This window comes from Pseudomonas vancouverensis (genome assembly GCF_004348895.1).
Classification (GTDB): domain Bacteria; phylum Pseudomonadota; class Gammaproteobacteria; order Pseudomonadales; family Pseudomonadaceae; genus Aquipseudomonas; species Aquipseudomonas vancouverensis.
In genome coordinates this window covers 1-82,603 of the sequence record NZ_RRZK01000018.1, presented here as the reverse complement: position 1 = coordinate 82,603, position 82,603 = coordinate 1, and the positions used below count along the sequence as shown (strand labels likewise).

Genomic DNA, 82,603 nt, shown 5'->3' with positions numbered 1-82,603 from the left:
TTGCGCGCGATGATTTTTACTAAATTGGTGTGCAGAAACTACATCCATACCTAGAGCTCCGAGTCGTATCACCTCAACTATAGCTTCGTGTCGTAACCAGCCACTGGCGAACGTCCGCTTCTGGCCGGTAGTTGCCTGTCGTGAAGCGCCGAAGCCGACGCAGGTTCAATCTGGGGTCACCCCAACACCTTCTGATAAAACATCCGCGCATGCCCCGGCGGATAATCTGCCAGGCGTGCAAATTCGCTATAACCCAGTTTTTGATAAAACCCCGGTGCCTGAAAACTGAAGGTCTCCAGCCAGATCCCGATGCAGTGTTTTTTCCGGGCGATGTCTTCGGCCATGTGCATCAGCCGTTGTCCGATACCCTGGCCGCGCATCGACTCGGGAACACTGACAAGATCGATGAGCAGCCATCGATAGGAAACCTTGCCGTACAGTCCGCCGATGACTTCGTTGCTGGCAGGATCTCGCAGCAACAGGGCAAAGGTCTCATGGCCGTCGTCGCCACCCTTGGCCAGATTGTGGGCCAGTAACGGGGTCAGAATGGCTGATCGCTCTTCTTCGGATGGATGTTCCGACAGCTGGATTTGCAAAGACATGGTGCTCTCCCTGAGCAATGTGGGATTAGGTCGACATGACAAGTGTGAGGTTGAACGGTAAGACGCTCGCACTCAATCAGGTTGAGCCTGTCCTTCCAGAATCTCGAATGCATTATCAAGGGGCGCGTAGCCAACGACCTTTCTGGTTGTATCAATGGAGAGGCGCTTGTACCGGTTATCCGAAACACCATGGACAACGTGGAATCCGCTCAATTCGGCCTCGACACAATTAGCCAGTAACGCGACCACATCCCTCACACTGATAAACGCAGCGACATCGCGGTGGCTATGGGTTTGCCCCGGGTGAAATTCGGCGACGTTGGCAATACGCACGGCAATGGTCGTCATGTCGCCGTCGTTTGCGTACAACGAAGCGAGCGCTTCACCAAACGCCTTGCTGACGCCGTAGTGGTTGCCGGGTCTGGGCGCCATGTTTTCATGGACCTGAACATCTTTGGGATAACCTTCAATGGCCTGGGCGCTGCTCGCCAATATGAAGCGTTTGCAGCCCTGGGCTTTGGCGGCGAACAACATGTTGTAGGTGCCGACGATGTTCACCGGTAGCAGCGAGCTCATGAAGTCTGCATCCGGGTTCGGATCACCCGCCAGGTGAATCACGGTGTGAATGCCGGCGCAGGCTTCAAGGCAACTGGCTTGATCCCGGATGTCGAGCGCGAAACGATGTGCGGCGCCTGGAAGTCTTGATTGGTCTATGTCAGCCAGACGTAGATCCATATTGTTGGCTTGTGCTTTCCAGAAAGCAGTGCCGATCAGGCCTGCAGCCCCTGTGAGCAGAATTTTTCGCGTATTCATGTCCGTATGTCCTCATGTTCGAGCGCATGCCTGTCACTCCGCCGTGGATTCGCTTGCGGGGCAGGGTGAAAGGCGTCCAATGGGTTCAGCCCTTTTCAGTTGCGAATGACTGCGTCAGAAATGCGTTGATCAGTGATGCAATCTGCAGCTGGATCGTCGCCCGTGGTCTAGCGTTGTCGCCATCCCGGCAAATCACACCATCGCCCGGTGCGTCTTCTTCGAGCAACGCGATCGCGCCAGGTTTGCACATCGACAAGAAGCTGAAGTGGCTGGCGTCCTTGATCTCGACATAACGGCTCGTCGACGGCGGCAAGCGCCTGGCCAGATCAGCGGACTCCAATTGCGCTGGAAGGTCTTCGGACGGCGCGCCCGCGGCGATCACCAGTGTCGGTACCGGCAAAGTCGCCAGACTTTTATCGGTCAGGCCGCGTGAGAGGCCCAGGTCCAGGGAAACAATGGCGGTGACACGACTGTCGCTGAGATCGCCGAGCAGCCGGGCTTTCGATGCTGGATCGCTGTCGGGGTTGAGCTGCGCGTAAGTGCTGCAACTGGACAGTTGGGGGTGGGAGCTGCAGTCCTGCGCAAAGCGCTCGGGAGCGAATCGGGCGCCGGCGATCTCCAGGGCAGTCCAGCCACCCAGTGAATGACCAATCACTGCAATTTGCCGTTTGGCCACTGACCCGAAGTGTTCTGGCTGAGCCATGACCGCATCGATGGCCCGCTGTAGATCGACGGGCCGCTGCCACAACCGGGCCGCCGCTGCAGGGTTGCGATCACGGGTGGTGGTGCCGGGGTGATTGACCGCCGCCACAATGTAGCCCTGCCGAACCAGGGCAGTGGCCAGCCACGACTGATTGCCCCAATTGCCGCGAAAGCCGTGGGAAAGCACCACCAATGGATGCGCGCCTGCGGCAGGGGGCGCATCGGGTATAGCAAGAGCACCGACGAACACCGGCGTATCTGCGATCAACTGCGGTGCAGCCGTGGAAACACTCGGGTACCAGACGACCAACTCCAGTGGCCGTTCGTTTTGTGTGTCTGTCAACGTCGAGGTTCGGAAACCGATAGGGGTATCGCTCGCGAATGCAGGATTGTTCAGGCAGAAAAGGAGCAGGGCGCCCAGCACTGTTTTCATTGTTTTCATCTTCCTTGATGGGATCAACGTCAATTGGACGTGATCGGGTGCGCGTGAAACATATCAGCGATCGCTGCGGTTTATACAGTCATTTCTGAGGCGCATCTGAGCAACTGAGTTCAAAACGGGCATCTGATATCTGACCCCTCACGCGAGGGACAGGGATTCAGATTGCCGCTTCAATTCCAATTGAAGTCGAAGCGACATTGGAACGGGGCCCGTTTTTTCGAGTGGGCTGTGGATTCTTCAAAGTTTTCAAGTAGCAAGTCGCGAAAGTCATTGGTGGTAACTTACCAAGGGTGGTTCCAGTCATGTAGAATGCCGCCATTTTTGCAAGGCGATAAGCCTGTAAGAAGCAGGCCGAACTCAACCGTTATTTAATTATAGAGTTTCATAAGGATTGTTCTCTGTGCCACAAGAACACCAGGGTTGTTTGGAAGTGTCAGTAAGCGTTAATAGAACTTTTTTAAAGGGAAGGGCGAGCTCAATAGCTTCCGCCCAAGTGCCTGAAGAGTTGTCAGAAATAATCAAGAAGCCAATCGATTACCGTCCGGATATTGACGGTCTCCGTGCAATTGCCGTAATTCTGGTGTTGGTTTTTCACGCGGGTTTTGCATTTTTACCCTCAGGTTTCATAGGTGTTGACATTTTTTTTGTGATTTCCGGATTTTTGACAACTTCAATAATACTGAAATCACTGAATAACAATACATTTTCATTTTTTGGGTTTTACATACGACGCATTTGGCGGCTGCAACCGGCAGTCATTGCACTGATGGTGGTAACGTTGTTCGTAGCGCTGGTCTTCTATTTGCCAGAAGATTTTGTGAGCTTTATCAAGAGCGAGCGAAGCGTAGCGCAATTCGTCTCAAACCAATTTTTCGCGAAAGAAACGACCGGTTATGCCACGCCGGATTCCGCGAACTTTCTGCTCCTGCATACCTGGTCCCTGGCTATCGAGTGGCAGTGGTATCTGGTGCTGCCATTAGGCATCTGGCTACTTTATCGGTATCTCTCGCCGACCTTGTTCAAATTCACCGTGTTTTGCCTGACACTGGCTTCAATGTTATTCGCGCTTTATCTCTCCGGCAAAGAACCTGAAAAGAGCTATTATTATTTTTCTGCACGAATTTTTGAGCTGTTAATTGGCTCCTGCGTTGTACTGCTCAGTTCGGCGAAGCACAGATTGAATGGAGCGGCTTCACATATAATTGGTCTTTTCTCGCTTGCCATGATTGGTTATTGTGCCACGCGAACTAATATGGTTCTTGGTTTTCCTGATTACCATGCAGTTTTGGTATGTTTGGCAACCGCTGCTTTGCTTTATCAAGGCGCTGGCGAGAAAAGTATTGCCTCGAAAATGCTAAGCTTTCCGCTGCTGGTTTTCATCGGGACCATCTCCTATTCGTTATACCTTTGGCATTGGCCTATCCTGGCAACACTCAGTTATCTGGGCATCAGTCTCACCACAGAATGGATATTTGTGTATTTTGCAGCGACCTTTGCAGTCGCCATTCTTTCCTACTTTTTAATTGAGAAAAAATTCCGCGGATCAAAAGCTGGCGTGATAAAGACTTTAGTGCTTCTTTTGATTGTTCCTGCGGTTTGCATGTCGATCCTCTATTCTGCAAGTAAAAAGCATGATGGCTGGCCGGAGCGATTTGGCTCAGGTTCTTCGAGCGTCTTGGGTAAACTCAAGGCAGCCGAGGCGCCAAACAGAGAGAACTGCCTGGATGGCGTCAGTGATGGTTCAGATCCTCGTTGTGTGATTGGCGCGCCCCACGCTGAAGCTCAGGCACTTCTGATCGGTGATTCGTTCTCAAATCAGCAGTGGGGTTTTATTGATACGCTGGCCAAGGACGCCAATTTTTCAGTCCTTGCACAGGCCTTTCCTGCGTGCTTGACGCTTCCAGATATCTACTTGTACAACTGGTGGAAGTACAAAGACAGACTTTATACCGAGTGCCATGATGCCAGCATGCAGTACTACGACCTGATCAGCAAAAATCATTACAAGTACGTAATGCTCGGGCTTATTTGGGAGAGTTATGCAGGGGATGCAGTAGTGACAGGGCTTGATGATCAGCGCACGGTTGAGCTTTCACGTCAGCGGTTTGAAAAGGCTATCAGGCACGCACTTGACCTGATCAAGCAGTCAGGAGCCACGCCCGTATTCCTGAAGGCGCCGCTTACAATGCCGGCGGGTGTTAATGAGTGCCTGTTTCGTGCTGTCAAGTCTCGCGGCTTGATTGGAAGTGCAGAAGAAATCAGGACCTGTTCTACTACCTCTTGGGTGCCTTATGAAGATCAGTGGTTGAGTAAAGTATTCACTGATCTCAAATCCGAATACTCGAATTTGATTATCATCGATCCCAAAGATGTGCAGTGCACGGATAGTTCATGCATGACCGCCATTGATGGCGTCCCGGTATATCGAGATATCGGGCATATCACCGACTATGCCTCTTATAAATTTGGTGAGATGTATATAAAGCGGTTTGGAAATCCGCTGAATAAAATCAAGTAGTCAATCCGCAGTATTGCGTCCCCGACACCAGCTGAAGGTGTTGGGGGTGTTCACTCCCGCCTTGTCAAAACAGTCTTGGGATGAGGCCCGCTCAATGGCGGGTCTTCTCATCGGCTTTCCTGGGGCGCGTTGCCAAACCTCGTGTGCAATTCCTCCTCCAGCTTTCGACATGCGTCCGCGATTATGCTCTTCCCGGCTGCCGGGCCGGAGTACCCGTCGACTGCTTCTCGGCAGCGTTCGGTAGCTTCTCGGGCCTGTATTATTTCCTTGCCTTGCTGTGTGTTGCTGGCATAAAAGCTGAACCCCGTGTACAGGGCCACGGCTATCAGGACGCCTGCAAAGATCTTGCTGTCCAGACCCCATCGCTTTTCTGACAGCCATGGCCAGATGGATGTTTTTTGCCTGAGATCAGATTGGCAGTGTTTGCATAAGATGGCTTCAGCCATGATGACTTCCGCGCAATAGGGGCAAGTGATTTTTCCAGCCTCCACAGATGAAACTCCTTTTTCAAAAACCAGATTCTATCACCGGGGCCGAGGGGCAAGGACCAAAAGCAGCCTGCGTGTCGAGCGATGGAAAATGAGAGAACAGAGAATGAAAAAAGTGAAACTGGATCGCATCAACCGGGCGATTCTCGAAAACCTGCAGCTCAATGCGCGCATCAGCAACCTGGAGCTGGCCGAGAAGATCAATCTTTCTCCCAGTGCCTGTCTGCAACGGACCAAGGCACTGGAAGATGCGGGTTATATTCGGGCTTACATGGCATCGATTGATCTGGATGCTATCTGCATCAACGTCATGGCGTATGTCATGTTCAGCCTGCGTGATCACGCCGGGCATTTGCGTGTTCAGTTCGAGCGTTTCATCGCCAAGCGTCGTGAACTGGTTGACTGTCTGAAAGTCGACGGTGAGTACGACTACATTGCCCTGGCCACCTGCTCGACGGTGACGGACTTCAATACGCTGTGCGAGCAGTTGCTGGATGAGAACCCCAACATCCTGAAAATCAACAGCAGCATCATCCTCGACAAGACCAAATGGTTTGCCGGCTATCCCCTTGAAAATCTGATGTGGCGGGACTGAAACAGCATGCGCCGCATAATCTGCGGTAATGCTGCTCAGATCCCGCAGCAAGTGCGCGACCGGGTCGGTATCTCGATCTTAAGCGCCGTCTTCTTTGCGGACAATGAGGGTTTTGTCCCGAGGGAGAAACTCTATGTCTGCGGTCGCATACGTCACGCTGGAAACGGCGCTGGGTTGCTTTACGGTTCAGTTGCAAGGGGACAGGGCGCCCCTGACCAGCGCTAATTTTCTCGCCTATGTCGATAGCGGTCGCTACGACAACAGCAGTTTCTTTCGCATCGTCAATCCATCCATTCAAGGGTCAAACGGGGCGGACGGCATCAGCGTGATCGTTGGTGGAACCCGACCGCTGGCCGCGAGCAACTTGCCGAAGATCGCCCTGGAAAGCACTTTGCACACCGGTCTGCAACATCGGCATGGCACCTTGTCGCTGGGCCGTGAGGATGAGGCCGACAGCGGCGAGGGTGAATTCTTCGTGTGCATCGGAGACCACCCGCAGCTGGATCATGGCGGCTCTCGCCATGAGGATGGCCTGGGTTTCGCAGCCTTTGGGCAGGTGTGTGCGGGCATGGAGGTGGTCGAGGCGATATGGGGCAGTGCCGGCTTGCAAGAGTATTTGTCAGCCGAATCCGAAGTCAGAATCCTTCGCGCCTACCGCGTCGCTGGAGGTGTGTGATGGAGCGTTACGCCCTTGTTCGCACGGTGATGGCAGCCCAGGGTTTCGACGCGTTTGTTCTGCCGCGAAGCGATGCCTGGCTGAATGAGGATCTCGCCCCCGCTGACGAGCGCCTGCTTTGGCTGACAGGGTTTACCGGCAGTGTCGGTTTGGCGGTGCTGACGCAAAAGCGCGCGGCACTGTTGGTCGATGGTCGCTACACCGAACAGGCCCGACTGGAGTGCGGCAAGGACGTGGATCGGTTGCCGTTGAATGACGCCAGTCTGTACGAATGGTTGCGTGGGCAACTGCCTCCCGGAGCCCGTATCGCCTGCGATGCAAGGCTGCACAACGCGGATGAGTATGCCCGCTGGCAGGATTGGGCGATGCAATCGGGCTTCGACTGGTGCGACAGCGCGGGCAATCCGGTGGATGAGTGCTGGCATGATCGTCCTGCCTCGGTGGCCAGTCCCATCGTCGAGTGGGGCGTGGAATATGCCGGTGCCTGTGCTGAAGATAAAATCGAGCGGCTCACCGCAACCTTGCAGGAGGTCCACTGCACTGCCATGTGGTTACCCGCGCCTGACATGCTGGCCTGGCTGCTCAATGTCCGAGGGCAAGACATCGCTATTTCGCCGTTGCCTTTCAGCTGTGGCCTGTTGCATGGGGAGGGTGCTGTCGATTGGTTCGTCGATGCGGACCGGTTGCAACTGTCCAGTGAATGGTTACCGGCGACAGTCACCGTCCGCTCACCGCAAGACATCTCCTCGCGCATCCGCAAGCTGGAAGGACAGCAGATCTGGTTCGATCGTCGGACAGGCACCGCGGCGGTGTACCGTCAGTTCGAGCAGGCCGGTTGCCGGATTCACGACGCGCACAACCCGTTGCTGTTGCACCGGGCCTGCAAGCAACCAGGAGAGCTGCGGGGCAATCGCCAAGCGCACGTGATCGACGGGTTGGCCTTGTGCCGCTTTCTGTACGAGTTTTACAACCGCTGCGACCGATTCAAGGGGCAGAGCGAGTTGGCCGTGTCCGAGTCTCTGGAACGATGGCGCCGCCAGCACCCGGACTATCGCGGTATCAGCTTCGATACGATTGCGGCCACCGGCGCCAATGCTGCGCAACCCCACTATTTACCCAAGCCCGGGCACGCCGCGCGGATCAAAACCGGGCAGCTCCTGCTCATCGATTCCGGTGGCCAATACCCGCAAGGCACGACCGATGTCACCCGCGTACTGCCGTGCGGTACTGCCAATGCGCGCCAACGGTTTCTGTACACGACCGTCCTGCGCGCGCACATCGCCCTGGCCGGCTGCATTTTTCCCAAGGGCACCAGCGGCCAGCAACTCGATAGCATTGCGCGCCAGGTGATGTGGCGCGAAGGGTTGGATTACGCGACGGGCACCGGCCATGGCGTCGGCAGCTATCTGAATGTCCATGAGGGCCCCCACAGGATTGCCCCGCATGCCAGCCCGGTGGCATTGCAGGTGGGCATGGTGACTTCGATCGAGCCCGGCGTTTACCTGCCTGGCGATCTCGGTATCCGCATCGAAAACCTTTATGAAGTGATTGAGGACCACCAGCACCCGGGGTTTTTCGGGTTTCGTTCGCTGACACTGGCGCCGCTGTCCAACGAGCTGATCGAGCACAGTTTGTTGAGTGAGACGGAGGCCTTGTGGGTGGACCATTATCACTCGATGGTCCGCACGGCTTTGGTGCCGCTGCTGGAGACGGAGGTGGCCACCTGGCTGCTGCAGCAAACCGCTCCAAACAATCTGCAGTTTTTCTGACGATAACCGTTGATTGTTTTTCCCGGACCTTGCAAAACCGCAGTGAGATTTTCCTGGGGCTGACACTATGTCACCAGCGTTCGCGAGCGCCTCACAACAATTCTAATAATCGGCTGGTCTCCCGTTCGAAGCGCGAGGGCAGCCCTTGCCAACAGAGGCAGGCATGAACAGCACAGAAAATGTGATCCCCGACAGTTACGATCGCAGCCCCGTACCGCAATCGGAAACGGTGGCCGGAACCGGGTTGGCGCTTATCACCTTCGGTATAGGCATGACCCTGCCAGTGTTCTGGCTGGGTGCGGACGTGACCGGCAAAGTCGGGTTTACCTCGGCGTCGCTGATCTTCATCGGCGTCTGCGCCGTACTCGGTTTGCTCTGTGCACTGACGGCCATGGTCGGTGTGCGGACGCGGCTGAGCACCTACATGGTGCTGCAATTTTCCTTCGGTCGTCATGGCGCGAGGCTGATCAACCTGATCATGGCGGTCACGCTGCTGGGGTTCTATGCCGCCACGGTCGATATCTTCGGCAGCACGGTGTCCAGCGCCTTGCAGAGCGCCTGGGGCATCGTCACACCGGCATGGTTGCATTGCGTGTGGGGCAGCGTACTGATGACCCTGATGGCCATTTATGGCTTGCACGGCCTTGATCGGTTGTCGCTGTATTCGGTGCCGCTGATGGCGCTGTTCATGGCTTTCGCGCTGTACATGGGTGTGCATCAGGCAACATCGGGGCAGTTTGCAGGTTTTGCGGGCAGCGGTGACAGTGTCGCGCTGGCCATCGCCAGTACCATCGGCATGGTGATTCTGACGCCGGTGCTGATGCCCGATTTCACCCGCTACGCCCGCACGGAGAAGGACGCCCTGATCGCGATCCTGGGCATGGTCCTGGGCTTTCCGTTCGTGTTGATTGTCGGCGGCGTGTTGTCGATTGCCACGGGCCAGAGCGAAATCATGCTGATCATGGCGAGCCTGGGTTTGCTGTTGCCGGCGCTGATCGTCCTGGTGTTTTCCACCTGGATCACCAACACGGCGAACCTGTATTCGGCGACGCTCACCCTGGCGACTGTCAGTCGCACCCCGAGCTGGAAGCTGACGCTGGGTGGCAGTCTGCTGGCAACACTGCTCGCAGTGGGTGGCTTCATGGCGCATTTCCTCGACTTCATCATGACGCTGAGCATTGTCATCCCGCCATTTGCGAGCATCTATGTGGTGGATTTCTTTGTCGTCCGTCGCCAGCGCTATGAGGTTGCCGCATTGGCCCATTCCCCCGCGTTCGGCTGGCCCGCGCTGGTGAGCTGGGCGCTGGCCAGTGGCGTGGCATGGCTGACGTCCTTCGAAGGCTGGACGCTGACTTCGCAACCTACGCTGGATTCCTTGCTGGTTGCTCTGGTCGCCTATCTGGCGCTCAACCGCCTGATGCGTGTTCCGGCGACTGCGCCATCCCGTCCGCATAACCGCTAATTCCACGACCGCTCGCTGAACCGGGAAAACCCTCCCGAATGGCGAAGCCATGCCCGATTTTCATCAAGTTCTGGAGCACATTGAGTTGAATATCATCCGACTACTACTGCTGAGCGCGCTCGGATTCAGTTTCGCAGCCCAGGCGCAGATATCCAGCACGGTGGCCTTGACCTCCGAGTACCAGACTCGCGGTATCGGTTACTCCGGCAACAAGCCGGCCGTGAGTGCGAGCCTGGACTGGGCGGGGGACAGTGGCGCATTTGTCGGCACCTGGGTTTCCACCACCGACAGTTTCAAGGACGGCGACCCCTATGACGATGGCGCCCACATCGAATGGGACTTTTACGCGGGCTACAACGGCGCGCTGGACAACGGCCTGCGCTATGGCGTGATCGGCTACTACTACACGTTCCCGTCGACCAACTACAACATCAATTACCCGGAGGTCGGTGTCAGTCTCGGCTACGGCAACTTCAATACTTATTACTACTACTCCAACGACATGATCAGCTCGTCCGAAGCTTCACGTTATGCGGCGGCCGACTACACCTTCAACCTGCCACTGGCGATTGACCTGACCCTGATGGCGGGGCACTCATGGGGTGAATACTTCCGTGACCGCGATGTGACCGGCGGGCACGAGTACACCAACTGGGAAATCGCCCTCAAGCGCAGCTTCGGCCCGATCAATACCAAGTTGAGCTGGGTCGACACCGACCTGTCCGGGCGTTTCTACAACGATGGCGAGTACCTGCGTAACGACGGTCGCCTGATCTTTGCCGTTTCCCACACCTTCTGAATCAACAGCCGGCGGCCCAGCGGCCGGCCGGCACTTGCCTGTTTGCCGGAGAGACTTATGACGATTCGAGTGGCTACCGATATTGGTGGCACCTTTACCGACCTGGTGTATTTGCAAAACGGCGTGATCAGCGCGGTGAAGGTCGACACCACGCCGCCGCACTTCGAGCAGGGGTTGCTCAATGCCGTGGCCAAGAGTGGTGTGGATTACGCCGACATCGAGTTTTTCGCCCATGGCTCGACCGTGGTGATCAACACGCTGACTGAACGCAAAGGGGTAAAAACCGCGTTGCTTACCACTCGTGGGTTTCGCGATGTGCTGGAGATTGCCCGGGGCAACACCCCCGATATCTTCAACACCTACTACCGCAAGCCACCGCCTTTTGTGCCGCGTCATCTTCGCCTGGAGGTGGACGAGCGCCTGAATTTCCGCGGGGAGGTGATCACGCCGCTGAACCTCGATGATCTGCCGGGCATCCTCGATACGCTGCGTAGGGAGGGCGTGGAAGCCATCGCGATCTGCCTGTTGCATGCCTACTGCAACCCCGTGCACGAGCAGCGACTGATGGCCGCCATCCATGAACTCTGGCCACAGGTGGCGGTGATTGCATCGCACCAGGTCAGCCGGGCCTTGCGCGAATACGAGCGCAGCAACACCACGGTGCTCTCGGCGTATGTGATGCCGCCGACGCGGGACTATCTCGACAACCTGTCGGCCCACCTCACGGAAAAAGGCCTGCGACCCTTTCCGTTCATCATGAAATCCAACGGCGGAATCCTGCCGGTCAATGCCGCCAAGCAGGATCCCATCAGCCTGGTGGAATCCGGGCCGGTGGGCGGCATGCTGGGTGCGCAGGCCTACGGTCAGTTGATCGGCGAACACAATCTGCTGGCGCTGGACATTGGCGGAACAACGGCCAAGTGCACGCTGATCCACCACGGTCAGGTGGACATCAGCAACGACTACGTGATCGAGAAAACCGCGGTCAGTGCCGGTTATCCGATAATGACGCCGGTGGTGGACATCGTTGAAATCGGCAATGGCGGCGGCAGCCTGGCGTGGATCGATGCCGCCGGAAGCCTGCGCGTGGGGCCGCAAAGCGCCGGGTCGACACCGGGGCCGGTAGCCTATGGACGAGGAGGGCAGGCGCCGACCACCACCGATGCCAATCTCTACACCGGGCGAATCAACCCGGACGACTTCGCCGGTGGCGAGATCATTCCGGATGTCGAGGGTGTAGCCCATGCATTCGCCCGCCTGGGCGAGCAGCTCGGTGTGTCGTCGAAACTGTTGGCCCACGGCGTATTGCAGATCGCCAATGCCAACATGGTCAATGCGCTCAAGCTGATCTCGGTCAACCGTGGCCATGATCCTCGCGACTTCGCGCTGATGGCCTTTGGTGGCGGAGGCGCGCTGCACGCTTGCGCGCTGGCGGCAGAGCTGGGCATTCCCAAGGTTATCATTCCACCCTTTGCCGGGGTCTTTTCCGCCTGGGGCATGCTCATGCTCGATGCGCGACGCGACTATATCCAGACACACCTGCAAGCGCTTGACGAAGCAGGACTGCCTCGGCTGATCGAGGTCTTTCGTCAGCTTGAAGCCCGTGCTGTCGCGGAATTCGCCAGCGATGGCATGGCACGCGAAACGTTGCGTTTCGAGTGGCACATCGACGCGCGCTACACGGGCCAGGAGCACACCGTCAAAGTGACCCTGGACGCGCTGCAACTGGCGTCGATCCAGGAACGCTTTCATGCCCGTCATGAGCAGGCCTATACCTTCCGCCTCGATCTGCCGATGGAGGTCGTCAATCTTCATCTGGTGGCCTTTGGTGTGGTGCCCAAGTCGCCCATGGCACCGATTGGCGTCAGTGACCAGGCCTGCGCCGACGCTGCGCGAAAGGGACAGCGTTGGGTGGAGTTCGAGCCCGGGCAGCCGATCGAAACCGCGCTCTATCAACGTTCGGCATTGCTCACCGGGATGCGGATCGACGGCCCGGCCATCATTGAAGAAGCGACCACCACCACGGTGGTTCAGCCTGGCGATCGGCTGGAAGTCGATGCCTATGGCGGTCTTCACATTCACATCAACGTCCAGGAGGTTCGGGCATGAACAAGGCCAATCCGTTTACTTACGAAATCATCAAGAGCGCTTTGGTGGCGATTGGCGAGGAGATGTTCATTGCGCTGAAACGCACGAGCATGAGCCCGATCATCTATGAGGCGCTGGACTACGGGATCGGTCTGACGGATGCCGACGGGCAGCTGATTTCCCAGGGCAACGGCATTCCCGGTTTTATCGGCACCCTCGATGGCGCGGTGCGCAGCGTGATGGATAAATTCCCGCTGGACGACATCCTGCCGGGCGACATGTTCATCACCAACGACCCCTACGGCGGTGGCGGCACGCACCTGTCGGATGTATCGATGATCATGCCGGTATTCCACGAGGGCCGGTTGATCGGCTGGACCGCCAACAAGGCGCACTGGACCGAAGTGGGGGGCAAGGATCCCGGCAGTTTCAGTTCCGATGCCCAGGAAATCTACCAGGAAGGTTTGCAGTTCCCGACCGTGCGCATTTATGACCGCGGGCGGATCAATCAAGCCGTGGTGGACATGATTGCCGCCAACGTGCGTTTGCCGGACATGACCCTGGGTGATCTGCATGCCTGTGCTGCAGCGCTGCGGGTAGGCGAGCGTCGCCTGCTGTCGATCGTGGCCAAGTACGGTGAAGCCACCACCCTCGATGCCATCGAGCGCCTGCTCGAGCACGGTGAAGCCATGACCCGTGCAGCCTTTGAGCACTTGCCCAAAGGCACTTTCTACGCCGAGGACGTCATCGACGAAGACGGCCTGGGCAACGGACCGTTCACGGTGAAAGTCAAAGTCGAGATCGCTGAAGGCCGCTTCGTCGCCGACTTCACCGGCTCCAGCCTGCAAGCCCCGGGGCCGATCAACAACACCTTGTGCGGTTTGCAGTCGGCCGTTCGTGAAGTGTTCATGGGCGTCGTTCGTCCAGGCATTGCCGCGAACGCCGGGTGCTTTCGCCCCATTGAAGTGATTTGCCCGCCCGGCACCATCTGCACGGCCCAACGTCCGGCCCCGGTGTCTGCTTATTTTGAATCCATGGTCACGGCGGCGGATGTGGTGCGGCGGGCGCTGGCCCAGGCGCTTCCGGATCGCCTGATTGCCGGGCAACTGGGCTCCGTCTGCTCCATGGTATTGAACGGCCGTCATTCGGAAACCAACGATGAATACCTGCTCGTCCAGCCATTGGTGGGCGGCTGGGGCGCCGGCCACGACAAGGACGGCGAGAGCGGCCAGTTTTGTGTCGGCAACGGTGAAACCAGCAACATCCCGGTCGAACTGACCGAGCGCTGCTACGAGGTGCTGGTGGAGCGCTACGGTTTTCACCAGCAGGATGGCGGTGCCGGGCGTCACCAGGGCGGCCGGGGCGTGGTGCTCGATTACCGGATCCTGTCGCCCAGGGCCTGGGTATCGACCTTCTTCGGCCGCGGGATCACCGCGCCATGGGGGGTTGATCAAGGCCATGAGGGCTCGTGCAATTTTGCCGAGGTGACGCGCGGCGACGGGCGCACCGAACGCTTCAGTCGGGCCAATCGCGTTGTCCTTGAAAGAGGTGACTTGCTGCGTCTGGTCACTGCCCACGGCGGTGGATGGGGGGCGGCCAAATCCCGCTGTCTTGAGGCGATCAAACAGGACATCCGGAACCAGTACATCAGCCTTGAGCAAGCCCGTCGTTTCTACCCTGAGCAAATGGCATTGGCGGCAGAGTAAAGCGGATCACTCGGTGTGGGGAGGCCGCGCCATGAAAGGCGCGGCTTCGAGCGTAGCGCTCGGGACCTTTTTTGAACTGATTGGGTACTGGTCGAAATGATGTCCATATGATATCAATCGCGCCCTCATGGATGTTGATCGAGGGCGTTATGCCATTACCAGGAAGATCGCGGCTCCCTATCGTTTTTCTCGTGCTGCAGGATGAACGCTGATGGGGGTTATTGTCGGTATCATCGTTGTCCTCATCGCACTGGCATTATTGGCCAAGCTGCTTCGTTTCATTGGCGTAGCCCTCCAGTTCACCCTTGGTTTGGCCGGGTTGGTGGCGCTGGGTCTGCCTGCCGGCTATGGCATGGCCATGGAAGCCGTTGGTAAACGGCTCAAGCTTCGTTCCTTTGCAGCGTGGCTGACCACGGCCGCAATGTTCGCGCTAACGTTCTGTTGGGCGGTCCTGGGATGGCACCCTGATTATTATCCCGGGACTTTTGCGAGCCTGAAGTTTGCACTGCCTGCCGTGCTGTTCGCAGTCATGCTGGTCGTCCATGGCAGGAGCAAACACAGTCTTGTGAACAACCTGGCGCAGGAGTGGTTGCTGAAGAAGGACCAGGAGTTCCATCGATGTGTACACGGGGCTTTCGCGCTGTTACTGGTCAGCGCAGCGGTGCCGGGATTTTTTGAGATGCTGCGCTGGCCTGCCGCCGCAGTGGCAGCCTACGCCTACTGGGGCGTTGCGTTACTCGTGCAGCTCTATTCCATTAGCCAGGACTATGCGCGCACCGAGCTGGAATCGCGCATTGCTGAAGCACTGAATGTGCGGGCCTCACTCAATATCAGCCAGACACTCAAAGACCTGGATGCTGACAGCCTGCTTGATGGCGAGGAGGTCGAGACCCTTTTCAACGGGCACCTTTCTCATTTGATCGCCGGGGGAACCTTGCGTGAACTGGAAGTGGCGGGGCAGCGCTGGGTATTTGCCGAAAACTGGTACCGCAATCGCTATAAAGCTCTGCATGGCGTGCTGCTCAAGCAAGTTCGTCATCGCTCCGAGACACTCGGTGCGATCGTGCGCAGCGCGTTCGGGTTTGAAGGTGCCGCCGCCCAAGACTTCATAGAGCGGCAAATGAGCTTCGGTCAGTTTCAGGATTTTCGTGACGGGCGCTTTTGGTGTGCCTTTGCCTTATCGCGACGTATCAGCTGTTGCACCGCGTGTGGGCTTGCTGAAGTTCGCAGCAGTGCGAATGATGCAGAGTGGTTCTGCTCCACCATCTGTGCTGAAACCGAACAGGTTTGCCTGACCGTACGTGACAAGCCGCAAGAGGAGTTCTTGTCCGACGCAGCCGCCAATGGCTTTGTCCTAATGGCCGCTGGAAGTGCCTGGGACACGAATCACAAGCTGTTCGCCGCCGGCGGGCAAGGTCATGGATTTGCCGCCGAGAAGGCCAACCATCGGGTTGACCGCGTGATGGGACGTAACGCAGAGATTCTTGGCGACAACAACGCCAAAAATGGCGCTGACCGGCTGGTTCAAGGGCAAATGATCCAGACGAAATATTGCGCGACTGGCGCCCGGAGTGTCGGAGCTGCGTTCAACGGACAGCAGGGCGATTATAAGTATTTCGACCCGCAGGGGCGTCCCATGCAGATCGAGGTGCCTAAAGATCAGTACGTCGATGCCGTACGCACGCTCCAGCGAAAGATCAGCGAGGGCAAAGTCCGCGGCGTCACTGATCCCCAAGACGCGGTCAAGTTGATCCGCAAAGGTCACCTGACGTATAGCCAGGCGCGCAGTATCACCAAGTTCGGTACTTTCGAGTCCATTGCCTATGACATCACCGAGGGTGTTGTGGTCGGGGCAGTGGCGGGTGGTATCAGCTTCGGGGTCAGCGCCACGTTGTTCTATTTGAAGACCCAGGACCGCCGTCAGGCGCTGCAGGTGGCGTCTATCCAGGCAGGAAAGAGTTTTGGCCGCAGCCTGACGGTGTATGTTGCGGCGCAGCAACTGCACCGCGTTCAGTTTATCCAGCGCTCGTTGACCCTGATTGATGTGACGAGTCTGGCGCCGAGCACGCGTGGGTTGTTGGCTCAAGGTATGGGTGTGAGCAAGAGTGGCTTGAATAAAGCCCTGCGGGGCACGCTGATCAGCTCCATCGCGGTGATTGCCGTCACGACCGGACCAGACCTCGTCAAGCTGGCCCGCGGGCGCATCTCCAAAGCGCAATTTGCAAAGAACCTTGCTGTTGCGTCATCAGGTGTAGCCGGTGGTGCCGTGGGTTCTATCGCTGGCGGGATTCTCGCTGCGCCGCTAGGGCCAATCGGCGCCATGGTGGGTCGTACAGCAGGCGGCATTATTGGTGGTATCGTTGCCACCGCGGTCTCCACCAGGTTGATGGGTAAACTGGTCCAGGAAGACCGAGTGCTGATCATTGGCATCATCCAGGCTCAGCTGGAGTATCTGGCCATTGCGTTCATGCTTGCCAAGGAAGAGATCGACAGCGTCAACGCCAACCTGGACAAGGCGCTGACGCAAAAAAGCCTCGAAGTGATATTTGCTGCGAAAGACCAACGCCGCGCGATGGCCAATTTTTATCTCAAGCCCGTGGTCGTGGCCGTGGTTCGTCAGCGGCCGGTGGTGGACTTTTCGCCGGCTGATGTAGTGGAGGCGTGGGAGGGGATGGTGTCCAGGGATGCGGCATAAATGGTTTGGCTGACTGACCCATTGTCAGCATGCAGCCTGCCGTCTCCCGGTGAATGGCGGCATGACCTGTAATGACGAACTTGAGCCAAGTCATCCACATGCGGCGGCGACTGGACGTTGTAGCGCGGGAGTTGAGCCCCCGGTGCATTACGGTCAATGTCATTCAGGCCGGTTCTATCAACACCGATATCAACCCGCAGGATGGAGCGTTTTCTGACTGGCAGAAGCATGCGAATCCGCAGGCATGGGCGTTTTCCCGCTCTGCTTGAGCCACAAACCAAAGTCCTTCATGACGCTGACAACGGGTCTCAGCCTGTTACCGTCTTCGGTCAGCTCGTACTCCACTTTGACGGGAACTGTCGGGTATACGGTGCGCTTCACCAGGCCGACTTCCTCAAGCGCCCGCAGATCAAGTGTAAGCATACGCTGCGAGATACCCGGGATATCGCGTCGCAACTCATTAAAGCGTTTGGGCCCATCGAGCAGATAGGACACCAGCAGGAGGCGCCAGCGGCCACCCAGCAGGCGCATGGCTTCCTCCACCGAGCATCCTGTCACGTTCTTTTTCATGGAGTCTCCGTAGGCCTACATAGGTATATTTTATGTACCTAGATGATAAAAAAGTGCCTTCTTCCATTTATATACCATGTCCCTAAGATGGTCATTCATCACTTTCTGGATGAAGGTGATGACCAGACCAAACAGGAGACCGCTTGTGAAGCTCTACTACATCCCCGGCAGCTGCTCGCTTTCACCGCATATTGTGATAAATGAACTGGGTCTTGATGTAACGCTGCTTAAAGTCGATCACCGTTCGCACACCCTGGAGGGTGGTGAGGACTACTACGGTATCAATCCTCTCGGTTATGTACCGGTTCTCGAATTGGCTGACGGAACCAGGCTTCGAGAGGGCTCGGCGATCGTGCAGTTTCTCGCTGACCTGAAACCCGAAATGAAATTGGCACCACCCAATGGGAGTTTGGAGCGATATCGCCTGCAAGAATGGCTGGGCTTTTTGACGTCGGAAATCCACAAGGGCTTCATCCCGTTGCTGTACGCCGGATTGGCCGGCAGGTATGTGGACACCGCCAAGCCCAAGCTGGAGGCCCGTTATGAGTGGATCGATAAACAGTTGGCCGGCCGGCAGTTTGTGCTCGGTGATACGTTCACTGTCGCTGATGCCTACCTGTTTGCGCTGACCGGCTGGGGGCAGGCGGATTGGTTGAAGTCTTACTACAAGGCCGGGATTCATTTCGACGGCCTTGAAAATCTCCAGGCCTGGTACGCTCGGGTGCGTCAACGGCCAGCCGTTCAAAACGCACTCAAGGTCGAAGGGCTGCAATGATGCTTGGTCACCGCGAAGTGCTTCGAACATTTAACTGACGGATAGCCTGGGATTTCAGCGAGCGCAATGTGTAGAAGTCGCAGCTCGATCAGTGCCCGGGGCATTCACAACAGTCCCGCTGTCGCGGGGTTTTGATGCACGCACCCTTTACCCATTATTTACCTGTCCTCATGCCGCATTTTCCCAGCGGGACGGTTACGCTGCCTGCCATCTTGATCTGAACGAGCGGGCGAACCTAATGCGTCATCAACTTCGCTACTGGCTGGCGGTGGCTGCCATGGTGGGCAGTCTGGGATTGATCTCGGGTTGTGCAGGCGATCCGCCAGACCCGCGGATCAAGTTTACCGAGCGGGTCAATGAACGTCTGGCCACCGCCTATCAACCGACTCACAACGAAACCGCCGGCTGGGACGCCACATGGCAACTCGATCAGCAAGCGGTGGGTGTGACGTGGCTGGCGCCCGCAACTCATGCGCGCTTGCCGCTGATTATTTACTTGCCGGGCCTTGGGGAGTCTTCCTCGGGAGGAATGGTGTGGCGCAAGGCCTGGGCACAAGCGGGTTATGCGGTGCTGTCAGTTCAAGGGCACGCCTACGATCAGTCGATCTTCTCATCGAGGCAGGCACTGGATGGCGACTTCCGTGGCTTGGCCAGTAGTGACTACAGCGCCGCTGCCTTGCGCGACAGGCTGTCGACATTGCAGGCAGTCCTGACCGAAGTTCGGACACGGGCCGCCAAAGGAGACGCGCAACTGGCGGCCATCGACTGGAACCAGGTCGTGGTGGCCGGCTTTGATGTCGGGGCGCAGACCGCTGAGGCACTGGCCGGGGCACTGGAGCCTGACGTTGTGTCGGGCGTCGTGATTGAGCCTGAAGCCCTGTTGCTGCTCAGTCCTTATGTGGAGGCCGGCGCCCGGAGAGAAACCTTCGCCCGGATCTCGGTGCCGGTGTTGTCAGTGACCGGTGAGGCTGATGAAGATCCGTTCAACTGGGTCAGTTCCTACCGTCAGCGACAAATGCTGGGCGAGTCGGTGAAGGAGGCTGGCAGCATTCAGCTGGAGTTGGACAACGCGACGCACAAGACCTTGTCCGGTACCGATTTGCTCCACCGGCCGATGAAAAAGGCAGACAAGGGCGACGATGCATCGGGCAGTGCCTCCAAAGGTAAAGGACACAAGCACGGCGCAAAATCCGCCGGCGGTTTCCATGGCCCGACGGGCGAACCTGCTCCGGACCCCAAACAGGTTGCCGCGATTCAGGCCATCGCTGTGGCGTTTCTGGATAGCCGCATCAAACATGACTCCGCAGCCACTCAATGGCTGCAGAAAGACGCGCCCGGCTGGCTGGGGGCAGCGGGGCGTTTCAAGTAGTTATCAGGTGGAACTAACAGACGTTGTCGGTGACCTGTACTGAGCCTGTGGACGGTGGTTTGGGAGGTTTTTCTCAAGCATTGCATGCTCTTCGCCCTTTGGTTGATCACCTGAACATTGCCGGGTTTGCCCTGACTGTTCCCGTCGGCATCGAACCAAGATCAAGCCACAGGGGATCGTAGCTCATGCACCAGATCGATCAATGCGCGCAATCGCGCCGGGACGAAGCGATGACCGGAGTAATACAGCCGCAACCCGTCAAACGACGGGCACCAGGGCACCAGGGCATCAGCACCGGCACCAGGGTGCCGCTGGCCAGTTCTTCCTGGATGAACCACTCGGAAATGAAGCCGATGCCTAGGCCCAATACCACGGCCTGTTTAATTGCCAGTAGCTCGTTGAACGCCAAGCGCACTGGCAACTCCATCTGCAATTTCTCGCCGTCGCGTTCCAGTTCCCAGTGATATAGACCGCCGTGGGCCATACGCATGCCGATGCTCTGGTGGTCGAGCAGGTCGCGCGGGTGCCCGGGCACGCCGTGGCTTTCGAGGTATTGGGGGGTTGCGACCACGAGCATGCGGATGTCTTCCGACAGGGCCACGGCAATCATGTCCTGCGGTACGGACTCTGCCAGACGGATGCCAGCGTCAAAGCCCCCGGCGACGATGTCGATCATGCCGGATTCGCTGACGATATCGATGCGCACCTCGGGATAGCGCTGGGTGTACTGTTTGAACAGCGGCTCCAGCAGCAGGTAAGCGGCGCCATGGGGTGCATTGATGCGCAGTCTGCCGCTCGGCGCATCGGGTTCGACGCCGGCTTCTTCGTCGGCGCTCTTGATCTGCGCCAATGCCGGGGCGATGCGCTCCACATAGCGTTGCCCGACATCGGTCAGGGCCACGCTGCGTGTGGAGCGATTGAACAGGCGCACTTTCAGTCGTGCTTCCAGGCCGGCCACCGCGCTGCTCACGGCGGTGGTGGACATGCCCAGTTCCCGGGCCGCGCCACGGAAACTGTTGCGGCGGGCAACGGCCAGCACCACTTCCAGTTCGGTCATTCCTGTTCTGTGCATGGATTGTCCTGAAAATGCGGATACTTCATCCGTCAAAGGGTAGCTTATCGGAATAATTTATCCTTCTTAGACTTCGCTGCAAGAGGCTCGATGAGTCATTTCAAGCAGTCTTTTCAAGCAAGGAGTCGACATGCAACGCATTGAACACATCTACATCAACGGCGAGTTCGTCATTCCACACGGCCAGGAATGGTTCGACCTGCACAACCCCGGCACCGAGCAAGTCATCGGTCAGGTTCGGCTGGGCGATGCCGTCGATGCACAGCGTGCCATCGCCGCCGCCAAGGCGGCGTTCCCGAGTTGGTCTCGTACCAGTCGGGAGGAACGCATCGCAGCATTGCAACGCATGCACCGGGCCGTGGCGGCAAGGGAAGAAGAACTGCTGCAAGCCATACTTGTGGAATACGGCGCACCGGCGGTTCGCGGGCGCTGGATGGCGACCTATCCGGCGGATGTAATTGCGCAGGCCATTGATGCACTGCAGGCGTTCGTGTTCGAGGAGCAGGCCGGCACGGCCCGGGTCGTTCTGACGCCGGTGGGCGTGACCGGTCTGATCACGCCCTGGAACAGCAATGCGGGCTTTATCTGCAACAAACTGGCGACCGCGTTGGCGGCAGGCTGTACCGCCGTCATCAAGCCCAGCGAGATGAGCGCCTTGCAGACCCAGGTGGTGCTCAGTGCGTTGCACGAAGCCGGGCTGCCACCGGGTGTGTTCAACATCGTCAATGGACGGGGCGATGTGGTGGGCGAGGAAATTGCCCGTCATCCCGATGTCGCCAAGATCTCCTTCACCGGCTCGTCCGCCGTCGGGCAGCATCTGGTCAGGACCAGCGCCGACACCATGAAGCGCGTAACGCTGGAACTGGGTGGCAAGTCGCCGACCGTGGTGCTGGACGATTCGGATTTCCAGGCAGTCATGCCGCTGGTGTTGCAGGCCGGGTTTCTCAACAGCGGTCAGGCGTGCATCGCCGGCACGCGCATTCTGGTGCCCCGCAGTCGTCTGGCGGAGTTTGAGCAGGTGGCGAAGGCGGGCGTCGCACAGATCCAGTCGGGCGATCCGCGCAATGCCGACACCGACATCGGACCAATGGTGAGCCGCAAGCAGTGGGAGCGGGTGCAGGGCTATATCCGTATCGGTCAGGAAGAAGGCGCGAGGCTGCTGGCCGGTGGCGAAGGGCGCCCGGAAGGTCTGCAGGCCGGGTGGTTTGTGAAACCGACGGTCTTCACCGATGCCAACAATCGAATGCGAATCGCCCGTGAGGAAATCTTCGGTCCGGTGCTGACCATCATTCCCTACGAGGATGACGCCGAGGCGATCCGCATTGCCAACGATACCGACTATGGCTTGAGCGCCCTGGTGCTCGGGAAAAACACCGAACGCTGCGAGACTGTCGCCCGTCAGATCGACGCCGGACGCGTGCTGATCAACACCCTGGCCCACGAACCACGAGCCCCTTTCGGCGGGTTCAAGCATTCAGGCCTTGGGCGGGAAATGGGCAAGTGGGGGATGAGCGCCTATCTGGAGCCGAAGACGTTGATGGTCGGTGCTCCGCTGAATTGATGCCAGGCAGTCGGCGATACCCCGAAGAGGGGCATCGCCGCATGTTCAACCGCGCTTGGGCAGCTTCCAGTTCGGGCGGATGAAGTGGCAGGTGTAGCCATTCGGAATGCGTTCCAGGTAATCCTGGTGCTCCGGTTCCGCTTCCCAGAACGGTCCTGCCGGTTCGATTTCGGTGACTACCCGGCCAGGCCACAGGCCGGAAGCATCGACATCGGCAGCGGTATCTTCGGCAATGTCGCGTTGCTCTTCGCTGAGGTAGTAGATCGCCGAACGATAGCTGGGGCCACGATCATTGCCCTGACGATTGGGCGTGCTCGGGTCGTGGATCTGGAAGAAGAACTCGAGGATCTGCCGGTAGCTGATCACGGCAGGTTCGAAAACGATCTCGATGGCTTCGGCGTGATTGCCATGGTTGCGATAGGTGGCATTGGGCACATCGCCGCCGCTGTAGCCGACCCGCGTGTGCAGTACACCGGGATAGCGTCGCAGCAGATCCTGCATGCCCCAGAAGCAGCCGCCGGCGAGAATGGCGGTTTCGGTTGGGTGGGTCATGGTCTGTCCTTCCCCTTGGGGGCGTTGGGTTTAGTCGTTGATATGAGGGCGTGTCGGGGGATTCCAAGGTGTCGCGGTTCTGTCCGGGGAATCAACGCAGCAGATGCACCACCAGACCCAGCGCCGCACACACCATCAACACCTCAATGACACCCCGTTTAAAGCGCAGCAAGGCAACCGCTGCGAGGATTGCGATCAGCATGGAAGGCCAATCGAGGGCGCCATTGAAACCCTTCGGCCACAACACGTGGTAGGCAAAGAAGCACGCCAGATTGAGAATCACCCCGACAACCGCGGCGGTTATCGCGGTGAGTGGCGCGGTGAACCTGAGTTCGCCGTGGGTCGACTCCACCCAGGGGCCGCCGGCGAGGATGAACAGGAACGAGGGCAGGAAGGTGAACCAGGTCACCAGGCACGCCGCCACCGCGCCGGCCAGGAACTGCTGGTCAGGGCCGAACACCTGCGCGACATAGGCCCCGACAAAACCGATAAAGGCCACGATCATGATCAAGGGCCCAGGTGTGGTTTCCCCCAGCGCCAGGCCATCGATCATCTGTGTCGGGGTCAGCCAGCCATAATGGCTGACGGCGCCTTGGTACACGTACGGCAACACCGCGTAAGCACCGCCAAACGTCAGCAAGGCCGCCTTGGTGAAGAACCAGGCCATCTGGGTCAAGGTGCCTTCCCAGCCGGACACGGCGGTCAAGAGACCCATTGGCAGCGCCCAGAGTGCAGCGCCGATCAGGGCGAGCTTTACCAATCGCCGCCAGCTGAAGCGGGCATGCGCAGGTGGCGGCGTATCGTCATCGATCAAGGCCTGGCCGAAGGTTTTTTGCCCGGCGCCATGGCCGCCGACTTTGAATTTTTCCGGCGCCAGGCGTCCGCCGACATAACCGATCAAGGCCGCGCCGAGGACGATCAGCGGGAAGGGCAGGTTGAAGGCGAAGATGGCCGTGAATGAAGCCGCCGCAATCGCCCATAACCATTGGTTCTTCAAGGCCCGCGAACCGATTCGATGGGCCGCCTGGATGACGATGGCCGTTACCGCAGGCTTGATCCCGTAGAAAATCCCCGCCACCACAGGCATTTCGCCGAAGGCGATGTACAACCACGACAAGACGATCAGGATGAACAGCGACGGCAGCACAAACAGCCCACCGGCAATCACGCCGCCCCAGGTTCGGTGCATCAGCCAGCCGATGTAGGTGGCCAACTGCTGAGCTTCCGGCCCGGGGAGCAACATGCAGTAGTTGAGGGCATGCAGGAACCTGCGCTCGGAGATCCAGCGTCGTCGCTCGACCAGTTCTTGATGCATGATCGAAATCTGCCCCGCAGGCCCACCGAAGCTGATCAGGCCGAGCTTCAACCAGAACAGTAATGCTTCACGAAAGCTGATGGCCGCAGGTCTGGGCGGCTGTGGTTCATCCATGGCTGGCAACGCCTTGTGCACTGGCCGGGTGATCGTGCTGAAACAGGTTCAGGACGGCTGACTCGGAACAATCGGCTGCGGGTCCCGGCGGGCTGCTTTTTTCCTGGAGGGCGCTGCATCGCTGCTGGCAGTGGTCACACCTTCATCGCGCAGGCGATTGAGGACCAACTGCGCGTTGTCGGCACAGGCCATGCCTTCGGGTTTACCTTCGACGCCCTTGATCACCAGCAGCAACTGCGCCTTGTTCCGGGCCAGCCGTTGCTGGAGGATTTCGATTTCCTCGACCTTGCGTTTAAGGCCGTTGAGCAGGGTTTCATGCTGCCAGCCATTGGCATTCATCGGCATCAACTGGCGAATCTCGTCCAGGGAAAATCCTGCCGCCTGGGCACCGGTGATGATCTGCAGCACCCACTGCGCGTCTGGTGCATAGTCGCGATAGCCATTGGATTTGCGCTCGACCGACTTGATCAGCCCGCTCGCCTCGTAGAAACGAATGCGCGAAGGCGCCAATCCGCTGATTTTCGCCAGTTCGCCTATGCGCATGTTTAACCCCGGAAAGCCGTTGACCTTGAAGTGAACTTTAAACCTGAAGTGAATGGGGGAAAAGGGGAGGGCTCGTCCCAGTGCAGGTTGCTAACGCTCCAGACTGTCCGCCTCGGGCGCCCGAAAGGCTTTGCTGTAATAGCCGGACTGGTCGAAACAGCAAACCTGCTTCTTGCCGGAAGCCAGCATCTCGCAGGCATCACCAATGCGTTTGGCGCGGGTCTTGAGTTGCTTGGCTGAAGTCATCCAGTGAATCCAGTCCACCCGTGCGAGGGTCGTCGTGCTCTGCCAGACTTTGCGAGCCTCGGGAGCAGCCGCCAGGGCCTCCTGAAAATCTGCCGGGACCTCGGGCTCGGGTTCCTTCTTCACAGGGGACAACTCCAGCGTAACGACATCCCCCACGACTGCACCGGCGGCTTCGAGTAACTCACGACTGACCTGCAGCCAATGGCTGAGCTGACCATCCGGCTCAAGGGTCGCCTGGAAAGGCTGCCCATTGAGTGTGCCTGCGACGGTCGTTCTTCCTCGTCTCGGAAGTGTTTCACTCGCATCTCTGGGCAGCACTACAAACGCCCACGACCTATCATCGCCTGGCTTTGCCGGGCGAAGCAGCTTTGCTTCGAAGCGGGATTTCACATCGACGGTTGTCATTGCAACGCCTCCGACGGATTCGGCTGAGGATTGTCGGCCGACCTGTTGTGTATTCAAACGGTCGATGGAGCTTACGTCAAACGTTCGGGTTTGCAGCCTGATAATAGGTCTGCCGATTTATTCGGTGGACAAGTGCTGCGCTGAATGGCCGTTCCCGACCCGAAGCAAACACTCGTGACCGGAGAACTTCGGTCATGGCAGATGTTAAGAGCAGGGCATATGGATCCGCCCCTTTCCTCCTTTGATCTCTTTTTTTATCTACCGATTCAAGGTTGCCCGCCAACCACACAGATAGGAATAGGCAATACTCAAATTCAATCCGGCATAGTCCATCATCACGCCCAGCTCTAGCATGGCCTCACCTTTTTTGTTCAGGAGTGCGCGCCATGAGTGCAGTAAAAACCCTCTTTATTACCGGCGTCAGCAGTGGTTTCGGCCGAGCTCTGGCTGAGGAAGCGCTCGCCCAGGGCCATCGAGTGATCGGCACTGTTCGCAGTGAATCCGCTCTGGCAACCTTCGAGGCGCTCTCGCCTGAGCGAGCCCACGGCGTGGTGCTGGACGTTACCCACTTCAACGCCATCGACGCGGTAGTTGCCGCTGTTGAACACCAGCACGGCCCGGTGGATGTGCTGGTCAACAACGCGGGTTATGGCCACGAGGGGATTTTCGAGGAGTCGTCGCTGGAGGAAATGCGCCGCCAGTTCGACGTCAATGTATTTGGTGCAGTGGCGATGACCAAGGCGTTTGTACCGTATTTTCGCCAGCGGCGGGCAGGGCATATTCTCAATATCACTTCCATGGGCGGCTATATCACCATGCCGGGCATTGCCTATTACTGCGGCAGCAAATTTGCGCTGGAGGGCATCTCAGACGCGTTGAGCAAAGAGCTTGCACCCTTCAATATTTTTGTCACAGCCGTTGCACCTGGGTCGTTTCGCACGGACTGGGCGGGCCGCTCAATGCAGCGTACGCCGCGCAGTATCAGTGACTACGACGCGAGCTTCGACCCGGTGCGCAAAGCCCGCGAGGAAAAAAGCGGTCATCAACTGGGCGACCCGCAGAAAGCTGCTCGTGCCATGCTGACGATTATCGCGAGCCCCAACCCGCCGGCTCACCTGCTGCTGGGTAGCGACGCCCTGGCCCTGGTGCGTGACAAGCTACAGCGCACGGCGGAGAGTATTGAGCAATGGGAGGCGCTAAGCTGTTCTACGGACGGCTGAGCAAAACAATGGAGGTCGTGCAGCCGATGGCAAAACTCAAGGACCCGAGTACGGCGCGTATGGTGCAGTTGATGGGCCAGCTTGCGCCGCTGGAGGGTTACAACCTGAGCCCTCTGGATGATGTGCGTTTTCTGCGCTCCAACCGACCTCTGACGCGCACGCCGGTTTTGTATGAGCCGGGCATCGTCATCCTCTGTCAGGGGCGCAAGCGCGGCTATCTGGGGGATGAAATTTACGTCTACGACGCCCAGCATTACCTGGTGGTGTCGGTGCCAGTGCCTTTCACGATGGAGACCGAGGCTAGCGAGACGGAGCCAATGCTGGCGGTGTACCTGCGACTGGATTTCACCCTGGCCGGCGAGCTGATTCAGCAAGTGGATGAGATCTGGAACTTCGGCGCGGCTCAGCCTATGGGCATGTACGCCTCGCCCATGGACGAACCGTTGCGCCAATCGACCCTGCGCTTTCTGGAAGTCATGGGTGAGCGCACCGACGCGCAAATCCTCGGCCCGGCGATGTTACGCGAGCTCTACTACCGCATCCTCACCGGTGAACAAGGCGGCACCTTACGCGCGGCCATCGCCCAGCAGGGCCAGTTCGGCAAGGTGACGCGCGCCATTCACAAAATCCACAGCTGTTATCACCAGCATCTGGATGTAGAAGCCCTGGCTCAGGAAGCGCGGATGAGCATACCCAACTTTCATCTGCATTTTCGCAAGGTGACCGATTCTTCGCCTATGCAGTACCTCAAGTCGACACGCTTGCATCAAGCGCGATTACTGATGCTGCGTAACGACCTGACCGCAGCGAAAGCGGCATTTCTGGTGGGCTATGAAAGTGCTTCGCAATTCAGTCGCGACTTCAAGCGCCTCTTCGGCCGCACACCGATAGCGGAGGTGGCGTGGATGAAACGAACCTATGCGTTGCCGGCACCGACAACACCGTCGCCTTTCGTGTCATCACACTGACCTGCAATGAGTCCTGTCTTGCCGGTCACGAAGGGCAGTAATCAACCACAGAGGCAGCCATTCAAAATCGCTCGTTTTTTGCGGAAGAAAGCGGGAGAACTTGCCCTTTCAAGTGGCGTCGGCACTCCAAACGGCCAGTTCATAGCCGTCTGGGTCAGTGAAGTGGAATCTGCGTCCACCAGGGAACGAGAAGGTTTCGCGCGTGATAATAGCGCCCAAAGCCTTGAGTCGCTGCTGCGTCTCACCGAGATCGTCCGAGTACAAAATGATCAAAGGGCCGCCAGGCCGAACGGGTTCTCCCGTCGTGAAACCACCGGTAAGGCGGCCATCACTGAATTCCGTATAGGTAGGACCGTAGTCGACAAATGTCCAACCGAACGCACCGCCGTAGAAAGCTTTGCTGCGGTCAATGTCGTCAACATTGAACTCAATATTGTCGATCTGTCGGTCTTTACGACTCACGTTCATGGAGGCTTCCTTGGCTGATTTTCAAAAAGGCAACAATACCGCATTGGCCGTTCATGGGGTTTTAGAGCAGAAGATCGAAAGGGTTAATTCCGATTTGTCGTGATAGGCGGCAATCGACCCAAAGCGGTCATTCATAACGGACTGGATTCGACCGAAGCCGCTGTTGGTGGCCAGGCCGAAAGCCTTTCGCAATTTCAATGTTGCACTGGTGGAAGCGGGCCAGTGAACATCACCTTCAGCCGATCACGCCCAATGACGCGCGTCAACTCTGCAATCACGCAATACATGAAGATCAACGTAATGAGCAGAATCTGTACGGCCCAAAAGCGAGGCCAGTTTATCGAGGACCACAGCAGAGAGTTTGCATTCATGAAACCGGGTGCCTCTTTCCAGTAGTCGTACAGTCGTTCCAGGTAGTGAACGATCAACGCGACCAAGGCATACATGCATGTTTTCCAGGTGACATTCCAGATCAGTGGTTTGTCGGGAAACCGGTTGATGAACGGCAGCATATCGGCGATCAATACACACTTGCCGAGCACCAGGGAAGCGATCAGCACCGATGCGGAAACCGGCAACTCCACTCCCGACCCTTTGATCATTAGCGCTCGAATCAGCACAACGATGTGCAAGATGATGAAAAAGAAAATGGTCGGTGGAAGGACCTTCATGAACTCATGTTTGATCTTGTGTATCACCGTACTCATAACGGCGTCCTTCAATTGAGAGTGCGCGTAAATTCACCGGGTTGGCTTGGGTGCCTCGGGGCGACTGCCTTCATGTGAATCAAAAAGAGTTAAGTCATCGGCATCTGCCAATGACTTGCCTTCAAGTGCCCTCCCAGGCGGGAGGGCAAGGCATTCAGCAGACCGCGAAGGTTGCAGCTAGATGTAAAGGCGTAAGCCAGGACTTTTTAAGCGGCAGACGTGCATGCAAGCTCTAAATTGAGCTTGGAGCAGTGTAATTGAGGTTTTCGGGAGGGGTTGTGAACGTACGCGTTTGGCCGGCTTTTGCCCTTACTAAAAGACAGCAACCGACCTATAGCAGCTCTTCAGACCCTGTTTGATTGAACGGCCTGCTGCGTCTGATGTGGCAAGCGATAGCGGGAGCAAAAGTAGTAAAGCGCGCCAGGGATCAGGAGTCCGACAATCCAGGAAACGTCGATGCCACCGAAGAAGTCGAACAATGGGCCAGTGTAGAACTCCGAAGACATGAACGGAATCTGGATCAATACCCCGAGGATATAGGTCGAGATACCGGGAATGTTCCACTTGCCATAACGTCCATTCACATCGTTGAGGGCCTGCACATCAATATTGTCTTTCTCGACGCAGTAGTAGTCGACAAGGTTGATAGCACTCCAGGGGGTGAAGAACGCCAGCAAGAACAGGATAAAGTGGCCGAATGTTTTGAGAAATCCATGGTCGGCGACCAACGCCAGACTGGTGTACAGCGTAACGACGGACATGATCAGCACAAAACGCATGCCATTGCCGATAGCACTCTTCCCGGTTAAAGCAGTTGAAATGGTAGCCACCGACATCACGCTTCCATAGATGCTAAGTGCCGACGACATCAACTTACCGAGGGTGATCGCCAAATACAGGACTGTGGCGACTAGGCCGACGGAGCCGAGCCCAACCATAAAGGTGACTTCGTGGCCGGCAAAGCGGTCGCCAGCGATAGCCGCTGCAAACACGCCGAACGTCATGGCCAATTGTGATCCCAGCACGGAACCTGCACCGACCATCACAAAGGTTAGGGTCGGTGATGTTGAGCGAGGCAAATATCGGGAGTAATCCGCCACATACGGGCCATAAGAAATTTGCCACGAAGCAGACAGCGACAAAGCAAACAGAAATGTCGGCCAGGTAAAATGTCGGTTGCCCAACAGCGCTGAAACTTCATGCCCGCTGAGCAAACTGACGAACAAATACAGGAAGGTCAACCCGCCCACAACACTGTAGACCCGGCCTAGCGCGTGGATCGTTCTGTAGCCGAAGAGCGCGAGTAACGCGACCAGCACGCCCAGGATCAGAATGGCGCTGGTAGTGCTGACGTCCAACAATTGCCCTACCGCCTGGCCGGTCAACACTGTACTGCTGGTCAGAAAGCCGACATACATGATGCATACCAGTACCAATGGGATGATGGCGCCGTACACACCGAACTGGACGCGGCTGGTGATCATTTGTGGCAGGCCGGTGCGTGGCCCTTGGGCCCCGTGAAGGGCCATGACCATGCCGCCAATCAACTGGCCAATGAACAGGCCGACCAGGGACCAGAACACATCGCCGCCCAGTACTACCGTGAGGGCGCCGGTCACCGCACAGGTGACCGTCAAGTTGGCACTGACCCAGAGAGTAAATTGGCTCCATAGGCTGCCGTGACGTTCATTGTCAGGAATAAAGTCGATTGAACGTCGCTCTATCAGTGGACCGTTCCTGGACGTGTTGGGGGAAGTTCCCATGTGAGTCTCCAATTTTATTGTTGTATGTTTATTGAATGGATTAACAGGGCTGACACCTGGCAGCTGCGGTGGTCGCAAGTGATATGTCTTTGTCTTCAAAGGTTGCATCTAGCCGAGACCGGACAATTTCCAGGAACATGGCTACACCGACAGGTGCCACGTCATCGTTGAAGTCGTACTCTGGGTGGTGGCACATGCGTCCACCTTGCCCTAGTAGAAAGTGGCAACCGGGTCGCACTTTGAGGAAGTTCGCCACATCGTCACAGGCCATCAGAGGTGTAATGCCCTCGATGACGTTTTCTTTGCCGACCACTTCACGAGCAGCAGACACCACGCACTGAACAGGTTGGTCACTGTTCATGATCGGTGGGACACCGTGAGTGAGTTCGAGCGTGATCTGCGTACCATTCGCTTGTTCGAAGCCCTTGCAGATTTCCCGCATGCGTTGAATCGCCAGCGCCTGTGAAGCGCTGGACAAGGCTCGGATCGTTCCTTCCAGTACGGCTTGATGAGGAATCACATTCGGCGCTTCGCCAGCATGAAAGCAGGCGACCGAGATCACAACGCTGTCCAGTGGGTTGACCGAGCGGCTGACAATCGTCTGCAAGGCGCCAACCAACAATGCACCAATCGCTATGGGGTCTACGCCCAAATGAGGCATCCCCGCATGGGTGCCTACGCCATCGATGCGGATGGTGAAGAAGTCTGAAGAAGCTTGTTGGGCTCCTGCACGCACGCCAATTTTCTGCGGGGCTAACATTGGGTCGTTATGCAGGCTATACAGCTCATCGAACGGGAACCGCTCCAGCAAGCCATCGTCCAGCATTGCCTGGCTTCCACAGACGATTTCTTCGGCCGGCTGGAATATCAATACAACCTTGCCGCGAAACATCGGGTTCGCCGCGAGATAGCTGGCAGCGCCCAGCAAAATGCAGACGTGTCCGTCATGGCCGCAACCATGAAAAACGCCCTCATGGACAGAGCGGTAAACCGGGTGACCCTGTTCGACCATCGGCAAGGCATCCATGTCGGCGCGCAGAGCGATCGATGGACCGTCCCCGAGCCGGCCGTTGATGATCCCTACCACGCCGGTCTGTCCAATGCCGGTGTGAACTTCGACGCCAAAACCATGCAGAAGCTCGGCTACAAATCCGGCAGTCCCGTGTTCCTGAAAGGCGACCTCCGGCTTGCTGTGGATCGTGTGCCGCCAGGCTCTCATTTCAGACGCCAGCGTTTTAACCTTGGAGCTGATAGGCATTGTTGTTTCCGGCTTGAATGAATGTTTAAAGTTTGGCGAGGGAAATCGAGTGTCCTTCGCTGTCGGATATCGAGATCGCCTGCTCGGTTTAGCCATGCTATTGGCCGCGCGCCGGGACGGCTAATGCAAAAAAACAGATGGTCTATGCGGCGAGCACATAATAAAAACTGGCCGCTTGTGCAGACCGGCACTGTGTCTTGATCGTTGTCGGATTAGGGCGTAGGTTCCCCGAATTAATGCATTCAGCAGGCAGAGGCTCGGCCAACTCACAGGGATACCTGGTCTTATTGCTCGTACTATGTCTTTGGAGACGTCTGTGGATATCCGGAAACTCGTCCATGTATTGGGACTTGCGAAAAATCTGACGTTCAGTCGAGCCAGCGTTGATGTAAATCTCAGCCAGCCTGCGTTGTCTCGAAGTATTCAGTCGATTGAGGCCGAACTTGGCGTCATGCTCTTCGAACGTACCAAACGGGGCGTGTCGCTTACGCCATACGGCAAGGTGTTTACCGAACGTGCTCGCAAGATTGTCCTGGAAACCAATGAACTTCGCCGCGATCTTGCGCTGATGCAAAGGGGTGAATACGGAGAGTTGTCAATTGGCCTGGGCTCGACCGCTGCGATTGTGCTGATTGAACCGTTACTCGACTACTTCGCCGAGCATGCACCTCAGCTGCGGGTGAATATCAAACGTGGGGAGCGGGATGCATTACTGCGGCTGCTGCTCGATGAGCAGGTCGACATTGTGTTCGGTGATATTGCGTTGCTGGAAGACAGAAACGATCTACTTCTGAGCCCATTACCCCGTTGGCCGAGTGGGTTTTTCTGTGCACCCAACCATCCACTTGCCAATCAATCGGTCGTAACGCGCAGTGAACTGCTGAACCACCGCATCAGCTCCATCGCACTCTCGCCCTGGGCCATGGCGGACCTTAGCGAGTACTTCGAGCAATCTGCCGCCTCTTTCATCTCGTTCCGCAGTGATGACTTCCGGGACGTAGAAGCCGCGGCGCTGGGCGGCCGAATGGTGGCGTTTGGTAATAAGCCTGTTTTTCGAGGCTCCATTGAATGTGGAGCACTAAGGGAAGTGATACTTGATCCTCCGCTCCAGCGCAGCGCTCGGTTTGGCACGGTAAGCCTTGCGGCGAGAACTCTTTTGCCAGCCGCAATAGAGGCGAAAGCGCTTGTGGAGTCAGTCTTTGAAGGGTTCTCCAGGGCCTCAATGAGCGACACAGTTTCATCGCTCGTTCATCCGCTCAGGTAGCCATGCTGTCGACAAATACCAAAATGGTCTCGGCAAAAGACGTTTAGTCGAAGCGGGAGGGGGAGCGGTATTGCAGGCGGATTCTTCGTTTCCTCGATTACCTGCATGAGGATAAAAAATGATCATTCCAATTCCCACCTTCGGTCACAAAGAACTACTTACAATCAATACAACGAGTTGCCCGTCTACAACGACGCCCTAGCAGCGTATTTTCCGGGGGGGGGGCGATGTGCAGCTGTTTACCTCGACCCGAACCTGGGCGCCTGGACCCCTTCGGGGGCGAGCGTCCGCTTTTGGCCGTTTTCTGCCTGTCACGAAGTGCAGTAATTTCCCCATCGCGAACGCTAAAAACTCAGCAGCCAACAAGCAACATAGAAGCGCCACCAACCTACCTTTTCTCACCTCGGCTTTCTCCCAGAATCCTGGCTGCATCGCGCGCTGGCGGTAAGCCAAACACCCGTGCGTAATCGCGACTGAATTGAGTAGCGCTTTCATAGCCGACTTCAAATGCCGCATGGGTAACACTTTTGGCACTGGCGACCATCAGTGTCCGTGCCTGGAGCAGTCGAACCCTTTTCTGATACTGCAACGGGCTCAGTGCGGTCACGGCTTTGAAGTGGCGGTGGAAGGCTGAAACACTCATCGAAACCCGTTGCGCCAGGGTCTCGACCCGTATGGATTCAGCGTAATCACGGCGTATGTGCTGAATGGCCAGGCTGACCCTGGCCATGGCGCTGTCAGGGGCCGCGATGTCACGCAACATCCATCCGTGGGGGCCTTGCAGGACACGATACAGAATCTCCCGTTCATAAACGGGGCCCAGGGCGGCAATCTCTTCTGGGCGATTCATCAAGCGCAACATTCGTACCCAGGCATCCATCAGCTCAGGTGTGACCGGGGCTACCGAGAAGCCTGCGTTCCTGTCGTACTGCCCGTCGGGTTTCGGAAGATCGGCTAACAGGTTTGCCAGTACCGTCGGCTCGAGTGTCAGGCTGACGGCGAGGTAAGGCTCGCCATTGGCGTCGGGGTGTACCTGGCCTACAGCCGGCAGCTCGATGGACATCACAAAATACGTCGCAGGATCGTAGCGCAACGTGCGGTCCGCGATGGTCATCGACTTACTGCCGCGCAGGATCAGGTTGATCATCGGCTCGTAAACAGCTGCCAGCATGTGCTCGGGAATCTCACCCTGCACCATGGCCACACGCGGGATACCCGTTTCTGTGCGACGGTTTTCGGCTTGTGCAGCCAAAGCCCGCAGTTCTTTCAATGGATTTGTCATACGAGGCATCTGAACCCAGGCAACTGCGCTCGTGCAAGCAAAAAGCAGAAACAGGCAGGATTCGAGTAGGAATGGCTGCGTTCACGGTGAAAGCAATGGTTACTGTAATGACTCATTTTCAGTGACATTGGAGCACCTTATGAGCGTTGTCGTTATTACAGGTGGCAGCCGGGGCATCGGTGCCAGTGCCGCCGAGCATTGCGCCCAGCGCGGCATGGGCGTCATTGTCACCTACAAGCGTGACGCGGATTCGGCGACGTCTGTTGTCGAGCGCATCCGGGCATCGGGCGGCAAGGCGGTGGCACTCGAACTCGACGTTGCCGACATAAGCCGTTTCGGCAGTTTTCGCGACGCGGTTCAGCGCTCCTTGCAGGCAACCTGGGGCGTGACCCGCCTTGGCGGTTTGGTGAACAACGGCGGCCATGGTTTGTTCAATCCCTTGGACACGGTCACTGAAGCGCAGTTTGACGGGTTGTTGAACGTTCACCTCAAAGGCCCGTTTTTTCTGACTCAGACGTTACTGCCGTTGATGGAAGAGGGGGCCAGTATCGTCAATCTGACCAGTGCCACAACGCGTGTGGCCACGGCGGGTGTCGCGCCTTATGCGGCCTTCAAAGGCGGGCTTGATGTGCTGACTCGCTATATGGCCAAAGAGTTTGGTCCTCGGCGCATCCGTGCCAATTCGGTCTCGCCGGGCGCGATCCGCACTGAGTTGGGTGGCGGGTTAAACGAGGAGTTCGAGACATTACTGGCCTCGCAAACAGCCCTGGGTCGAGTGGGTGAAGTACAGGACGTCGCTCGTGTTATCGCGATGCTGCTATCTGAAGAAGGTAGCTGGATCAATGCCCAGACCATTGAAGTCTCGGGCGGATACTTCATTTAAATCACCTTCTGAAAACGAGGCATCCACAATGCTTGATCATGTTTTTATCTCGGTCAGTGACGTTGAACGTTCGATCCGTTTCTATACCGCGGCGCTGGCTCCGCTTGGCATCACCGGACGGCTCGATTACGACGGCAAGGACGGTCCGCCAGGCCATCCGGATCTCAAGGGATTCGGCGCCAATGGCAGGGTATTTTTCTGGTTGCGTGAGGGCGTGGTCGAAGGGCGCGCGGCACATGTTGGCTTCGTGGCGAACAGCAAGGCAGACGTGAATGCCGCCTACGCAGCTGCGATGGAACAGGGTGCAGTCGACAACGGTGCTCCCGGTGCCCGACTGCATTACGACCCCAACTATTACGCAGCCAATGTGCTTGATCCGGATGGCTACAGTCTCGAATTCGTCTACAAGAACTGGCAGCACGCGCAATGAATAAACTGATGATTTACGGCGCGACAGGCTATACGGGTCGCATGGCTGCCGAACATGCCAAAGCACTGGGGCTGGACGTTGTGATTGCCGGGCGCACGGCTGAAAAGCTCGGGGTGCTCGCTGAGCAACTGGGTGTCTCGTATCGAGTGTTCAGCCTTGATGCCATAGGGGCAGATGCATTGGCAGGCGTCGGCGTACTGCTGAATTTTGCCGGGCCTTTCGCTCAAACGGCGCAACCCTTGATGCACGCTTGCATCAGGGCCGGGGTCGACTATCTGGATATCACCGCTGAGATCAACGTTTATCGGCTGGCAGAACAGTTGGGAACGCAAGCTGCACAGGCGGGGATCATGTTGCTGCCTGGGGTGGGCTGGGACGTGGTGCCGACAGATTGCCTGGCGATGCATGTCGCCCGGCGCGTGCACAATCCTCAGACCTTGTGCGTTGCACTTCAGGTCGCTGGCGCCATGTCACGGGGATCGGCCATGAGTGTCAGCGAGATCATCGGCGCCGGTCTCATGGCCCGCGTGGATGGAGAGCTTCTGGCAACACCGGATGCGCAACCGCGACACTTCGACTTTGGCCAGGGCCCGGCATTATGCGCACCGTTATCTTTTGGTGACCTGGTTACCGGTTGGCGTTCTACCGCCATCCCAAACATATCCCTGTATGTGCATATCACGGGCGACGCCTTCCCGGAGGGCGATCTGTCACAACTCCCGGATGGGCCGAGTATTGAAGAACGTGAGGGTCACCGTGCCCGTGCAGTGGCTGAAGTGGTCGGTGCAGATGGCACGATTGCACGCTCGGTGATCGAGACCGTGAACGGCTACAGCTATACACCGTTGTCCGCCGTGGAGGCGGCGCGTCGAGTGTTGGGCGGTGAGCGACGAGCCGGTTTTGAAACGCCGGCAAGGGTGTTCGGCGTGGGTTTCGCCGAGACCATAGACGGTACGACCATTACCGATTATTAGAACACTATAACGCCTCGACTTCGCGCGCGTCGAAGGCCGACTGCGCTTGTACGACAGCGTCCACGTGATTGATCGTCCAGGTATACAAAGCCAGGAACGGTCCTTCCAGCGTCCGGCCCAATGGTGTGATGCTGTACTCCACAGCTATCTGCGACGAAGGGATCACTCGACGGTCAAGGATGCCATTGCGCTCCAGACGACGCAGCGCCTGAGTCAACGCTTTTTGGGTAATGCCATCCAAACAACGTTTGAGTTCGTTGAACCGCAGCGGTTTCTTACATAGCGCCGCAAGAATCAGAACCGACCACTTGTCCGCGATTTGATCCAGCAAGAAACGACTCGAACAATCGACTTTGTTATCTGTGTCCGAGGCGATTTGAGCTGGGCTCTGTTCCTCCAATTCTTGCATGTGGTTTCCTCTGGGATACCTGATGACTTCAAAGTGCGTAATTGATATCTGGTATATAACTTATACCATGGTGATTCACTTCACATAAGGCGTTAACCATGTCGTCCAAATACCTTCAAGAAACCGAAGACAAACTCTCGGTGGTTGAAACACTCTATCGATTTGCCGCAGGTATCGATCTGCAAGACAGTGTTCTTCTCGCATCCGCGTTTGCAGAAAATGCAGTTTCCGACTTTCGTCCCGCTGCCGCAAAAGCTGGTTTTGAATACCCGGTGCTGGAAGGTCGGGACACAATCGTCGCAGCGCTGTCAGAAGCGCTCAGTCACGTCGACACCACTCATTCGGTGAGCAATCCTCGCGCCAGCGTCGATGGTGACAAGGCGCATCTGGATGCCTTGGTGGAAGCGCAGCACGTGCTCAAAAGCGATCCGTCGCGACACTACCTCATGAAAAACCGTTACGACGTGGAGATGGTCAGGCAAGGAGAAGTTTGGCTCATTGAACGCGTCACCGTCGACAACATCTGGCATACAGGAGACCTGTCTGCTCTTTTCGGTAGCTAGGAAAAAGCATGCGGGAAGCGTCTAACTCTCAACAATCGGGTCTACGCATTTCGTAAGTGCAGGATCGCTCGGAGTTAGTAAAAAGTTCACAAGTCCTCTCGAACGAGGAAAAAACCAGCCCGATGCAACGTCCGCTCTTTGCCGAAAGCCGCCTGATCAGGCGTTGACCAGTTCCATGGTGTGGGTGGCATGGGCATCTTTTATTCGGATGAAGCCGCAGCGCAGGTAAAACGTGTCGCCTCCTGAAGTATCGGTGGAAAGACGCACCTGCCTAAAGTGAAGAGCAGCCTGTGCAACCAACACTTTTACCAGCGCCTGACCCACGTATTGATTCCTTGCCGCAGGTGCCACGTACACCCGCCGTAGCCTTGCGATACCGGGCTTATTATAGGGATCAACTGATAGGCCTCCGATTCCTATCAGGTGCTGGTCCGAATACGCTGCCATGAGGCATTCACCGGGTGCATCGAAGCGATTCTTTCCAGAGTGCCACTCCGAAATCAGGTGCGTAAGAAACCTGAAACCTTCTGCAACCGCCTCTTTCTCCAAGTTAAGAACTTCCGTCGGCAGGTGCGTAATCTGTTGAATTTCGATCAGTCTCATTCATCGTCCCTGAATTGGGAGCGCAGAGTTGCAATGACGTGATCAATGGTTGGGCCTTCTATCATGGGAGGATCAGGACGCTCACAAAACTCTCGCCAAACAAAGAACATCAGTTCTGCGCCGTCGGTCTGGGGCATGCTACTCTCGAGAGAGCCAAAATTTTGCAGGACTCTGTACCTGTCGTCCCTCCAGAACAATGCCTCGACCCAGTGGTAAATCGGGATGAAATGGAAGTGGATGGAGTGCCCCGCGTCATGACCGAAACGACCGATGTAAAGCCGTTTTGGTTGCAGGAGCGCTTCGATGGATGCCTGGATTCTCGCCTGCAATGCTCCCAACTCCGCCAGCGCTTCGGTCGATAGCGCAGCCAATGAGTTTGTCATTTCTTTCGCGCTGAGCATCAGGTAGCCAGGCAGCGCACTGTCCATGCGGTGGTTAATCACCCAATAGGGGGATTCATGAATGATGAAGTGAGGCGAAATGTCCATATTTTGGCCTTGAGTGAAGTCCAGTGGAGGGTAGCACTTCAGGCAAAATGGAATGTCGGCTATTGCCCGGTTGCTGCCCTTCACGGCAGGCAGCAATCGGCCAGAAGCGGACGGTGACAACAGACAGAGATCAATCGGGAGTGGAGGGGCGCTCCAAAAAAAGAGGGTTCCCTTTGACGGTCTGCGGAGGGGGGGGGAGCCCGGTTTATTGGGGTAGTTTGGCGATCACCTTGATCTCGAAGTCGAAGCCGGACAGCCAGGTTACGCCTATAGCGGTCACTGTCGGGTAGGGAGCTTCGCCCCAGTACTTGGCGACTTCTTCCCAGATCATTTCGAATTTCGAGTCGGGGTCGACCATGAAAATGGTCGTGTCGACCACATCCTCGAAACTACTGCCGGCCTCGGCCAGGATCGCGTTGAGGTTGGCGAAGGCCAGGCGAACCTGTGCCGCGAGGTCCGGCTCGGCCGAGCCATCCTTGCGGCTGCCGACCTGACCGGATACGAACAGAAAACCGTTGGAGCGAATCGCCGGCGAGTAGCGGTGGAGTTCGTACAGGGCATGGCGGTCAGGCGGGAAAACGACATCACGTTTGCTGGTCATTGTGTAACTCCTTCAGGGCGATAGCCCGTTGTTTACGATGGAGTCACTGTAAAAAGCCTGCCGACCCGAATAAACGGGCAACTCTGGTCATGACTGTTTGTAGAATCCAAACTATCCAGACCCGAGTGAGGTGTGAAATGGACCGTTTCGATGCAATGCAGGCCTTTGCCCGAGTGGTGGAAACCGGCAGTTTCACCAAGGCTGCAGCTACCCTGCACATGAGCAAGACCACTGTGACTCAGCTCGTCCAGCAACTGGAAGCGAGGCTGCGCGTGCGCCTGCTCAACCGCACCACACGCCAGGTCAATATCACCGCCGATGGCGCGGCCTACTACGAGCGCGTCATCCGGCTGCTGGCCGATATGGACGACGCCGAGACCAGCTTATCCAGCGCCTCGATGACACCTCGCGGACGGCTGCGGGTGGATGTACCCAGCCCACTGGCGCGAATGCTGCTGATACCGGCCTTGCCCGGGTTCTTTGCTCGCTACCCGGAAATTCAGCTGACCGTGGGCGTGAGCGACCGCATCGTCGACATCATTGGCGAAAATGTCGACTGCGTGGTGCGTGGCGGCGAGATCACCGATCAGTCCCTGGTGGCAAGGCATGTAGGCGATTTGAAACTCGGCATTTATGCCGCACCCGGGTATCTGCAGCGTTTCGGTACGCCGGCGCATCCCCGTGAGCTGGAGGAAGCCAGGCACAGTACCGTCGGCTTTCTCTGGTTTCGTACAGGCAAAACCTTGCCCTACGTAATGCAGCGGGGTGAGGAACGCTTTGAAGCCCAGGGTCGCCCGCAACTTACGGTCGACGACGGCAATGCGTACCTCGCCGCCGGCCTCGCGGGTCTGGGCATGCTCTGGCTACCGGAGTACATGGCCAAGCCTCATCTGGTCAGCGGCGAGTTGCTGCCGCTGTTTGAGGACTGGCACATGGAGCCAATGCCGATGTATCTGGCATTCCCGCCGAATCGCCATGTCAGCGCCAAAGTTCGGGTATTTATCGATTGGATAGTGGAATTGATGGCCGAGCATGCGCCGGTGGTTAGGTGAATCAGGTGTAAATCCATTTCAGGGCTAGACACTCTAATCGTGCCGATTTCTGCCCGTCGAAAAGGGGCTGAAGTCGCCCCGCAGCCGTCAGTCTACCTGCGGAAAAAGATTAGAAGAATTGAACCAAGGGACGGCGGACTCGACATAAACGTGTTTGTGCTTTTGCGGCACGAAGGGCGTGTCGAGGGTCCCTAACGCTATAGAGACCCAGTCGGCAAACTGACCTTCAGATCGTGACCAGAACAGAGTCGAACCGCACTCCATGCAGAACTCACGTAATACCGTCTCTGACGACGCATAGGTTTTAATACTGGCAGCACCGCGCAGTATTCGAAGTGCGCTACGCGGAACGCTGCCGTACGAGGCGAATGCTGCGCCGTGACCTTTGCGGCACTGGCTGCAATGACAATGACTCACGGCTCGCGGTGAGGCGAGTAGCTCGTATTTGACCGCTGCGCACAAGCAGCTTCCTTGATGTTCCTGTGTCATACGCGGGTCCGCACAAGTGAGAAATGCCAGCGTAACCGTCCTGGTCCTGTCAGTCGACCGACCGCTTCTGGTCGCCAGCCAGCGCCCATCGTCGCCTTGCTCAGGAAAACGCAGCTTCCACAAATGCCTCTATCGCCTTGTCTTCCAGAATTTCGATCGAGAAGTGCCCGAAGCGCTTGGGCAACCAGATGATGCGCCCGCCGGACGGAGATTGCAGGTTTGCGCGGGCCAATGGCTTGCCGTTTTCGTCTTCCGGCTGAACACCGGCAACCATCAGTTCGTCGTAGGCTTTCTCGATATCCGGTGTCGAATAACAGTGGCGATAAATCATCCCTTCTCCCGAGGCGTCCAACAGCTCCTTCAGGTTGCCCGCCAATGGCTGCACCAGCATGAAACGCTCTTGTCCGATCAGCGCAATCGCGTAGCGCACGTGCAGACCGCCTCGTTCCCAGACGAGGGTTTTGGAGATCCTGGCCTTGAGTATCCGTGCGTAGTAAGCGCAGGCTTCCTCGAGATTATTGACCAGCACATCTACGTGACTGAACTTCAGATCCATTGCAGCCTTCCTCCCGTCGAGCCGGCACCGCTCAGGTAGTTACCACTGAGAAAATCGGTAAAGGGCAATATTTTCATACTCGGTAGAAGCCCGCCAACACTACGATTGCGCAACCTTTACCGACACCCCTTGATGCCGCTTCGCCGCCCAGACCACCCCACCCACCAGCAGCACGATAGACGTCACTTCCATCAAGCCCGGTACGCGCTGGCTGAACAGAAAGCCGTATACGCAGGCAAACAGGGTTTCGAAGACGATCATCTGGCCGCTCAAGGAGGTGGCCAGGCGGCGCGAGCAGGCATTCCACAGCCCATTGGCCAGCCACGAACCGCAGAGTGCGAGGAACAGGCAAACCCAGAGCAACGCCATCCAGCGGCGGTGTTCCACCTGCGCCGGCACCAGGTTCGGGAACAGCATCAAGGCTGCGATGCCGAACACGATGGCAACGATACCGGTGACGATGCCGAGCAGCGTCGACCATTCGCTGCTGTTGAAATGGCTTTGCTTGAGGTAACGGGCATTGTGGGTGGCGTACCACGACCAGCAGATCACGCCGCTGAAGCCGCAAGCCAGGCCCAGTAAGCGGGTAGACAACGAGGTGGTTGACGCTGCCGTCGTGGAGTGTTCCAGGCTCACCGATACGATACCCAGGAATACCAGCAACAGCGGCAGCTTGAGTTTGGTCAGGGGCAGCGACCCGGCATCGCGGCGTCCCAGGTAGGTAATGGCCACCGGCATCATGCCGTTGATCAGGGCAGCGGCGGTGACCCCGCTCAACTGTACCGAAGCGCCCAGCAATGCATAGTTGAGGATATTGCCGGTCAACGACAGGCGCAGCAGCATCAAGGCGTCGCGACGGGTCAAGCGCGACAGCAGGCGCGAGGCAATCGGCAAGGCCACGAGCAGTGAGATCAATCCGTACAGGGCAAAGCGCACGCTGCTGATCAATACCGCATTGAATTCCGGCAACAACGAAGGGGCGAGGATCACGCCACCCCAGATGGCGCCCGCCAATACCGCAAATACTATCCCGCTGTTCATTCTCTCGACTCTGACAGGCTGTTTGCCGGCATTCTAGCCATGCTATATAAGCGCTACCTGCGATAAATAGTCGGCCACCCATTCCTGTGGGGAATGTCGCGCGTTTTTCATCAGCTAGGGAGAATCCCCATCAACCGTTATTTACGGACCTTGCCGCCATTGGAGACGCTGATCACCTTTGAGGCGGTGGGGCGCCACGCCAGTTTCACCGGGGCAGCGGGCGAGCTGTTTCTGACCCAGAGCGCTGTCAGCAAGCAGATGCGCCAGCTCGAAGACTGCATGGGCGTGCCGCTGTTCGAGCGCAAGCCTCGGGGCGTCAAGCTGACCGGCGCCGGCGACGAGTTGCTGATGACGGTCAACGTGCTGCTCACGACGATGTACCAAAGCGTCACGCGCATTCGCAATGTGCATCAGTCCAACGCCGTGTCGGTGCTGGCGACCCATGCCCTGGCGCAGTTCTGGCTGTTCCCCAAGCTGATCGAGTTCAACAAGGCCTACCCGGATATCGCCGTGCACGTGCATGCGATCAACGAGTTCGATGAAAGCAGCCTCAATGATTTCGACGTGGGCATTCTGTATGGCTCGGGGGAGTGGCCGTCGCTGGACAGCGATTTCCTCCTGCCGGAAATCGTTTATGCCGTGGCTCATCCTGCACTGGACGTCTCGGGCATCCAGACGCTGGAACAATTGGCCCAGGCCAACCTGGTGCAGATCGACACCTGCGCCTGGCAATGCCTGGACTGGCACGAGTGGTTCGGCCACTTCGGCATCAACTACGTGGCGCGGGACAAAGCGCCGGTGTTCAACCAGCTGACCTTGGCCTACCGAGCCGTGCAGCAGGGCATGGGGATCGGCCTGGCGTGGACGTTCATGGCCGATGAGGCGTTGACCAAGGGCGAATTGCAGCGAGTGACCGCGTTTGAATGCGTGACGGGCAACGGCGAATTCCTGGTCTCGCTCAAACATCGCAAGCGATCTGCGGCTGCCGAGATTTTTCGGGAGTGGTTGTTGGGGTCGATGGGTGACTGAGGGGATTCGCGCAAACGCGGCGTGCCACTTTTTGCACTTCGCGGGTAGTGGGCACCAAGCCTAGTCCGGCGCGCTTTCGGGTGTCGTGCGACGGACCCGTTTCTCAGGTTGTGGAGTAAAAAATACATAGGAATGTAGTGTTGAATTAAATAATCCATTGATTTAGGATCAATCCCACGTTGTACGAGATCAACCGCTGTTGGCACCTAAAAAAACAAACAATCGGGAGCAAACATGAAAGCGAAAGTGATGTTGGGATTGTTCATGACCGCCGCCGTTGCACTGCCAGCCTGGTCCGCTGACTGGACGGTCGGTGCCAACGTTGGCAACGTGCCCTGGGAGTTTCAGGACGCCAAAGGGGAGTTTGTCGGCTTCGAGGTCGATGTTGTAAAAGAAGTGGCCAAGCGCGCGGGGAAAAGCGTCGAGTTCATCAATATCCCTTTCAACGGCCTGTTCAGTGCCGTGCAATCCAAGCGTGTCGAGATCGCCATTTCATCGATCACCATTACCCCTAAACGACTGGAGTCGGTTGCCTTTGCACAGCCTTACTTCGACAGCGACCAGTCCCTGACCGCACTGACCACGTCCAAGGTCAAGAGCCTGACCGACATGGGCGGCAAAGTCGTCGGCGTCGATACGGGTTCGACCGGCGACATGTGGATTGGCCAGCACAAGGACGAGTACAAGTTCGCCGATGTCTCGCGTTATGAAGGATTGTCGCCAGCCATGCTCGATCTGGCTTCCGGGCGCATCGATGGCTACCTCAGTGACATTCCCGCAGTGCTCTACTACATCAAGGACAAGCCGCAATACACCATCGTCGCTCGAATCCCCACCGGTGAGCGCTACTCGCTGATGCACGCCAAAGGCTGGGCGATGAGTGATCAGGTCAACGACATCATCAGCAAGATGAAAGAAGACGGCACGCTCGGAAAAATCCACAAACAGTGGTTCGGCGCCGAGGCGGCCAAAGACTCCAGCACCATGCAAGTGACCGCTGTCCTCAAGTAAGCCTTGCTGCTGTTGCCTGTCAGTGGCGATACCCGTTCGCCACTTGTCTTGACCGAGGTATCCCATGGATCTTTTGCAGACATTTTTTAACTGGAATGTGCTCGTCGAGTCGCTTCCGCTGATGATGCGGGGCCTGGGCGTCACCATCCTGCTTGGGGTGGTGAGCATTGCCCTGGGCCTGGTGGGCGGGCTGCTGCTGGCGTTGTTGAGGCTGTACGCCTACACGCCCGTTCGAGCGCTGGCACGTGTCTACATCGATATCATGCGTTCCATTCCGCTGCTGGTCCTGCTGGTGTTGATCTACTACGCACTGCCATTCGTGGGCATCCGCCTGTCGTCATTCGCGGCCGCTGCCAGCGCGCTCTCGCTGGTCTCCTGTGCCTACAGCGCGGAGATCTTTCGCTCGGGCATCGAGGCCATTCCCCGTGGCCAGTTCGAAGCATCGGCCTCCCAGGGCATGAGCTTCTTCAACACCATGCGCGACGTGGTTCTGCCCCAGGCCATTCGCATCGTCATGCCGCCCATGACGAGCAATTGCATCAACGTCATGAAAGACACGGCGCTGGCCTCGGTGGTCGCGATGCCTGACCTGCTCAAGCAGGCCACCCAGGCGCAGGCTCTGGCGGCCAATCCGACTCCGCTGGTAGGGGCTGCCTTGTTGTACCTGTTGCTGCTGTTGCCGCTGGTGCAGATGGTCAGCTGGGTTGAACGCCGTAACGCCTCGGGAGGAAAAACCGCATGAGCACCTTGATCGACATCGAAAAGCTCGACAAGTACTACGGCAATTTCAAAGCGCTGAGCGATATCAATCTGCAGGTTGCAGAAGGTGAGGTGGTGGTCATTCTTGGCCCCTCCGGCTCGGGCAAATCGACCTTGATCCGCTGCATCAACCTGCTCGAGGACTACCAGAAAGGCGATATCCGCGTGGCCGGCGAGCGGGTTGAGCACGGTCCGCGACTGAGCGCCATACGCAGTGAAGTCGGCATGGTGTTCCAGAGTTTCAACCTCTATCCGCACCTCAGTGTGCTCGACAATGTGTCGCTGGCGCCGATCCGGGTGCGCGGCCTGAGTCGTCGTGATGCCCATGCCCGGGCCAGGGAGTTACTGGTCAAGGTCGGCATGGGCGATCACGCGCACAAATACCCGAGCCAGTTGTCCGGCGGCCAGCAGCAGCGCGTGGCCATTGCCCGCACCATGGCGATGGAGCCCCGGGCGATTCTGTTCGATGAGCCGACCTCGGCACTGGACCCGGAAATGGTCGGCGAAGTGCTGGATGTCATGCAAAACCTCGCTCGCTCCGGCGTCACGATGGTTGTGGTCACCCATGAAATGGGCTTTGCCCGTCGGGTCGCCGATCGGGTGATCTTCATGGAAAGCGGACGCATTGTTGAGCAGAACATCCCTGAACCGTTTTTTACTGCACCTCAGGAGCAGCGCACGCAAGCGTTCCTGCAGGCCATCTTGCATCATTGAATCAGGCTGGAGAAAGTAGAGTGAATCCTCTCGATATCGATTACGTTCGCAAGCAGTTTCCTGGTCTGTCCGATGGTTATGCCTACATGGATAACGCCGGTGGTTCGATGGTATTGAGCACCGTGGCAGAGCGGGTCTGCGACTACCTGCTCAACAGCAGTGTGCAACTGGGTGCTTCCTACCGACCTTCTGTTGCGGCGGGTGAGCGAGTGATGCAGGCTCGCCATTCGGTGATGCAATTGATCAACGCCGAGCATCCGGAAGAAGTGATCATGGGCGGCTCGACCACCCACTTGTTGCAGATCCTGTGTCGCGCCATCGCCCCGTCCATCGTCCCCGGCGATGAAATCATCGTCACCAACTGCGACCACGAGGCCAACATCGGTCCTTGGGTCAACTTGTGCGAAAGCCGCGGCGCGACCCTGCGTGTGTGGCAGGTCAATCCCGACAGCTGCGAGCTCGAACTGGATGACCTGCAAGTGTTGCTCAACAACAACACCCGCTATGTGTCGATGACCCACACCTCGAACATTCTCGGCTCGGTCAATCCGGTTGCCGAAGTCGCCCGGCGTGTCCATGCAGTGGGCGCCAGGTTGTGTGTGGACGGCGTCGCTTATGCGCCACACCGTTTGGTCGATGTGCAGGCCAGCGGCGCCGATTTCTACGTCTACAGCTTCTACAAAACCTTCGGCCCGCACTTTGCCGTGCTCTGGGGGCGTCGACCGCTGTTGCTGGAAATGCCGAGTCTCAATCACTTCTTTATCGGCAAGGAGGTGGTGCCCTACAAATTGCAGCCTGGCAACGTCAATTACGAGCTGTCGTTCGGTTGCATCGGGATTACCGACTATCTGCTCGACATCAGCTCAAGGCTTGGCGCACAAGGCAGCGAGCGCCAGTGCATGCAGGCGGCGTTCGATGCCTTCGAGGTGCAGGAAGATTTGCTCGCCGAACGTCTGCTGGCATTTTTGCGCCAGCGCGAGGGCGTGCGGATCATTGGCAAGGCGCATACCCGCAATCGGGTGCCGACCATCAGTTTCGTGGTCGAGGGTGTGCAGTCGGAGGCAGTCGTGCGCAGGGTCGACGAACACCGGATCGGCATTCGCTTTGGTGACTTCTATGCGCGGCGGCTTATCGAAGCCCTGGGACTTGACCGGTTTGGCGGGGTAGTGCGGGTGTCGCTGGCGCATTACAACACGCTGGAAGAAGTCGACCGCCTCATCACGGCGCTGGATCAGGCAATCAACGCGTTGCGTTGACTGGCGTACATACCTCTTTTTTGACGAGCCTCAATCATGGCCTTACCTGAAACCCTTGCAGAGCTGCGCGACTGCATAGCGACCCAGCACGAACAACTGACGGGTCGTCTGCGCGATGCTGCCCGCTACCTGATCGACAACCCGCATGAGATCGCCCTCAATACGGTAGCCGAACTGGGCAAGCGCTCGAGCATCGCGCCTACCGCCTATATTCGGCTGGCTCAGGCGCTGGGCTTTGCGGGGTTCAAGGATTTGCAGCGGTTGTTCCGTGCCCCACTGCAACAGGCCGCCGACACCCACAGCGAACGCATCCGGCACTATGGCGGGGAGACCTTGCTGGAAGACCCGAGTGACGTCGGCGGGATTCTGCGTGAATTCAGCCAGGCCAATATCGTGTCCCTGGAACATCTGGCAGAAGGGGGGGAACAGGCCAATATCGAAGCGGCCATCGCCCATCTGCAGGGTGCGCGGACGACCTTCGTCATTGGCATGCGCCGTGCCTTTCCGGTGGCGGCCTACCTGAGCTACGCATTGAGTCGGGTGGGCCGGCGAACCGTGCACATCAGCGGTGCTGGCGGCACCTTGCCAGAGCAGGTCAGTGCCATTGCCGACGATGATCTGCTGATCGCTGTCAGCTTTCCACCGTACGCCAATGACACCGTTGAGGCTTGCCGTCAGGCACGCCAGGCAGGCGTGACGCTGGTGGCGATCACCGACAGCGTTCTGAGCCCTATCGGGCAGATGGCCGATACGGTGATTGAGGTCAATGACGCCGAACTGCTGGGCTTTCGTTCGCTCACTGCATCTTTCTGTATTGCCCAGACCCTGGCGATGGGGCTGGCTTTCAGCGAGTGGCAATCGGATAGCAACTTCAGTCACGACCGGCTGAAAGATATCGACTGCTAAGTCGCCACCTTCGCGACACAACCCTTTAACCCGTCACTTCAGGAGAACATCCCGATGGTTTCACCTGCACGCGATTTAGTCGGTTACGGTAGAAAACGCCCGCAAGGCACCTGGCCCAATGGCGCACGACTGGCCATCAGCCTGGTGATCAACTACGAAGAAGGCTCCGAACGCTCGCTCGCCATGGGCGATCCAGACCAGGAGTCGATGACCGAATGGGGCAGCTACTCGATCCCTGACGGCACGCGCAATCTGGCGATGGAATCGATGTATGAGTACGGCTCGCGCGTGGGGATCTGGCGAATTCTGGATATTCTCGACCAGCAGTCAGTGCGCGCGACCTTTCATGCCTGCGCGCTAGCCTTCGAGCAGAACCCCGATGTCGCACGCGCTGCAGTGGCCGCAGGTCATGAAATCTGCAGCCACGGTTATCGCTGGGAGGAAGTGTTTCGCCTGACCGAAGAGCAGGAGCGTGAACACATGCGCCTGGCCATCGAATCATTCGAACGCACCTGTGGCAAACGTCCTGTGGGCTGGTATTGCCGCTATGGCGCCAGCGTCAATACCCGTCGCCTGGTCGCCGAGGAGGGCGGTTTTCTCTACGATTCCGATGCCTACAACGACGATGTTCCCTACTTCGTCGAGGTGGAGGGCAAGCGTCATCTCGTGGTGCCCTACACCGCCGACGTGAACGACTTCCGCTACTGGAATTCGCCAGGACTGTCCCAGGCATCGGATTTTTTCGAGTACATGAAGGAAAGCTTTGAGGTCCTTTATGAAGAGTCCGCTGAAGGGCCACGGATGATGTCGATCGGGCTGCATCCGCGCATGGTGGGGCGCCCAGGGCGGGTGAGGGCGATCAAGCAATTCATCGAGTATGCCAGGCAGCACGGCGGTGTCTGGTTCGCTACGCGCGAAGACATCGCCCGGGCCTGGCTTGAACGCAGTTGATTGTCAGGCAATCACGCTCGCTCAACCACCTGTAGCAGTCCTTTCGAGGCGGCCTGATATGCAAGCTTTTGACACGGTGATTCGCAACGCCCGCGTGGTCACCGCCGCAGACACCTTTACCAGCGATATCGGCATTCGTGACGGGCGCATCGTTTCCCTTGGCCTGGACCTGCCGCCAGGTCACCGTGAAATCGACGCGGCAGGCCGGCATGTCACGCCCGGCGGCATCGACAGTCATGTGCACTTCGACCAGCCGACGGGCGACGGCTCGGTAATGGCCGATGACTTCTTCAGCGGCACCGTCTCGGCGGGCTGCGGTGGAACCACCACCGTTATTCCGTTCGCCTGCCAGCAGAAGGGCGAGAGCCTGCGCGCTGCCGTCGATGATTACCATCGTCGGGCGGGTAACAAGCCGGTGATCGACTATGCCTTCCACCTGATCGTCACCGACCCCACCCCGCAGGTGCTCCGTGAAGAGCTGCCGGCGCTGATTGCCGAAGGCTATACATCCTTCAAGATCTACATGACCTACGACGCGCTGAAGCTGGGCGACAGGGAAATTCTCGAGACGTTGTCGGTCGCACGCCGTGAAGGCGCCATGGTGATGCTCCACGCCGAGAACAGCGATTGCATCGCCTGGCTGACCGAACGACTGCTGGCGGCCGGGCTGACTGCGCCGCGCTACCACAGCGCGTCACGACCGATGCTGGTGGAGCGCGAAGCGACCCACCGTGCCATCGCCCTTGCCGAACTGGTGGACGTACCGATCCTGATCGTGCACGTGTCGGGTCGCGAGGCCGTGGAGCAGATTCGCTGGGCGCAGAGCCAGGGCTTGAAGGTGTACGCCGAAACCTGTCCGCAGTACCTGTTCCTGACCGCCGACTCGCTGGGCTGTGACGACAGCTTCGAAGGTGCCAAGTGCATCTGCAGCCCGCCGCCCCGCGATGCCGCAAACCAGCAGGTGATCTGGGATGGCCTGGAGAACGGCTCCTTCGAGGTTTTCTCCTCAGACCACGCACCCTTTCGCTTCGATGGCCCCGACGGCAAGAAGGCCCATGGTGAAGCGGTGTCGTTCGACCAGGTCGCCAATGGCATTCCCGGCGTCGAAACCCGCATGGCACTGCTCTGGTCCGAAGGCGTGCGCAAGGGGCGCATCACCCCGCAGAGCTTTGTTGCGCTGACTTCCACCAATGCCGCCAGGATGTATGGCTTGTATCCGCGCAAGGGCAGCATTGCGGTGGGTGCCGATGCCGACCTGGTGATCTGGGACGAAGGCGAGCCGGTGCACCTGTGCAACGCAATGCTGCACCACAATGTCGATTACACGCCTTACGCCGGCATGACGCTGAGCGCCTGGCCGGCCATGACCCTGTCGCGTGGTGAAGTGGTCTGGGACGGCGAGCCGCGCGGTGAGGCGGGGCGTGGCCGGTTTCTGCCGTGCGAGCGCCCGGCACCCGCGCAACTGCGTCGACGCAAGACTGAGCTGGCCTTGTGAGTGCGATCGCGCAGGTGGCCGCCAGCCTGATCCGTGGTTGGCGTGAAGGGCGCCAGCAACCCTTGCCAACCCTGGAACTGGTCAGCGAAGCCCAGGCTTATGCCGTGCAGCAACAGGTTGCCGAGGCCCTCGGCTGGTTCGCCTCCGGGCCGCCAGCGGCCTGGAAACTGGGGGGCGCTCCGGGCGGGCTGATCAGCACCGCCGGTGTACCGGCAATGGCGGTGCATCCGTCGGGCTGGCAGGTTCCGCCAGGTGATGACTTCGGTTTCGGCATCGAGGGTGAACTGATCGTGCGCCTGTCGCGCGACCTCGACCGGCACACGGATCTGGCCATGGCCCGAGCGGCGGTCGATGTGTGGATGCCGGGCATTGAACTGTGCGGCACGCGCTGGCTGCAGGGCGAGCAGGCTGCGCCACTGCTGCGGCTGGCCGACCAGCAACTCAACCGCGCGCTGGTACTGGGTGAACCGCAAACCCTTGGGCAAATGCCCGATTGGTCAAGACAGCAGGTGACATTGCGGGTGGCCGGTGAGCCTGAGTTCGTCGCGGTTGGCAGCCATCCATTCGGTGAGCCGTTGAGTTCGCTGCCGTGGCTGGCGCGTCACGCGGCGGCATTGGGCAGCCCCTTGCGGGCCGGTGACCTGGTGGCTTGTGGCAGCTGGACCGGAATCTATTGGGCGCGGGCCGGGGTGCAAGTAGAGGTCGAGTTCGCCGGGATAGGACGGGTTACCTTGTCGACCTGATGGGTTTCACAGGCTTGCCGATTCCACTCATCAGCCATTGATGTCGGCGCGCTCTTCATTACCGTTCTCCCGGCACAGTTGCACAAGCACTGACGTGCAGCCCAACGGCAACAGCCTTTCTCCCTCCTTATTTTCACTCCTTCGACTGACGCCTCCAATGCCGGGGGCGACCATCAGTCGCGCTGAAATCATTTTATCGATTGACATGTATCACTATTAATATTAAAAAATACATTAAGTGATATCAATAAATCGCACAGCGATACGGAGTGTAAATTGTACGATCCTCTGGTCAATGCTCATCCGGGCGTCGGAGCGGCACATACACCGTCTTATTGGGTGGGTACTGCGGGTAGCGCACCGCAAGACGATGGTCCGGTCAGTGGTGCCATGGACGTGGATGTGGCGATCATTGGCGCCGGTTACACCGGCTTGAGCTGTGCCTTGCACCTGGCGCGCGAACACGGGATTCGCGCAGTGGTGCTGGAGGCCAATCAGGTGGCGTGGGGATGCAGTGGACGCAATGGCAGTTTTGCCCGTATCTCTGGTGGACGTGTGGCCTTGGCGGAGCTGATTTCGCGTTATGGCGCGACCACGGCCAAAGCCTACTTCGAAGAAATGTCGGCGGGGCTGAACACGGTGCGCGGGCTGATTCGTGACGGGCAGATCGAGTGTGATGCGCAGCCCGATGGCGTGTACAAGGTTGCCAGCCAGGCAAAGCACGTCGAAGGGCTCAAGCGCGAAGCCGGTCTCTATAACGACGTGCTGAAATACAACGCCCGATTCGTCACCGGCGCCCAGGTGCAGGCCGTGCACAACGGAGCAGAGTCGTTTGGTGCGCTGTTCATGCCGGACGGTTTTTCCATGCACCCGCTCAAGCTGGCGTGGGGTATTCACCGCATGGCGCGTGAGGCCGGCGTGAAGGTGCATGTGGCCTCGCCCGTGGTCGACTGGCACAGCGATAACAGCAGCCATCGACTGGTAACCCCCGGTGGCGTGGTGACGGCGCGCCGAGTGGTGGTTGCCACCAATGGCTACACCTCGGGCACCTTGAACAAGGCCACCGCCGGACGGGTGTTGCCGGTGCACTCGCAAATCATCGTCACCCGCCCGTTGAGCGCCGAAGAGAAGCGCCAGAGCCTGCCGGGAAGCGAGTGTATGTTCGATACGCGCAATCTGCTGTCGTATTACCGCCGCTTGCCGGACGACCGCATTTTGTTTGGCGGGCGCAGCGCCATCACCGGCCGTGACGCGGAAAATCCCCGGCACCGGCAAAACCTGCATGACGCGCTGTGCCGCAAGTTCCCGGTACTGCAGGGCATTGCCGTGGATTACAACTGGGGCGGCTGGGTGGCGGTCAGCGAGAATTCCTTGCCGTTCATTTACCAGGTGCAAGGGCAGAGCAACGTGTTTTCGGCGGGTGGCTATGCCGGCAGCGGCGTGTCCTTTTCCGTGCAGGCCGGCAAGCGCCTGGCGCAAATGGTCGCTGGCGAGCAACGTCCGACGGCCGTCGATTTTCTGCATCAGCCGCCCAAGCGTTTTCCGTTCCAGTCGTTCCTGCGGGTGGGGCAACGGATGGCTTACACCTGGTATCGCTTCAAGGATGCGCAATAAGCCGGACGCGGGCCTGGGGAGGCCTCGCAGTGCAGTGAAAAAGCGGTAACCGAGGAGTGTGAAAAACGCCTCCCGATATAACAACAGCAAGGTGGGCGACATCGCCCGGCGTTTGATTCAACTGTCTAACTACAACAATTTCAGGAGTTGAAAATGCGATCAATCAACAAGCAAATGACAGGCCTGGCATTCGCCTTGTCCCTGTGTGCCGTTGCCCAGGTGCAGGCAGCGGGCAGCGTGACCTTTGCCGGCTGGGGCGGCGCCTTGCAGGATGCCGAGCGCAAGGCTTACCTCAAGCCTGCCGAAGCGGCGTTGGGGATCAAGATTCAGGAAGACAACATGGACGGCCTGGCCGCCGTGCGTGCCCAGGTGATGTCGGGCAAGCCTAAATGGGACGTGGTCGAACTGGCCTCCAATGACTGCGTGATGGCCCAGGAGCAGGGCCTGACCGAGCCGCTGGATTACTCGGTGATCAGCACCGAGGGCGTGGCCGCGAACTTCTACGGCAAGAACTGGATTGCCAGTAACGCCTACTCCACGGTACTGGCTTGGGCCAACGATGCCGGGGCCAACACACCGAAAGACTGGAAGGCCTTCTTCGACCCCCAGGTGAAAGCCTCGCGCTCGCTGTACCGCCAGCCCTATACCACCCTCGAGCTGGCGCTGATCGCCGACGGCGTCTCGCCCAAGGCCCTGTATCCGCTGGACGTCGACCGTGCCTTCAAGGTGCTGGAGCGCATCAAGCCGCAAGTGGTCAACTGGTGGCGCAGCGGTACCGACTCCGCACAGTTGCTGCGCAGCCGCGAAGTGGATGCGCTGTCGATCTGGGCCTCGCGGGTCGATGAACTGAAGAAGAACGGCGATGACGTCGACTACACCTACGACCATGCCCTGGTGGACTACGACTGCGTAGTGGTGCCCAAAGGCGCGCCGAACAAGGAGTTGGCAATGAAGCTGGTGGCCGAAATCATGAAGCCGCACAGCCAGGCCACCCTGGTCACCCTGATCCCCAACCCGCCGATCAACACCAAGGCCTACGACACCGGCATCATCCCGGCAGCGATGGCGGCGACCCTGCCGACCGCGCCGGCCAATATCGACAAGGTGGTGTTTTTCGACCCTGTGTGGTGGCAAGCCAACCAGGCCGAAGTGCAACGTCGTTTCGACCTGTTCATCCAGAATTGATAAGGCAGTCACTATGAAGCGTTTCAACAAGAACCTGCTCAAGGGTGCTGTCGTTGCAGCATTGACCCTGGGCACCAGCGCCGCGGTATTGGCCGACAGTCTGACCTTTTCCGGCTGGGGCGGTGCGCAGCAGGATGCCGAGCGCAAAGCCTATCTGCAGCCTGCCGCCAAGGCGCTGGGCATCGTCATCAAGGAAGACAACATGGACGGACTCGCCGCCGTCCGCGCCCAGGTCATGTCGGGCAAGCCGAAGTGGGACGTGGTCGAACTGGGCAGCACCGAATGCGCCCAGGCGCAGCAGGAAGGCCTGGTCGAACCGCTGGATTACTCGGTGATCGACGCCACCCATGTCGATAAAAACGTGGTCAGCAGTCACTGGATCGCCAGCCATGCCTACGCCACAGTGGTGGCCTGGGCCGAGGGCAGCGATGCGCCGGTGGCGAAGAACTGGCAGCAGTTCTTCGATCCGCAGGTCAAAGGTGCCCGTGCGCTCTACCGTCAGCCCTGGTTGACCATGGAAGCGGCGTTGCTGGGGGATGGCGTTGCCGCCAAAGACCTGTACCCGCTGGATGTGGAGCGGGCGATCAAGGTGCTTAGCCGCATCAAGCCGCAGGTGGTCAACTGGTGGAGCGCCGGTGCCGATTCCGCACAGTTGCTGCGCAGCCGTGAAGTGGACTTCCTGGCGATCTGGAACGGTCGGGTCAACGAGGTCAAGGCCAGCGGTGATGCGGTCGACTACAGCTTCGACGGTGCATTGCTCAGCCATGACTGCCTGATCGTACCGAAGGGCTCGGCGAACAAGGCGCTGGCGATGAAGTTGATCGCCGAGATCATCAAGCCGCAAAGCCAGGCGACCCTGGCCACGCTGATTCCATACTCGCCGGTGAACGCCCAGGCCTACGAGCTGCCGATGATTACCCAGGAGCTGGCGGCGCGCTTGCCGACTTCGCCGCAGAACATCGACAAGGTGGTTTCGGTATCGCCGCAGTGGTGGGTAGAGAATCAGGAAGCGGTTCGTCAACGCTTCGCCCTGTTCCTCGCCAACTGATTCGCTGCGGGTTCGTCAAGAAGTGGGGTGGGGCGGTCAAGGCCCCCCATCTTCGATAAGAAGGGACGCAAGCCGTCCGAATGGTGCCGAGTGTGAGCATGTCCGAAGACCCTAAACTTTCGATGTCCATCGACATCGAGAACCTGACCAAGACCTACGACAGCTTTGCTGCGTTGGATGATGTTTCGCTGTCGATCAAGAGCGGCGAATTCCTGTCATTGCTCGGCTCCTCCGGTTCCGGCAAGACCACGCTGCTGATGGCCCTGGCCGGTTTCGTCCGTCCCGATGCCGGCAGCATCCGCTTCGGTGGCCGCGAGATGGTCTTCGAGCCGCCGCACAAGCGCGACGTCGGCATGATGTTCCAGAGCTATGCGTTGTTCCCGCACATGAACGTGTTCCAGAACGTCGCCTATCCGCTGAAGCTGCGCGGCTACAGCCGTGCCGACATTCGCCAGCGGGTACAGCAGGCGCTGGCCACGGTGGAACTGGATCACTTGATCGAGCGCAACATTACCGAGATGTCCGGTGGTCAGCGCCAGCGCATCGCCCTGGCCCGCGCCATCGTTTTCGAACCGAAGATTCTGTTGATGGACGAGCCGCTCTCGGCCCTCGACAAACGCCTGCGCGAAACCATGCAGCTGGAGCTGCGTCGCCTGCACGAGCGACTGGGCATGACCGTGGTCTACGTGACGCACGATCAGCGCGAAGCGCTGACCATGTCCGACCGCATCGCGGTGATGAGCAAAGGGCGGATTCGCCAGATCGACACGCCGATCAATCTGTACGAGCGTCCGGCCAACCGCTTCATCGCCGAATTCGTCGGCGAGTCGTCCTGCCTGCCGGTCACTCTGCAGGACGGTCAGGCGATGTTCCAGGGGCGCACGCTGCGCACCGCCAGTGTCGCCGGCGGATTGAAAACCTCGAGCCTGGTGGTGCGCCCGGAAAAACTGCAATTCGTGTCAGCCCAGGCCAGCGATTACAACCTGCTGCACGGCCATGTCACCGACGTGATTTTCCAGGGTGAAAGCCAGCTGGTGCAGATCAGCCTGGGCGAGGGCATGGCCGTGGCCATTCGCCGGCCAACCCGCAGTTCGGAAAGCCATCGCCTGCCCACCCGTGGCGAGGCCGTGGTGTTGGGCCTGCACCCCCACGACACCCTGGTGGTGGAGGACGAGCAATGAGCGGTGCCGGGTCCGGCGCGCTGAATGCGCGCGAGCTGCACAGTGCACAGCAGCGTGAGCGCTGGTACCTGATGGGTTCCGGGCTGCCGGCCTTGCTCCTGGTGCTGCTGACGTTCGTGCTGCCGATCGGCTGGCTGTTCTGGCTGTCGCTGTTCGATGCCAACGGTCAGCTGACAATTGCCAACTACACCCGGCTGCTGGAGCCGATCTATGTGCTGACCTTCGTGCAGACCTTCAAGATCAGCATCATCGTCACCATCACCTGTGTGCTGATCGGTTATCCCTATGCCTATTTCATGATCAAGGGCCCGCGCTGGCTGGCCAACCTGGCGATGGGCTTGTTGCTGGTGTCGCTGTGGACTTCGCTGCTGGTGCGCACCTATGCCTGGTTGATCATCCTGCAGCGCCGTGGCATCGCCAACGACCTGCTGATGAGCCTGGGCATCACCGACGCACCGCTGGCGCTGGTACACAACCTCACCGGCACGGTGATCGGCATGGTCCACATCATGTTGCCGTTCATGATCCTGCCGTTGTTTGCCGCCATGAAAAGCATCGACCCGATCTATAACCAGGCCGCCGCTGCCTTTGGCGCGTCGCCTTCGCGAGCCTTTCGCGATGTGTTCCTGCCGCTGTCGTTGCCGGGCCTGGCGGCCGGGGCGACGCTGGTGTTCGTGATCACCCTGGGCTTTTACGTCACCCCGGCGTTGCTGGGCGGTGGCAAGGTGCAGATGATTTCGATGCGGATCGAGAGCGATGTGTCCATGTACGCCAACTGGGGCGCTGCGTCGTCGCTGGGTGTGGTGCTGCTGGTGGCCACCTTGTTCATGTTGTTTATCGTCAAGAAGAGCGCGGGCCTCGGCCGGCGCGGTGAGTGAAACCATGGTCCGAGTCAAACAAACCCTGATGGCAGGCGTGCGCGCTTCCTGGTTGTACCTGCTGGTGCTGGCAACCATGGCGTTTCTGGTGCTGCCGACACTGATCGTGATCCCGATGTCGCTGTCCGATGCGCGCTACCTGAGCTTTCCGCCCAAGTCGTTCAGCATCGAGCCGTTCTTCAGTTACTTCGCATCGCTGGAGTGGCGTGCGGCGACCACGGTGTCGCTGATCACCGCGACCCTGACCATGCTGCTGGCCACCACTCTGGGCACGGCGGCGGCCTACTCGCTGCATGTCACCCAGTCGCGTTTATCGGGCGTGCTGCGCGGTCTGCTGATGGCGCCGATGATCGTACCGACGATCTTCATCGCCATCGGTCTGTTCTTCGTCTACGCCCGGTTCGACCTGAACAACACCATCCCCGGCCTGGTGCTGGCGCATACGCTGCTGGCCTTGCCGTACGTGGTGATCAACGTCAGCGCCGGGTTGCGCAGCTACGACATGACCCAGGAGCAGGCCGCGTGCATTCTCGGCGCCACGCGGTTGCGGGCGTTCTTCGACGTGACGTTGCCGCAGATCCGCTTCTCGGTGATAGCTGCAGCGATGTTCGCCTTTGCCATTTCCCTCGATGAGGCGGTGATCTCACTGTTCATCAGTGGCGGCGACAGTTCCACGCTGACCAAGCGCATGTTCAGTTCCCTGCGTTCGGAAATCGACCCGCTGATCGCCGTCGTCGCCACGCTGATGACGCTGCTGTCGATCATGATGCTGTGCATCAGCATCATGGCCCAGCGCAAAGCCAAAAGGAGTGGGGCATGAGCCGTACTCAACTGCGCCTTGCACAGGCCGGCAGCGAAACCGTCGAGTTCTTCTGGAACGGTCGGCCGGTACAGGGCCGTCGAGGCGAAAGCGTAGCGGCGGCACTGTTGGCCAATGGCATCCGCACCTTGGCCTGGAGTCGCAAGTCCCATCGTCCGCTGGGTTATTCCGGCAGCTATGTAACGGGCGTTCTGGCCCGGGTCAACGGCGTGCCCAACGTGCGCCTGGATCTGTTGCCGGTGAGCGCTGGCGTGCGGCTGGAGATGCAGAACTGCTGGCCCGGCCCGGCGTTCGATGTGCTGCGTCTGTCGCGGTTGATTCCGGCCAGCTGGATTCAGGGCGGTTTCGAGCACAGCAATCTGGTGCCCAGTGGCACGGCGCTGTTCCAACGCTGGGAAGCGCTGCTGGCGTTTCTTGCCGGTGTGGCCAAACCCGCAGAGCCTGCGGGCGAAGTGGCGGTGCCGACGGCGCGTTACCTGAGCGCCGATCTGCTGGTGATCGGCGGAGGGCCGGCAGGTTGTGCGGCGGCCAATGATGCCGCGGCGGCGGGTCGTAGCGTGGTGCTGGTGACCCGTGGCTCGTCGTTGGGCCGCTATGCCCATGCAGCAGGTCAGCCGCGACCGACTCTGGATGAACGGGTGCAACTGGTCACAGGCGCGGAAGTCTTTGGTGCCTACCGGGAGGGCGAACTGTTGCTCGCCGCACCTCACGATCCCGCGCAAGGGGCCCTGGCCCTAGAAGCGGACGAAGTGATTCTGGCCAGCGGTCGCCGTGCTTGCCCACCGGTCGTTCCGGGCATGTGGCTGCCGGGCGTGATGGAGGTGCGCAGCGCCTTGATCATGGCTCATGAACAGGCGGTGGCGCCGGGAGCACGGGTCGTGGTGGTCGGCAATGGCGATCAGGAAGCCGTGGCCAGGCGTTTGCGTGAATTGGGTGTCAATGTCGTGGCCGCGCGGCCGCTGGCTGACTTGCGTCGGGTGGTGGGGCGCAGCCAGGTTCGCGCCGCGCTGTTTGCCGAGTCGGTGGCCTGTGATGCCGTGGTGCATGCCGGGCCCTGGTTGAGTGAGGCCAGCCTGACCTTCCAGAGCCGTGCCGAAGGCTTGTTGCAATTGCGCGAGCAGCGCCAGAGCCGTCTGCGTGCCGTCGGTTCCGCGGCAGAGGCCGATCAAGCGCTGCCGGTGGCACCACGCTCAGGGCACAAGGCGCTGTTGTGCCCGTGCTTCGATGTGTCCTGCCATGAAGTGGAAGCCTTGCTGGCGCAAGGCATCACCGACCTGGAAGTGATCAAGCGCCTGACCTCCTGCGGCATGGGCCCGTGCCAGGGGCAACCCTGCTGGGATTCGTTGCGCGCGTTGGTCAGTGCCCGTAGCGGCATCGCCCTGGCTGCCTTGCCCAGGCCGACGCTGCGCCCGCCACGCCGAGCCCTGAGCGTTGCTCAGGCGGCCGGTCTGGCCGATGTCGTCGAGCCACTGCAATGAATACACTCAAGCCATTGCCTGGCAAGGCATCGATCCTCATCGTCGGCGCCGGCATTCAGGGGCTGTCGCTGGCCTTCAATCTGGCGGAACGGGGTGTCCGCGACATCCTCGTACTGGACGCCGGCTACTGGCAGGGCGGGGCCTCGGGGCGCAACGGCACGCTGATACGCGGCGCCTTCAGCTCGCCGGAATGGACGCGATTCTTCGCCCACTCCTGCCACCTGTGGCAGGGCCTGTCCAAACGCCTGGGCGAAAACGTCATGTATTCGCGGCGTGGCTACACCATGGTGGGTGAGCGCAGCAGTACAGCGGCATTACTGGATCGCACGCTGGAGGTGCATAAAACCAGCGGCATCACATCCAGCCTGTTGACCCCGACGCAACTGCGCGAGGTGTTGCCGGCGCTGGCCCATGAGCGCGTCAGTGCGGCCTTGCACCTGCCCGACAGCGGCGTGGCACCGCACCATGCCGCCATGTATGCCTACCGGCAGGCCTGCGAAGCTCGCGGTGTGGCCATTCACTACGGCACCGAAGTCACCGCCATCGACCAGAGTGCCGGGCGAATTTCCGGGGTGCAGGTCGGCGCCAGGCGCATAGCCGCCGATACCGTGGTACTGGCCGGTGGTGCCGAAAGCAATCGCCTGGCGCAACTGGCCGGTGTTGCCCTGGATGGCTACCCTATGCGCCTGGAAGCCATGGCGCTGGAACCGACCCGGGCCCTGATCGGTCCGGCGGTGGCGTTGCTCGATCGCCTCTGTTACATGCACCAGACTGCCCGCGGCGAGGTGGTTGGCGGCGCGGAGGTGGCCGAACGTCCGCAGCACACCCTCAATGCCGATGTGCCCGTGATGGCCGCCACCGCGCGGGCTTACCTAGAGATGTTTCCGCAACTGGGCCATGCGCGTATCTTGCGTCAGTGGGCGGGCCTGGTGCATATCTCCAGGGATTTCGGGCCGCTGCTGGGCGCCCATGGGCAACTGCCGGGCCTGTTCATCAGCGCCGGCTGGTGCTACGGCCATGCCGGTGCACCGGCGGCGGGGGAGTTCCTGGCCCGGGCCATCATCAACGGCGATGTCGATGAGCGCATGCGCCCCTTCGCCGTGGACCGTTTTGAACGTAACCAACCGGTCGTAGAGCCGGGCATTGTCTTGAGTCATTTCGAATGAAACAGCGCTGTAACCGTACCGTGATCTGCGAGCCTCTCGCGGCAAAAACAAGGAAAAACCCATGAGTTCTCTGGAAGACTCGCCACTGTTCATTACTGCCTTGTCCAAGGGGCTGTCGATCCTCACGGCGTTCCGTGCCGGGCGCCCGAGCATGAGCCTGATCGAGCTGGCCGAGGCCACCGGACTGAACAAAAGCACCGTGCAGCGTTCGGCCTTTACCCTTGAAGCCTTGGGCTATCTGTACAAGGAACCGGTGACCAAGCGTTTTCGCCTGGCGCCCAAGTCCCTCGATCTGGGCACCGGTTACCTGCAGACCAGTGAGCTGATCGAGCGCGCCAACCCGTACCTGCATGAACTCAACCGTGATGTCGAGGAGAGCTGCAACCTGCTCGAACCCTGTGGTCTGGACATGCTGTATGTCGCTCGCTTCCCCAGCCACAAGCAGATCTCCATTCACATGCCCCTGGGCCGCCACCTGCCGATGTACTGCACCTCGGCCGGGCGTGCCTACCTGGCGGCGTTGCCGGAGGCCGAGTCGGACGCGATCCTCGTCGCCTCCGAGCGTCAGGGATACACCGCCAGCACCGTCACCGAGCTTGAGCAATTGCGCGCCATCGTCGCCGAGGCCCGCAGCGAAGGTTATGCCTATGCCCAGGAGGAGTATTTCGCCGGTGACATCAGCGTTGCCGCCGCTGTGGTCAATGCCGACGGCTACCCCTTGGGCGCGGTCAACATCTCCGTGCCATTCAGTCGCTGGAGCCTGGAGGAGGCGCGCAAGGACCTGGCGCCGAAAGTGATCAATACCGCGCGCACCATCGCCAGCGCGACGCGCAGCTTGCGCCCCGTGGGCTAAACCCGCGGGGAAACCCTTTTAACCCGTACACCCTGCCGCCGGCCTTGGCCTGCGGTATAGGTGCCCCTTTGCCCGCGAATCGGGTGGATGTTTCAGGAGAGAGCGATGAGTCAAACCATGAAGGCTGCGGTTCTGCATGCTGTTGGCGAACCACTGCGGATCGAACAGGTGCCGATCCCGCAACCCGGCCCGGGCGAAATCCTGATCCGCATCGTTGCCTGCGGCGTCTGCCACAGCGACCTGCACGCCATGGACGGTGACTGGTCGGCCTTGCCGACACTGCCGCTGATTCCCGGCCACGAAATCACGGGCCACGTCGCCGCCCATGGCGAAGGCGTCAGCGAGCCGGCCATCGGCACGGCCGTGGGCATGCCCTGGATGTACAGCGCCTGTGGCATTTGCGAATTCTGCCTGGGCGGTATGGAAACCATCTGCGAACGCCGCGAATCCACCGGTTACAGCAAGCAGGGCGGTTATGCCGAATACATGGTCGCGCCGGCGGCGTTCGTCGCCAGTATCGAACCGGGCGTCGACCTCTACGCCCTGGCGCCGATCCTTTGCGCCGGCGTGACCACTTACCGTGGCCTGATGCGCTCCCGTGCCCGGCCGGGCCAGTGGGTCGCGGTGATGGGCATCGGTGGCCTTGGCCATGTCGCGGTGCAGTACGCCATTGCCATGGGCCTGCGCGTGGCGGCGATCGATGTGGGCGCCGACAAGCTGGAACTGGCCCGCAGCTACGGCGCCGAGTGCCTGATCAATGCCCTCGACAACCCGGTGGGCACCCTCAGGCAGCAGATTCCCGGTGGCGTTCATGCCGTGCTGGTCACGGCCACCGCCAATGCGGCGTTCGAGCAGTCGGTGAAGATGCTGCGCCCCGGCGGCACAGCGGTCTTCATCGGTTTGCCAGGTGGTGACGCCGACACCGTGCGCGCCTCGATTTCCAGCATCAGCGGCTGGGAGTTGTCGATCACCGGTTCCAACATCGGCACGCGCCAGGACCTCAACGAAGCCGTGGCCTTCGCGGCCCGTGGCCAGGTCAAGGCACAGGTCAGCCTCGAACGCCTGGACGACATCAACGACATTTTCGAGCGCATGCGCCAAGGCCGACTGGTCGGTCGCACCGTGCTACAGATTGCCTGACCCCAGCCCTTTTCAACCTCAACAGGAGTTCCTTCGATGACCATTACCCGCTTGCAACCCAACCCCGGTCTGCTCAGCCATGCGCTGGTGCACAACGGCATCGTCTACATCACTGGCCAGGTGCCGGCCGACCGCACCCAGGACGTCGGCGGGCAGACGGCCCAGGTGCTGGAGCGCATCGATGCGTTGCTGGCCGAGGCCGGTTCCGACAAGTCGCACATCCTGTTTGCGCAGATCTGGCTCAAGCACGCCGTGCAGGATTTTGCCGCGATGAACGCGGTGTGGCGCGAGTGGATTCCGCAAGACGCCTTGCCGGCTCGCGCCACCGTCGAAGCGAACATGGCGGCGGACAACATTCTGGTGGAAATCGCCCTGCAGGCCGCCGTCAAGGCCTGAGCCACGCGTCATTCACAATCGGCCGGACAGGCGTTGACTTGCCGGCAATGGAGAGTTTCATGAGCATCGTTCCACACCTGATCAACGGTGAACGCGTACAGGGCACAGGCCGTAGCGCCGATGTCTATAACCCGTCCACTGGCGAAGTCACCGGGCAGGTTGCCCTGGCCGACGACGCCACCCTGCAACAGGCCATCGAAGTGGCACGGGCAGCATTCCCGGGCTGGCGCAACACGCCGCCGGCCAAACGTGCCCAGGTGATGTACCGCTTCAAGCAATTGCTCGAACAGCATGAGGCAACCATCGCCCGGCTGATCAGCGAAGAGCACGGCAAGACCCTGGAGGACGCCGCCGGCGAACTCAAGCGCGGCATCGAAAATGTCGAGTTCGCCTGTGCTGCACCGCAGTTGCTCAAAGGTGACTACAGCCGCAACGTCGGCCCTGGCATCGACGCCTGGAGTGATCTGCAACCGGTGGGCGTGGTGGCCGGCATCACACCGTTCAACTTCCCGGCCATGGTGCCGTTGTGGATGTACCCGCTGGCCATCGTCTGCGGCAATTGCTTCATCCTCAAACCGTCCGAGCGCGATCCCAGCTCGACGCTGTATATCGCCGAGCTGCTGATCGAAGCCGGCCTGCCCAAGGGCGTGATGAGCGTGGTGCATGGCGACAAGGAAGTGGTCGACGGCCTGATCGAGTCGCCCCATGTCAAAGCCCTGAGTTTTGTCGGCTCGACACCGATTGCCGAGTACATCTACAGCGAAGGCACCAAGCGCGGCAAGCGTGTGCAGGCACTGGGCGGGGCGAAGAACCACGCGGTGCTGATGCCCGATGCCGACCTCGATAACGCCGTGGGTGCCTTGATGGGCGCGGCTTATGGCTCCTGCGGCGAGCGCTGCATGGCGCTGTCGGTGGCGGTGTGCGTGGGTGAGCGGATCGCCGATGCCCTGGTGGAAAAAATCGTTCCGCAGGTGCGGGCGCTGAAGATCGGTGCCGGTACGTCCACTGGGCTGGACATGGGCCCGCTGGTCACCGGGGCGGCGCGGGACAAGGTCAAGGGCTACATTGATGCAGGCATTGCCCAAGGCGCCAGCCTGCTGGTGGACGGCCGCGATCTGGTGGTGGCCGGCAATGAAAACGGTTTCTTCGTCGGCGGCACCCTGTTCGACCGGGTCACCCCGCAGATGAGTATCTACACCGACGAAATCTTCGGCCCGGTGCTGTGCATTGTCCGTGTCGGCAGCCTGGAGGAGGCCATGCAACTGATCAACGATCACGAGTATGGCAACGGCACCTGCATCTTCACCCGTGACGGCGAAGCGGCACGCCTGTTCTGCGACGAGATCGAGGTGGGCATGGTCGGTGTCAACGTGCCGCTGCCGGTGCCGGTGAGCTACCACAGCTTTGGCGGCTGGAAACGCTCGTTGTTTGGCGACCTGCATGCCTATGGTCCGGACGGTGTACGTTTCTACACGCGCAAGAAAGCCATCACCCAGCGCTGGCCACGTCGCGCCAACCATGAAGCGGCGCAGTTTGCCTTCCCCAGCAACAGTTGATCCTTGCCCTGCGGTGGCGTCCGTCGGTGCCATCGCAGTCACCCCATCAGAGTGAGAAAACCATGAACAACGCGCTCAAGTTCTACATCAATGGCGAGTGGGTCCCGGCCGAGTCAGGCAACACCCTGGACGTGGTCAACCCGGCCACCGAGCAAGCTTTCATCAGCATCGCCGTCGGCAATGCGGCCGACGTCGACAAGGCGGTAGACGCCGCCGTCAAGGCGTTCCCGGCCTTCTCGGTCACCACGGTCGAAGCACGTCTGGCGCTGCTGAAAAACATTCTGCGGGTGTACAACCTGCGCTACGAAGACCTGGTCCAGGCCGTCAGTTCTGAGATGGGCGCACCGCTGCATTTCGCCCGTGATGCGCAGATCTGGAGTGGCCGCGCGCACCTGGAGTCGACCATCAGTGCCCTGGAAAAATTCCAGTTCAGCGAGGACCACGGCACCACCCATGTGGTGCGAGAAGCCATCGGCGTGTGTGCGCTGATCACCCCGTGGAACTGGCCGCTGAACCAGATCGTCTGCAAAGTCGCACCGGCCATTGCCGCCGGTTGCACCATTGTGCTCAAACCGAGCGAAATCGCGCCGCTGACCGGCATCATCTTTGCAGAAATTTTGCATGAAGCCGGCGTGCCGGCCGGGGTGTTCAACCTGGTCAACGGCAACGGCCCCGATGTCGGCCAACCCATGGCCAGCCACCCGCAGGTGGATATGGTCTCGTTCACCGGCTCGACTCGCGCTGGCATCATGGTCGCCAAATCGGCGGCCGATACGGTCAAGCGCGTGGCGCAGGAATTGGGCGGCAAGTCGGCTAACATCCTGTTGGAGGACGCCGATTTCGAAGTCGCCGTGGCCAAGGGTGTGCAAGGCTGCTTCTCCAACTCCGGGCAGTCCTGCGATGCGCCGACGCGCATGCTGGTCCCCCGTGCCCAGCATGCCCGCGCCCTGGAAATCGCCAAAGCCACCGCCGAGAAACTGGTGACCGGCAGCCCGTTGGAGGACAGCAGCAACCTCGGTCCGGTGATCAGCGAGGCGCAGTTTCTGAAGATCCAGGGCCTGATCGCTACCGGGATCGAAGAGGGTGCCACCCTGGTCACCGGTGGCCTGGGTCGTCCGGCCGGTCTGGATCAGGGCTATTACGTGCAACCGACGGTGTTTGGCAATGTGACGGCGCAGATGACCATCGCCCGCGAAGAAATCTTTGGTCCGGTGCTGTCGATCATTCCCTACGACAACGAAGAGCAGGCCATCGAGATCGCCAACGACACCGTCTACGGCCTGGCGGCCTATGTGCAGTCGCGCAATATCGAGCATGCCCGCGCCGTGGCCAAACGCATGCGCGCAGGCTCGGTGTACCTGAACTACCCGGACTGGGACACCTTCGCGCCGTTCGGTGGCTATAAACAATCCGGCAATGGCCGCGAATACGCAGGTTGGGGCATTCACGACTTCCTGGAAATCAAGGGCATCGTCGGCTGGGGCCACTGACCCTTGAATGCTGTGTGAAGGCTACGTCTGTACTCACAACCATTGTGAGGCCAGGCGTAGCCCTCAAAGATCAACTTGCAGGTGCCCGATGCTGCCGATGTTGCAGGATCACGCGCGTTTTTTCTGTGAAACCACTGTGTCCGGAATCAGGCGGGCAAACAGGTCTTTAGGGTCTGTGAGTTCCGGTACCAGCTCGATGGTGCTGCCGATATCAAACTCCCGGGCGACCTGCAGCACATAACGCAGTGCCGAATAGTCTTCCAATGCAAAGCCAACCGAGTCGAACAGCGTGACATCCGCGGCATTTTCACGACCGCTGATCTCGCCGTTCACGACACGCCAGAACTCGGTGACCGGTGAGTCTGCGGGCATTTGCTGAATTTCGCCTTCGATACGACTTTGCGGTTCGTATTCGACTATAACCCGGGACATTTCGACAATTTCGCGGTGCAACTCAGTCTTGCCAGGGCAGTCACCACCCACCGCATTGAGGTGCATGCCGGGCTCTATCATTTCCGCTGTCAGGATGGTCGCGTAGGCTTTATCGGCCGTTACGGTGGTCACGATATCGGCACCGCATACGGCTTCAGCAGCGGTGCCGCAAACCACGATCCGCAGTTCAGCAAAGCCCTTGAGATTGTTCGCCAGTTTTTGCGTGGCGCGCGGGTCGATATCGAACAGACGGATCTCGTTGATACCCAGCATCGTGTGGAAAGCGATGGCCTGGAATTCGCTTTGTGATCCATTGCCGATCAGTGCCATGCTGCGCGACTCAGGTCGGGCCAGGTAGCGAGCGGCCAATGCTGATGTGGCGGCGGTGCGAATCGCCGTGGTCAGGGTCATCTCGCTGAGCAAAACGGGTTCTCCGGTTTCGACATCACCGATCGCGCCGAACGCCATGACCGTCAGCATCCCGTTCTGGGTGTTCTTGGGATGGCCGTTGACATACTTGAAGGCGTACAGCGAAGCGTCCGAGACTGGCATCAATTCGATAACACCTTCGGCCGAGTGATTGGCCAGGCGTGGGCATTTTTCGAAGTCATTCCAGCGAAGATAATCTTCGCGTATGTATTCGGCCATCTCGCCAATAAAGGTACTGAGACCTTTGCGCGCAACCAGTTGGCTAAGGTCATTTACATCGATATATCGAGTCATCTTGTTACTCTCGGCAGCAGGTGAAAGTGGTTAGTCTGATTTTTCAGGCACAGCCCATCGCGCAGCCGTGAACGCTGCACTTATGACGGTGCTGATTATTGGTTGGAAAGTTGCAGCGTTATCAGGTCAGATATCCTTGGATAACTGCAGGCTCAATCCCTTGCGGTTAAGTATCCAGAGATAAACCAGCCCCACGACAATCCAGATAAGCCCCAGTTTTTGCGCCTGCAGGCCCATGTTGTACATGATCGCGCACGTAATAATGAAACCCATCAACGGTGTTATCAGGTGACGCCAGATGTCGCGGGATTTCATGCGTCGCCAGTAATAGTTGATCACCGTGATGTGCAAAATCATGAAGCCGCTGAGGGCGCCAAAGTTAACCAGCGAAGTCAATGTGTCTACGGTATCGATAAACAGGTAGCAAATGACCATCGACAGGACGGCAACCAGGTAAATGCTCACATGGGGGGTGCTGTACTTGGGGTGAACGCTGGACAGGATCCTGGGCAGTTTTCCGTCACGCGCCATCCCGAACAGCAAGCGTGAAACGGCGGCTTGGGAGGTAATCGATACCGCGACGCCCCATGCCAGCGCTGTGGCGATGGCCGTCAGCGAGGCCAGCCAGCTTCCGCCGGCAATGTCGGCGATCTCATAGAAAGCCGCATCGGCCGATGTGAAACCCATACCCTTGGCCAGGTCCGTTGCCAGCCAGGTCTGTGCGACGAAGATGCCGCCCATCACCAGCAAGCTGATCAACGCCGCCCGACCCACGGAGCGGCCGGCGTCGCCTTTGGTTTCTTCCGCCAGTGTGGAAATGGCATCGAAGCCAAGGAAGGACAGCACCGCGATCGAGACCGCCTGCATCATCAACGAGAAACTGAAGGTCTCGGGGTTGTACAGCGGCGCCAGCGTCAGGTGACCGTTACCGGCCCCAGACTGCAGGGCATTCCAGCCGCAGGCCAGGAAAATACCGAGAACGGTCAGTTGTGCCAGCAAGAAGATGATGTTCATCCGGGCGGTGAAGGTCATGCCCCGCAGGTTGACCAGCGTGGCACTGACCAGGAACGCGAGAATGAAGCCTGCCTTCGGAATGGCGGGATAAAGGTGGTTCAGGGCGATTGCCGCGTAGATGTACAGCAGCGGCGGAATCAGCAAGTAGTCGAGCAATAACAGCCAGCCGGCGACAAAACCGGCGTTGGGGTGCAGACCCCGTTGGGCGTAGGAATAGACCGATCCGGCGATGGGAAACGCGCGCGCCATGCTGCCGTAACTCAACGCCGTGAACAGCATGGCGACCATGCCGATTATGTAAGCCAGTGGCACCATCCCGGGCGCCTCGCTGTTGACATACCCATAGACGCCAAAAGGCGCGATGGGAATCATGAAGATCATTCCATAAATGACCAGGTCAGCAAGTGACAAGCTGCGTTTCAGTTCTTGTTTATAACCAAAATCTTCAATAGCCATAACTGGGTACTTCCGTATGCAAGTTAGGCGGAAACTTCAGCCATTGAACGACAAAGGCCAACAGCTGAAGTTGTTTTGAACCTGGCAGGTTAAAAGACGCCCAAGCGGTTTTTTATAGTTGTATTACCGATTTAACAAGCAACAGCCTTTACAGCAGTGGAGCGAGATAGTCCGACCATGACTGAACAGCGTCCGGTTTTTTTAGCAAGTCGTTACGTACTTCAATGAGTGCTGCGTCAATGCCCCGTCGATCACCGTGGAAAGGCACGGTCATGTCTTCAAGTGCGTTGATCTCGTAGGGCTGGTTGGCGGCAACCTTGAGGTCCTGCGCAGCCAGGCCGTGAATCAGTGTTTGCGCGTAGGCATGGGCTCGGGCAAACAGAATGCCGGCTTCAAGCGTCCGTGGCTGTCCGTAATACACCGGTGTGAAGCTGTGTACGCCAACCACCCGCACGTCGCGGCCCGCAGCCAGTCGGGCGTCGATCAGCTCGCTCAACTTTCGATGAAAAGGTTCGAACAGACACGCTTGTCGATACTGGCGTGTCTTTTCATCCAGTTGCTGGTTGCCCAATACGTCATAAATCTCACTGCGAACAGGAATGCTGTCGGGCGCATCAAGTGGTCGATTGAGATCTATCAGCAGCCTCGAGTAGTTGGCACGGATCAAGGTTGCATCGAGCGTGCGCGACAGGCTTTCGGCCAGGGCCAATGCGCCGATGTCCCATGCGATGTGTTCCTTGGCTGCCTGTTCGCTCAGCCCCAGATCAGCCAGTTCAGGCGGGATGTATGCACTGGCATGCTCACAGACCAGAATGACCGGGTGTTCGCCACTTTCCCGACTTACGGAGTAGGCAGGCTGGTCGTACAGGCCCCATTCCGGTGATTCAGTAAAGACGCGCATAGTGTTCACACAATTCAACTGGGCTCATGGTCTGTGTCGACTTCAGTTCCTCTGCCTTCACGGCAAAGTAGGCATCGAGCAGCAATGTCGGCAGTTGCGCGATCAGCTCTTTGCTATCACGCAAACTGACCAATGCATCGTTGAGGGAGCCGGGCAGGGCGACGATGTTTCGCGCCTGGCGTTGCTCCTGGCTCAGGTCGTCCGGCGCTTCATCGGCCGAAGCCTCCAGTGCCAGTTTTTGTTCGATGCCCAATCTGCCGGCCATCAGCACTGTCGCCATGCTCAAGTGCGGCGACGATGTTGCGTCGAGCGGACGAAATTCCAGGTTGTACTGTTTTGCCGGAGAGCGATTGCCGATGGTGATGGTCGGACAGATGCGTAGCGAAGCTTCACGGTTGCGCTGGCCAAGGTTGGCGTATGCCGCACTCCAGTGATGAGGCTTCAGGCGCAGGTAGGAAATCGGCGTCGGCGCACTGAACGCACAGAGTGCCGGCAGGTATTTCAAAACCCCCGCTGCCCAGTGCCGACCCAATGCCGAAAGGCCGTTGCTCTCCTGCGCACTGTACATGACGGGGTGTCCCGCCTGATCCTGCAAACTGATATGCAGATGCACACCGTTACTCACGCCATCGGGTTGGAGCTTGGGCGCGAAGCTGATGTCCAGGCCCATCTGCCGGGCGATTTCGCGGGTGATTTCCCGCACGTTCACGGCCCTGTCGGCTGCGGCGACGCCCTGAATCGGGCGGCAGGTGACTTCATACTGTGCCTTGCCGTATTCCGGCAAAAACATTTCCGGCTCAACCCCGGCGGCTTTCAGGGCGCTGAGCAACCAGCCTCCGAATGATGCCGCGTGATGTTGGGCCGCCAGAGAAAAGGCGTGGTGCGAGTTCGCCGCATCCAGGTAGCCGAGGTTGAACTCGTGTTCGAACGCTGCCGTGACCTCAAGCCCGAGATCGTCGCGATAGCGCTGGATTTCGTTACGCAACAAGGTACGCGGGCAGGCGGCCCAGGGCTGGCCGTCCGTTTCACAGATATCGGCGTGGATAAAGTCCATCCCTGGCGCATTGGCGTCGGGGCCATTGGGCACGCGTACACGGCTGCTCATGTCCGGAATCAGCCGCAGGTCGCCAAAGGATCCCCACGGGTTATCCGCCGCAACCAGCCCCTGAGGGGTCAAGGCGCTATTGGCGGGAACCCAGCCACAACCGGCGACTTGATAGCTTTCCAGTTCGTCAGTGGGAAACGAGCGTCCGCGAGTGATGCCAATCAGGTCAGTCGTGACAATCGTGGTCATGGCCGTGGGTGCCACAGGAGGTTTGCTTGCGCTGGACAGGCTCATGCTCCCATCTCCTGCAAGCGGTCGATGACTGTCTGGGTATCAGTGATCCAGCAGTAACCCTTGATCGCCTCCAGACAGGCCTGATGCCTTGCTGCGGTGTAGGTGGCGCACGCATCTTCGACCAGCGTGACCAGGTAGCCCCGATCGGCTGCGTCGCGAACCGCCATGTCCACACATTGGTCAGTAACGATCCCGGCGATGATCAGGTGGCGGGTCTGAAGGTTGCGCAGCACGTAGTCGATATTGGTCGAGTTGAAAACGCCAGAAGAGGTCTTGGGCAGGACGATCTCGTTTTCAGTGATCGCGAGTTCATCAATGATGCCGGCCTCATAGCTGCCCTTGGGCAGGTGCATATCCGACAACTTGTGATCCAGTGAGCGGTCACGACCATCGGCGGTCAGGCTCTCTATGATGGTATGCAGCACATTTTGCCGGGCGCCACGCACGGCGTTGAGCAGCTTGATCTGGTTGGGTATTACCTGAGCCTGGGTGCGAGTCAGGAAGTATTCTGCCTGCGGCCCTTGCAGATGCGGATCAAGCCTGGGGTCAAGCCAGGCACGCTGCATATCGACCAGCAGAAGCGCCGTGTGCCCCTGGCTGAATGGCAAATCACGCGGGGAGTGATGGGGAAGGCTGAACATTATTATTTTTCCTCCAGGAGATGGGCGGCAAATCCGGCGCGCAACGAATCGATGGCTTCCAGGCGATCATTGAGGTTGGTGCTGCGCTGGGTCAGGCTGGCAATCAATGCTTCAACCTGGGCCAGGGCCGGAACCAGCGTGTCGAAGGCCGATACCGATTCGACCGGCGCACTGATGATCAGGTCGGCCAACTCGCGCAGGGGGGATACATAGACGTCGGTGAACAGGACGATGCGGGCGTTGCGCGCCTTGGCCGCCGTGGCGACGCGAAGTGCCTGGGTCTGGTAGCGGCGATAGTCGAAAAGCAGTACGACATCCTGGCGCTGAATGTCATGCATCCGATCGGGAAGCTGGGCGTTGTCCTCCAGCGTATGACAGCCCGGACGCAACAAGCGCAAGTGACTGACCAGATAGCCGGCGAGAAAGCTGCTGAGTCGACCGCCAAAGCAATAAACCTGATGGCGACTGTCAAGAATCCAGTCGACCAGGACCCGTACATCTTCAGGTTGGGTCAGGCTTTGAGTTTCTTGAAGTGTGCGGCCGCTGTCCTGCAGATAGAGACCCCAGGCATCGTCCTGATTATGGTGAGCGCGGGGCTGAAGCAAGGTGATGGGCGACCGCAGTCGTTGGTCCATCTCACTGAGCAAGGCTTCCTGAAAGTCAGGGTAACCGGCAAATCCAAGCTTCTTGACCAAGCGCATGATGGTCGGGTCGCTGACACCGGCCTGTTCCGCCAGGCGGGCCATAGAGCCCAGTCCACTTCGTGGATACTGATCAAGCAAAACACGAATGACCTTGCGTTCAGAAGGGGTTGGCTTCAGAGCGGCATCGGTAATTTTTTCTCGTAAATTCGTCATCGAATCGCCTTTTAAAGCGCTGTTGTTTTTATTACAGAACCATCTGAATTAATCCTATATGTAGTGGATTGAACATGTCTAGCGTTTTCTTGCCCTGTTGTCGTATTCACTACAGCAGTGAAAAACCATGAACAGGCACGGCGTCAAATCCCGGAGGCGGCATCTTTCATCCAGCTATCGAGCGCCGCCACCATTTTACTGACTTCACTGTCCTCCCGTTCCGAGGGGCGCACAATGGCGTTCCAGGCGATATCCAGGCCGTCGTTCAGGGCCGCCCAGGCCAGTTCCCCGCGCTCGAGGCTGGGGGTCACCAGATCCCGTTGCAAGATGCTGATGCCGTATCCCGAACGCACCAGTTCAACGATGGCCTCGATCAATTCCACAGTGATCATGCGGCGCGGCAAGATGCTGGCGGGGGCGAAGAAGCGGTCGTACTCCCAACCACTGGCGCGGTCGGTCGAATAGGTCACCAGGTTGTATGTCTTGAAGTCCTGGGCGTAGATGTTTTTCCTGCCCGCCAGGGGATGATCGGTGGCCATGATCGCGATCAGGTCGTCGCGGAACAGCGGCAGCCTGGCGACACCGCTGGGCACCATGCCGTCGTCGATGATCGACACATCCAGCCGGCCTTGCATCAGGCTCGCGTAAACGTCGTTACGGGGCACGGTCACCAGGGTGATTTCGATGTCTGGCCGCAGACTCGAATAGTGTTTGATGAATTTTGGAATCCAGCGAAACGGGCCGTAGGAGGTGACTCCCATGCGCACAAACGCGGTGACGCCACCGGCCATGGACCGGGCTTCGGATTCGGCTTCATTGAGTATGGCGATGATGTCTTTGGCGGCCCGCTCCAGGCGCACGCCGGCAGGGCTGAGTCGAAGCTTGCCGCCCGAGCGTTCCGTCAGGGTCACCCCCAAGCGCCGCTCCGCTTCGCGCAGGCGGTGACTGACGGCCGAAGGTGTCAGCCATAAACGCTCGGCCACGGCGGTGACCGAATCGACTTCCGCCAGGGTTTGCAGCATGACCAGGTGATCCAGTGTCAGTCTCATGGTTATACGACCTGAAAATAATTCACAAAATCGCGTAAAATTATGAGCGTGACTTGTTTCTGGTGGCGATGCAATCTGAATTCAGCAGAGCCAACGGAGACCTATAACAATGACAACCCTGCCTTTCACACCCGCGCCAACCCTGGGCGATCTCGTCGATCTCGAGCAGTACCCGATCACTGATCGCAGCAGTTCCGCTTACCTCGACTTGGTCACTCGCAGTCAGTCGTTACTGGCAGAAGAGGGCGTTGCGATCTTTCCCGGTTTTGTCCGCAATCCCTCGGTTGAGGCGATGGCGCAGCAGACACTTGCCCTGCACCCGCGCATGTTTCATTTTCGGGAAAACCACACGGTTTATTTCAAGCCCCAGGACGAAAGCGTTGATCCGCAACATCCGCTACGACGCTTGATGAACACGGCGAAAGATACCGTTGCTTATGCCGATATTCCTGATGAACATTTGATCCGGCAGATCTACGGATCGGACGATGTCCTGGCGTTCATCAAGGATGTCCTGGACCTGGACGCGCTCTATCGACATGCTGATCCATTGGCCGCCCTCAACTTGCAGGGCTTCACCGCAGGGCAGGAGTTGGGCTGGCACTTCGATCGTTCCGACTTCAGCGTCACGCTGTCCCTGCAGGCGGCCAATGCCGGCGGCGATTTCGAATACGTGCGCATGCTGCGCAATGAAAACGACGATTGCTATGACGCGGTCCGTGGCTTCCTCGATGATGCGCAAACCCAACAGGTGGAGGTGCTGCCGCAGGTACCCGGTACCCTGACCTTGTTCCGCGGCCGCTATTCATTGCACAGGGTCACGCCGGTGCAAGGCGACCGGCTGCGGCTCAACGCGGTGTTTGCCTACGTCGACCGGCCGGATGTCGAGTTCAGTGCCTATGCACGCCAGTTGTTCTATGGACGCACCTCGGTTGATCCAGTGGCTTGAGTCTGAACCCTGATAACAAGAACGTTTGATTCACTTCTTCGCTTCACGTGCTTGCGCACGCCACAGTTCGCTGCCCCCAATAATAATGATTCGGAGCGTCTGATCATGAAAAACAGGAAGAGTTTGTTGGCCTCGTTGCTCACCCTTGGCTTGCTTGTCGGCAGTGCTTCCAGCCAGGCCTCGGGGTGGTGTGAATCGGGCAAGCCGGTGAAGTTTGCCGGGTTGAACTGGGAGAGCGGGATGCTCCTCACCGACATCATGATGATTGTGCTCAAGGATGGTTATGGCTGTGCAACGGATCAGTTGGTGGGCAACACCATCATTCTCGAGACCGCACTGGCCGGCAACGACATCCAGGTGTTTGGCGAGGAATGGATGGAGCGCAGCGAAGTCTGGAAAAAAGCGGCGGCGGCCGGGAAGGTCGTCGGGGTTGGCGCGCCGATCATCGGTGCGACCCAAGGCTGGTATGTGCCCCGTTACGTGGTTGAGGGCGACGCCAAACGTAAACGCCCGGCGCAAGCCCCGGACCTCAAGACCGTCGCTGACCTGAGCAAATACGCGAGTGTTTTTCATGACGCGGAGGAACCGTCCAAAGGCCGCTTCTACAACTGTCCTGCGGGCTGGATATGTGAGCAGGACAATACCGATATGTTGAAGGCGTACGGTCTTGAAAACACCTACACAAACTTCCGCCCAGGTACGGGTGCGGCATTGGATGCAGCGGTGCTGTCCAGCTACAAACGCGGTGAGCCGGTGCTGTTCTACTACTGGTCACCAACGCCACTGATGGGGCAGATCGATGCCGTCAGGCTGGAGGAAAAGACCGGGTCCAACAAAGACGTCGTGACCATGGTCGGGCTCTCCAAGGCTTTTCATGAACAGGCCCCGGAATTGGTCGCGGTGTTGGAAAAGGTCAACATCCCCATCGATATGCTGAATCAGAACCTGGCGAGAATGACCCAAGAGCGCATCGAGTCGCCAAAACTGGCGAGGATCTTCCTCAAGGAACACCCGGAGATCTGGCACGCCTGGGTCGATGAAGGCGCCGCGAAGAAGATTGAGGCATCGCTCTAACGTTGTTTAAAACTCAGCCTTTTGGGTTTCAAGACGAGGCATCCTTGGATGCTTCGTCTTTTACTCATTGCTCGGGTTGCCCGCGTCTTGTCCGTTGACGGTTTTGACGGGAGAGCCCGCTATCGATCGACAATCACCGGCAAAAAAATGGGAAAAATTGCGCATTGATCAGCTTTGCCTACGCTCATTGCTTATTGCGTATTTTTGTCGACCACAGGTGATTTGCAATGGATTGGAAAGGGCGATGCAGATACACCACTTCGGCATTGATTGGCGCGTTGTGCCTCGCACCCCTGGCGCAGGCTGAGGATTCGGCGGAGCTGGCGAAAAAAGCGCTCAACCCGGTTGCCGCCATGTACAGCCTGCCGGTGCAGTACAACTGGGACCAGAAAATGGGTCCGAGTGGTGAGGGCATGCACAGCGTGACCAACATTCAGCCGGTGCTGCCATTTACCCTCAATGATGACTGGAACCTGATTTCGCGCACCATCCTGCCGGTCATCGATCAGCACGGCCTGGCCGACAATGGTGCGGCGGACAAGTCCGGCGTCGGCGATATCACCCAGAGTTTTTTCTTTTCGCCGAAGCAGCCCACGGCCAGTGGCTGGATACTGGGCGTTGGTCCGGCGATATTGATTCCCACCGGCAGTGATGAGTTGCTCGGGAGCGAGCAGTGGGGCCTCGGCCCTACCGCCGTTGCGCTGAAACAGGAACATGGCTGGACCTACGGCATGCTCGCCAACCATATCTGGGGCCTGGACGGCAGCCCGCCGGATGACAAGGACAAGGTCAACCAGACGTTCCTGCAACCCTTTCTCTCCTTTACCACCAGCAGCCTCACCACGTACGGCGTGAACACCGAATCCACCTACAACTGGCAGTCACGGGAATGGTCAGTGCCGGTCAACCTGACGGTCACGCAGCTGTTGAAAATCGGCGGCCAGCCACTGACGATTCAAGCCGGGCCGCGCTACTGGCTCGACAGCCCGGATGACGGCCCGCAGGGCTGGGGATTTCGTTTCGCGGTGACGATGTTGTTTCCGCGTTGAGCCAGCCGCGACCGGCTCAGCCGACCATCGGCCGGACGCGCGCAACCTGATGTAAGCGAGGAGCATTCAGCGCGGGACACTCGATAAGCGGTGGTCCTAAGCGGCGATTGCTTGACCCAGGTTAATGCACGACCGAATACACATTGACCTGAACATTGGCGAGCCACAGACTTTCCGGCTCTTTTGAATGTCTTGAGGTCTGTCGGATGCGTAAATCATTGTCGGTCGTTGCGTTGAGCCTGCTTGTCTCTCATCACGCCTTCGCCGGGGACTCCATCAACACCGCAGTTGGCGGCGGCATCGGTGGTGCCCTTGGCAGTGTGGTCGGTCAGTCTGTCGGCGGTAGCACAGGCGCGGCGATCGGCGCCGGGGTCGGCGGTGCCGCCGGCGGTGCGATGACGGCCAAGAGCGGCAAGAAAACCGAGTCGGCCATTGGCGGCGGTCTCGGCGCCGTCGGTGGCCAGGTCATCGGCAACAGTGTCGGCGGCTCAACCGGTGGTGTGATCGGCGCGGGCCTGGGCGGTGCGGCGGGCGGTGCGGTCGGCAACAGCCTGGCCGATGACAACGACCATCACTCCGGCCACAAGCACAAGCATAAAAACAAGCACAAGCACCACGATTGATTCATCGGGTGTTGTGCATTGTTTCGTCCGTCGGTGGCGTGATTTGCCTTGCTTTTTCGCGAGGCGGGTCAGCAAGAGGCGGGTTTAGTTCGCCATCACCTCGTCCAGTGCCTGCTCGAGTGTGCTGACCGTGCGCTCGATATTGCGCAGTTTTTCGAGGCCGAACAAACCGATGCGGAAGGTCTGGAAGTCGGCCGGTTCGTCGCATTGCAACGGCACGCCGGCGGCGATCTGCAGGCCGTGGTTGGCGAATTTCTTGCCGCTCTTGATCTCGGCATCATCGGTGTAGCTCACCACCACACCCGGGGCCTGAAAGCCGGCGGCGGCCACGCTTTTGATGCCTTTGCCGGTCAACATGGCGCGCACCCGATCGCCCAGAGCTTGCTGTTCGTCGCGGATTTTGGCGAAACCGTAGGCTTGCGTCTCGTTCATCACGTCATTGAATCGTGCAAGGGCATCGCTGGGCATGGTCGCATGGTAGGCGTGCCCACCCTGTTCGTAGGCCTGCATGATCTGCAGCCACTTTTTCAGGTCGCAGGCGAAGCTGCTGCTTTGCGTGTGCTCGATGCGTTCGAGGGCCCGGGAACTGAGCATCACCAGGGCGCAGCAAGGGGAGGCGCTCCAGCCTTTCTGCGGTGCGCTGATCAGCAGGTCGACGGCGCATTTGTGCATATCGACCCAAATCGTTCCCGAGGCGATGCAGTCCAGCACGAACAGGCCACCCACCGCATGCACGGCATCGCCGACGGCCCGCAGGTAGTCGTCGGGCAGGATGATCCCTGATGAGGTTTCAACGTGGGGGGCGAAGACTACCTGTGGCTTCTGCGTGGCAATGGCAACCAGCACTTCGTCCAGCGGTGGCGGGGCGTAGGCCGGCTGGCGCCCGGTGTCGACTGGTCGTGCTTTCAGCACAGTTGTCGCCGCGGGGATCTTGCCCATCTCGAGGATCTGGCTCCAGCGATAACTGAACCAGCCGTTGCGGATCACCAGGCATTGCTGGTCGCTGGCAAACTGGCGTGCCACCGCTTCCATACCGAACGTGCCGCTGCCCGGAACCACCGCAACGCCCTCGGCGTTGTAGACCTGCTTCAGGGTCCTGGAAATGTTCTTCATCACGTCTTGAAATGACTGCGACATGTGGTTGAGCGAGCGGTCGGTGTAGACCACTGAATACTCGACCAGCCCCTCGGGATCGATACTGGGATACAGCTTTGACATGGCGTGACTCCTTCGGCAGAGATGTCAGTGGTACCGACCCTGCCTCAAGCCTTGGCAAATGACAAGATTACCCGGCGTTGAATGGCGACTTCTGTCGAAATGAGCCCGCCTGCGCCATGCCCGTCGAGGGAGCAGGTTCAGTATTTGATATCCCGGGCTTTTTGCCGTCCTTCCTGCTTCGTATGGCGTTTGTCCTGCCGGCAACCGGGGTTGCTCTTGGCATCGGCGGCGCGACAATCCTGTTTCGTCGTGCGTGCATCCTGGCGCGTTTCCTGGCGGGTATCGCGCGCCTCACGACGCTTGTCTGCGCGTTCGGTGGCCGCCCAGGAAGCCCCGTTCACCAGCAGTAGGACAATCATGGCGATCCAGCCAAAGGTCCTTTGCGTTCTCATGATCTGATCTCCATGAACTCGATGTCGGATTCCAAGTACAGCTGATTTCCAGGAATCGCGCAGGCCAAGGCATGGCCGTTCATCCATCAGCAGGCGGGCAAGAGCCGCCAATTGATTGCACTGATGAGCAAGAGCCGCAGGTCTTTCATCTATGCTGTGGATCTGGACTCCGACCCTATTATCAGTTGGACCTTGATCCGGCTTGACCGCATGCCGACAACACTCGGATTCCAGCTGGAAACCCGGTTTGTCGATGCTGAATTTCTGCTGTTGGAAAACGACTCAATTGTGGAGTGAAGCCGCCATGACCCTGGCCCGGAAACTGTTCGTAAGTGTCGCACTGGCTGGCCTCCTGCTCGGTGGTTGCACGTCCCAGGTCACCGAGCGCGAGCAGTATTCAGGCTTCCTGTCCAACTACAACAACCTGGAAGAGGTGACGACGACCTCGGGCGAAAAGGCCTTGCGCTGGGTGAACCCGGCGTGGAACCCGAATGCGTACGACACCATAGCCTTTCGAACCCTGGAGTTTTACCCCGCGCCAAAACCCAATGAGCAGGTCAATCGGCAGACCCTGGCCGAGCTGCAGGACTTCATGTCCAGAAAGGCCAAACTCGCGCTGGGCCAGAAATACCAGAGGGTGTCCAACGTCGCCGCTGCACCGGCCGGCTCACGCCCCCTGATCCTGCGAGCGGCCATCACTGGCGTCAGCGCTTCGAACGAAGGCATGAAGTGGTACGAAATCATGCCGATCGCCGCCGTTGTTGGCGCCACACAAGCCGCCACCGGACATCGGGATCAGGACACCAATCTGTTCATCGAAGCCGAATTCATCGACGGACGAACCCATCAGACCATGGCCAAAGTGGTGCGCAAGGTCTTCGGCAGCCAGCTCGAAAACGAGAGCCAGAAAATCACCACCAAGGACTTCAAGGCCGCGATCGAAAAATTGAGCGTTGATCTCAAGACGTTTATCCAGCGATGAGCGGTGGCAGCTCCATAATCCCTTTAAACCATTGCATCAGGTGGGCGGCACGGTAGAGGCAGCAATGTCCCACGTCAGCATTATTTGAGTGATGGCCGCATCAATGACCTCATGCTGCGCGTTATCCCGAGCAAGGATGGAAATACCCAACAGGAAACTGTCGAACACCGTAGCCATCGCGGGCGCGTAGATATTGCCTGGCAGCTGACCGGCACTGACGCCCCGTTCAACACACGCCAGAATCCCCGCGCGAGTGCGCAGGCGAGATCGGGTCAGGGCATCGACCACCCGAGCATTCTCGGGGCTGGGCGCGCTCATCATGCCGAGGGCCACCATGCAACCCTTGGGATGGCCTTCTTCACACTGCATGCGTGCCGACTGACGCAGCGCGGTCTCGATGGCCTGGCGTGGCGGCAGGCTTTCGTCCCACAGGCATTCGGTGACTTGGGCGAAGGTCGCCAGGTAACGCTGAACGCACTCTTCAAACAGCGCTTCCTTGGAGCCGAACGCCGCGTAAAAACTCGGCGCGGAGATCCCGCCACCGAGTCCGGCTTTCAATTGAGAGAGGGAGGTCGCGTCGTAGCCGTATTGCCAAAACAGGTGCAAGGCCTGTTCCACGGCGTGGTCGCGGTCGAAGGTGCGGGGACGGCCCATCTGCGCCATTTCAAGGCTCCTCTGAAAGACGACATAAATACTAATCGATACATAAGTTGTTGACAACGAGCGCTGACCGCCCTCAACATCTGTATCGATCGGTATTTAAATCTGAAGTCTTCGCCAAAGGAGTTTCCCGTGACGCCCTCATGCACCTTATCGACAACGCCCGACCGTCTGCCCATTGGCGCATTGCTTGCTCTGGCCATGACCGGCTTCATCTGCATCGTCACCGAAACCCTGCCCGCGGGCCTGTTGCCGCAGATCAGTGAAGGCCTGGCGATTTCCCCCTCCATGGCCGGCCAGATGGTCACCGCTTATGCTCTGGGCTCGGTGTTGGCGGTCATTCCCATGACCATCGCCACCCGTGGCTGGCGCCGCCGTAACGTGCTGCTGCTGACCATCATCGGTTTCTTGCTGTTCAATTCCATCACTGCGCTGTCATCCCATTACGGCGTGACGCTGGTGGCGCGTTTTTTCGCCGGTGTCGCGGCGGGGCTAGCCTGGAGCTTGCTGGCCGGCTATGCACGCCGCATGGTTGCGCCCCATCAACAGGGCAAGGCGCTGGCGCTAGCCATGGTCGGCACACCGATTGCCCTGTCGCTCGGCGTGCCCCTCGGTACCTGGCTGGGTGGTCTCATGGGGTGGCGCATCACGTTCGGCACCATGTCGGCCTTGACCCTGTTGTTGATCGTCTGGGTACTGGTGAAAGTCCCCGATTACCCGCCCCAAGCCGCACACCAGCGCATGTCGCTGCGCACCGTGCTGACCACGCCGGGGGTGCGACCTGTGCTGGCCGTGGTGATCAGCTGGATGCTGGCGCACAACATGCTCTACACCTACATCGCACCGTTCGTGACGCCGGTGGGGTTGGGGGGGCAAGTTGATTTGGTGTTGTTGGTGTTTGGCATGGCGGCGTTGGTGGGGATTTGGATGACTGCCAAATTGGTTGAACCGTTGTTGCGTAAGACGGTATTGGTGAGCCTGGCAGCGTTTGCGGCGGTTTCCTTGACGTTTGGTTTTTTCGGTAGCGTGCCAGAGGTGATCTACATCGGCGTGGCTGTTTGGGGATTGAGCTTCGGTGGGGCGGCGACGTTGCTGCAAACGGCACTGGCGGACGCGGCCGGAAATGGGGCGGATGTGGCGTTGTCGTTGAACGTGGTGGCCTGGAACAGCGCGATTGCGGGGAGTGGGGTAGTGGGTGGGGTGTTACTGGACAGGTGGGGCGTCGGCGCTTTTCCATGGGCAATGGTGATGTTGGTGAGTGTGGGGTTCGCCATTGTCTGGAGCGCTCGGGCTCACGGCTTCAAATCGGGCCCGCGTGCAGCTGGCAGGCCTGCGGTTGCGGGGCACTGAATCACATGAAAAAGCGCCTATCTGAGGGGCGGCGTTGAATCGTTAGCAATATTTGATTTGTTTCTGACATCTGCAAAGGGTCGTTATCGATCCAATGCGGACGTTCACCAGGGCCCGATATCACCAAGGCCACGTGAAAACGCAGAAGCAGCAAAGTTTTGTGAGTCCATGGCAGAAAGAACAGATGTCCTCGAACGGTTGATTCGTTCAGAACCAGTGCTCGTACATCTTCAAGAGAAACTCCGGATTTACAGGCGCGTTTGATGCCGAGCCGATGACAGAATCAATGCCGCACTTTGGACACAAAGCTGTGTTACCGCCGTCGACCC

General features: G+C 58.9%; 81 protein-coding genes. 49 read left to right on the top strand and 32 right to left on the bottom strand.

Going from position 1 to position 82,603, the window contains the following annotated elements; genetic code table 11:
* Positions 1-176: 176 nt before the first annotated feature.
* From EIY72_RS14235 to EIY72_RS14225, 3 genes are all read right to left on the bottom strand, one after another.
* Entirely contained in the window at positions 177-602 is a 426-nt protein-coding gene (locus EIY72_RS14235) for a GNAT family N-acetyltransferase (protein WP_093222842.1), read from the bottom strand.
* A gap of 72 nt (positions 603-674) precedes the next feature.
* Positions 675-1,415 (bottom strand): NAD-dependent epimerase/dehydratase family protein, encoded by a 741-nt coding sequence (locus tag EIY72_RS14230; protein ID WP_093222839.1) that lies wholly within the window; start codon positions 1,413-1,415, stop codon positions 675-677.
* Between the two features lie 85 nt (positions 1,416-1,500).
* Positions 1,501-2,550, bottom strand: a complete 1,050-nt coding sequence (locus tag EIY72_RS14225) for an alpha/beta hydrolase family protein (protein WP_093222836.1) — start codon at positions 2,548-2,550, stop codon at positions 1,501-1,503.
* 409 nt (positions 2,551-2,959) lie between these two features.
* Between EIY72_RS14225 and EIY72_RS14220 the strand changes: the two genes are divergently transcribed.
* Positions 2,960-5,077, top strand: a complete 2,118-nt coding sequence (locus EIY72_RS14220) for an acyltransferase family protein (protein ID WP_231985571.1) — start codon at positions 2,960-2,962, stop codon at positions 5,075-5,077.
* 107 nt (positions 5,078-5,184) lie between these two features.
* Here the strand turns inward: EIY72_RS14220 and EIY72_RS14215 are convergent, their stop codons facing one another.
* Positions 5,185-5,523: a hypothetical protein gene (locus EIY72_RS14215; RefSeq protein WP_231985570.1), complete on the bottom strand. Its 339-nt coding sequence runs from the start codon at positions 5,521-5,523 to the stop codon at positions 5,185-5,187.
* Between the two features lie 148 nt (positions 5,524-5,671).
* On the opposite strand from EIY72_RS14215, the gene EIY72_RS14210 reads away from it, so the two are divergent.
* The 8 genes from EIY72_RS14210 (at position 5,672) to EIY72_RS29930 (ending at position 17,355) form a co-directional block, all read left to right on the top strand.
* Positions 5,672-6,160: an Lrp/AsnC family transcriptional regulator gene (locus tag EIY72_RS14210; RefSeq protein ID WP_093222830.1), complete on the top strand. Its 489-nt coding sequence runs from the start codon at positions 5,672-5,674 to the stop codon at positions 6,158-6,160.
* A gap of 133 nt (positions 6,161-6,293) precedes the next feature.
* Entirely contained in the window at positions 6,294-6,836 is a 543-nt protein-coding gene (locus tag EIY72_RS14205; protein ID WP_157720940.1) for a peptidylprolyl isomerase, read from the top strand.
* Positions 6,836-8,605 carry an aminopeptidase P family protein gene (locus EIY72_RS14200; protein ID WP_162276444.1) on the top strand — a complete coding sequence of 590 codons (1,770 nt, stop codon included), beginning with the start codon at positions 6,836-6,838 and terminating at the stop codon, positions 8,603-8,605. Before EIY72_RS14205 ends, EIY72_RS14200 begins: the two co-directional genes overlap by 1 nt.
* Before the next feature lie 163 nt (positions 8,606-8,768).
* The gene (locus EIY72_RS14195) at positions 8,769-10,067 is read left to right on the top strand and encodes a purine-cytosine permease family protein (protein ID WP_093222821.1); all 1,299 of its coding nucleotides are present in this window, start codon (positions 8,769-8,771) and stop codon (positions 10,065-10,067) included.
* A 49-nt stretch (positions 10,068-10,116) separates the two neighbouring features.
* Positions 10,117-10,866: a TorF family putative porin gene (locus EIY72_RS14190; protein WP_093222818.1), complete on the top strand. Its 750-nt coding sequence runs from the start codon at positions 10,117-10,119 to the stop codon at positions 10,864-10,866.
* 57 nt (positions 10,867-10,923) lie between these two features.
* Positions 10,924-12,975: a hydantoinase/oxoprolinase family protein gene (locus tag EIY72_RS14185; protein ID WP_197678838.1), complete on the top strand. Its 2,052-nt coding sequence runs from the start codon at positions 10,924-10,926 to the stop codon at positions 12,973-12,975.
* On the top strand, positions 12,972-14,660 hold the full coding sequence (locus tag EIY72_RS14180; RefSeq protein WP_093222816.1) for a hydantoinase B/oxoprolinase family protein: 1,689 nt from the start codon (positions 12,972-12,974) through the stop codon (positions 14,658-14,660). The genes EIY72_RS14185 and EIY72_RS14180 overlap by 4 nt, the downstream gene beginning before the upstream one ends.
* A 211-nt stretch (positions 14,661-14,871) precedes the next feature.
* Entirely contained in the window at positions 14,872-17,355 is a 2,484-nt protein-coding gene (locus tag EIY72_RS29930; protein WP_157720939.1) for a hypothetical protein, read from the top strand.
* A gap of 189 nt (positions 17,356-17,544) precedes the next feature.
* On the opposite strand, the gene EIY72_RS14170 is transcribed toward EIY72_RS29930, so the two are convergent.
* Positions 17,545-17,925, bottom strand: coding sequence for a winged helix-turn-helix transcriptional regulator (locus tag EIY72_RS14170; RefSeq protein ID WP_093222807.1), 381 nt, complete (start codon positions 17,923-17,925; stop codon positions 17,545-17,547).
* Between the two features lie 145 nt (positions 17,926-18,070).
* Between EIY72_RS14170 and gstA the strand changes: the two genes are divergently transcribed.
* Together gstA and EIY72_RS14160 are read left to right on the top strand one after the other, a co-directional pair.
* The gene (gstA, locus tag EIY72_RS14165) at positions 18,071-18,700 is read left to right on the top strand and encodes a glutathione transferase GstA (protein ID WP_093222804.1); all 630 of its coding nucleotides are present in this window, start codon (positions 18,071-18,073) and stop codon (positions 18,698-18,700) included.
* A 238-nt stretch (positions 18,701-18,938) separates the two neighbouring features.
* Positions 18,939-20,069, top strand: coding sequence for an alpha/beta hydrolase (locus tag EIY72_RS14160; RefSeq protein ID WP_093222801.1), 1,131 nt, complete (start codon positions 18,939-18,941; stop codon positions 20,067-20,069).
* 199 nt (positions 20,070-20,268) lie between these two features.
* Here the strand turns inward: EIY72_RS14160 and EIY72_RS14155 are convergent, their stop codons facing one another.
* The gene (locus EIY72_RS14155; protein ID WP_231985569.1) at positions 20,269-21,141 is read right to left on the bottom strand and encodes a LysR family transcriptional regulator; all 873 of its coding nucleotides are present in this window, start codon (positions 21,139-21,141) and stop codon (positions 20,269-20,271) included.
* A 130-nt stretch (positions 21,142-21,271) separates the two neighbouring features.
* Here EIY72_RS14155 and EIY72_RS14150 point away from each other — a divergent pair, with 130 nt between their 5' ends.
* A complete protein-coding gene (locus EIY72_RS14150) occupies positions 21,272-22,702 on the top strand; it encodes an aldehyde dehydrogenase family protein (protein ID WP_093222798.1) in 1,431 nt (476 codons plus the stop codon).
* A gap of 45 nt (positions 22,703-22,747) precedes the next feature.
* On the opposite strand, the gene msrA is transcribed toward EIY72_RS14150, so the two are convergent.
* The 4 genes from msrA to EIY72_RS14130 all read right to left on the bottom strand — a co-directional run bounded on the left by msrA (position 22,748) and on the right by EIY72_RS14130 (position 25,877).
* The gene (gene msrA, locus EIY72_RS14145; protein WP_093222795.1) at positions 22,748-23,254 is read right to left on the bottom strand and encodes a peptide-methionine (S)-S-oxide reductase MsrA; all 507 of its coding nucleotides are present in this window, start codon (positions 23,252-23,254) and stop codon (positions 22,748-22,750) included.
* A 91-nt stretch (positions 23,255-23,345) separates the two neighbouring features.
* Entirely contained in the window at positions 23,346-24,704 is a 1,359-nt protein-coding gene (gene chrA, locus EIY72_RS14140) for a chromate efflux transporter (RefSeq protein WP_371315397.1), read from the bottom strand.
* A 27-nt stretch (positions 24,705-24,731) separates the two neighbouring features.
* A complete protein-coding gene (locus EIY72_RS14135) occupies positions 24,732-25,226 on the bottom strand; it encodes a MerR family transcriptional regulator (RefSeq protein WP_093222788.1) in 495 nt (164 codons plus the stop codon).
* A 90-nt stretch (positions 25,227-25,316) separates the two neighbouring features.
* The gene (locus EIY72_RS14130; RefSeq protein ID WP_093222785.1) at positions 25,317-25,877 is read right to left on the bottom strand and encodes a YdeI/OmpD-associated family protein; all 561 of its coding nucleotides are present in this window, start codon (positions 25,875-25,877) and stop codon (positions 25,317-25,319) included.
* A gap of 386 nt (positions 25,878-26,263) precedes the next feature.
* On the opposite strand from EIY72_RS14130, the gene EIY72_RS14125 reads away from it, so the two are divergent.
* Both EIY72_RS14125 and EIY72_RS14120 read left to right on the top strand, forming a co-directional pair.
* Positions 26,264-27,097 carry an oxidoreductase gene (locus EIY72_RS14125; RefSeq protein WP_093222782.1) on the top strand — a complete coding sequence of 278 codons (834 nt, stop codon included), beginning with the start codon at positions 26,264-26,266 and terminating at the stop codon, positions 27,095-27,097.
* A 26-nt stretch (positions 27,098-27,123) separates the two neighbouring features.
* Positions 27,124-28,065, top strand: coding sequence for an AraC family transcriptional regulator (locus EIY72_RS14120; RefSeq protein ID WP_093230588.1), 942 nt, complete (start codon positions 27,124-27,126; stop codon positions 28,063-28,065).
* Between the two features lie 108 nt (positions 28,066-28,173).
* Here the strand turns inward: EIY72_RS14120 and EIY72_RS14115 are convergent, their stop codons facing one another.
* The 4 genes from EIY72_RS14115 to EIY72_RS14100 all read right to left on the bottom strand — a co-directional run bounded on the left by EIY72_RS14115 (position 28,174) and on the right by EIY72_RS14100 (position 32,261).
* Positions 28,174-28,533, bottom strand: a complete 360-nt coding sequence (locus EIY72_RS14115; protein WP_093222779.1) for a VOC family protein — start codon at positions 28,531-28,533, stop codon at positions 28,174-28,176.
* A gap of 194 nt (positions 28,534-28,727) precedes the next feature.
* Complete coding sequence (locus EIY72_RS14110; RefSeq protein ID WP_093222776.1) at positions 28,728-29,240, bottom strand: hypothetical protein; 513 nt, start codon at positions 29,238-29,240, stop codon at positions 28,728-28,730.
* Between the two features lie 344 nt (positions 29,241-29,584).
* Positions 29,585-31,003: a purine-cytosine permease family protein gene (locus tag EIY72_RS14105; RefSeq protein ID WP_093222773.1), complete on the bottom strand. Its 1,419-nt coding sequence runs from the start codon at positions 31,001-31,003 to the stop codon at positions 29,585-29,587.
* Positions 31,004-31,043: 40 nt separating this feature from the next.
* Positions 31,044-32,261, bottom strand: coding sequence for an amidohydrolase (locus EIY72_RS14100; RefSeq protein WP_093222770.1), 1,218 nt, complete (start codon positions 32,259-32,261; stop codon positions 31,044-31,046).
* Positions 32,262-32,577: 316 nt separating this feature from the next.
* On the opposite strand from EIY72_RS14100, the gene EIY72_RS14095 reads away from it, so the two are divergent.
* On the top strand, positions 32,578-33,525 hold the full coding sequence (locus tag EIY72_RS14095) for a LysR family transcriptional regulator (protein WP_093230586.1): 948 nt from the start codon (positions 32,578-32,580) through the stop codon (positions 33,523-33,525).
* A gap of 388 nt (positions 33,526-33,913) precedes the next feature.
* Here EIY72_RS14095 and EIY72_RS14090 read toward each other — a convergent pair whose 3' ends face one another.
* Positions 33,914-34,807, bottom strand: coding sequence for an AraC family transcriptional regulator (locus EIY72_RS14090; protein WP_197678837.1), 894 nt, complete (start codon positions 34,805-34,807; stop codon positions 33,914-33,916).
* 139 nt (positions 34,808-34,946) lie between these two features.
* Here EIY72_RS14090 and EIY72_RS14085 point away from each other — a divergent pair, with 139 nt between their 5' ends.
* Genes EIY72_RS14085 through EIY72_RS14075 form a run of 3 tightly spaced genes read left to right on the top strand, consistent with a single transcriptional unit; the run spans position 34,947 to position 37,094 of the window.
* Positions 34,947-35,690 carry an SDR family NAD(P)-dependent oxidoreductase gene (locus tag EIY72_RS14085; protein ID WP_093222767.1) on the top strand — a complete coding sequence of 248 codons (744 nt, stop codon included), beginning with the start codon at positions 34,947-34,949 and terminating at the stop codon, positions 35,688-35,690.
* 28 nt (positions 35,691-35,718) lie between these two features.
* Positions 35,719-36,120: a VOC family protein gene (locus EIY72_RS14080; RefSeq protein ID WP_093222765.1), complete on the top strand. Its 402-nt coding sequence runs from the start codon at positions 35,719-35,721 to the stop codon at positions 36,118-36,120.
* Positions 36,117-37,094 (top strand): saccharopine dehydrogenase family protein, encoded by a 978-nt coding sequence (locus EIY72_RS14075; RefSeq protein WP_093222762.1) that lies wholly within the window; start codon positions 36,117-36,119, stop codon positions 37,092-37,094. Before EIY72_RS14080 ends, EIY72_RS14075 begins: the two co-directional genes overlap by 4 nt.
* A 4-nt stretch (positions 37,095-37,098) precedes the next feature.
* Here the strand turns inward: EIY72_RS14075 and EIY72_RS14070 are convergent, their stop codons facing one another.
* Complete coding sequence (locus tag EIY72_RS14070) at positions 37,099-37,503, bottom strand: winged helix-turn-helix transcriptional regulator (RefSeq protein WP_093222760.1); 405 nt, start codon at positions 37,501-37,503, stop codon at positions 37,099-37,101.
* Positions 37,504-37,601: 98 nt separating this feature from the next.
* On the opposite strand from EIY72_RS14070, the gene EIY72_RS14065 reads away from it, so the two are divergent.
* On the top strand, positions 37,602-38,066 hold the full coding sequence (locus EIY72_RS14065; protein WP_093222757.1) for a nuclear transport factor 2 family protein: 465 nt from the start codon (positions 37,602-37,604) through the stop codon (positions 38,064-38,066).
* Positions 38,067-38,222: 156 nt separating this feature from the next.
* Here EIY72_RS14065 and EIY72_RS14060 read toward each other — a convergent pair whose 3' ends face one another.
* From EIY72_RS14060 to EIY72_RS14050, 3 genes are all read right to left on the bottom strand, one after another.
* Positions 38,223-38,669: a GNAT family N-acetyltransferase gene (locus tag EIY72_RS14060; protein ID WP_093222754.1), complete on the bottom strand. Its 447-nt coding sequence runs from the start codon at positions 38,667-38,669 to the stop codon at positions 38,223-38,225.
* Positions 38,666-39,157 carry an HIT family protein gene (locus tag EIY72_RS14055; protein WP_093222751.1) on the bottom strand — a complete coding sequence of 164 codons (492 nt, stop codon included), beginning with the start codon at positions 39,155-39,157 and terminating at the stop codon, positions 38,666-38,668. Before EIY72_RS14055 ends, EIY72_RS14060 begins: the two co-directional genes overlap by 4 nt.
* A gap of 205 nt (positions 39,158-39,362) precedes the next feature.
* On the bottom strand, positions 39,363-39,758 hold the full coding sequence (locus EIY72_RS14050) for a RidA family protein (RefSeq protein WP_093222748.1): 396 nt from the start codon (positions 39,756-39,758) through the stop codon (positions 39,363-39,365).
* A 137-nt stretch (positions 39,759-39,895) separates the two neighbouring features.
* Between EIY72_RS14050 and EIY72_RS14045 the strand changes: the two genes are divergently transcribed.
* Positions 39,896-40,810 (top strand): LysR family transcriptional regulator, encoded by a 915-nt coding sequence (locus EIY72_RS14045; protein ID WP_093222745.1) that lies wholly within the window; start codon positions 39,896-39,898, stop codon positions 40,808-40,810.
* Positions 40,811-40,897: 87 nt separating this feature from the next.
* Here the strand turns inward: EIY72_RS14045 and EIY72_RS14040 are convergent, their stop codons facing one another.
* From EIY72_RS14040 to EIY72_RS14030, 3 genes are all read right to left on the bottom strand, one after another.
* Positions 40,898-41,299, bottom strand: coding sequence for a GFA family protein (locus EIY72_RS14040; RefSeq protein ID WP_093222742.1), 402 nt, complete (start codon positions 41,297-41,299; stop codon positions 40,898-40,900).
* A 100-nt stretch (positions 41,300-41,399) separates the two neighbouring features.
* Positions 41,400-41,855, bottom strand: coding sequence for a VOC family protein (locus EIY72_RS14035; protein ID WP_093222739.1), 456 nt, complete (start codon positions 41,853-41,855; stop codon positions 41,400-41,402).
* A 99-nt stretch (positions 41,856-41,954) separates the two neighbouring features.
* Positions 41,955-42,896, bottom strand: a complete 942-nt coding sequence (locus tag EIY72_RS14030; RefSeq protein ID WP_093222736.1) for a DMT family transporter — start codon at positions 42,894-42,896, stop codon at positions 41,955-41,957.
* A 93-nt stretch (positions 42,897-42,989) separates the two neighbouring features.
* On the opposite strand from EIY72_RS14030, the gene EIY72_RS14025 reads away from it, so the two are divergent.
* From EIY72_RS14025 to EIY72_RS13920, 22 genes are all read left to right on the top strand, one after another.
* Positions 42,990-43,925 carry a LysR substrate-binding domain-containing protein gene (locus tag EIY72_RS14025; RefSeq protein ID WP_093222733.1) on the top strand — a complete coding sequence of 312 codons (936 nt, stop codon included), beginning with the start codon at positions 42,990-42,992 and terminating at the stop codon, positions 43,923-43,925.
* A 234-nt stretch (positions 43,926-44,159) separates the two neighbouring features.
* Positions 44,160-44,936 (top strand): transporter substrate-binding domain-containing protein, encoded by a 777-nt coding sequence (locus EIY72_RS14020; protein WP_093222730.1) that lies wholly within the window; start codon positions 44,160-44,162, stop codon positions 44,934-44,936.
* 64 nt (positions 44,937-45,000) lie between these two features.
* Positions 45,001-45,678, top strand: coding sequence for an amino acid ABC transporter permease (locus tag EIY72_RS14015; protein ID WP_093222727.1), 678 nt, complete (start codon positions 45,001-45,003; stop codon positions 45,676-45,678).
* The gene (locus EIY72_RS14010; protein ID WP_093222724.1) at positions 45,675-46,409 is read left to right on the top strand and encodes an amino acid ABC transporter ATP-binding protein; all 735 of its coding nucleotides are present in this window, start codon (positions 45,675-45,677) and stop codon (positions 46,407-46,409) included. Before EIY72_RS14015 ends, EIY72_RS14010 begins: the two co-directional genes overlap by 4 nt.
* A 20-nt stretch (positions 46,410-46,429) precedes the next feature.
* Positions 46,430-47,665 (top strand): cysteine desulfurase-like protein, encoded by a 1,236-nt coding sequence (locus EIY72_RS14005; RefSeq protein ID WP_093222721.1) that lies wholly within the window; start codon positions 46,430-46,432, stop codon positions 47,663-47,665.
* Positions 47,666-47,701: 36 nt separating this feature from the next.
* Positions 47,702-48,571: a MurR/RpiR family transcriptional regulator gene (locus EIY72_RS14000; RefSeq protein ID WP_093222718.1), complete on the top strand. Its 870-nt coding sequence runs from the start codon at positions 47,702-47,704 to the stop codon at positions 48,569-48,571.
* Between the two features lie 54 nt (positions 48,572-48,625).
* Positions 48,626-49,522: an allantoinase PuuE gene (locus EIY72_RS13995; RefSeq protein WP_093222715.1), complete on the top strand. Its 897-nt coding sequence runs from the start codon at positions 48,626-48,628 to the stop codon at positions 49,520-49,522.
* A gap of 58 nt (positions 49,523-49,580) precedes the next feature.
* On the top strand, positions 49,581-51,017 hold the full coding sequence (gene hydA, locus EIY72_RS13990; RefSeq protein ID WP_093222712.1) for a dihydropyrimidinase: 1,437 nt from the start codon (positions 49,581-49,583) through the stop codon (positions 51,015-51,017).
* Entirely contained in the window at positions 51,014-51,760 is a 747-nt protein-coding gene (locus EIY72_RS13985) for a 2-keto-4-pentenoate hydratase (protein ID WP_093222709.1), read from the top strand. Before hydA ends, EIY72_RS13985 begins: the two co-directional genes overlap by 4 nt.
* 276 nt (positions 51,761-52,036) lie before the next feature.
* Positions 52,037-53,374 (top strand): NAD(P)/FAD-dependent oxidoreductase, encoded by a 1,338-nt coding sequence (locus tag EIY72_RS13980; protein WP_093222706.1) that lies wholly within the window; start codon positions 52,037-52,039, stop codon positions 53,372-53,374.
* Between the two features lie 153 nt (positions 53,375-53,527).
* On the top strand, positions 53,528-54,559 hold the full coding sequence (locus EIY72_RS13975) for an ABC transporter substrate-binding protein (protein ID WP_093222703.1): 1,032 nt from the start codon (positions 53,528-53,530) through the stop codon (positions 54,557-54,559).
* Between the two features lie 13 nt (positions 54,560-54,572).
* Positions 54,573-55,607, top strand: coding sequence for an ABC transporter substrate-binding protein (locus EIY72_RS13970; protein ID WP_093222700.1), 1,035 nt, complete (start codon positions 54,573-54,575; stop codon positions 55,605-55,607).
* Positions 55,608-55,705: 98 nt separating this feature from the next.
* Positions 55,706-56,788, top strand: a complete 1,083-nt coding sequence (locus tag EIY72_RS13965) for an ABC transporter ATP-binding protein (protein WP_165939598.1) — start codon at positions 55,706-55,708, stop codon at positions 56,786-56,788.
* Positions 56,785-57,666 carry an ABC transporter permease gene (locus tag EIY72_RS13960; protein ID WP_093222697.1) on the top strand — a complete coding sequence of 294 codons (882 nt, stop codon included), beginning with the start codon at positions 56,785-56,787 and terminating at the stop codon, positions 57,664-57,666. Before EIY72_RS13965 ends, EIY72_RS13960 begins: the two co-directional genes overlap by 4 nt.
* Positions 57,667-57,670: 4 nt before the next feature.
* Entirely contained in the window at positions 57,671-58,486 is an 816-nt protein-coding gene (locus EIY72_RS13955) for an ABC transporter permease (RefSeq protein ID WP_093222694.1), read from the top strand.
* Positions 58,483-59,964, top strand: a complete 1,482-nt coding sequence (locus tag EIY72_RS13950; RefSeq protein ID WP_093222691.1) for a 2Fe-2S iron-sulfur cluster-binding protein — start codon at positions 58,483-58,485, stop codon at positions 59,962-59,964. Before EIY72_RS13955 ends, EIY72_RS13950 begins: the two co-directional genes overlap by 4 nt.
* Positions 59,961-61,130 (top strand): NAD(P)/FAD-dependent oxidoreductase, encoded by a 1,170-nt coding sequence (locus tag EIY72_RS13945; RefSeq protein WP_093222688.1) that lies wholly within the window; start codon positions 59,961-59,963, stop codon positions 61,128-61,130. Before EIY72_RS13950 ends, EIY72_RS13945 begins: the two co-directional genes overlap by 4 nt.
* Positions 61,131-61,191: 61 nt before the next feature.
* Positions 61,192-61,983, top strand: coding sequence for an IclR family transcriptional regulator (locus EIY72_RS13940; RefSeq protein ID WP_093222685.1), 792 nt, complete (start codon positions 61,192-61,194; stop codon positions 61,981-61,983).
* Between the two features lie 105 nt (positions 61,984-62,088).
* Positions 62,089-63,123 carry a zinc-dependent alcohol dehydrogenase gene (locus tag EIY72_RS13935; RefSeq protein WP_093222683.1) on the top strand — a complete coding sequence of 345 codons (1,035 nt, stop codon included), beginning with the start codon at positions 62,089-62,091 and terminating at the stop codon, positions 63,121-63,123.
* A 36-nt stretch (positions 63,124-63,159) separates the two neighbouring features.
* Complete coding sequence (locus EIY72_RS13930; RefSeq protein WP_093222680.1) at positions 63,160-63,519, top strand: RidA family protein; 360 nt, start codon at positions 63,160-63,162, stop codon at positions 63,517-63,519.
* A 59-nt stretch (positions 63,520-63,578) separates the two neighbouring features.
* Entirely contained in the window at positions 63,579-65,075 is a 1,497-nt protein-coding gene (locus EIY72_RS13925; protein ID WP_093222677.1) for a CoA-acylating methylmalonate-semialdehyde dehydrogenase, read from the top strand.
* 62 nt (positions 65,076-65,137) lie between these two features.
* The gene (locus EIY72_RS13920) at positions 65,138-66,565 is read left to right on the top strand and encodes an aldehyde dehydrogenase family protein (RefSeq protein WP_093222675.1); all 1,428 of its coding nucleotides are present in this window, start codon (positions 65,138-65,140) and stop codon (positions 66,563-66,565) included.
* Positions 66,566-66,673: 108 nt separating this feature from the next.
* Here EIY72_RS13920 and EIY72_RS13915 read toward each other — a convergent pair whose 3' ends face one another.
* From EIY72_RS13915 to EIY72_RS13885, 7 genes are all read right to left on the bottom strand, one after another.
* Positions 66,674-67,720 carry an ornithine cyclodeaminase gene (locus EIY72_RS13915; protein ID WP_093222672.1) on the bottom strand — a complete coding sequence of 349 codons (1,047 nt, stop codon included), beginning with the start codon at positions 67,718-67,720 and terminating at the stop codon, positions 66,674-66,676.
* A 126-nt stretch (positions 67,721-67,846) separates the two neighbouring features.
* Positions 67,847-69,190: an APC family permease gene (locus tag EIY72_RS13910; protein ID WP_093222669.1), complete on the bottom strand. Its 1,344-nt coding sequence runs from the start codon at positions 69,188-69,190 to the stop codon at positions 67,847-67,849.
* 148 nt (positions 69,191-69,338) lie between these two features.
* On the bottom strand, positions 69,339-70,091 hold the full coding sequence (locus tag EIY72_RS13905) for an N-formylglutamate amidohydrolase (protein ID WP_093222667.1): 753 nt from the start codon (positions 70,089-70,091) through the stop codon (positions 69,339-69,341).
* Positions 70,075-71,430, bottom strand: a complete 1,356-nt coding sequence (locus EIY72_RS13900; protein ID WP_093222664.1) for a type I glutamate--ammonia ligase — start codon at positions 71,428-71,430, stop codon at positions 70,075-70,077. Before EIY72_RS13900 ends, EIY72_RS13905 begins: the two co-directional genes overlap by 17 nt.
* Positions 71,427-72,071, bottom strand: coding sequence for a cysteine hydrolase family protein (locus EIY72_RS13895; RefSeq protein WP_093222661.1), 645 nt, complete (start codon positions 72,069-72,071; stop codon positions 71,427-71,429). Before EIY72_RS13895 ends, EIY72_RS13900 begins: the two co-directional genes overlap by 4 nt.
* Before the next feature lie 2 nt (positions 72,072-72,073).
* Positions 72,074-72,928 (bottom strand): MurR/RpiR family transcriptional regulator, encoded by an 855-nt coding sequence (locus tag EIY72_RS13890; protein WP_093222659.1) that lies wholly within the window; start codon positions 72,926-72,928, stop codon positions 72,074-72,076.
* Between the two features lie 143 nt (positions 72,929-73,071).
* Entirely contained in the window at positions 73,072-73,977 is a 906-nt protein-coding gene (locus EIY72_RS13885) for a LysR family transcriptional regulator (protein ID WP_093222656.1), read from the bottom strand.
* Between the two features lie 109 nt (positions 73,978-74,086).
* Here EIY72_RS13885 and EIY72_RS13880 point away from each other — a divergent pair, with 109 nt between their 5' ends.
* The 4 genes from EIY72_RS13880 to EIY72_RS13865 all read left to right on the top strand — a co-directional run bounded on the left by EIY72_RS13880 (position 74,087) and on the right by EIY72_RS13865 (position 77,672).
* The gene (locus EIY72_RS13880; protein WP_093222653.1) at positions 74,087-74,926 is read left to right on the top strand and encodes a HalD/BesD family halogenase; all 840 of its coding nucleotides are present in this window, start codon (positions 74,087-74,089) and stop codon (positions 74,924-74,926) included.
* A 105-nt stretch (positions 74,927-75,031) separates the two neighbouring features.
* Positions 75,032-76,000 (top strand): ABC transporter substrate-binding protein, encoded by a 969-nt coding sequence (locus EIY72_RS13875; RefSeq protein ID WP_093222651.1) that lies wholly within the window; start codon positions 75,032-75,034, stop codon positions 75,998-76,000.
* A gap of 227 nt (positions 76,001-76,227) precedes the next feature.
* The gene (locus EIY72_RS13870) at positions 76,228-77,049 is read left to right on the top strand and encodes a hypothetical protein (protein WP_093222648.1); all 822 of its coding nucleotides are present in this window, start codon (positions 76,228-76,230) and stop codon (positions 77,047-77,049) included.
* A 206-nt stretch (positions 77,050-77,255) separates the two neighbouring features.
* A complete protein-coding gene (locus tag EIY72_RS13865) occupies positions 77,256-77,672 on the top strand; it encodes a glycine zipper domain-containing protein (protein WP_093222645.1) in 417 nt (138 codons plus the stop codon).
* Positions 77,673-77,756: 84 nt separating this feature from the next.
* Here the strand turns inward: EIY72_RS13865 and EIY72_RS13860 are convergent, their stop codons facing one another.
* On the bottom strand, positions 77,757-78,890 hold the full coding sequence (locus tag EIY72_RS13860; protein ID WP_093222642.1) for an aminotransferase class V-fold PLP-dependent enzyme: 1,134 nt from the start codon (positions 78,888-78,890) through the stop codon (positions 77,757-77,759).
* 137 nt (positions 78,891-79,027) lie between these two features.
* Entirely contained in the window at positions 79,028-79,282 is a 255-nt protein-coding gene (locus EIY72_RS13855) for a hypothetical protein (protein ID WP_093222639.1), read from the bottom strand.
* A 123-nt stretch (positions 79,283-79,405) separates the two neighbouring features.
* Between EIY72_RS13855 and EIY72_RS13850 the strand changes: the two genes are divergently transcribed.
* Both EIY72_RS13850 and EIY72_RS13845 read left to right on the top strand, forming a co-directional pair.
* Complete coding sequence (locus EIY72_RS13850; RefSeq protein WP_157720938.1) at positions 79,406-79,579, top strand: hypothetical protein; 174 nt, start codon at positions 79,406-79,408, stop codon at positions 79,577-79,579.
* Between the two features lie 7 nt (positions 79,580-79,586).
* Positions 79,587-80,264, top strand: a complete 678-nt coding sequence (locus EIY72_RS13845) for a DUF3313 domain-containing protein (protein WP_093222636.1) — start codon at positions 79,587-79,589, stop codon at positions 80,262-80,264.
* A gap of 36 nt (positions 80,265-80,300) precedes the next feature.
* Here EIY72_RS13845 and EIY72_RS13840 read toward each other — a convergent pair whose 3' ends face one another.
* Positions 80,301-80,927, bottom strand: a complete 627-nt coding sequence (locus EIY72_RS13840; RefSeq protein ID WP_093222633.1) for a TetR/AcrR family transcriptional regulator — start codon at positions 80,925-80,927, stop codon at positions 80,301-80,303.
* 129 nt (positions 80,928-81,056) lie between these two features.
* On the opposite strand from EIY72_RS13840, the gene EIY72_RS13835 reads away from it, so the two are divergent.
* Entirely contained in the window at positions 81,057-82,274 is a 1,218-nt protein-coding gene (locus tag EIY72_RS13835; RefSeq protein WP_093222630.1) for an MFS transporter, read from the top strand.
* The last annotated feature ends 329 nt before the right edge of the window (positions 82,275-82,603 follow it).

Excerpts from the sequence above, each read along its gene's own strand:
- EIY72_RS13925 (WP_093222677.1), top strand. The coding sequence starts at position 63,579 with ATGAGCATCGTTCCACACCTGATCAACGGTGAACGCGTACAGGGCACA.
- EIY72_RS14105 (WP_093222773.1), bottom strand. The coding sequence starts at position 31,003 with ATGGGAACTTCCCCCAACACGTCCAGGAACGGTCCACTGATAGAGCGA.
- EIY72_RS14055 (WP_093222751.1), bottom strand. The coding sequence starts at position 39,157 with ATGGACATTTCGCCTCACTTCATCATTCATGAATCCCCCTATTGGGTG.
- EIY72_RS14010 (WP_093222724.1), top strand. The coding sequence starts at position 45,675 with ATGAGCACCTTGATCGACATCGAAAAGCTCGACAAGTACTACGGCAAT.
- EIY72_RS14115 (WP_093222779.1), bottom strand. The coding sequence starts at position 28,533 with ATGAACGTGAGTCGTAAAGACCGACAGATCGACAATATTGAGTTCAAT.
- EIY72_RS13885 (WP_093222656.1), bottom strand. The coding sequence starts at position 73,977 with ATGAGACTGACACTGGATCACCTGGTCATGCTGCAAACCCTGGCGGAA.
- EIY72_RS14195 (WP_093222821.1), top strand. The coding sequence starts at position 8,769 with ATGAACAGCACAGAAAATGTGATCCCCGACAGTTACGATCGCAGCCCC.
- EIY72_RS13870 (WP_093222648.1), top strand. The coding sequence starts at position 76,228 with ATGGATTGGAAAGGGCGATGCAGATACACCACTTCGGCATTGATTGGC.
- EIY72_RS14235 (WP_093222842.1), bottom strand. The coding sequence starts at position 602 with ATGTCTTTGCAAATCCAGCTGTCGGAACATCCATCCGAAGAAGAGCGA.
- EIY72_RS13895 (WP_093222661.1), bottom strand. The coding sequence starts at position 72,071 with ATGTTCAGCCTTCCCCATCACTCCCCGCGTGATTTGCCATTCAGCCAG.
- EIY72_RS13940 (WP_093222685.1), top strand. The coding sequence starts at position 61,192 with ATGAGTTCTCTGGAAGACTCGCCACTGTTCATTACTGCCTTGTCCAAG.
- EIY72_RS14015 (WP_093222727.1), top strand. The coding sequence starts at position 45,001 with ATGGATCTTTTGCAGACATTTTTTAACTGGAATGTGCTCGTCGAGTCG.
- EIY72_RS14155 (WP_231985569.1), bottom strand. The coding sequence starts at position 21,141 with ATGCACAGAACAGGAATGACCGAACTGGAAGTGGTGCTGGCCGTTGCC.
- EIY72_RS13915 (WP_093222672.1), bottom strand. The coding sequence starts at position 67,720 with ATGACTCGATATATCGATGTAAATGACCTTAGCCAACTGGTTGCGCGC.
- EIY72_RS14035 (WP_093222739.1), bottom strand. The coding sequence starts at position 41,855 with ATGGATCTGAAGTTCAGTCACGTAGATGTGCTGGTCAATAATCTCGAG.
- EIY72_RS13945 (WP_093222688.1), top strand. The coding sequence starts at position 59,961 with ATGAATACACTCAAGCCATTGCCTGGCAAGGCATCGATCCTCATCGTC.
- EIY72_RS13860 (WP_093222642.1), bottom strand. The coding sequence starts at position 78,890 with ATGTCAAAGCTGTATCCCAGTATCGATCCCGAGGGGCTGGTCGAGTAT.
- EIY72_RS14215 (WP_231985570.1), bottom strand. The coding sequence starts at position 5,523 with ATGGCTGAAGCCATCTTATGCAAACACTGCCAATCTGATCTCAGGCAA.
- EIY72_RS14200 (WP_162276444.1), top strand. The coding sequence starts at position 6,836 with ATGGAGCGTTACGCCCTTGTTCGCACGGTGATGGCAGCCCAGGGTTTC.
- EIY72_RS14130 (WP_093222785.1), bottom strand. The coding sequence starts at position 25,877 with ATGACAACCGTCGATGTGAAATCCCGCTTCGAAGCAAAGCTGCTTCGC.
- EIY72_RS13965 (WP_165939598.1), top strand. The coding sequence starts at position 55,706 with ATGTCCGAAGACCCTAAACTTTCGATGTCCATCGACATCGAGAACCTG.
- EIY72_RS14030 (WP_093222736.1), bottom strand. The coding sequence starts at position 42,896 with ATGAACAGCGGGATAGTATTTGCGGTATTGGCGGGCGCCATCTGGGGT.
- EIY72_RS13970 (WP_093222700.1), top strand. The coding sequence starts at position 54,573 with ATGAAGCGTTTCAACAAGAACCTGCTCAAGGGTGCTGTCGTTGCAGCA.
- EIY72_RS14190 (WP_093222818.1), top strand. The coding sequence starts at position 10,117 with ATGCCCGATTTTCATCAAGTTCTGGAGCACATTGAGTTGAATATCATC.
- EIY72_RS14020 (WP_093222730.1), top strand. The coding sequence starts at position 44,160 with ATGAAAGCGAAAGTGATGTTGGGATTGTTCATGACCGCCGCCGTTGCA.
- EIY72_RS13960 (WP_093222697.1), top strand. The coding sequence starts at position 56,785 with ATGAGCGGTGCCGGGTCCGGCGCGCTGAATGCGCGCGAGCTGCACAGT.
- EIY72_RS14090 (WP_197678837.1), bottom strand. The coding sequence starts at position 34,807 with ATGACAAATCCATTGAAAGAACTGCGGGCTTTGGCTGCACAAGCCGAA.
- EIY72_RS14100 (WP_093222770.1), bottom strand. The coding sequence starts at position 32,261 with ATGCCTATCAGCTCCAAGGTTAAAACGCTGGCGTCTGAAATGAGAGCC.
- EIY72_RS14080 (WP_093222765.1), top strand. The coding sequence starts at position 35,719 with ATGCTTGATCATGTTTTTATCTCGGTCAGTGACGTTGAACGTTCGATC.
- EIY72_RS13935 (WP_093222683.1), top strand. The coding sequence starts at position 62,089 with ATGAGTCAAACCATGAAGGCTGCGGTTCTGCATGCTGTTGGCGAACCA.
- EIY72_RS13905 (WP_093222667.1), bottom strand. The coding sequence starts at position 70,091 with ATGCGCGTCTTTACTGAATCACCGGAATGGGGCCTGTACGACCAGCCT.
- EIY72_RS13995 (WP_093222715.1), top strand. The coding sequence starts at position 48,626 with ATGGTTTCACCTGCACGCGATTTAGTCGGTTACGGTAGAAAACGCCCG.
- EIY72_RS14040 (WP_093222742.1), bottom strand. The coding sequence starts at position 41,299 with ATGACACAGGAACATCAAGGAAGCTGCTTGTGCGCAGCGGTCAAATAC.
- EIY72_RS13900 (WP_093222664.1), bottom strand. The coding sequence starts at position 71,430 with ATGAGCCTGTCCAGCGCAAGCAAACCTCCTGTGGCACCCACGGCCATG.
- EIY72_RS14135 (WP_093222788.1), bottom strand. The coding sequence starts at position 25,226 with ATGCGCATAGGCGAACTGGCGAAAATCAGCGGATTGGCGCCTTCGCGC.
- EIY72_RS14170 (WP_093222807.1), bottom strand. The coding sequence starts at position 17,925 with ATGAAAAAGAACGTGACAGGATGCTCGGTGGAGGAAGCCATGCGCCTG.
- EIY72_RS14045 (WP_093222745.1), top strand. The coding sequence starts at position 39,896 with ATGGACCGTTTCGATGCAATGCAGGCCTTTGCCCGAGTGGTGGAAACC.
- EIY72_RS13950 (WP_093222691.1), top strand. The coding sequence starts at position 58,483 with ATGAGCCGTACTCAACTGCGCCTTGCACAGGCCGGCAGCGAAACCGTC.
- EIY72_RS13955 (WP_093222694.1), top strand. The coding sequence starts at position 57,671 with ATGGTCCGAGTCAAACAAACCCTGATGGCAGGCGTGCGCGCTTCCTGG.
- EIY72_RS13865 (WP_093222645.1), top strand. The coding sequence starts at position 77,256 with ATGCGTAAATCATTGTCGGTCGTTGCGTTGAGCCTGCTTGTCTCTCAT.
- EIY72_RS14160 (WP_093222801.1), top strand. The coding sequence starts at position 18,939 with ATGCGTCATCAACTTCGCTACTGGCTGGCGGTGGCTGCCATGGTGGGC.
- EIY72_RS13930 (WP_093222680.1), top strand. The coding sequence starts at position 63,160 with ATGACCATTACCCGCTTGCAACCCAACCCCGGTCTGCTCAGCCATGCG.
- EIY72_RS13975 (WP_093222703.1), top strand. The coding sequence starts at position 53,528 with ATGCGATCAATCAACAAGCAAATGACAGGCCTGGCATTCGCCTTGTCC.
- EIY72_RS13910 (WP_093222669.1), bottom strand. The coding sequence starts at position 69,190 with ATGGCTATTGAAGATTTTGGTTATAAACAAGAACTGAAACGCAGCTTG.
- EIY72_RS13845 (WP_093222636.1), top strand. The coding sequence starts at position 79,587 with ATGACCCTGGCCCGGAAACTGTTCGTAAGTGTCGCACTGGCTGGCCTC.
- EIY72_RS13875 (WP_093222651.1), top strand. The coding sequence starts at position 75,032 with ATGAAAAACAGGAAGAGTTTGTTGGCCTCGTTGCTCACCCTTGGCTTG.
- EIY72_RS13840 (WP_093222633.1), bottom strand. The coding sequence starts at position 80,927 with ATGGCGCAGATGGGCCGTCCCCGCACCTTCGACCGCGACCACGCCGTG.
- EIY72_RS14210 (WP_093222830.1), top strand. The coding sequence starts at position 5,672 with ATGAAAAAAGTGAAACTGGATCGCATCAACCGGGCGATTCTCGAAAAC.
- EIY72_RS14025 (WP_093222733.1), top strand. The coding sequence starts at position 42,990 with ATGTCGCGCGTTTTTCATCAGCTAGGGAGAATCCCCATCAACCGTTAT.
- EIY72_RS13850 (WP_157720938.1), top strand. The coding sequence starts at position 79,406 with ATGAGCAAGAGCCGCAGGTCTTTCATCTATGCTGTGGATCTGGACTCC.
- EIY72_RS29930 (WP_157720939.1), top strand. The coding sequence starts at position 14,872 with ATGGGGGTTATTGTCGGTATCATCGTTGTCCTCATCGCACTGGCATTA.
- EIY72_RS14205 (WP_157720940.1), top strand. The coding sequence starts at position 6,294 with ATGTCTGCGGTCGCATACGTCACGCTGGAAACGGCGCTGGGTTGCTTT.
- EIY72_RS14120 (WP_093230588.1), top strand. The coding sequence starts at position 27,124 with ATGGCAAAACTCAAGGACCCGAGTACGGCGCGTATGGTGCAGTTGATG.
- msrA (WP_093222795.1), bottom strand. The coding sequence starts at position 23,254 with ATGACCCACCCAACCGAAACCGCCATTCTCGCCGGCGGCTGCTTCTGG.
- EIY72_RS14075 (WP_093222762.1), top strand. The coding sequence starts at position 36,117 with ATGAATAAACTGATGATTTACGGCGCGACAGGCTATACGGGTCGCATG.
- EIY72_RS14110 (WP_093222776.1), bottom strand. The coding sequence starts at position 29,240 with ATGAGTACGGTGATACACAAGATCAAACATGAGTTCATGAAGGTCCTT.
- EIY72_RS13890 (WP_093222659.1), bottom strand. The coding sequence starts at position 72,928 with ATGACGAATTTACGAGAAAAAATTACCGATGCCGCTCTGAAGCCAACC.
- EIY72_RS14185 (WP_197678838.1), top strand. The coding sequence starts at position 10,924 with ATGACGATTCGAGTGGCTACCGATATTGGTGGCACCTTTACCGACCTG.
- EIY72_RS14060 (WP_093222754.1), bottom strand. The coding sequence starts at position 38,669 with ATGAGACTGATCGAAATTCAACAGATTACGCACCTGCCGACGGAAGTT.
- EIY72_RS14125 (WP_093222782.1), top strand. The coding sequence starts at position 26,264 with ATGAGTGCAGTAAAAACCCTCTTTATTACCGGCGTCAGCAGTGGTTTC.
- EIY72_RS14230 (WP_093222839.1), bottom strand. The coding sequence starts at position 1,415 with ATGAATACGCGAAAAATTCTGCTCACAGGGGCTGCAGGCCTGATCGGC.
- EIY72_RS14065 (WP_093222757.1), top strand. The coding sequence starts at position 37,602 with ATGTCGTCCAAATACCTTCAAGAAACCGAAGACAAACTCTCGGTGGTT.
- EIY72_RS13855 (WP_093222639.1), bottom strand. The coding sequence starts at position 79,282 with ATGAGAACGCAAAGGACCTTTGGCTGGATCGCCATGATTGTCCTACTG.
- EIY72_RS14000 (WP_093222718.1), top strand. The coding sequence starts at position 47,702 with ATGGCCTTACCTGAAACCCTTGCAGAGCTGCGCGACTGCATAGCGACC.
- EIY72_RS13920 (WP_093222675.1), top strand. The coding sequence starts at position 65,138 with ATGAACAACGCGCTCAAGTTCTACATCAATGGCGAGTGGGTCCCGGCC.
- EIY72_RS14225 (WP_093222836.1), bottom strand. The coding sequence starts at position 2,550 with ATGAAAACAGTGCTGGGCGCCCTGCTCCTTTTCTGCCTGAACAATCCT.
- EIY72_RS14085 (WP_093222767.1), top strand. The coding sequence starts at position 34,947 with ATGAGCGTTGTCGTTATTACAGGTGGCAGCCGGGGCATCGGTGCCAGT.
- EIY72_RS14150 (WP_093222798.1), top strand. The coding sequence starts at position 21,272 with ATGCAACGCATTGAACACATCTACATCAACGGCGAGTTCGTCATTCCA.
- EIY72_RS14050 (WP_093222748.1), bottom strand. The coding sequence starts at position 39,758 with ATGACCAGCAAACGTGATGTCGTTTTCCCGCCTGACCGCCATGCCCTG.
- EIY72_RS13880 (WP_093222653.1), top strand. The coding sequence starts at position 74,087 with ATGACAACCCTGCCTTTCACACCCGCGCCAACCCTGGGCGATCTCGTC.
- EIY72_RS14070 (WP_093222760.1), bottom strand. The coding sequence starts at position 37,503 with ATGCAAGAATTGGAGGAACAGAGCCCAGCTCAAATCGCCTCGGACACA.
- hydA (WP_093222712.1), top strand. The coding sequence starts at position 49,581 with ATGCAAGCTTTTGACACGGTGATTCGCAACGCCCGCGTGGTCACCGCC.
- EIY72_RS14180 (WP_093222816.1), top strand. The coding sequence starts at position 12,972 with ATGAACAAGGCCAATCCGTTTACTTACGAAATCATCAAGAGCGCTTTG.